The sequence below is a fragment of the Mucilaginibacter celer genome, from assembly GCF_003576455.2.
GTDB lineage: Bacteria > Bacteroidota > Bacteroidia > Sphingobacteriales > Sphingobacteriaceae > Mucilaginibacter > Mucilaginibacter celer.
In genome coordinates this window covers 2,419,354-2,534,696 of record NZ_CP032869.1, presented here as the reverse complement: position 1 = coordinate 2,534,696, position 115,343 = coordinate 2,419,354, and the positions used below count along the sequence as shown (strand labels likewise).

Genomic DNA, 115,343 nt, shown 5'->3' with positions numbered 1-115,343 from the left:
TAGTTTTTGCCTGTTTGATAGGCTGTGCTGTCATTTAGTACAATCGAAATCCCGTCAACATGGTTGTTGTTAAACTGTCCGACAAGCTGCGCTGCATAAATGGGTAAGGGCTTCGTAAAAAGCGTGGTTGGATTGTAATCCATTTCTTTTACCACGTTGCCTATCTTCAGCCTGACATAAAATTTCGTGGTGTCGTTATTTTTAACATCCACAGTTTTGCTATCTTTTTTACACGAACTTACCAGCGTTAACAGCGATAAAACCAGTGTAAGTAAACGGATAATCGTTTTCATAGAATTTTTTGTCCCAATTTATCCCACCCAATGCTATACATCAACCATCATTTATTAAACGCCGGGGAATAGTTATTTTTTGCGGCGTTTACAGTGCATTTATTTTTTCCAGAAAAAGTTCTCTTCTGCGTGTAGAAACATCGATCGAGGTATTATCGGCCATAATGACGGTTCCCGACTTGGTACGCTGGTATTTCCTGATATGGTCGAGGTTAATAAGATGAGACTGGTGCACGCGAAAAAAATTATTGTCGGCTAACAACTCGTCAAAATACTTTAGCGTTTTTGCCACGGTGTGTTTATGGCCGGATATGGTGTAAATATGTGTGTAATTCACATCTGCTTCGCAGCGCACAATCTCGGATATATTCAAAAAGATCAGTCCGTCGCCTGTTGGGATCGAAATTTTTTTGCGTTTCCCTTCTAAGGATAAATTGCCCAGTAACAGGCGCACTCTTTCGGCCGAATGAATTTTTTCAGTTAGTGTTATGGCCCTGCTAATTGCACGGGCAAATTCGTCTTTGCTTATGGGTTTAAGCAAATAATCTAAAGCAGCGTATTGAAAAGCCTGAATGGCGTAACGTTCGTAAGCAGTCGTAAAGATCAATGCAAAATCGATTGTCGGCAGTTGTTTTAAAAGTTCAAAAGCCGTGGTTTCGCCAAGATGTACATCCAAAAACACTACGTCTGGATGGTGTTTTGCAATACCCCGCAACGCATCGTTTGCTTCATGATGAATGGAGGATATGATCGCCTTGTCGTGGTGATCTTCCAGTAAAGTCACGATTTGCTCAGCGCAATGCTGCTCGTCGTCTATAATTGTTATGCGGATCATGTCTGTTCATTTTAAAAAGCCATCTTCAAAGGAAGGCTTAATTCCACTTTTGTTCCTTTTCCATTTAAGTTTTCGCTGATCTGCAATTGTCCGCCAGCCTGTTTTTTCTCATTAAGAATAGCCAATCTGCTCTCGGTGAGTTCCAGCCCGAAAGATCGCCTTTTTGCTGTTTGTTGTCTTGCATCCGTCACTTTGCCAACACCGTTATCTTCAATGGTACAGATCAGCAGGTCATCCTTTTTTTTAAGGCTAATGGTAATCAAGCCATCGGCGGTACCAACTTTAGGCGCCATGCCATGCCAGATGCTGTTTTCGATAAAAGGTTGGAGCAGCAGCGGTGGGATAAGCGTATTTTCAGTATCTATTTCCGGATCGATGTTAATTTCAAAGGCAAAAGTATTTTTTAACCGTCGTGCTTCCACCTGCAGGTACTGCCTGATAAAGTCCAGGTCATCAGCAAGCGGTATTTCACTAAAATGGGAATTTTCGAGTGCCTGCCTCATTAGCCCGGCAAATTCAACCAGGTATTGTTGCGCCGTTTCCTTATCGTTTTTAGCGATGTAATCGTTAATAGCATTCAATGAATTAAAAATAAAATGAGGGTTCATCTGCGACCGAAGTACTTTTAATTCTGTCTCGGCTACGGTAGCTTTATACTCCGCTGCTTTTTTGCGGTTCACGGCATCCTGTTTCCGTTTATACAGTAAAAATCCGCTACCCAGCATGACCAATAAAACCGCGCTACCAGCAACAACAGCTTGCCTAACCATTTTTTGGCGTTGTATTTCGGCCTTTGTTACCAGTTCTTTTTGCTCAAAATCAAACTCAAGTTGCTTACGCAAAATCTCCTGGTCTTTAGCTTTATTGAAAATAGTATCCTGTAATAAAATATGCTTTTTATACGCGTCTAAAGCAAGCTGAAATCTGCCGGCCTTTTCATAGGTGTTACTTAGCGCTTCGAGCGCTTCGCTTTTCCTTAATGGTGAGCCGCCGGCTTCAGCTGCCTGCAACGATGCCTTTTGCAACCGCTCTACAAGACCTGCCCGGTCACGGGTTCCCGGGCGTTTTTCCTCATTAGCCGCAAGGGCAAGCAAAGCTTCGGAAAGATCGTTTTTATCAGTTGTTTCGGAATAAAGGGCGACTGCCTCTTTCAAGTACTGTTCCGCCCGGGAAAAGTCACGAGCATCATGGTAAAGCACGCCAATATTGGTGAGGTCACTCGCGATGTGCGCCTTATTACCTATTGTCCGGTTGATGGTAAGCGCCTGCTGGTAATAGACAAGTGCCTGCCGGTCTTTATGGGAAAGATCGTAAACCGTAGCTATATTGCCAAGGCTATTGGCAATGCCCTGTTGATCGCCAACAGACTGATAAATCTTTAAAGCTTGCTGCTGATATGAAAAAGCTTTCGGATAAGTTTTCATGTTCTTGTAAACCAGTCCGATATTGGCCAATATGTTGGCTTGCGCGGAAGTGACAGCCCCGGGCAGGACACGACTTGCTTTCAGGAAGTTATCCAGAGCCCTCGGGTAATCGTTCAAGGCCAGGAAAACAACTCCCGTATTATTATAGGAGTTCTGTATCCCTAACGGAAAGTTTAACTTTTTAAAGATCGCCAGCGCTTCTTCATGGTCATGTATTGCCGCAATATAATTCTCCAATGCATAATGGTTTAGTGCGCGGTTATTCAATGCTTTGGCATATCCCAGCAAATTACCCGAAAGTTTATAATAGCGTATAGCTTTTTCGCTGGTTTGCATTGCCAGCGAATCCTGTCCTTTCGCCCAATAATTAACGCTCATCCTGCTAAAAGCAGTGGCAAGCCCACGGGTGTAACTTAAACGGCTTGCCAAAGCGGCGGCAGCCTTTGCCTGTTCGAGCCCCTTGTCTGGGTTAACCACATAGTAAGCGTAGGCCAAATCATTAAGCAGCATAACTCGGGCAGTGTCTTGCCCGGTGTGTTTTTGCAATTGTAAGGTAAGCGAATCTATTTCTTTTTGCACAGCCTGTGCGGACACCCGGTTACAGTACGTAACTAAAAAAAGGACCGGGATTAGGATTTTTTTCATGGCCGCATTTTAAACACGACAATATACTTAATTACAGATAATAAACGGTAATGGCGCTTCAATATCTGTTTCACTGCGGATAATCATATCGCATTGCCCCATTTGCAGACGCAGCTTATCTTGGATAAAGAAAAAAGTTTTTATGGAAAATAACGAACCATCGCAGCTTAAAGCGCCATTGATGAATAAAGAAGATTTGACACTGTTTTATAAAAAACGCTTGCCCGCATTGATTAAAACGCTTTTCACGAAGCCGGTAGAAGGTACAAGGCAGCTTTTTGAAAATACAGGTGACGATGCCTACAAAAACTCTATGATGCTTATCCTAAGCGTTATGGTCCTGTATCTGATTACGCCATATTTTTTAGCAGGCAGTGAATTGCGGGAGCTGGTCACGTTTTCAGTGCTTATCAAAGCTTGCTTAATAGCCGGATTGTTTATGGTATTGGTATCGTTGTTGTCATTCGGCATTAAAATGTTCGGCGGTAAGCCGGTATTTAAAAAGGAGTTACTAACGGGCGCGTGCTGCGGTATAGGCCTGGTGCTAATGCTTCTGGTAGTAGTTTTAGCTAAGCTGTTTATCGGGGAGCTTAGTCTTTACGACCTGATGAGCCCAGCCGGTATGATCGGTAAGATGCAGTACCTGTTTCTGTTGAATTTATATGTATTGCTCTTCATGGTCAATATCTTTCAGCAATCGCTCAGGGCGGGCGGCGTAAGCGAAGCCGGAAGCTGGTACCTCGCTCCGTTATCTGTGCTGTTATGTTTTTATCTGACTTTTAAAATTTCCTCGATTTTCTTTTAAGCAAAATCAGCATGTCATGAAATATCAAGTAATTTTCGTATTATCATTCTTAGCGACAACCATTTGCGACAGCAACCCAGGCTACAGCCAAAACAACTCCGGTAACAATGCAATCGGAAAGGCAATCAAAGATATAGGATCGATCCTCAAGAAAAAAAAGGGCAATCCCGCTCAACCTGCTTCAAGCGGGACAGACGAAAGCCCGGCCATTAAAAAGGGAAACGCGGGTGAAATTGCGCCAGGAGCCGTTTCACTTGATGTTGACCGCATGTACGATTTTAACAACGGCGTGGCTGTTGTACAAAAAGGATCTTCTACAGCCGTTATCAACCCGAAGGGCGCTATCGTTGTGCCGTTCAATACCTATGATTTTTCTTATTACACTATCAATGTAGCGTCAACCTATGCATACTTTAGTAACGGCATGTTTCATCTCCGTACCATGGATCATCAGCAATGGGAATTTATGAACAGTTCGGCCAAGATCATAGCTGTCGGGGTGCTTAACGAGCTTACCGAGAACAAAAGACAGCTCCAGATCAATAACAGCGGGAAATGGACATACACCACACCTGATGGTAAAAAGTATAGTCCCGGTGATCAACTTTACGATGTTAATGAAGGTATTGGCATTATACACCGCCAGGTTCAAAGCGGCGTTTATAATAGCTATAAATGGTTAGACGGCAGACCGCTCGTGCAAACCAACTTCGACGAGTTATATGCATTCTCAGAGGGATTGGCTGTAGTTGGCAAAAAAGACCAGTTCGGCGAGATTAAATACGGATACCTAAACAAGGAAGGCAAAATGGCTATCCCGCTGATGTATTCGGTTAAGCCGGGAGCATTTTCCGGTGGATATGCCAAAGTTGTTCCGAAAGATAAATCGGCCTTTGAATATGCTTTTATTAACAAAAAAGGCGAAATCGTTTGGAAACAAACACAGGCCGATATCATCAAATACGGAATTTTTGACCATTTCAACCCGTTTGGAAAAGCTTTCAGCGGGAAATATATACTGGACTCTACGTTCAAACTAACCAGTTATGCCGATTTCTTCAGGTCTTTCGGTTTGCCGGCAGATTCCTGGTTGCTTAAAGAACAAAGTTTCGTTGAAAACGAGCCTAATCCAAAATTGCTTTTCGGTATAAGGGGCGTCAATAGCCGTTATACTCAGCAACCGCTCACCGGCTTCATTAACCTGAGCACCGGCAAGGTGGTTGCGCCCGTATTCGATTTGTTAAACGTTAATTACATCTACTTTGATCCTGCGGCCAAACTGGCATATGCCAAGGTTTGCATCGGCAAAAGTAACGGTGGCGGACTGATATATCGCGAGGGTTACATTAATGAAGACGGACAATTTGTGATTGTGAAAGCAGACGGTGGTAAATGGTAGTGGCTACCGAATAAAAGCCACCTTCTTTTTTTCGCCTGAACGTATATTCTCATTTACGGTTCTCTTAAATGTAAAAGCATGCTCGTCAACATCATGGCAAAGAACATATCTATGTATTCAATTATTTGTTTTTTGGATCTATACAAGTGTAACACTTTGTATAAGTTATTTGATATCAAACAGTTTTAATATAAAAGTTAATTTTAAGAGAGTGCTTTTATAATAATTAGTAAATATTGATAATGAGCGGTTAGTGAACATGGTTCAAGTCCTGTTAAAACGTAAGTTTGGAAGATTAGCCTGGTGCTAAAATCACCTTTTGCTAAATTGTACATCTATAAAAGGATGCCATGGTTCGAATCCATGATTTTCCGCTGATCTCAGTGTTGAAGAGACTTATATCTATTCTTTAACTCCAATAATGTTTCGGTTGGTGAGTAGACAATGTCTGGCTCAGAGGTAATCTCCTTTAAAATTAATTGATGGATAGATTTTAGCACCTGGAACTCTTTCTTATTCCACAGCGCTTTGAACCAGGCGTTTTTTATCGGAACAAATGTCAAATAATTCTCCACCCATCTCTCATTATGCCACTGTCTGTCATAAAAAGAAGGAGGAGTGGTACCGATTTGGTTTATTAAATTACCAATAAACACTTTCAATATCGATTTCATTTCCTCGTTAAATCCACCATTTTTATCCGTTGCTAATATTTCGAGCGAAATTTTCCTGAAAGCTGTATACCATGAAATCGACTTCTTTTTTGCATAGCTAACAATTTGTCCATGCCAGCGCGTATTACTTATCGGTAGTTTGTGTTTTTCTTTTAAATATCCTTCCAATTGCAACATGAAATCAAAATCATTGCCCTTACCTTTGCCCATCTCATAGCCATTTAAAAAACTCTGGATAGTAAATTCGTCGGTTGGGTAAACGTACATACCTGTTCGTAAAATAAAGCTCAATAAAAAAATCTTATCGTTTTCTAACATCTGTTGTAATGGGTTAATAAGTAGTAAAATGGCCTTTCAACCCTTTAAAATACAAATTTTCAGCCATATAACAGCTAACCAAAACCAATATATTTATAAAAAAACAGCATTTTTTCTGGTGATTTTATCTTACCGGATTTATTATTTTCCCACCACCACCTCGCCTAAAATTCCATATTTTTAAACCCGCAATGGAAGCAAAAAACAACAAGAAAACCATCTGGGCCTGGAGCATGTTTGATTGGGCCAATCAATCGTACAACCTCGTTATTACTTCAACCATATTTCCTGCTTATTTTGTAGAGGTTACCAAATTCAATGCACATGGTAAGGATACCGTAACCTTTTTTGGGCATACTTTTGTAAATACGGTTTTATCCAATTACGTTCTGGGGTTATCGTACCTTATCGTTGCAGCCATACTGCCAATTCTTACCTCCATTGCCGATTATAAGGGCAACAAAAAATCATACCTGCAATTGTTTACCTGGCTGGGTAGCCTGGCTTGTTTCGGGCTGTTCTTTTTTAAACCGGGAGTAGGGTTGGAGATCCCGATGATCTGTTTCGGCCTGGCTTCGATAGGTTATTGCGGTGGATTTGTTTTTTACAATTCATACCTGCCGCAAATAGCCACGCCCGATCAGCAGGATGCCGTGAGCGCTAAAGGATTTATTTACGGCTATGTAGGCAGTATTATAGTGCAGGTTTTGTGTTTTGTGGTGGTACTGGCCCCGCAATTATTCGGTATTACAGACGAATGGTTGCCGGCGCGCATCTCATTTATCATGGTATTTGTATGGTGGATAGGTTTTTCTATTATCCCGTTCAGGCTGTTGCCCAAAGGCCAACCCAATGTTGGTTCGCAGCGGTATAACGTTTTAACCGGTGGGTTTAAAGAACTGGCAAAGGTGTACGCTAAAGTGAAAACCATGCCTTTGTTAAAGCGTTTTCTCGCATCATTCTTTTTTTACTCGGTGGGTGTGCAAACCATTATGCTGGTTGCCGGTAATTTTGCCGCTAAAGAGCTTCACATGTCCGAAGAGGCCTTGATTTCGATAGTTTTAATTATACAGGTGGTGGCCGTGCCAGGGGCGATTTTGGCCTCTAAATCATCAGAAAAATATGGCAATGTGCGCACATTGGTGTGGTTGGTAGCTGTATGGTCGGTAGTATGTTTTTGTGCTTATTTAATTACCTATTCGGTTCAGTTTTACATTGCGGCAGTTATTATAGGTATAGCGATGGGAGGAGTGCAATCACTTTCGCGATCAACTTATTCCAAATATCTGCCCGAAAATATCCAGGATACGGCTTCATTTTTCAGCTTTTATGATGTTACCGAAAAGCTGTCGATTGTGGTGGGCTTGTTTTGTTTCGGCCTTGTTGAATCGCTTACCAGCGAAATGCGTAACTCCACCCTGGCACTTGATGGTTTCTTCATACTCGGATTGATCATGATGATTGTATTGCTGGTAGCCGAAAACCGGATTGTAAAACAGGCTGCTGCTAAATCGGCCTAAACAATTTGCATGCAGGCTTGTACTAAATATATAAAAGTATAAGTTATGATCCATACGGTAAACCACAGCGTAACAAACGATAACGGAGTACAACAAAATATCATCATCGAGCCGGTATTGCACCAGTCGGCAGGACATGAATTGAACAGTACCGGTCTTTATAAGCTTTATAAAGGAGGAAGTGAAGGGGAGGTAACTCTTTTTGAACTCCAGCCGATAGCACCCGAGATTGGCGAAAGTGTTCCCTTACTTGATGATAAAAAGAACCCCGATTACCTGGGGCAGATTCAGTTTAACAATAATTCGGAATGGCAATATTCTGAAGGCGTTTTATCTGTTTATGAGCAACAGCAGGTAGTTGAGTTTATTAAAAATACAAATAGTTAATTTTTCTTTTTTCCTGCTGACATAGGGCTGTCACCGGCCCATGCTTTCTTTGTATTGTAATCACAAACAAAAAATTACTGCAATGGAAAACAACACAAATCAACAGCAAACCCAGGCGCCAGCCGCCTATGTATACAGTCCCGATCAACTTTTGCAAAGCTGGCTTGGACACCGCCGTATCACCCGCAGGCTTATTGAAGCATTTCCGGAGGATAAATTATTCACCTACTCGGTAGGCGGTATGCGTCCCTTTGCCGATATGGTAAAAGAGATCATCAGCATGAGCGGCCCGGGCGTAAGAGGCCTGGTTACCGATAACTGGGCACCGATTGCCGGCCTCGATCATCATACCGGTAAAATAACAGCCGCCACCAAGGCCGAACTGTTGCAGCTTTGGGACGATGCCACGAACGAGATTATTACCTACTGGCCGCAGATCAGTTTGCAGCGCTTCCAGGAAAATGTGCTGGCATTTGGTCAATATGAGGGCGTGGCTAACTCTATTTTACAGTATATTATTGATAACGAAATTCACCACCGTGGGCAAGGTTATGTTTACCTGCGTTCGTTAGGGATTGAGCCGCCTGCGTTTTATGACAGGAGTTAAGGGTTAGCCGATTTGCCTGATGTAATTGCTTAACCGGTGGGATGGGCAATCAGCCGGCTACTCGAACTATATTATCGTTACACAAAAACTCAATGCCCGGCAAAAATGCCGGGCATTTTTTGCAAGTATTAAAATTTGCATACATTTAGTGTGCAAATGGAAAACAAAAACAATAAGAAAACCATCCGGGCCTGGGCTTTTTTTGATTGGGCCAATTCGGCTTATAACCTCGTTATCACATCAACCATATTTCCGGCTTATTATGTGACTATCACCACCAATAAAGCCAATGGCGATAAGGTGAACTTTTTTGGCCATAGCTTTGTGAATACTGCGCTGTCTGATTATGCGCTTTCTGCCGCTTATCTTGTAATGGTATTGCTGTTGCCTATATTATCTTCAATTGCCGATTATAAAGGGAATAAAAAAATATTTATGATGTTTTTTACGCTGCTTGGTTCAGCAGCATGTTGCGCGCTTTTTAACTTTGATAAAGATCACCTGGAAATGGGGGTGATCTGCTTTGCATTGGCAGCTATTGGTTACAGCGGCGGCTTTGTGTTTTACAACTCATACCTGCCCGAAATTGCTACCGTTGATATGCAGGATAATGTAAGCGCCAAAGGTTTTACTTATGGTTACATAGGCAGCGTTTTACTACAGCTTATTTGCTTTTTATTTGTGTTAAAAGGCGAGTGGTTTGGTATTGTTGACAAAACTTTTGCGCCACGGCTATCATTTTTACTGGTAGGCCTTTGGTGGATTGGTTTTGCGGTTATTCCATTCACGGTTTTACCCAAAGGCAGTCCTAATGCGCAAAGTCACAATCACAACCTTATTAAAGGCGGCTTTATCGAATTAGGCCATGTTTGGAAAAAGGTTAAAGACATGCCTTTATTGAAAAGGTTCCTGCCCTCATTCTTTTTTTATTCGATGGGCGTACAAACCATTATGCTGGTGGCCACCGGTTTTGCAGCCAAAGAACTAAAAATGGATACGCCGAAACTCATCAGCATTATTTTAATCATTCAGTTGGTAGCCATTTTGGGTGCAAACCTTATGTCGCGCTTATCGGGCAGGTACGGCAACGTGCGCGTTTTAATTGGCGTAGTTATATTATGGATTGCCGTTTGCGTCGCTGCTTACTTTACCTACACCCAGATGCAGTTTTATATCATAGCGGTAGTGGTTGGTTTGGTTATGGGAGGCATTCAATCCATGTCGCGTTCCACCTACTCCAAATACCTGCCCGAAAACATTCCGGATACGGCCTCGTTTTTTAGTTTTTATGATGTAACCGAAAAACTGGCCATTGTGGGCGGGGTATTTAGTTTCGGTTTTTTTGAAGAACTTACCGGCAGCCCGCGCAATTCGGTGCTGGTGCTGGGCATATTTTTTATAGTTGGGCTTGTTTTATTATTTTCTTTATTAAGGGCAGAGAAAAAACTTAATAATAATTCGGATTTTAGCGCCCTTAAGTAATTTGTGCAGATGAATATTGAGTTGTTTATTCCCTGTTTTATTGATCAGCTATTTCCGGCTACGGCTTTTAATACCGTTAAGGTGCTTGAAAAGGCTGGCTGCAAGGTGAGCTATAACCCGGGCCAGACCTGCTGTGGCCAACCCGCTTTTAACGCCGGTTTCTGGGATGATGCCAAAGCCATAGGCAGCAAATTTCTAAATGATTTTTCGGAGGATAGTGTGATCGTTTCGCCATCGGCTTCCTGTACGGGCATGGTGAAAAACTATTATAACGATCTGTTCACCAACACAGCAGTGCACAATACCTGCCGGGCTATCCAGGGCAATATTTATGAACTTTCGGATTTTTTGGTGAACATCCTTGAGTTTGATTACTTCGGAGCAGAGCTTGATGGTAAGGCCGTTTACCACGACAGTTGCGCCGCCCTGCGCGAATGCAAGATAAAGGAAGAACCCCGAAAACTACTCGAAAAAGTGCTTGGCCTCGAGCTGCTCGATTTAAAGGATGGCGAAACCTGCTGCGGTTTCGGCGGTACTTTCGCGGTTAAGTTTGATGGTATTTCAACAGCTATGGCGCAACAAAAAGTGGATAACGCACTTGCTGCCGGCGCCGAATATATTATATCAACCGATGCTTCCTGTTTGATGCATTTGCAGGGGTATATTGATAAAAACAGCCTTCCTATACAAACGATGCACCTGGCCGATGTTTTGGCTTTGGGGTGGGGGAATGTGTAATTTTTATTCTCCCATACATTAGTATCCGCAGTTTTATTTGTTCACCGTTTTTTACCGTTGTGTGAAAATAGCAACTTAGGTCATTTCTTTAAAAAACTGTATCTTTGCGGTTTGAAATGAATAAGAAAGTTGCTTTTTACACTTTAGGCTGCAAGCTGAATTACTCGGAGACCTCGTCTATCGGTCGCCTGTTTAACCAGGCCGGCTATGATACGGTTGGCTTTACCGATACGCCGGATGTTTTTGTAATCAATACCTGCTCGGTTACTGATAATGCCGATAAAAAGTGTAAAAAGATAGTTAAGGAAGCGCTTAAAATTTCGCCTGACGCTTACGTTACCATTGTAGGCTGCTACGCGCAGTTGAAACCGCAGGAAATTGCCGAAATCCCCGGCGTTGATATGGTGCTCGGTGCTGCCGAAAAATTCCAGATCATTGATCATATCAGCGATTTAACTAAAAAGCCAAAAGCACTGGTATTTAATCAGCCTGTATCCGAAGCTAACGAATTTGTTCCCGCATATTCTTTCGGCGACCGTACCCGTACATTTTTAAAAGTTCAGGACGGTTGCGATTATTCCTGTACTTTCTGTACCATACCGCTGGCCCGCGGTGCAAGCCGCAGCGATACTATCGAAAACGTACTGGATCAGGCCAGGCAGATTGCTGCATCGGGTGTTAAAGAAATTGTGCTTACCGGTGTAAACCTTGGCGATTTCGGCATCCGCAATGGCAAACGGGAGGATAAGTTTTTCGACCTGGTTAAAGCATTGGACGAGGTGGAAGGTATCGACCGTTTCAGGATCTCGTCTATCGAACCCAATTTATTAACCGACGAGATCATCGCTTTTGTTGCCACATCAAAGCGTTTTGTACCGCATTTTCATATCCCGCTGCAATCAGGATCTGATAAAATATTAGGCCTGATGCGCCGCCGCTATAAACGCGATTTATACACAAACCGTGTAGCCAAAATAAGGGAGTTGATGCCCGACTGCTGCATCGGCGTTGACGTTATCGTAGGCTTCCCCGGCGAAACCCGCGAGGATTTTATCGATACCTATAATTTCCTGAACGATCTGGAGATTTCATACCTGCATGTATTTACCTACTCGGAAAGGGAAAATACTTTAGCCGCCCAGATGACAGGCGCAGTTCCCGGTTCTTCACGCGGAGAGCGGAGCAAAATGCTGCACATCCTGTCGGATAAAAAACGCCGTGCCTTTTACGAAAGCCAACTCAATAAAAATGAGGAAGTTTTGTTTGAGGGCGATATTAAGGATGGCTTTATGCACGGCTTTACCCGCAACTACGTAAAGGTGCGTACCAAATATGATCCTGTGCTGGTTAACGAGTTAAAAACTGTGCGCTTAACCAATATTTCACCTGATGGTGATGTTGAAATAACAGAAGGCGAAGAAATATTAGTGCATTAAACTTTATATTCGCCCTAAAATTTTAACATAATGTTTCCAACGTTAACCTCGCTGTTACAATATCTTTTCGGTTTTAACCTCCCGCTGCCTATCCAAACATTCGGTTTTTTTGTGGCTATTGCCTTTGTGGGGGCATATTGGGCTTTTGGGCAGGAGTTTAAGCGCAAGGAAGCGTTGGGTGTTATCCATTCGTTTAAAAAAACAGTAACCATAGGGCTACCGGCTTCGGTAAATGAACTTGTTGGCAACGGTATTTTTGGCTTTGTATTAGGCTATAAAATTGTTGACTGTGCCCTTAATTACCACGCGCTGATAGATAACCCCCAGGATTTTTTACTATCACTAAGAGGTAACTGGATTGGCGGTTTGCTTGGTGCCGCGGCTTTTGCCTACTGGGCATGGCACGAAGCCAACAAACAAAAACTTGATAAACCGGTAACTAAAGAGGTTGATGTACATCCGCACGAGCTATTAGGCAGCATATTACTATGGGCTGCAGTGTTTGGCTTTGCCGGTGCCAAGCTTTTTAACGCGCTCGAAAACTGGGGCGATTTTATGAAAGACCCCGTTGGCATGCTGGTTGGCTTTAGCGGCCTTACTTTTTACGGCGGTTTAATATGCGGCGGCGCTGCCGTTTTGTATATCGCCAATAAAAACGGCGTTAAACCTTTAAATATGCTTGATGTTGGTGGACCCGGCATGATGCTGGGTTATGCCTTAGGCCGCATTGGCTGCCAGATGAGCGGCGACGGCGACTGGGGTATTGTAAACACCGCACCAAAACCAGGCTGGTTAAGCTGGGCACCCGATTGGATGTGGAGTTTTAAATTTCCGCACAATGTTAATGATGAGGGTGTACAGATGGTAAATTGCGCGGGCAAATTTTGCCATGAACTGCCTTTGCCGGTGTATCCAACCTCGTTTTACGAGAGTGTAATTTGTTTATTACTGTTCTTTGTATTATGGAAAATAAGGCACAATTTTAAAGCTCCGGGCGTTTTGTTTGGTATTTATATGATATTAGCCGGTGTTGAGCGTTTTTTTATCGAGCTCATCAGGGTTAATACAAAATATGTGGTTGCCGGCGTTTCATTTACCCAGGCCGAACTGATTTCGGTAATTATGGTGCTGGGTGGCATCGCGCTCATCATAAACGGACTAAACAAACAAAAGAAAACGCCGGGGGCAATCAATGGCTAAAAGCACGTCAACAAACAAATTACTTCAAAACCAGGTTTTCAGATTTGTGCTTTCGGCAGGCGCTGGCTTTTTGGTTGATGTTTCGGCCTTTTACCTGTTTTATCATAACCTGCTGGTTCAGCATACCTACCGCATTTTAGGTTTTACGTTCCGCAATTATACCGTATCACTTGCGCTTTCATTTTTTATGGGTGTGGTTGTTAATTTTTTAATAACCCGGTATATGGTTTTTAACGAATCAAAATCGGCACCGCAAAAACAGTTTTTTAGATTTGCAACCGTAGCTACGGTTGGTTTCTTTGCTAACCTTACCGTAGTTAAGGTGCTGATCCAGGCCTGTAACTTTAATCCTACTGTAGCAAGGGTGTCTGCTGCACTGAGCCTTTTCTTCGCCAGTTTTTTTATACATAAAGTTTTTTCATTCAGCCTATCATTAAAACGTAACCATGCAAACGGCCAACATAACCAACCAGGTAACTGAAGTAGCAAAACAAGCCGGCGATTTTATCCGCCAGGAACGCAAAGCGTTTGATCCGGATAAAATTGAATACAAAGGCCTTAACGATATGGTATCGTACGTTGATAAAACGGCCGAGCAAATGATAGTAGCCGGGTTAACCAAAATTCTGCCCGAAGCGGGTTTCATCACCGAAGAAAAAACAACCACCAAAACCTGCGAACGCTACAACTGGATCATCGACCCATTGGATGGTACTACCAATTTTATCCATGGCGTACCGGCTTTTTCGGTAAGCATCGCTTTGAAGGAATATGATGAGCTGATCTCGGGTGTGGTTTATGAGATCAATCTGGATGAATGTTTTTATGCTTCCAATGATACTCCGGCATACTTAAATGGCAAGGAGATCAGCGTAAGTAAAAACTCAACTGTTGGTACAAGCCTGCTGGCTACCGGTTTTCCATATTATGACTTTACCAAACAGGCGGCTTATATCGAACTGTTTACCGAACTGATGCGCAGCAGCCATGGCTTAAGACGCTTAGGCTCGGCGGCGGTTGATCTGGCTTATACTGCCTGCGGCCGTTTCGATGCTTTTTATGAGTATAATTTAAATGCCTGGGATGTAGCCGCCGGTATTGTTATTGTTAAACAGGCCGGGGGCGAGGTTGTGAATTTTAAAGGTGGGAGCGAAGTGCTGGAAGCGAGGGAGTTGTTAGCTACTAACGGAAAAATAACGGCAGAGATGCTGGAGGTGATACAAAAGTATTTCCGTTAGGCACTATTTTATAGTTACGCTGTATCATCAATCGATGTTGCGTATTTTGTGTGTATCCATACATCTACAGCAATTTTCGCAAGAGGTATGCAAATACTGCCAAGGCAAACAATGCGATCACTATCCCTAAAAAACGTACGGCGGGGCTATTTTGATCATAGGCTTTAACCGGGCGTTTTGGGGAGGGAGTTTTTTGAGTGTCGTTATTTTCTGTATTAATGTATCCCTGTTTTTGCAGATAAGCTTTCTCTTCTTCTTCATTATCAAAATGAATTTGCTTAACCTGTACCTTGATAGTTCCGTAACCGGTTTGCGTTGTGCCTCCAAACTCGGTTTTTATGGTATCAAAAACTGCATTTTCTACTGCTGTTGAAAAAACATTTTCTATGGTATCCGAAATATCATATTCCGGCTGTTTTTGATTATAAACTGTTGAGCAGTACGAGCATTTAACCGTATGATTTGTAATTACGGGTAAAACCGCTCCGCAATTTTTACAATTCGATAATTCGTTACCTCCCATGGCTTAAAATAATCAGGATAAATATAAAACTACAACCTCCGTAATTGCTGCGTTGCGACAGATTTTAAGGTTTAGATCGCTAAAATAGAAAACTTATAGTGTAATAATGATTTTTGATTTGAAGTATAAATATGTTTATTTACAGAGAGATAAACCAAAATTTCTCCCCCATGAGTATCCCGTTTAAAACAAGAGAGTTATACCCGGAGGAAGTGCGCCTTTTAAAAACATTTAAAGCGCAAAGAGAGACAGACGGCTTCAGCAAAATTAGATATTACCATTTTTTAATCGCAGCATTGCTGGGTGGATGTTTTACTTACCTCGCCGTTTTAACACAGGATAGCTTTTGGGTTTTGCCGTTTGGAACAATTGCTGTTTTTGCATTTGCCTTTATCGTTTTTACTCCTTACGAAATTTATAAATGGAAGAAAAAGAACGGGAATTTGTTGAATGAATTGAATATCCGGATTGATAAGGGCACGGTAGATACTTTTATTATTAATGCAAAGCGAATTGCAGTTGTCAAAGAGTATGATGATGAAGGCGACTTATTTATAATAGAATACGAGCCCGACAAACTTATTTACCTGTGGGATTATGATTATAATTTGCAGAAGAGATTTCCCTGCCTCGAATTTGAAATTTACGAGGAAAGCTTTTCTAAGCTTTCTGGCAGGCAGGTTTATCCCTTAAGCGAGCGTATAGCGCCTATAGTTATTGAGAAAAATGCTAAACGGAATTACCTGGATAAGTTTGGTGTTCCCGGAAATTTGGAGATAGTTGAGATCAATTTTGACAAACTGGTAGCAGATTATGCCGATGCCTGAATCATCTATAAACAAAAACGCCCCTCATTGTAATGAGAGGCGCTCGTTTATAGGAACTTAAAAATCTAAATTACAACGCTTCTGATACCACCTCAGTAACCTCAGGCACCATACGTTTCAACAAATTTTCGATACCCGCCTTAAGCGTAACGGTTGATGATGGGCAACCACTGCACGAACCGCGAAGCTCGACAGTTACCACACCCTCGTTAAACGAGCGGTAAGAGATAGCGCCGCCATCCTGCTCAACTGCCGGTCGAACGTAATCGTGCAAAATCTGCTGGATTTTAACTTCGGTTTCGGTGCCTTCAAAGTTACCGGCTTCAGCTTCTTCTTCCAGTTGGATCTTTAATTCAGATTCGATGGCGCCTTTAACAAACTCCTTCATTATCGGCTCAACATCGGCCCATTCGCTGCCTTCGGTTTTTGTAATGGTTACAAAATTGCTGGCAAAAAACACACCGTTCACAAACGAAAATTTGTACAATTCTTTTGCAAAAGGTGATTTTTCGGCACTTTCCTTAGTAGGGAAGTCAACACTGCCGTTGATAAGCAGTTTGTTAACTATGAATTTCATAGTTGCCGGGTTGGGCGTTAATTCGGTATATACGTTGATATTCATCGTTTCGTGTTTTTATTCAATCTTAATTAACAAATTTAATGAGCTTTTTTGTTAAAAGCTACCCTAAACTTTGTTATGACATTTCTTTGATGTGCAGATGATGGATGTGCAGATGTGCGAATTTCAAATGTGCAGATTATAGATGTGCAGATGCGTGAATTTCAAATGTGCAGATTAATTAAAATCAAAACATCATCTTGTATTTCATTTGCACATCTGCACATCTGAAATTTGCACATCATACATCCATCTGCACATCTGAAATTTGCACATCTGCTAAATGCCCGTATAATTTAACGGTGTTATCTTTTTCAATTCTTCCTTTACAGTATCGCTCACCTGTAGGTTGTCAACAAATTCGGCTATGGTTGTGGCGTTAATCTGTTGGTTGGTACGGGTAAGATCTTTTAAAGCTTCATAAGGGTTTGGATAACCTTCGCGCCTTAAAATGGTTTGGATGGCCTCGGCAACAACCGGCCAGTTGGCTTCCAGATCGGCATTGATAGCATCTGTATTTAACAGCAATTTATTCAAACCGCGAACGGTTGATTTGATGGCGATTAAGGTATGAGCGAATGGTACGCCGATATTTCTCAATACGGTCGAATCGGTTAAATCGCGCTGTAGCCTCGAAACAGGCAGTTTAGCAGCCAGGTGCTCGAATAAAGCATTGGCAATACCGAGGTTACCTTCCGAGTTTTCAAAATCGATAGGGTTAACTTTATGTGGCATGGCCGATGAGCCTACTTCGCCTGCTTTAATTTTTTGCTTAAAGTAGTTCATGGATATGTAGGTCCACATATCGCGGTCAAGATCTATCAGGATATTGTTGATGCGTTTCAATGCATCGCACTGCGCAGCAAAATTGTCGTAATGCTCAATTTGGGTGGTGTATTGCGAGCGTTTAAGCCCTAAAATATTATTCACAAAATTATTGCCGAATGCCTTCCAGTCGATAGCCGGGTAGGCAATGTTATGCGCATTGAAGTTACCGGTTGCGCCGCCAAACTTAGCCGAGTTAGGGATAGGCTTTAACAGCTCAACCTGTGCTTCCAGGCGCTCCACAAAAACCTCAATCTCTTTGCCCAAACGGGTTGGTGATGCAGGCTGGCCGTGTGTGTGCGCCAGCAATGGCACATTTTTCCAATCGGCAGCGAATGATTTTAAAATGGCAACAAGCTCGTTAACAGCAGGGTAGTAGCTGTTATTTAAAGCCAGTTTAAAAGTATACGGGATTGCAGTGTTATTAATATCCTGCGAGGTAAGGCCGAAGTGGATAAACTCTTTAAACGGCTCTAAACCTAATTTATCAAACTCTTTTTTAATAAAATACTCAACCGCCTTAACATCGTGATTTGTCGTTTTTTCAATCTCTTTGATACTTTCAGCGTCATCTTCCGAAAAATTCCTGTAAATGTCGCGTAACTTTTCGGATAAATTTTTATCAAAAGCCTGTAACTGAGGGAGCGGATATTCGGCAAGCGCAATGAAATATTCTATCTCAACAAACACACGGTATTTAATCAGGGCATATTCTGAAAAATATGCGGCAAGCTGGTTAGTGGTGTTTCTATAACGGCCGTCAATAGGCGAGATCGCTGAAAGTGAAGTAAGCGTCATATATATTAAAAGCGTGGGTGATAATTTTTTGCAAAGGTAATCATTTTTAAAACGCCTTTGTCCTATTAAAACCTTCGCAATTAACAACCTGAATAATAAGCTTTAATTAGATGATTTTTAAAAATGAACAAGGATTTGTAATGAAAAAGTAAAAACCGATGGAAACTTTGAAATCAAAAAATGTTTCCATAGTTTTGACCCGGAAAGTCAATGAGTCAAACAGAAAGAATTATAAAGGGAGCCGAAGACCTGTTTTTAACATCAGGGATCCGCAGTATCACCATGGATGATATTGCCCGGCACCTTGGCATGTCAAAAAAAACCATCTACCAGTTTTTCAGGGATAAAAATGAACTGGTTGTTGCGCTCACTAAAAAGAAGCTGCAGGAAGATGAAGACCAGATTAACGAGATAGAAGCAAAATCGAACAACGTGATTGAAGAAATGATCAATACCACCAAATGTTCGGAAGAGATTTTTTCCCGGATCAACCCGGTGGTAATCCATGATCTTCAGAAATATCATCCCGAAGCATGGACTGATTTTCAGAATTTCAAAGCCGATTTTTTGATTCAGAAAATGGAGCAACTTTTAACCAAAGGAATGGCGCAGGGATACATCCGTAAGGATATTGATGTGAAAATTATAGCCCGCATGCGGGTTAACCAGGTTGAACTTGGTTTTAACACTTCGATATTCCCCGTATCTGAGTTTAGCCCATGGAAGGTGCAGGTACAGTTTTTAGATCACTTTAACTATGGCATTTGTACTCTTGAAGGTTACAAACTGCTTGATGAATATAAAAAGAAGAATAATGAATAACATGCTGACATAGGGCTGTCAACCATAGCCCGAAATTTGTAGCTATCCAATTAACCGAATAATCACTCAATCACCATATATATAATGAAATATTTATTTTACACGGCAACGCTAATTTGCACCATAGCTTTTAAAAGTTACGGGCAGGAGGCGGCGCCGGCTTCGCAAACCTATAATTTTAGCGTGCTGGATTGTGTTAATTATGCCTACGAGCATCAAAACACGGTGGTAAATGCTGCCCTCGATATCAAAAGCGCCGAATATAAGGTTAAAGAAACAACAGGGATAGGTTTACCGCAAATAAACGGTACGGCTTCTTTTCAGGATTATTTAAAAATCCCGACCACGTTGTTACCGGGCGAGTTTTTTGGCGCTCCCGGAACTTTTGTGCCGGTTAAGTTTGGGGTAAAATATCAATCAAACCTCGGCGTAAGTTTAAACCAGATTTTGTTTAATGGCAGCTACCTGGTTGGCTTGCAGGCATCAAAAACCTATCGCGAACTTTCGCAGCGCAACTACACCCGCTCAAAAATTACGGCAAATGTGGCTGTTACCAAAGCCTATTACCAGGTATTGGTAAGCAATGAGCAAATAAAGCTTTATGATGCCAATATTGCCCAGTTAAAACAACAGGTTGACCAAACCGTAGCCCAAAACAAACAGGGCTTTGTTGAAAAAATTGATGTTGACCGTATCAGCGTTCAATATAATAACCTAATAACCAACCGCGAAAACGTGGTACGATCGTTGGCATTAAATTATGAGTTGTTGAAATTTCAGATGGGAATGCCGATAGATAACAACCTTGTGCTTACCGATAAGCTCAATGATATCAATTTAGATAACAATGTAGCCGAAATGACTACCGATACCGGTTTTTACCACAATCGTATTGAGTATGCTTTACAGGAAACTACCAAAAAACTGAACGAGCTCGACCTGAAAAACAAGAAATCAACCTACTTGCCATCGCTTAACGCAAACGGCAGCTACTCGGCATCGTACCAGGATAATAACTTCAGTAAACTTTACAGCCAGGTTTTCCCTTCAAGCTATATTGGTTTAACGCTAAATGTGCCCATTTTTAGCGGAGGCCAAAGGCTTAACCAGGTAAGGCAGGCAAAAATTGAAGTTCAAAAATCAAGCAACGATCTGGCTAATCTGAAAAACACCATTAATCTTGATGCTAAGGTGGCGGCCGTATCATACATTAACGGTTTGCAAAGCCTTAATAACCAAAAACGTAACCAGGTACTGGCGCTTGAAGTATTACGCGTAGCCAAAATAAAATACCAAACGGGTGTAGGCTCAAGCATTGAGGTTACACAGGCGCAAACCGCTTTAGAAAGTGCCGATAATAACTATATACAAAGCCTTTACGATGCAATGGTAAGCAAAGTTGATTTGGATAAAGCTTACGGACGAATTAAATAACAACAACACTAAACTCACGATATAACAATGAAAATGAAAAAATTTATATACATACCATTCCTGGTTTTACTGGCTGCCTGCGCGGGTAAACCAAAAGATAAAAAAGCCGAACTTGACGAGCTGAAAAAGCAACAGGCCGACCTTAATACAAAAATTACAAAGCTGCAGGCCGACATTGGCACCACCGATTCGGCAAAAACAACCGATGTTAGCGTTACTGAAGTAAAAGACGGCAGCTTTACCAATTATGTGCAGATACAGGGTAAAATAGATGCGCAGGATAACGTAACTACTTATCCGCAAACGCCGGCAACAATTACAGCTATTTATGTAAAGCCGGGCCAGCATGTAAGCAAGGGCCAGGTATTGGCACAACTGGATAACAGTGTAATGCAGCAAAATATAGCACAATATGAAGCACAGGTGAGCCTTAATCAGCAATTATTTGATCGCCAGAAAAACCTGTGGGATCAGAAAATTGGCACCGAGGTTCAATATCTGCAGGCTCAGACGGCATTGCAGGCCAGCAAGAAAGCTTTGGAGGCGCAAAAAAAGCAATCGGCTTTGTTCCGTATAGTATCGCCTATTAATGGTACTGTAGATCAGATGGATTTGAAAGTAGGCCAGTACGCTCAACCAAACCAAACCGGGATCCGCATTGTAAACGCCGACGCATTGAAAGTAAAGGCTGATGTTCCCGAATCATACGCCGCAAGTGTAAATACCGGTAACGACGTTCAGATCCTATTCCCGGATGCAAAAGACTCATTGGTTACCAAAGTAACCTTTGCTGCCAAAGCAATCGACCCAACATCGCGCAGTTTTGGCGTAGAGATTAAATTACCGCAGCGCAGCTCGCTTCGCCCTAATATGACGGCTATTTTGAAAATTGCTAATTACTCAAAATCAAACACTATTGCGGTACCTGTTAAAGCCATCCAGAAATCTGAGAACGGTGATTATGTTTTTGTTAACCAAAATGGCGTGGCCAAACAGGTAAACGTAAAATCGGGCGTTACGTACAATGGCAAAACCGAGATCCTGTCGGGCCTGAAAGCCGGCGACAAGCTGGTTGTTGAAGGCGCTACCGAGATTGAAGATGGCGACAAGATCAAAGTTGTTCAATCGGCCAATTAGTTATTAACCTAATGATCTGTTCATTATGAAAGATGTAAAAAAAGAATTTGGCCCCTCAAGCTGGGCCATTGATAACAAAACGGCCATTTATGTGCTCATGTTTTTGATTACGGTGCTGGGCATTGTAAGCTATAACCGTTTGCCAAAGGAGAATTTTCCGGATATCGCGCAATCAAAGGTATTTGTTACTACGCCGTTTTTGGGGCAGTCGCCGCAGAATATAGAAAACCTGGTTACCAGGCAAATTGAAAAACGTTTAAAATCGTTAAAGGGTCTGAAAAAAGTAACGTCCAATTCTATTCAGAATGCCTCGGTAATTACCGCCGAGTTTAATGCCGATATCGATATTAAGGATGCAAAAACAGACGTGAAAGAGGCTGTTGATAAAGCCAAGCAGGATTTGCCTCAAAACGATCCCAACCTTAAAGAATCAAATATTACCGATATCAACGTGGCTGATCTCCCAATCCTGTATATTAATATTTCGGGAAATTACGAGCTGAAAAGGCTTAAGGAGTATGCCGATGTGCTTAAAGACGAGATTGAGGGCTTTAAGGAAATATCCAAGGTAGATGAAGTAGGTGCTCTTACGCCCGAAATTCAGATTAATGTTGATATTAATAAAATGGCTGCCGCACAGCTTACTTTTGGCGATATCACTACGGCTGTTGGTAATGAAAATATATTGGCTTCAACCGGTACCATCAAAACGGATGGTGTACGCCGCACCATAGATATTAAGCAGGATTTTAAGAATGCTGATGAGGTGAGGGCAATGGTGATCCGTAACCCTAAAGGGCAACCGATATATCTGCGTGATATTGCCGAGGTTAAGGATTCGTTTTTGGAGCAGGAAAGTTATGCGCGTTTAAAAACCAATGCCAACCCCAATTTTAAAAATGTAATTACGCTTAACGTTAGTAAGCGCTCGGGCGAGAACCTCATCGAGGCATCAGATAAAATCAATGATCTGATTAAGCTTAAGCAGAAAACAGTTTTCCCTAAAGGTCTGGATATTACTGTAACAGGCGATCAGTCGGACAAAACCCGTACAACACTTAACGATTTGATTAACACTATCGTTATCGGCTTTTTACTGGTTACCATTATCCTGATGTTTTTTATGGGAACTACCAACGCTATTTTCGTGGCTTTATCGGTTCCGCTGTCATGTTTTATCGCCTTCCTGGTAATGCCGGCTATAGGCTTTACGTTAAACATGATTGTGCTGTTCTCGTTCCTGTTAGCCCTCGGTATTGTTGTGGATGATGCAATTGTGGTTATTGAAAATACCCACCGTATTTTTGCAAACGGTAAAGTACCCATTAAAGAAGCCGCTAAAATGGCTGCGGGCGAAGTATTCCTTCCGGTATTTTCCGGTACAATGACTACGCTGGCTCCCTTTGTTCCGCTGGCTTTCTGGAACAGTTTGATAGGCCACTTCATGTTCTTCCTGCCCATAACGCTAATTATTACTTTGTTGGCGTCGCTGGTGGTAGCTTACATTATTAACCCGGTATTTGCGGTTGATTTTATGAGGCCACATCACGATGGGGAGCATGATAACCCTAAGTTTGACAGGCCTACAACCCGTGGATTGATATTTTTGGCGATTGCTACTGTGATTGGCTACTTAATAAATGTGGGTTTCGGCAACCTGATGGTGCTGATAACTGTGTTGTACCTGATAAACCATTTCTTCCTGTTGAGGATAATTGACAGGTTTCAGAAAAATGCCTGGCCAAAATTTCAAAACTGGTATGCTAAGTGGCTTGAACGGGCAGTAAAACGACCAATTACAGTTTTGATTGGAACCATTGCTTTATTTGCATTCGCTATCTTTTTAATGGGGGTACGCGGCAAAACGCCCGAATTCTTCCCATCGGCAGATCCAAATTTCGCTTATGTATATATTACGCTGCCAATTGGTACCGATCAGGCCTATACCAACGACGTTACACGCCAGATAGAGAAAAAGGTAGCTAACGTTGTTGAACCCGATAAAGACATTGTATCGTCGGTTATCTCAAACGTTACTAAAGGTGTTGTTGACCCGACCGATGAGGATCAAAGCGATTATCAGAATAAAGGAAAGGTAACCGTGGCTTTTGTTGAGTTTGGTAAGCGAAACGGCAAAGACACCAAGGCCATCGTAAAGCGGATTCGCGATGCGGTGCAAGGGATACCCGGTGCCAAAATATCTGTAACCCAGGAAAATAGCGGACCACCGGTACAAAAAGATATCAGCATTGAAATTGTAGGCGATAATATCGATACCTTGGTAAAAACAGGTAACCGTCTTAAAAATTATCTTGCCAAACAAAATATAGCAGGTATTGAAAATCTTATTGCCGATGTACAAAGCGATAAGCCCGAAATTGTTTTTGATGTTGACAGAGAACGTGCAAACAGAGAGGGTATTTCGTCCGGGCAAATAACGGATAACCTGGTAACTGCGATACTTGGTAAAAAGGCCGGCGACTATAGAAACACTAAGGAAGATGACTACCAGATAAAGGTAAGAGCTTTGGAAGACCAGCGAGGTAATATCGACGAGATCAAAAACCTCAAGATCACTTACCGTGATATGGCCATGAACGGAACTATCCGCCAGGTGCCTATTTCGGCTTTCAGCGATATCCGTTACACAACAACTTATAGTAATATCAAGCGTAAACAACAGCGCAGGGTGTTAACCCTCGGTTCGAATGTTATTAAACCTAATAACCCTAACGAAGTTAACGCCAACATATTAAAAGCCATCAATAACTTTAAAAAACCAGATAACGTAATTATCCGCCAGGGTGGTGGCCAGGAAGACCAGATGGAAGCCATGACCTTCCTGCTTTCGGCGCTTGCTGTATCGTTCGGGTTGATCCTGATCATTTTGATGATCCAGTTTAACTCTATCGGCAAAACGCTCATCATCATCAGCGAGATCTTCTTCAGTATCATCGGTGTATTGCTTGGCGTAAGCGTATTCGGTATGACGATGTCTATCGTAATGACGGGCATCGGCATCATTGCGCTGGCAGGTGTGGTGGTACGTAACGGGATCTTATTGGTAGAGTTTACCGATATGCTGCTTGAACAGGGCGTAAGCATTCATGATGCCGTAGTTGAAGCCGGCCATACCCGTATGACGCCGGTATTGTTAACTGCAACTGCAGCCATTTTAGGTTTGATTCCGCTGGCAGTGGGCTTTAATATCGACTTTGTGGGCCTGTTTACTCATTTCGAACCGCACATTCACTTCGGTGGTGATAACGTAGCCTTCTGGGGACCATTAGCCTGGACAATGATCTTTGGTTTAGGCTTCGCAACCATTATTACCCTGATCCTGGTGCCGTGTTTGTACCTCATCCGTTATAATTTAAAAGCAAGATTGTTCGGAAAAAAATCTGTTGAGCAAAAACATGCAGCAGTTTTTGAAACCGAAGCGGTATAAATTTTAATACAATAAACAAAAACAGCCGCACCCTTTTTAGTGCGGCTGTTTTTGTTTAAGGGATAAATATTGATTGATCTATCAGAACATAAGTAGACGCTTGCGGTTATTCAAAGTAAATGCTTCATGAAATTAATCACAACGAAACAAACCTTACAGGCGATAGTATTGGGCATCTTAGCCGGGATGCGCACTTCGGCAGCGCCAGTTGCGGTAACTCATATACTCAGCAGAAAGAAATCAAGGCACATTAGTAATTCGCCTTTAAATTTTATGCAATCGCCAACACTCGCAACTGTGCTTAAAATAACAGCTGTAAGCGAATTGGTAGTTGATAAATTGCCCTCAACCCCTAACCGTATCGAACCCGCAGGTGTTGCCGGGAGAGGTTTATCCGGAGCATTGGCCGGTGCCGCTATTTTTAAAGCTGCCGGCGGCAATGTTTGGCAAGGTGCTTTTGCCGGTGGTATTACTGCAGTTGCTTCAACCTATGCAAGTTACTGGCTACGCAAAAACTTTGTTAAAAGCAGCGGCATAGCCGATCCGGTGATTGGTGGTATTGAAGATGTAATTACCATAGGAGCCGGCATAGCCCTCTGCAATAATGCCTAATTCCCCGCCTGCGGTTGAACATATTTTTCGAGGCCACCGGGGATATTGATCTCATTGCGGGATCGCGGTAAACTACCTGGATAGTTTTTCTGAATAAATGTGATGAGATTTTCGCGAATATAACAACGCAGATCAAAGGCATTAGATGAAGTTCCGGCGCTCATCAACACCCGGATCTCGATGGTATGTTCCTTAACGTCCGTTACCTGTACTACCTTAACCCGTTTATCCCACAGCGGGGATAAAACAATAAGCCGTTCAAATTCATCGCGGATCGCATCTACGGGTACGGTATGATCCATGTATAAGAACACAGTGCCCAGGATATCGGCCGATGTGCGCGTCCAGTTTTGAAAAGGCTTTTGGATAAAGTAGTTGATAGGGAGGATGAGTCTGCGCTCATCCCATATTTTTAATACCACATAAGTGAGCGTAATTTCTTCCACGCGTCCCCATTCGCCCTCAACAACCAGCACATCATCAATGCGAATGGGCTGCGTAAAAGCTATCTGGAAACCGGCCAGTAAGTTACCTAATGAATTTTGTGCTGCAAAGCCCACAATAATACCGCCGATACCCACACCGGTAAGCAAGCCAGTACCAATTTTACGCATGCTTTCAAAACTGAGCAGGATAACGGCGATGGTTAAAAAAATGATGGTTACCACAATAATTTTCCGGATAAACTGGATCTGCGTGCGCACTTTTCGCTCTTTCAGGTTATCTACCTTGTTCAAATCATAAGTGTGATAAATATAATCCTCTAAAATTCGTACCGAACGCACAAGCAGGCCCGCGAAGGATATGGTAAGTAAAATCTCGAAGGTTTTATCCAGCGGTTTGTAATATACCGGGTTCATCCGCATCAGGGGCGATAATATGTTAAACAGGAAAAGAGGGATAAAATAAGCCACCGCCGGCCCAAGGTTAACCAAAATAGAGCGAAGAATGGAGTAGGAGGTATCGGCTTTTTTGGCATACAATTTAAACAGCCGGGTTATAATGAACTTAATGATAAGCCCTACAAGCAGGGCGACAGTGGCAATGATCAGGTTCCATACAAACGATGGGATGCGCTGTGAAAATTCGACCAGGTTAGGGGGGAGGCTGTTTTCAATGTTCATACCAAAGGCAAAGTTTTTACACAGTAAAATAGTTGGAATGTAAAATTGTTTTAGCAAAGAGTAGGGTATGGAGTATAACAAGTTATGTTTAATGAATTTTTGATAGTTTTGTTAAAAAAGTCAGGAAATCGATTGTGCCGGCTTTTGTTTACCTGTTTAAATATAATTTAACTATCACATGGCAGCAGCTAATGACCAGCAGGATATAAAAAGGGAAAAGATTTTAGAGGCCTCGCATCAGCGCTTTTTACATTACGGCTATTCAAAAACCACCATGAATGAGATTGCCGGCGATCTCTCGATGTCAAAAGCTTTGCTTTATTATTATTTCCCCGATAAAAGCCAGCTGTACATCGCGGTAATGCGTAAGCTTGCCAGTGATTATCTGAAAACACTCGAAGCCAGGATCAACACTTTCAGCAATTTAAAGGAGGCTTTCACGTTCCAGGTAAATACGCATCACGAGTTTATCGTGAACAATTATAATTTTTTCGATTTTTTCAGGCTTAACGAACAAAACCTGCCCGAAGCAATATGGCAAATAGTTGGTGAAGTGCACGCTACCGAATTAAGCCTGTTAAGCAATGCCATCAAAACCGAAGTTGAAAAGGGCACCATAAAACCCATTAACAATCCCGATGAAGTGGTTGATGTGCTGATGGATGCCTTACACGGTATCAGGGTTGGCGCTATCTCTCAAAAGAAAACCAACTTCCCCCGAAAAGAACATCTGGAAGAAATTCATACCAAAAAGCTGTTACTGGTTGATATTTTTATCAAAGGATTGATGTATTAGTCATCTCAGGGTATAAAAACCCAGTACTGTCAGTTAGTCGTCAAAAAGGAGCGGCGGGGTGAATCCGACTTATTATTTATAGATAACTTTGTACCTACAATAATTTAACAGCGGGTAAATACCTGCTAATCAAAATTATTTATACTAAAATACTTCTTTTTTAAGAGGTGATTGTTTTAGAGTGATTTGGCCGGCGTGATTTTTTTACGCCGGCTTTTTTTATACTATGGTAGTATTAATAGCGATGCTGCCGGTTAAAATTTTGTGAACCGGGCATGCGTTTGCAATTTTCAGTAACCTGTCGTGCTGTTCATCGTTCACCTCTCCCTTAAAACTCAGTTTGGTTTCTATACGGGTACCGTTTTGGGTTTTAAACATTTCAATATCAGCCTTAATCTCTTCTATCGGCCACATTTTGCGGTTAATGTACATGCGCAGCGTGATAACTGTACAGCTTGCCAAACTTGCCAACAACAGGCTAAACGGATCCATGCCGGTGTTTGTACCCCCGGCACTCATAGGTTCATCAGCTACAATAGCATGCCCGCCGCTGTTAACCACGGTTTGGTATTGAGTACGGCCAATTAATGCGCTGGCGCTTTCTATTAACTCCATTGCGGGATCCTCCATAAATTTTTGCCGGTGTTATTGCGAACTTTCATTAATATCAACCATCGACCAGTTTTTTTTCATAAACCTCGGCCCGCCGTTATATTTCAATATCATTTCAAAATTGGTACGGCTTTTTTCACCACGTTCATCGGTCGAGATAACATACGATTTGATGATGTAAACAGAATCTGATTTTTTGCCGTACTGGTATCCCTCGTCGGGAAAAGAAACATTACCTGATCGGATGGTGGGGATCACAAATTCCTTCGCAATTTTATAGGCATCATCGGCATTAGGCATCCGGTTAAAGGAAAATACATCAGATACGCCACCGGAAATAGCAAATTTTATCATGATGAATACAAATATTACGCCTACAACCACAATTGCGTATACGCCTTTCATCGCCCTCTTTTTTTTGAGGCGCTTGTCCTTGAGAAAAGTTTTTTCCATTAGTTTATAATCGGGGAATCAAAAGTAACAATAAAATCAATTAAGAGGGAGAATCAAAAAATTGGTTTTTACTGTATACGGAGAAAAGACGATCAGGGTTGGTGACCAAAAAACAGGTAAGCAATAAATATAGCAGCAATTACGCCGGCCAGGTCGGCAATAAGACCCGCAGGGATGGCGTAGCGTGATTTTTTTATCCCTACTGAGCCGAAATAAAGGGCAACAATATAGAAAGTAGTATCGGCCGATCCGTTAAAAATACCTGCCAGCCTGCCTGCAAATTTATCAACACCAAAAGTTTGCATAACGGTGATCATCATCCCTTTTGATCCGGAACCGCTTAAAGGTTTAAGATAAGCTACCGGCATGGCATCCACAAAGCGGGTATCCAGGCCCAGTTGGATGCAGATCCAGCGCAAACCTTCGTTCATATAATCCAAAGCACCGCAGCTTCTGAAAACGGCTATGCCTACCAGCATGGCCACCAGGTAGGGTATTATTTTGATAGATGTTTCAAAGCCGCCTTTAGCTCCCTCAACAAAAACTTCAAATACGTTTACCTTTTTTATCATCCCCCCAACAATAAATACTACCGGGATGGTAAACAACATCACGTTGCTTATGATGGATGACACGGTACCAATCTGCTCACGGGTTAGCTGGGTAGTAAAATACCAAACCAAAAGGGCAATAAACGTGGTAACGCCGCCAAGCCAGCCGATGATCACCCTATCAAAAAGGTTAATTTTTTGCCTGATGGCAACAGCTATAAGCCCAACTACGGTAGCCACATAAGTAGCGATGATGCAGGGCAAAAATACCTCGGCGGGGTCTTTTGAATTGAGGATGGCCCTTTGTGCAATAATGGTAACCGGCAGCAATTGCAAACCCGAAGTATGCAGCACCAGGAACATAATCTGGGCGTTTGAGGCTGTTTCTTTATCTTTATTCAACTCCTGTAAGCTGCCCATGGCCCGTAAGCCCAGCGGAGTGGCTGCATTATCCAGCCCCAACAGATTTGCCGAAAAGTTCATCATCATTTGCCCGGTGGCGGGATGATCTTTAGGCACATCAGGAAAAAGCCGACTAAAAAACGGGCTTACTATCCGCGATAAAAAGTTAATGGCTCCCGCTTTTTCGCCAATGTTTAATATCCCCAGCCAGAAAGCCATTGAGCCGGCAAGCGGCAGGGCTATATCCATTACCGATGATTTTGACGAGTTAAACATCCCCTCAACGAGCAATTTGAATGCTTCGGTATCGCCAAAAAAAACTAATTTTATGAGCGACACAACAAAGGCAATTACAAAAAACGCTATCCAGATGTAGTTAAGGGCCATAGTAATGTTTAAGGTTTTGAAGTTAATGCTTTTGCTGTGTAATATAAAATTATCGTGTTTAATAAGCTTTGATATTATACCCCATGAACCAGGCTATCAGCAAACTAAAAGAAACAATTAATAAGGTACAGCTACTTAAAACAGCACAAATTGATTGGGAATACAAGGCATCGCCGTTAAAATGGTCAAAAAAAGAGGTGATAGGGCATTTAATTGACAGCGCGCAAATTAACCTGCAACGTTTTGTGCGATGCACGTATGAAGAAGGTTTCAAACTTATCTACGAACAGGTGGAGTGGGTGCAGGCCGCCCGCTATCAGCAGGCAGATATCAATCAGTTAATTGACTTATGGGCTTTATTAAATTTACAGATTGTTAGGGTATTGGAAAATTATCCGCCCGAAAGGCTACAAGCCCGGTGCGACAACAGCAAACAGGAACCCAACCTGCAAACCGTTGAATGGCTTGCTGCAGATTATGTAGATCATTTGTTACATCATTTAAAAACGATACTGTAATGGCAGGATATTCGGGCACGCCGCTGGCAAAAAAGCTGGGGATTAAATCAAAATCGGTAGTGATGCCGGTAAATGCGCCTGAACACTATATGCAGTTGTTTAGCGATATGCCCGCCGATGCTGTTTTTGTTGATAATGTTGAAATTAAAAAAGATGTAATTCACTTTTTTACCCAAAGCCAGGATGAATATAAAGCTCTTTTATCCGGATTGATGAAGCAAATAAAACCTGATGGGATGATCTGGGTATCCTGGCCCAAAAAAGCATCGAAAGTGGTTACCGATGTTACCGAAGACCTGATCAGGAACTATGCCCTGCAAATTGGCCTGGTTGATATAAAGGTTTGCGCGGTGGATGAAATATGGTCGGGACTGAAGCTGGTTATCCCGGTTAAAGACAGAAAATATGCGGATTAAGTCATTTTTAGTTAAACAACCGTAGCCTGTTTGAGCAATAGCTTACAATTGTATAACTTCGTACTGTAATATCTAAACACTATGGCTCAAATTGAATTAAAACGTGTACATGGCGATTTCGGCTTTGAAGCTGTTGACGCCAATGGTCATACGGTAAAAATGGACAGCAGTCCGGAAAGCGGCGGCCAGGATTTTGGCATCCGCCCAATGCAAATGTTATTAATGGGCCTTGCCGGCTGCTCGGCAATTGATGTGATCAGCATCCTAAAAAAACAGCGCCAGGAGGTAACCGATTACAAAATGGTGGTGAACGGCGAACGTGAAGCAGGTGTAGAGCCTTCTTTATGGCAGGATGTAGACATCGAATTTCATATTTACGGAAACGTTGATGAAGACAAGGCCGTGCGTGCCGCCGAACTATCTATCAACAAATACTGCTCGGTTGCGGCTACACTTGCAAAGGCTGGTGCCGATATCAAATGGAAAGTGATTGTACACCCGGCACAATAATATTTTTAATAGTTTAAATAAATGGAGGAGCAGGAGATACCTATCAAAACAGTACACCTGTTCCCCATTTTAGATGAGAAACTAATAGAACTGCTCAAATCCTTATAGGCAGACGAATGGAATAAACCAACCGTTGCGCGTTTATGGACAGTTAAAGATGTAGCTGCTCATTTACTGGATGGTAACATCCGCACCATATCATCGTCTCATGAATACCCCGGCGATCCGCCATCTACTCCCATTAACAACTACCATTATCTTGTTGGGTATCTGAACAGCTTAAACGCCACCTGGGTACAAGCCATGCGGCGCATGAGCCCGCAGTTACTCATTGAACTTTTAGAAACAACCGGGAAGCAATACAGCCAAGTGATTGCCGCGCTTGATCCCTTTGCGCAAGCGCTATATTCGGTTGCCTGGGCAGGAGAGGAGCAATCTGCAAACCGGTTTCATATTGCCCGCGAATACACAGAGAAATTTCACCATCAGCAACAAATTCGTGAGGCTGTTGGTAAGCAGGGGATTATAAACGCCGAATTATTTTATCCCTGTGTAGATACTTTTATGCGGGGCTTGCCGCATGCTTATCGCGACATTGAAGGTGATGAGGGTTCCCTTATCCAAATCTTGGTTACGGGAGAGGCTGGGGGAAGCTGGTTTTCGCAGTACAATAACAGCAATTGGAAGCTGAACAAAACTCTTGATAAACAACCTGATACCGTTGTAAGCTTATCGCCAGATACAGCCTGGAAGGTATTTACTAAAGCTATCACGCCCCAATCAGCTATCAAAATTTCCGATGTTAGCGGAAATATTAACCTTGAAGAAAATTTATTCAATCTTGTGGCGGTAATGGCTTAAAACAATTTTGTTTATTTACCCCATTACAGTACAAAATTGTATTCTTTTTAACTCACTGACCGTATCATACAAAAAGTCAAATTTATTCCTGTGCTTCGCGGTTTTAAACAACCTGAATTGTTTCATAAAAACACGATGGATTAACGTAGTGTATCAGCGTTTTATATGAAATTTTAGATGCTTTTCCTTTTGGGATTTTGGGGAGCCTTTTAAGCGTGTTTAAGCCTTGGTTTTATTTGGTGGCATCAATGTTGACTTACAGAGTGTACGTTTCACTGAGTGTTAAACGTATAATTAAATTTACTAATATGAAAACAAATTTAAAGAAAGCCTCTCTACTCCTTACCGGAGTTTTGGTAGGCAGCAAATTATTAGCCCAAACTCCCGACACTTTAGCCGTTAAAGATTATGTAAGGCCGTTTTCGGGCGGAGACCAGTTTCGTACATGGTCGATTGGGGTACACGGAGGTTTATTGACGCCCTACACCATTTTTGGCCGTAACAGCCACCAGGATTTCACCCATCCAAGCGAACAGTTTGGCTATGGCGCTTATATCAAAAAACAAATTTTACCATCGTTTGGCTTACAGGCTGATTTCCTTCGCGGCGAAGTATCGTCTTCAAACAGCCATGTTACCGCCGCGGGCACCAACACTTATGATTCGTACTCTACAAAACTAAACTGGTCGGCAGCATTGAGTGCCAACTTTACATTGGCCAATATCAACTGGCGACACGACAGGCCTTTTATCCAGCCTTACTTAACGGCAGGTGCAGGTTACATGAATTATACGCCAAGAATAACTCCAGCTGGCGGACAACAGGAAAATTTCAAGAAAACCGATAACGGTCATATTGGCGAAGTATTTATCCCGATTGGCTTAGGTTTGAAGTTTAACCTTGCTCCGGGCGTAAACCTTGATATGGGTTATCAGGTTAACTTCGTTCAGTCTGATAATTTCGACGGCTACAACTTTGGCTCAGGAGATGACAGGTTCTCATACGCTCATATAGGCCTGGAGTTTGCTTTAGGTAGCAGCAAAAAACCGCAAATGGCCGTACACAATCCGGTATCATCAATGCGCACCGAGTATATGGTAGAAAACCAACGCACCCGTGCCGAGCTGCAAATGCAAATTGACGCTGAGAAAGCTAAAAACGCACAATTGGCAAGTGATTTGGCCGCTACAAATGCAAACCTGGCTAAGTTAACTACCGATAGCGATGGCGACGGTGTTGTGGATGTAAATGATAAATGTCCTAATACGCCGGCCGGCCAAAAAGTGGATGGTTCGGGTTGTCCGCTTGCTAAACCGGTGATTTATGTTACCGAAGAGGATAAAAAAGTAGTTAAAGATGCGATCAAGAACCTTGAGTTTGATTTAGGTAAAGCAACCATCCGCGAGCATTCGTTCCCAAGTTTGGATAGGGTTGCGCAGTTACTGGTTGATAAAAACTTCAGCCTGAAACTTGCCGGCCATACTGATAATACCGGATCGGACGAATTGAACATGCGTTTATCAAAAGATCGTGCTGAATCGATTAAATCTTACCTGGTAAGCAAAGGAGCCAATGCATCACGTATTGAAGCAACCGGCTATGGCGAAACCCAGCCTATTGCTACCAACAAAACAGCGGCAGGCCGCCAGGCTAATCGCAGGGTTGAGTTTACCTTGTTTTAACGGGTAAAAGCAATTAAAACAAAGAAAGCCGCTCATTTGGGCGGCTTTCTTTGTTTTAAAATATTGGTTTAGTATCCTTCAAAAAAATCTATCAGGCCACCAAAATAGCTGTCGTTCCAGCCGCCAACAATATCATCGTAATCATCATCGGGGATATTGGTATGCCTTAATTCGGCCGAAGTGCCGTTTTTATCGGGATGAAGTTTAATGGTCACTATCGAGTTATCGCTTGCACCTTCAAAATACCATTGCTGTACAACTTTTTTATTAGGCTCAAACTCCAGGTTTTTACCTACAATACTGCCATCCCACATCGAAAATTCGCTGCCCGGCTCGGTCGACATTTCGGCAACCTCACCTGTCCATAATTCTATGGTAACGGGGTTGGTTATCGCCATGTAAATTTCTTCGGGAGTGGCCGGTATGCTGTAATATTTTTTGTAATCTTTCACCTGCGCAATTTAGCACAATTAATTTAATCCTTTACCGGGCCAAGCGGCAAAACGGTTTTACCGTAAATTTCGTTCAGCACCTGGGCTATGCCTGCGTAGATGGCCGATGCGCCGCAAACAATGCCCTCGTAACCGGCAAAATGTTTAATACCGGCGTTACCTGTAGCATCGCCGGCTACCAACAAGAAAAACAATATGGTTAACGAGGCAAATATGAACTGTAAGGCACGGCTAAGCTTTAGTGTGCCAAAAAACAATAACAGGGTAAATACGCCCCATACGCTCAGGTACGCTATCATAGCACCTTCAGACGGTGCGGTTCCCCAGCCAAGTTTAGGCATTACCAGTAAACCTACCAGCGAAAGCCAGAAAAAGCCGTACGAGGTAAAGGCGGTAAGGCCAAAAGTGTTGTTCTTTTTGGCTTCGATAACGCCGGCAATAACCTGTGCCAGGCCTCCGTAAAAAATGCCCATGCCCAAAATCATGGTGTTCATTTCAAAAAAGCCGGCATTGTGGATGTTGAGCAAAACGGTGGTCATGCCAAAAGCACATAAGCCAAGCGGGGCAGGGTTGGCAGTGCCATCCTTCACCGGCACGGGTGTGGTAGGAAGAGTCATAATAAGTTTTGGTTTAATTTGGTTTGTACTGCAAGCTAACTGATTTATAAATATTAAGCAAGTTTTTTACAACCCGTAAGCTACATTTGCGTTATCAGATTAGCTATGCAAAAATTAGTATTGATACGCCACGGCGAAAGCACCTGGAACCAGGAAAACCGGTTTACCGGATGGGAAGATGTAGACCTATCAGAGAAAGGGTATGAGCAGGCCCGGCAGGCCGGCAAAATTCTTAATAAAAACGGTTATAACTTTGATGCCGGCTTTACATCCTATTTAAAAAGATCAATTAAAACGCTTCATTTTATTTTGGAGGAGCTTGATCATCTCTGGATCCCGGTAGAAAAATCATGGCGGCTGAATGAGCGTTTTTATGGCGCATTGCAGGGTTTAAATAAAGACGAAACGATAGCTAAATATGGTGCCGAACAGGTACTGAAATGGCGGCGCGATCCTAATGAGCACCCACCGGCCGTTACCAAAGATGATCCCCGTTATCCGGGCCACGATTTAAGGTATAAAGATTTAACAGAACGTGAGCTTCCTCTTACCGAAAACCTGGGCGAAACCATGGACAGGGTTTTACCATTTTGGAACGAGCGGATTGTAAGAGCGCTTCGCCGCAATCAAAAAGTTATCGTGGTAGCTCACGGCAACAGCCTGAGGTCACTTATCAAATATATTGATCATTTAAGTGATGAGGAGGTTACCAACCTCGAAATACCAACGGCAACACCCTGGGTTTACGAGTTGGATGAGGGCCTGAACCGGATCCGGCATTATTATCTTGAATAACATTTAAGTGGATAATATAAAGGCGGCTGTTTTAAGCCGCCTTTATACTGTAAATGAAATTATTGGTTAACCCGGAATGATTCCCAGCCGCCAATAGTGGTACGGGTACAGGTCATGGCTTGTGTGCCATTTTCGCCCGAAATGTATTTGCCGTTGTTGCCTCTCAGCGAGATGGTACCATCGGCATTGTTAATCCAGTCAAACTGTTCCCATGGGCCAACGGAAGATCTGTTACAGGTAATGGCCTGCGTTCCATTTTCGGATGATACGTATTTGCCCGAGTTTTGCAGGGCCACTTTGCCGCCTCCTGCGTTAACTACGGTAAATTGTTCCCAGCCACCTACGGCAGTGCGGTTGCAATTCATCGCCTGTGTACCGTTTTCGCTGCTTACATAATTGTTATTTGAGCCTTTTAGCGTAACAACCTGGCCAATAGGCACGGTACCGCCTCCGCTACCGATAACCGGCTGGGTAGGGCGGGTGGCGGTTAAACCAATCTGGCCTTTAAACATTTTGCCCCCATCGTTGGTGAGGCGCAGATAGTAATCGGCCGAGCATGCTGTGCCGTCTTCATCAAGGGTAACAAAGTTTGATCCTACAGGGATAAAGGCCGAACTCTCGGCAGTTTTGGCTATCTGGTTACCCTCGTTGTACTCATCAAACATCGAAATATAAATACCTTGCGCACCAACGCGTTTCATGTTGTAAAACTGGCGCCACATAAAATCGCCGTGGGCGCGCTGGTGTTCCTGCAAATCGCCGGGCAGAATACAGGGCTGGTAATCGATACCGTTGGCGTTGCAATAGGCCTGGTCGGGTGTGTTTACATTGGTGTAATAATTGTCCGAATCACCGGCGTTGCCGATACGGCCTACCATCCATGGCGAAAGCATGTTAAACGCGCTATAGGTAGCCAAAAAGCCCGGTCTTGAATCCTGGCCCGATGGTGCCGTGCGCCATTGGGTAGGTACACCGCCTATCACGTAGCAACCCTGCCCTTTAAACCAGTTAATCACATCCAAACAAACCGCGGCCGACCATGGGTGATTGCTGTCGTTAAAACCAAATCCCCAGATACATACCACTGGCCTGCCATTCTGTTTTGCATAAGCCGATGAAGACGTATAGGCCGACATTTTGTTTGTCCAATCGGTTTTAATTTCCGATTGCATGTTTGTCCAGCCGCTTACATCATACATAATGTAAAACTTACGGCCGGTTGCTTCGGCTGCGGTTTTAACCTTGGCAGTAATAGCATCGCGTACTGGGCCTTCGCCACCTGTAGGGTTAAAGCGCTGTAAGGCAGCGCAATCAATGCCGTTTTGTTGCATCCATTGAAACTGAACGTTTACAGATTGATCTGTAAAGGAAGAGAACAGTTTGGCAGGTTGCCCGTTGCCAAGATTGGAGTAGGCGGCTTGAAAAGTGGTAGTATAATCGCGCACGTCAGGCCACGATTTAATGCCCTGGTTGGTTGGCGAAGGTGCTGCACCCCAGTTTTGGGCCCAGTGCCACCAGGCGTTAATGGGCGAGCCGTCGCCGGTGGCGGCAAACCATCCCTGGTAGCCTACAGTTATTTTGCCCACCACATCGCCAACGGGCGAGGCTGATGTCTGCAGTTTTGAATTGATGTTTGAGTTGCCTGTGTGGTTTACAAGGTCTTTTTTGTTACACGAGGTGATAATACCTGCCATAAGCACGCAGGCCAGAACGTACAGTTTTTTTAAGTTCATAAATTTAGATGTAGTGTTTTTTGATAAAATTGGTTTAATAACGGAAATGCAGGCATAACCTGCTTTAAACCTAAGGGGGCTTAAGCACTTGATTTTTCATCATAGCAATAATTGGTTTGGTTACCGGCAACTTTAGGGAAGCCACCGTTTTGTAATTGGTTTGTGACAAATAACCAATGCCGCTATTAAAAAATGCTTAATAAAAGCTTAATGCTTTTAGGTATAGATTAAATTAAGATGCTTTTCGCGAAAGTATTAAACAAAAAACGGATGCCATGTGATAGGACATCCGTTTTAAAGAGAGATATAATTTTTATCAGAACATCTTATTTCCACCATTTAAGCGGAAAGGTGATCTTATCGACCGAGCCTACCACACTATCAGGCTTAAAAGCATAATGGCTTAATTGGTCGCTGGTTGAAATGCCTGATAAAACCAGTATTGTTTTATAGCCCATTTGCACACCGCCCTGTATGTCTGTTTCCATGGTATCGCCAATAACGGTAGTCTCGGCAGTTTCCAAGCCCAGAAACTTCCTGGCTGATCGCATCATTACCGGGCTTGGCTTGCCGGTTACAAACGCTTTCCTGCCGGTTGCTTCTTCAATCATGGCGGTAGTAGCAGCTATGCCCAGGTTATTCCATCCAGGTTTTTTAGGCGATGGGTCGCGGTTGGTGGTGATGAATTTAGCACCGGCCAGGATCATATCAACGGCGCGCTGAACCATCTCTAAAGTAAAATTCCTGCCTTCACCCAATACCACAAATTCCGGATCTGAATCAACAAGGGTGATCCCGTTTTCGTGTAAACTGGTAAGCAGGCCGCCTTCGCCTAACACAAAAGCGGTGCCGTTAGGGCTTTGATCGCCCAGGAACTTTCCTGTAGCCATGGCGCTGGTGTAAACATGTTTGGTTTCTACAGTGATGCCTAATCTTTTAAGTTTGCGCACAACCTCAAGGGCGGTACGTTGACTGTTATTGGTCATAAACGTAAAAGGAATATCATTATCTATAAGATGTTTGATGAATTTATCTGCGCCGAAAATTAATTCTTCGCCGCTGTAGATAACGCCATCCATATCAATTAAAAGGCCTTGTTTCATATAGTTTTATGTTTGTATTTTGTGATGTTGTGTAATCCTTTTTATGTGAATTTAATAAACAAATCAGTTTTTTATTGCCGATAGTTTAATGATAATATTGAGTTAATACAATTATTGCCAAATTCTGTTAATCAGGCGGAAATAACGGTACGGTTTATAATCCCTCAAACATAACAAAATAAAAAAGCCGGACGATGACCCGCCCGGCTCTTTTTTAACATTAATAAAAGCTTATGATCCTGAGCCGTTATCAACCTTGGTTTCAAGTGCTGTACGTACAGCCGCAGGCAGGCTTGATAGCAAGGTGTAACCTGTTGCTGTTTCGATGCTTTTTACAGTGGTGATATATTTAGTCCAGTCGCCATCAATGGTGTTGATATTAGGCGTATTCACTGCTATAACGCGTGTAGAGGCTGTAACCCTCGCAACGTCTCCATCGCCTTTAGGGATGATCACCGCCACTTTCCAAACATTGGCTGGTACATTAACGTGGCCGTTGTTGATAGTAGTAGCCGCGCCTTTTGATCCGGTACCACCGGTGCCGTAGCTACCCATAATGATGTAAACTTCGTTACCGGCAACCACCTGTTCGCGCAGGTAATTTTCAAGGTTGGCCCAGGTTTGCTGGTTGTTTTGAGGGGCCTGCGGTATCATATTGGTCATCAGGAAGGTAGCCGAGTTGGCATTGGTCGAACTGGTACGATCGGCCGATGGACAGTTGTGCCCCCTGTCAAACCCGCTGCCCGAATAGCTGTTGCTTTCAACCTGGTACCAGCCTGTAGGCAAACCGCTCCAGCCTGCAAAATTATCCAGCCTGCCGGTTGCATTAGTGGTGTTTGTTCCGTCAAGGTGCCAGCTTACCCAGTTGGGTTCACCTTTGGTGGCATTGTACGATTCTACGTAGTATTTCTGGTCTATCAAATAATTATCCATGGTAGCCAGGGTTGCGGTAGCGTTTGATGGGTTGCCGAATAACAGGTTGCTATTATCGCCAGTGGTTGGCTGCGCATCGGCCCCGGCGGTTACATCGCGTGGGGTTGTTGAGTTTGATGTACCTGTGGTGTCGCTGCCGCCGGTATCGGGCGTACCAATGGTAATACCCGGGTCGCCGGTGCCTTTAAAAATAATGTCGTCGATATTAACGCGGTTAGTAGTGGTGTTTTTAATCTGGAAGCGCACTTTAGCAGCCGATACTTTAAACGAGTCGGTTACCAGTACTGTGTTGTTATCAGGGATATCGCTTCCCACCTGGGTATAAGTGGCTCCTCCGTCTGTCGACATCAGTACCTGCAGGTTTGAGGCCGCATCAGTACCGTATTTGCCATGTTTAAAGTAAAGGGTAGTAAGGCCCTTGATATCAAAATTCATGGTAATGGCACCATTTTTCATTCGGATTGATTTGCTGCCGTTTTTCAAATCGGCAGCAAGGTTACCCACCAGTGCATTGTCAAAATTCCAGCTGCCGGTGCCTAATGAAACATCGGCCGCGGCATAGGCGGTTTTGCTTCCGTTTTCCAAATCCTCGGTAATGGTGTACGGAACCGGGGCCGGGGGAGTGGTAACCGTAGTATCGCCCGATTTTGGCGGCGTGGGCGTGGTTTTAAGGTCTTTTGAACATCCGGCAAAGGTTAGTGTTAAACCCAGGCCAATTAGCAGGTTGTTAATTTTCATAATTTGTTTTTTTTATGATAGATAAATACATAGCACAGCCAACGCATTTATGCTGTGAAATTTTTTTAACCGGAAAGATTTAGGGGATAAACAATGAAGAAGACAAGAAGCCCGGCCAGTTAACCGGGCTCCTGTTTTATAGTATACTACACTTTCGGAACGATGAAGTTTGTTCCGTCGAAAACAAAAGTTTTGCTGGTATTTGAGGTTTTACCGAAACTGTAAACAGTATAGGTAACTACAAATTTTTGGTTAGGAAGTGCTGTAGCCTTAAATTTATTTGTTAATACGGCTATCATAGCAGCATTCAAATCGGCGTCGCTCCAGTAAGTGGCATCGGTAGGGGCACTGATATTAAAATCAGGGTATTTGGCAACGTTATCCCGCGCAGCCTGGCTACCGGCAGTGGTTTGTGTGCCGATATAGGTATAATCATCAGCAATAAGCGTGTAATTAACGGTACTGCTCACTACCCATTTACCTGCAGCACGCTCAAATGATAATGTTCTTGGTGTTGCACCTGCAACCCAGTTTGTGCCATCAAAAGCATAAGCTGTAACTTTCTGATAGTCGGTACCATCGTAATAGTTATAGCTTACATACACTATATCGCCAACCTTGGCTGTCGCCGTAACAGTAAGATCAGCCTTTAAAAGCGCATTGATATAGGTGTTGATGTTGTCCTTATCGGTAGCTACAAACTCGTTATGGCTCGAGCGGCCGATTGAAAGATACTGCGCAGGCGATAGCAGGTAAATCTGCTGCCATACATTGTTCAGGTACAGGTAAGCAAAAGTTTGTACCGATACGCTGCCTGCATAGTAATTAAACGTAACTACAGCCAGTTGATTTGCCTTTGGCGACGAGGTTTTTGGCCCGTAAGGCAACCATGCAAGCATCTGCGCAGCGCTGAAATCATTGTATTTATTACCGGGCAACAGCAGATAATCGGCATTGGTAAGCGTATAGGCTACGCTGCTGTAAAGGCTATCGGCCACTTTTATCACGGGTGTACCCACGTTAAAGGTTACCTGGGCAGTGGAGCCATCGTCAACGCGCGGGTTCTCGGCAGTAAGAATGGCCGGGATGCTTTGTTTGGCATCATCATCCGATTTAAACACACCATTTTTATAACCGTAAGCCGAAGTATCGAGCTTTTTATAATCGGCCGACCCCAATGTTTGGGTAAGACTGGCTTTGTGTACGGCTTGTGTATTAGGAATAACCGGCTGTTTTTGGCATGCCGTAAATGCCAGCGCCAATAACGTTAATGGATAATATATCTTTTTCATTGTTGGTCAGTATTAAAATTTAACTTTTATGCTTGTTGTAAAGGTTCTGCCTAAACCGTAGTAAACGTTAACAGCAGCCGGTGTACCCACCGCGTTCGAATCGAAAGCGTCTGAAATATATTTGGTATTCAGCAGGTTGTTTACGTTTCCGATGAGGTATGAATCCAACCCGGCAATTTTAAATTTGAAAACACCGTTCAGGTCCCATACCGAATAGTTTGGTATTTTATAAGGAGTTAAATCGGGTTTGGTAATGTTTGAGAAAACAAAGTTTGAGTAGTAGTTGGCTATATAGCTATAGTTGGTACCTAACCTAAGGGCAGGCAATACGTCAACATCCAGGCGCAAACCGGCTGTGGTTTGCCCGGCATCACCAACTTTAAGGCCTTTCAGGAAAACTTTATTAACTGTTGCTACCACCTGCTGGTTGCTGTTAAATACTGTTGCAGGGCCTGCATCTTTAGTATAATGCCAGTCGCCGTATGATATCATACCGCCAAGTGTTACTTCTTTTACAGGTTTAAGCGTAAGTTCTAATTCGGCACCCTGGTGCAGTTCGCTCACACCGGCCACGTTTACGCTGTATAACTGGTTGGTTTTGGTATCGCCATACGAGTTTGAAAACGATTCATCACCGTAGTTTGAACGGTACAGGTTTAATTTGGCGCTGAAGTTTGATATTTTATAACCATAACCCAACTCATAGCTAAACAGCTTTTCGCTTACGGTACCGTGGTTAATATTATTGGTAAACTTCTGGAATACGTTGTCAAAGTACGGTGGTTTAGTGATATAACCTATATTGGCAAATATGTTCATCTGATCGTTGATGTTATAATTTGCACCGCCTTTAGCCTGGTAGGTAAAGAAGCTAACATAAGGGCTTTTTTGGTTAGGATCACTGTTGAGGTAGTTAAACAAATCCACGCGTTTATCAGCAGTGCCCGAACCTGATAGGGTTATAAATGCCGAGAAGCTATCCTTAACGTATTCGGCCTGCATAAATGCGCCGCCCGATTGTACGTAGTCTTTATTGAAATATGCTATTTTATCGCCAACCACCGCGCGTTTTTGCGGGTTGTTGATATCGCCCGATGCACTGCCAACGGCGGTAGTACCGGTATATGGGTTATACACATAATCGGCACCCAATAAATCGGTCACTTCCTCGTAATGGGTTCCTTTATACGATCTCAGGTCAATACCGCCCGAAAAATCGATATTGTTGCCAAAACGGGTGCGGTAAGTACTCCTGATGCCATACCAGGTATGATCATTATGGGCCGAATAAAAGTAAGTACTTGCAGAACCATCCGGGTTGGCTGCATTACTTTTTTCAACCGCCGTAAAATCAAACGGCGAATAAAAATTGCTTACCCTAACCGGGTTGGTAACAGTACCGCCTATCGAGCCACCGCCACCGGTACCGTAAGTAGCATATAAAACGGTAGAAAGGCTCGATTTTTCGCTGATAGTCCAATCATGGTTTACAGAAAATACCGGTTTGCTGAAGGTGTTGTTATACGGGTTGATCTGCTTGCCATCTTTAACACCTAAATAATAATTCCAGCGGATATCCTGCGGTGCATTCTGATACTCGGCAATTGAACGTTGCGGACGCTGCCCGTGTGTTTGCGTAGCGCCCATTACCGAGAATGATAAGGTTTGGCTCGGGCTTAATACTTTAGATAGGTTGAAGAAGTAGTTGTATCCCAAATAGTTCAAACCATCGGCAAAGCCATCGCCTTTATTACGGCTACCCTGAAATGTCATGGCCCAGCCTTTGTCATTTAAACCGGTTGAAACCAATACCGCTGTTTTTTGCAGGTTATCGCTGCCGTACGATTGGGCAATGTAACCGCCTTTTTCCATATCGGTATTACGGGTAGTGATGTTAATGGTACCGCCAAATGATGGCACAATGATCTTCGATGCACCTAAACCGCGCTGAATTTGCACCGAGGTGGTAACATCAGTAAGGCCCGACCAGTTTGACCAGAAGATAGATCCGTTCTCCATATCATTAACCGGGATGCCATTAATGGTTAAAGCTACGTTCCCTTTTTTTGACCCGCTCGAAAAACCACGGATGCTGATGCGTGAATCGCCGTAACCGCCGCCTTGTGCAGTGGCCATTACACCCGGGGTACCCTGTAAAAGCTGCGGAATATCCCTGGTGCCAATTTTTTCTTCAATAAATTGCTGGTTGATGGTAGTTGCCGCGATAGGAGTTCTGCGGTCAACAGCAACGTCGCCGGTTACTACAACTTCTTTCATTGAGTTGGCTGCAGGTTGCATAGTTATCAAGCCAAGCTCGCTTGCACCCGAAAGCGTTACCTCTTTAGTAACATAACCAATGTATGATATTACCAGTACCGAACCCTGGGCTGAGCCAATATCTAACTTAAAAGTACCATTTAGGCCTGTGGTAGTTGCTTTGGTTGTGCCTTTCAATCCTATCGAGGCACCAATCAGCGGTTCGTTGGTTGCGGCATCAACAACTTTACCGGTGTATACCGTTGCCGGTGCACCCGTTGTGTTTTGTGCCGCTACCGCGTTTTTTTCTTTTACTACAATAGTATGCCCAACAATGGCAAAGGTAACCGGCTGATCTTTAAATACTTTTTCAAGAACTTTAGCCAATGGTTGGTTCTTTACATTTAAAGATACTTTGTTACTACCCGCAAGCAGTTCGGTTTGCATAAAAATATCGTAACCGCTTTGCTGCTCAATTTTGTTTAAAACAGTTTCGAGGCTGCTGTTCTTTTCGGCGAGGGTAATGTTCTGGCTGAAACTTTTGGCGCTGATATGCAGACAAACTGCAAATAAAAGGGCTGTAACAAGTTTTATGCGCATAATTAATTTCCTTTTGGTGTCCGGATTCAGCCGGAAACTTTTGGTAGCATTTTTGATTTTATTTACCGGGCCTGCATTAAGTACGGGCACAGAAAATGGAGAAAAATCCATATTTTTGTTTGGGTTGATTAGTTTAAAAGGTATTAGTCGATAAGTTTTTTTTCTGTCGGCCCTCAAAAAATAGCCGGAAGTGGTCGCAACACTTTCGGTTTTTTTTATGGGAACGACCTTAGCATACAGCCTGGCTGCCTGCCGCAAAAGGCGTTTTATGATTTTACTATAATTTTCCTCCCGTTAATTGTGAAGTTTAAGCCGCTTGTTTTTAGGATCTCGAATATTTGCGATACGGGTACATTGCGCGATATGCGCCCCATATAATGTTTTTGCGCTATAGTGCCCCGGTACTCCACATCCACATCATACCATCGCGATAGCTGGCGCATAATGGTTTGCAGATCGGTATTCCTGAACATGAATTTGCCGTTTTTCCAGGCGATGGCCTCGTCGGTATTTACGTTTTGTTTTATGCTGATGTCATTGGCATAGTTTACAGCCTGTTCACCCGGTTTAATCTTTACTGATTGCCCGTTGTTGCCGGTCACCTTTACGCTGCCTTCAAGCAGTGTAGTTTTTGTTGCCGCTTCATCGGTATAGCTGTTGATATTGAAGTGAGTACCTAATACTGTTACTGTTTGGCCGGCGGTTTTTACGTAAAACGGTTTTGAGGGATCTTTACTTACTTCAAAATAAGCCTCGCCGGTAAGTTCAACCTTCCGTTCAATACCAGTAAAGGCCGCAGGATATTTTAAAGATGAGGCTGCGTTTAACCAAACCTTTGTACCATCGGGCAAAACAAGCTGGTACTGCCCACCGCGTGGCGTGGTTAATACGTTTAATGCTATAGTAAGGACAGGAGCGGAGGGACGCGCAAGTTCGTCACCCCGGCTTGCTTCATAAACAAGCTTTCCATCTTCATCCGCTTTGATCACCACATTTTGCTGGCTGGCAATTTTGCCACGGCGATTGCTATCCAATACCAAAGTAGAGCCATCGGCCAGCGTTAGTGTGGCTTTATTGGTGCCTGGCTGTAAATCTTTTACAGCATGATTAGCTACCAGCGTTTCTGTTTTTTGCTGTTGATGGCGTGTGAGTGAAATGCCTAAAGCCACCAACAATGCAATAACAGCGGCATAGGCTATCCGGCGGGTTTTATTGGGCTTGCTTTTATAGCCGGTATTTTTTACAATGTTTTGCCATGCTGCCGATTTATCGGTAGCCGAAAATATTTCGAGCTTCTCTTTTAGTGAATGCTCATCGGTTAGTTTTTTAAAAAGCTCCCGGTTACGGTTATCAGCCTGAAGCCATTGTTCCAGTTCAATATTTTCATGGTCGCTGAGTTTGCCCTGCATGTATTTTGCTACCAGGTGGCCAAGATCAAAGTGTGCGTTGTAATTAGTCATTTTCCCTTTTCGTATATAAAGACACCTTTGTTTGGGAAGTGGATAAAGGAGGGGGTAAATTTTTTTTATTTTTTTGAGGAGATGGAGAATCCCGATTTTGAGTGGCTCCTCGCCGTTGTTGGTGTTGTCAACACAGGTGTTCGCTCTGGCCGTTGTTGGTTGTTGTCACCAACAACTCTACGCCAGGTCTACAAGCGCGGCTTAGTATTATATACGAACATAAGGGCACGAAGCTTGAAATGAGAGAGGAACTGAAAGAAAGAAAAACCTTATCGATTAAGAAAAGAAAACCCCGCAGCAACAAGCAAAGCAAAAACTTCTGGCGAGAGTTGCATCCGCATCAGCTCCAATGCGCGTTGTTTTTGCTTTTTTACCGTGTTGACAGACATGCCCAACTCATCGGCGATCTCCTGGTTCTTTTTACCCTCAAAATAACCCATAATTGAAATGATGCGATGACTTTCGGGCAGGGTTTGAAGCGCAGCGTGGATTTCGGCCACTGCTTCGGCTGTAATAATAGCTTCAATTACAGGCGGTTCTTCGGGTTCGGCATTGCCATGCAATTCTATATAGCCTTCAACAACCTTATTATGCCTTATCACATTAAGGCTTGCATTACGAACTGTACTGTAAAGGAAATTTTTAATGGCGATGGGATGCGGGGCTACGTTTTGGTGCTGATCCCAATATTTAATAAAGGCCTCCTGTGCAATGTCTTCGGCCTGCTCTTTATCTTTTACAAGCTGAAGTGAAAAATATACCAGCCTGTCATAGTATTCATTAAAGATGATATTAAGGTCTGGCTGTTCGGTTACCGAACCGGTTTCTTTATGCCCAAATATGCCCTTTATTATACCCATCTGTCTGTCGGCAATGATCAACTTAAGCTTTAGCTGATCAGCACTCCGGGATGCTGATTTAAAAGCCGCATCAAAATTGTAGTTAATGTGTTTAAGTTACATTAAATCAATGTTAATAAATCAGTCCGGAATGGTAACTTTTCAGTTGCACTAAAGGTTGGTTTATGTGTATTATCAGTATTTACATGATTAGATAAGCCATTCATAATCAAATAAAAACCCCTGCCATTTTAGTAGCAGGGGCTTAAAAAATTATTTGTTAATGTTAATTATTGCTTCACTTTACCATCAGCATCAAGCTCTACAATAGGATACCCCAACTTTTGTAAACCGGAATAAATTTTTGCCTTATCGCCAACTACCAGGATGATCATTTTATTGGTATCGAGGTATTTTGTGGCCAGTTGATTGATCTCGGCAGTGGTGATGGTTGATAAGATTTTGTTTTGCTCATCAACAAATGATGGTTTCAGGTTATACTCCTGTATGCGCGATAAAAATGATGCTTTCTGGTCGTTAGTTTCATAACGGCGTGCATCAGCCTGGCCTATCGAGGTTTGGGTAAACTTCAGTTCATCGGCGGTAATACCGTTTTTTTGATAGTTGCTAATCTCCTTCATAAACTCAACCACCGAGCTGTCTGTAGCAGTTGCCAAAACACCTGCCGAAGCAGTGAAATCGCCACCGTATTTGCCCGAGCTAAATGATGAACGCGCGCCATAAGTCCAGCCTTTTTTCTCACGCAAATTAAGATTGATATGGCTGTTGAATGCACCGCCTAAAATGTAGTTGGCTATATTCAGTTTATAATACTCGCCCGTAGCATCGTAGTTAATGTTATCCAGATAACCTATCCTGATTTCAGATTGTGCAGCACCAGGAATATCAACCAGGTATAAAGTAGTTTTATCAAAAGTTTTACCGGCGGCAGGTGCAGGGATGCTTATTTTTTTATCTTTCCAGGTGTTTAAAAAGGCGAGCGCATTTTTTGCCGCAGCTTCATTCACATCGCCAACAACCACAACTTTGGTTACCGATGGTGCAAAGTTGGCATCGTAATAATCCTGCACATCCTGTAAGGTAATGCCGGCTACTGTTTCTTCATTGCCACCTGCCGCGTAAGTGCGCACGTTATCGGTGCCATAAAGTATTTTTCCGTAAACTGTGGTGGCTACACCGGCCGGTTGGGTTTTAGCCTGTTTAAAGCCTTCAAGGGTTTGTTTCTTGATCCTGTCGAGATCGTCTTGTGTAAATTTAGGGTGATATAGTCTTTCTTCTAACAGGCTCATTGTTTTACCCAGGTTTTTGGTAAGCGATGAAACTTCTACCGATACCTGGTCGAAGCTTGCAAAAACGCTGATGCTGCTACCCAGCTTTTCGAGTTCGGCATTAAACTGCTCCGACGTATATTTTTGGGTACCCTCATTCATCATTTTGCCTACAATGCCGGCAAGGCCTGCTTTGGCCGGGTTAGCCACTGCAAATAAACCACCACCTTTTATCGACATTGATATAGCTACCGCCGGGATCTCGTTGTTTTCGGTACCGATAATATTGATACCGTTTGGCGTATTGGCCGACCACATAGCCGGAACTTTAATAGCCGGGTTAGGGCCAACGCCCGGTTTAAGTTTACGGTCAAAATTGTCATTAGGTTTGTGGTAAGTTAAACCGTTGTAACCGTAATCAGGCCTTTTGTAACCGGTGGTGTCAATCGTAAAATTATCCGGCGCAACGGGTTGTAAAGCCCCGCCTTTAGGCAGTACACTTAATATTACGGCCGGTTTACCTTTAATGTATTGATTATAAACACGCATCACATCCTCTTTGGTAACCGCGCGGATGGCTGCCAACTCGCGGCCAATCTGGTTAGGGTTACCGGTAAAAGTTTGGGCCTGGGCCAGCTCGGATACTTTACCGTTTACGCTGGACAAGCTGTTGATATAATCGGCTTCAGAATTTGCTTTGAAACGGGCAAGATCGTCATCGCTCACACCTTTTTGCTCAAACTCGGCAAGTGATTCATCCATCAGTTTCTTGGCATCAGCCAAAGTCTGGCCGGGGAATGGAACTACTCTCATCGAGATTTCGCCGGCAAGCTCGGTATTTGATGAACCCATAGTAGCCTGGGCTGCCTTGCGGGTTTTTACAAAGTTTTTGTAAAAGATAGAGTTACGACCCTGGCCAATAATTGCCGACAAGGCATCAAGCGGCGACATATCCTTATCATAAATTTTAACGCCCGGATAGCTTACCGATAACAAAGGCAGCTTGGCGTAATTATCTACATAAGATACATAACGATCTGATTTTAAAACAGGTGCCGGTAACGACATGTTTTTAACTTCGGGTCCGCGCGGGATGCTGCCGAAATATTTGCTGATCCAGGCAAGTGTTTGCTTAGGGTTCAGATCACCACCTATGGTAAGGGTAGCATTGTTAGGCCCGTACCAACGCAGGAAGAAGTTTTTAAGATCATTAACACCTACTTTATTCAACTCCTCAATATAACCGATAGTTAACCAGGAATAGGGGTGACCGTAGGGGTACAAGGTTTTTGAAGCATACTGGCCAACCAAACCGTAAGGACGGTTATCATAGTTTTGCCCGCGTTCGTTTTTTACCGTGGCACGCTGTACCTCAAATTTTTGCTGAGTAACGGCATCTAACAGAAAGCCCATCCTGTCCGATTCCAGCCAAAGCATTTTTTCCAGCTGGTTGGCCGGAACGGTTTCATAATAATTGGTACGGTCGCGGTTGGTTGAACCATTTAAAGTGCCGCCCGATTCGGTAATGATTTTGAAGTGATCGCCGTTAGCCACATGGTCTGATCCCTGGAACATCATGTGCTCAAAAAAATGCGCAAAGCCCGATTTGCCAATCTCTTCGCGTGCTGAGCCAACGTGATAGGTAATATCTACGTGAACCAGCGGATCTGAATGGTCTTCGGCCAAAATAACGGTTAAGCCGTTGGGTAGTACGTATTTTTCGTAAGGAATAACCAGTTCTGATCCTTTGCGGGTAATTTTTTCAATGAGTCTGGGTTGGGCACCCGTTTGGGCGGCGGCGCTAAAGGCCATAACAGCAATTGACGGGGCAATCAATGCATGTTTTAAATGTTTGATCATTTGTGTTTGATAGTTTAAGTATTAGTCAGTCAAAATTTTGCAAACCACCTTCAGTTGGCGTGCAAGCAGCTATATTAAGCAATTTATACTTCTGGTTAATATTGTTGCGACAGCTAAATTGTTTTTGTAACGGATTTGTGACTATGCCAGGATCAGAATTTAAACACGAACGGACATCTGTTTGGATGTCTGTTCGTGTTTTTTGCCCCCAACGGCCAAGGGCCGGATCATAGTTGCTACTCGTTTGGAAACGAGCGGTGGCGAGTGGGAAATTTTATAAGTTTACCGCCAGCCGCCACCAACAGCCTGGTACAAATTAACCGAGCTCAGGAAAATATCCCGCTTAATACCGGCCAGTTCAAGCTCGGCATCAAGCACGCTGCGCTGGGCGGTGATAATTTCAAGATAGTTTGCCCGGCCAACCAAATAAAGATCATTGGCTACCGACAAAGCGTTGTTTAGCGCCTGTAGTTCGCTTTGTTTCAATTCAAAAGCATGGTTAAAATTATCAATCCCGCTCAGGTTGTTCTTCACTTCCTGAAAACCCGAAAGAATGCTTTTTTGATAATTGTAAACTGCCACTTTCTGCTCGGCAATCGTGCGCTCATATTCGGCTTTGATGGCCTTGCGGTTAAATATCGGCGCTGTTACACCTCCCAAAATCCCATAGGTGAATGACGCGGGGTCGAACAGCAGGTTTGCCCTGAAACTGTTATAGCCAACGTATGGAGTAAGCGTTAGCGTAGGGAAAAAGTTAGCCCTTGCTGCTTTGATATCGGCATTCATGGCAGTCAATTCCAGTTCGGCCGCGCGGATATCGGGCCTGTTCAGCAGCATTTGCGAAGGGACACCCGTACCGGTAACCAACGGCAATTGTGTTTTCATGATCGATGTATCACGGCTGATCTTAGCCGAGTAGCTGCCGGTTAAAAAACTGAGCATGTTTTCTGTCTCGGTTATTTGCTGGCGGGTTATGTATTGCAGGCCTTTGGTGCGGGCCAGCTGCGCCTCAAATTGCTGTACTGCAAGTTCGGTGGCGCGGCCGCCCAGTTTTTGGATCTTTACAATCTCCAAGGCATGTTCCTGTAGCCTGATATTCTTTTTAATGATGTTCAACTCAGTATCATAGGCCAGTAACTGGTAGTACAAACCGGCTATCTGGGCTGTAAGGGCCGTGGTAACCAACCTATATCCACTCTGGCTGGCCAGGAAACGTGCAAAAGCAGCCTTTTTCTGGTTATTCAGCTTTCCCCACAGATCAACTTCCCACGAACTTTGAAAACCGAGGAAGTAATTGGGCACCGGATCGGGAATATGCTGATCGCCGCTGATGTTATTTGAAAAATTGGTATCGTAATTACCTACGCCATTTTGTGTGAATTTACCATACTTTTCAATGCCCGCATTGGCGGCGAGATTAACAGTTGGTAAAAGCTTCGAGGCGTTAAACCTCAAATTGGCACGCGCGGCTTCCACACGCTGAAGCGCCGAGAGCAAGTCGGGGTTTGCCTTAAGTGCAGTGTCAATCAGATTGATCAGTCTCTGATCCGAAAAGAACTGGTTAAGGGGCAGCGCGGCAATGGTGGTTGTATCCCTACTTCCGCCGAATGACGCGGGCAAATTACTACTTACTTCCTCACCCGTGACAAGCTTATAGCTCTTACAGCCGGCGGCAATTACAACCACAAGTGCTGTATTGAATATATATATAATTGCTTTTTTTAGCATTGTTGATGTTGATTAGTTATTTACGATATCCAACTCATGATGAACCACTTCGGTGGGCTTTTTTGATTTTTTGTTTCGCTCTGCCAAACCGGCAAAAATCACGTAAAGCCCCGGTATCAATATCAGGCCAAATATGGTTCCCATCAGCATCCCCCCGGCAGCGGCTGTACCAATTGAACGGTTACCCATGGCGCCGGCACCACTGGCCAGACATAAAGGGATCAAGCCTGCTATAAAAGCCAGCGAGGTCATGAGGATAGGGCGAAGGCGGGATACCGCGCCTTCAATTGCTGCTTTAATAATGCTTAACCCTTCTCTTTGCCGTTGAATGGCAAACTCCACAATCAGGATGGCGTTTTTACCCAATAAGCCAATAAGCATTACCAATGCTACCTGGGCGTAAATGTTGTTCTCCAACCCGGTGATCTTCAAAAAGAAAAAGGCACCGAAAATACCGGTAGGCAAGGAGAGGATAACGGGTAATGGCAACAGGAAGCTTTCATATTGCGCGGCAAGCAACAGGTAAACAAATATCAGGCACACCACAAAAATGTAAATAGCCTGATTGCCCGAAAGCACCTGCTCGCGCGTCATACCCGACCATTCGAAGGTATAACCTTTGGGCAGTTTCTGTGCCGCAATTCGTTCTATAGCCTTATTGGCATCGCCGCTGCTGAAACCTTTGGCGGCATCGCCGGTAACCATGGCCGATGTGTACATATTGTAACGGGTAAGCTGCTCTGGGCCGAACACTTTTTCCATTTTAATAAATGTAGAGAACGGAACCATCTCGCCCTTGTCGTTCTTTACCTGCAGGTTTAAAACATCTTCGGGCCGTGAGCGATACTCGGGCGAGGCCTGAACCATCACTTTGTACATCTGCCCGAAACGGATAAAATTTGAGGCATAAAAACTTCCCATCAATGTTTGCAGGGTCGACATGGCCATATCAACCGTAATGCCTTTCTGAGCGGCGGTTTGCTGATCTACAGAAATCAAATATTGCGGAAAATTGGGATCGAAACTGGTAAAGGCTCCCGAAATCTCGGGCGAAGCATTCAAGGCATCTACAAAATCTTTGGTTACTTTGGCCGCTTTCTGCAAATCGCCCTGCCCGCTGCGGTCAAGCACCCGGATCTCGAAACCGCTGGCATTACCAAAACCCGGTACGGTTGGCGGCGGGAAGTATTGAATAGAAGCATCCCCGATATTTTTTGTTTTTTCGGTAAGCAGGTTGATAATATCATCTAACGATTCCTTCCGGTCATCCCATGGTTTCAGGTTAATCATCGCCATACCATACGAGGCACCGGCAATTTCATTCACCAAACTATATCCCGATAGGGTAGAAACAGATTCGATTGCTTCTATCGATTTGGTTTTTTCGGCTACCTGTTTTAAAACATCTTCGGTACGTTCAACCGTGGCACCTGCCGGGGTTGTTACGTTTACGTAAATCATACCCTGATCTTCGGTTGGGATAAAACCGGTAGGTAATATAGCGCTGGTTCCCCAGGTAAGCACAAAGAAGGCGGCCAATAAAATAAGAGTAAGGCCTTTGCGCGGCGAAAGCCAGGTCATTAAGGTGGAGTACCGGCCCTGTAAGTTGTTGTACCGGTTATTAAATCCACCAAAAAAGCGCTGAACGATACTTTTCTTTTTAGATGCCGGGTTATGCTTAAGCATAATGGCGCAGAGGGCAGGAGTAAGGGTTAAGGCATTTACACCGGATATGACGATGGAAATAGCCAGCGTTAACGAAAACTGCCGGTAAAATACCCCCACCGGCCCCGACATGAAAGCCACCGGCACAAACACTGCCGACATTACCAGGGTGATAGCCACAATAGCCCCGCTAATCTCGCCCATGGCTTTAATGGTGGCATCCATGGGGCTCAGGTGGTCTTCAGTCATTTTTACGTGTACGGCTTCAACCACAACAATGGCGTTATCTACCACAATACCTATCGCCAGTACCAACGCAAACAGGGTGAGCAGGTTAATGGAGAAGCCCAGCATCTGCATAAAAGCCAGCGAACCAATCAACGCCACCGGCACCGCCAATGCCGGAATAAGGGTTGAACGAAAATTCTGCAAAAAGATATATACTACGATGAATACCAGTATAAAAGCTTCAACAAGCGTACGTAATACTTCATGTATGGAAGCATCTAAAAAGCGCGATACATCATAGTTAACATTGTAGGTCATCCCGCTGGGGAACGAGCTTTTTTTAAGCTCGGCCATACGGGTTTTAATGTTGTTGATTACATCGCGGGCATTTGAGCCGGGGCGCTGTTTTATCATGATAGATGCAGAAGGCTTGCCATCAGTATTGGATACCATACTGTAGGTTAACGAGCCAAATTCAACATCAGCAATTTCTTTCAATCTTAATACCGAGCCGTCATCCTCCGCACGGATCACAATATTTTCATACTGCTTAGGCTCAAAAAATTTACCCGAATAGCGCAATACATACTGCAAAGCCTGCGGACTTTTATCCGAGCTTTGCCCCGTTTTACCCGGAGCCGCCTCCACGTTTTGCGCGCGGATAGCACCAATTACCTCATCGGTTGATACCTTGTAGGCCATCATCCGGTCGGGTTTAAGCCAAACACGCATCGAGTATTCTTTGGCACCCATAATTTCGGCACGGCCAACACCCTCAATACGTTTAAGTTCCTGCAGTACGTTGATATCGGTAAAGTTGTAAATAAACTTCTCGTCCATGCTGGTGTCCTGGCTCATAATGTTTAGGTACATCAGCATACTGTTGACCTCTTTTTCGGTTGTAACACCGGCTTTGATAACCTCTTCCGGCATCTCGTCAATAATAGTGGCTACGCGGTTTTGTACGTTCACCGCGGCCTGGTCGGGATCAACGCCCACGTTAAAATAGATCTGGATAACGGTTAAACCGTCGTTACTGCAAACGGTAGACATGTAGGTCATGCCCGGTACGCCGTTAATAGCACGCTCAAGGGGAGTGGCGACGGCTTTGGCGCATACCTCGGCGTTGGCACCGGTATAGTTGGCCGTTACGGTAACCGATGGCGGTACAATATCAGGAAACTGGGTAACGGGCAAAGTAATCAGCGCCAGCACGCCCAACAGGGTAATAATCAATGAAATAACCAGCGACAGCACCGGTCGCTTTATAAAGGTTTCGAACATAGTGTGTTAGGGTAAGTGTACAATAAACCAATGGCACATGTTTATGCGCCGGAGAAAACAGGTAAAACAATCATTACCTGGTCATGGCCAGCAATGAATCTTTTGCCGCTTTCTGGGGTTTAATGGTCATACCATCGCGCACGTTCTGCGCACCTTCGTATAAAATCCTGTCGCCGGCTTTCAGGCCATCCTTTACAATGTAATATTTTGAAAGGCGGGTTTGCGGCGTAAAAGCCTGCATGTGCAGCTTATTGTTTTTATCTATCAGGTACACATAGCTTTTATCCTGGATATCAAATACCGATTGCTGCGGGACCATAATTACGCTATCGGCTTTGGTAGAGATGTAAAGTTTGCCGGTAGCACCGTGGCGCAACAATTTTTGAGGATTAGGAAAACGCGCCCTGAAGTTGATGGAACCTGTTTTTTGCTCAATTTCGGCTTCTACGGTTTCTATCTCACCCTGGTAAGGGAAGTCTAAACCATCAGCCAATACCAGTTTCACCTTATCGCTTGTTTGGCCCGGAGCCGATTCTTTTTTGCGGATATATTGCAGGTATTCATTTTCGGGAAAACTGAAGTAGGCATACATCGAGCTGATATCCGATAAGCTGGTTAATAGCGTACCCTCATCAATCAAGCTGCCCGATTTAAGTGGGATGCGATCAATAATGCCATCAAACGGGGCGTGGATATAGGTATAAGCCAGTTGATCTTCGGCACTTTGCACCATTGAGCGTGCTTCTTCAATGGTAGCCCTGTCGGCACTCATTTTTGATTCGGCAACTTCCAGTTCTGATTTGGAGATTACTTTCTTATCAACCAGCAACTTAACCCTTGCCACTTCAAGCTCGGTTGCTTTGGCATCGGCCATGGCATTGCTTAAAGCGGCTTTGGCTTTGGATAGGTTTACTTTAAATTCCTGGTCGTTAAGCTTAAACAGCAACTGGCCTTTTTTAACCTGTTTACCTTCGTCGATATAGATCTTTTCGAGAAACCCACGCACACGCGAGCGGATCTCGATGTTTTTAAGAGCCTGAATATCGGCAACGTACGATTTTTGGATGACTGTATCCTGGGTATTTAAAGTGAATACCGGGAGCTGCAAAGTATCAGCACTTACCGTTTCTTCGGTTGATTGGGCTTTCGACGAGCAACCCGTGACGTATATAGCGATGGCGCAAGCCATTATGGGGAATAACTTAATGATATTTTTCATTTTTGATGAAATGTTGAGGCAAAGCAGCAGCGGTATGTGCTGAAAAGCCATGTTATAATTTATTTCAGGGGATTAAATATGTGCTTTAAAAGCACACGGAGATCAAAGAGAAATATCAGAAAGGGCTAAGTCTGAACAGGAAATTATAATACGCCGGAAGAAATCCTTTGGTGGATTTATATTGCGTTGGTTGTTTTTCTACAACCGAAGTAACATCAGCCAGTAAAACCTGTTGCCCCGGCAAAAGTGCAGTGGAGTAGTTTATGCGGCTTGGTAAAAAACGAACGATGTTGCGTGTGTGATTAGCCTCATTACCGTCAGAATCAGGAGAATCATCCTGAACTTCCAGTTGCTGTACCTGGCCAATTATACGCTGATGTTTTAAAGAGATGGCATCGGCAGCAGAGCCCGATTTTTTATAGTGGCTTAAAATCGCTTCGGCGTTGGCAGAACCAGCCGCTATTGCCAGCTGGAAAAAAAATAATATAAAGAATATTTTTTTCATCATTGCCATGATTGCGAATTTACTAAATTATTTCAAGTAACTCAACTTATTTTGTATTTTTTTTGATATAAAACCACCTGAATTTCATTTTTTATTGCTGTTTTTTAGGATTTTAGCTTTTTAAATGTCATTTTTTGAGCAGGGTACATTATTAACACTTTTAACAACCATTAAAACCATTGTTTGTTGATGCTTTGGCCGGCAATTTACCTTCGGGCTTCTTTACCGGCAACGCCTCTTTGCTTTAATTAATAATTGTATTTTAGCTTTATGCATCACCTTATTATTCAATGTACCTGCCTGCTTGTGGTTATCCTGTTTGTGGTAATGCTGGCGCAAAAAATAAAAATAGCTTATCCTATATTACTTGTGCTGGTTGGGTTACCGCTGGGCTTTGTGCCTTTTTTAAAGGGGATCGAAATTCAGCCCGATTTGATTTTTGTGATCTTTTTGCCGCCGCTGCTTTACGAGGCAGCCTGGTACACCTCGTGGAAAGATTTTTGGAGATGGCGCAGGGTGATATCAAGCTTTGCCTTTTTAATTGTGGTGTTAACATCATGCGTAATAGCCTTTGTATCGCATAGCGTTATCCCGGGATTTACGCTGGCTCTGGGCTTTTTATTGGGTGGTATCATTTCACCGCCTGATGCGGTATCGGCAAGTGCCATCCTTAAAAATGTTAAAGTACCCAAAAGGTTTATTTCAATAGTAGAGGGCGAAAGCCTGCTTAACGATGCATCAAGTTTGGTGGTGTTCCGTTTTGCACTTGCGGCTGTATTAACAGGTAAATTTGCACTGGGTGAAGCTTCTTTAAGTTTTGTATTGGTTATTGTAATGGGGGTAGTTATCGGTTTGCTGGTAGCGCTCATTTTTTATGCTATCCACAGGTGGCTGCCAACTACCGCTAATATCGATATCATACTTACTTTTATTACACCTTATGTAATGTATATGGCGGCCGAAGAGTTTCATTTTTCGGGTGTGCTGGCCGTGGTTAGCGGGGGGCTTTTCCTGTCGTCGCAAAAACATGTTATATTAACGTACCGCAGCCGTTTGCAGGGCGTAAATGTTTGGGAAGCCGTTGCTTTTGTACTAAACGGTTTTGTTTTTATTTTGATAGGGCTCGAGTTTCCGGTTATTATTAAGGATTTGGGGCCTGATGGCCTTACTACAGCTGTTACTTACAGCCTGATCATTACCGGTGTATTGATTGTAAGTCGCCTGGCCAGTACATTCGGAGCCTCGGTATTTACGGTATTTATCAGCAAATACATTACCACTGCCGATCCTAACCCGGGTTGGAAAGGGCCTTTATTATTGGGTTGGGCCGGTATGCGTGGCGTGGTTTCGCTGGCTGCCGCTTTAAGCATCCCTGAGCATTTACCTTCGGGCGCGGCATTTCCGCAGCGCAACATGATTCTTTTTATTACCTTTTCGGTAATTATAGTTACGCTGGTTTTACAAGGCCTTTCCCTGCCGCTGCTTGTAAAACTGGTGAATTTACCTGATCCCGACCTTACCGTTTCGCCCGAGCAGCAAAGGCAAATGGTGCGCAAAAAATTATCCAAACTGGCTTTACAACTGCTTGATGACAAGTATGCTAATCATCTGGCTAATAACAATATGATCAAAGCATTGCAGTTAAGGCTTAATGCCGACATGGAATTACTGGAAGACTGGGAGAAGGATTGCAGCGAACAACGGGCCGATGAGTTTTATCACGATTACCGTTTAATTATGGATGATATTATGGCAAAACAGCGCGATTTGCTATTAACCCTCAATAAAAAGGAAAATATCAGCGATAGTATCATCAGGCATCAACTGGAATTGCTTGACCTTGAGGAAGAGAAACTTCGCCAGCATTTTGAAATGGGGTAAGCCCCTGGCCTTTAAGGAGGTGTAGCCGTCAACTTAAAAAGCGGTGGAATTGTGCGATTCCCCTCTTGAGAGGGGTGGAGGGTGTGTTACTCTGCATGTGATTATCGCTCGTATAACACACCCCTGTTCCCACGCTTTCCCGTCGCGCCCCCTCTCAAGAGAGGAATTTAAAAGCCTGTTCCTTAACTTGACGGCTATGCCTAAAGGGAGAAGTTATTTATCCCACAAAATAATTAGTTTTGCCGCCTATACACTATATGCTATCAATGAACTGGGATCAACTATTATCGGCCAAACGCTGGGGTTACGAACATAAATACATCGCGGATCATATCGATGCGCGATCAGAATTTCAGCGGGATTACGACCGGATAATTTTTTCATCTCCTTTCAGGAGGTTGCAGAATAAAACCCAGGTTTTTCCTTTGCCGGGAAGTGTGTTTGTACATAACCGCCTTACCCACAGTTTGGAAGTGGCCAGCGTGGGCCGCTCGTTAGGCCGGATGCATTTTAACCGGATGCTGAAAGCTGATGCTGAAGTAGAGAAAAAATACCCGCTGATCAGCGAGATCGGTAACATGATAGCCGCAGCCTGTTTGGCGCACGATTTGGGTAATCCTGCCTTTGGACACTCCGGCGAATCGGCAATATCTCATTATTTTGCCGAGGGCTATGGCAAAGTGTATGAAAAAACGGTTACCACGCAGCAATGGCAGGATCTTACTCATTTTGAAGGTAATGCTAACGCCCTGCGCATCTTAACCCATCAGTTTGCAGGTAAGGGTAAGGGCAGTTTAGCTTTAACGTATTCAACTATGGCTTCCATAGCCAAGTATCCGTGCTCGTCTGTAGCCGGGCACAACAAAAAGAATATCTACACAAAAAAATATGGCTTCTTTGCATCTGAGCAACAGGATTTTGAAAAGATAGCTAATGATCTTGGTTTGGTTAGGGTTGAAGGGGATGAACCTGTTTACAAAAGACACCCTTTAGTATATCTGGTTGAAGCAGCTGATGACATCTGTTACAACGTTGTTGACCTGGAAGACGCCCACCGCCTTAAAATTCTCTCATACCAGGAAGTGGAAGATTTGCTGATGCCGCTTTGTAAAATTCCGAGGATGAGTGAGCGACTGGTAGAAATTGAAGATACAGATGCCAAGGTAGGCTACCTGAGGGCTATTGCCATCAATACGTTGGTAGCGCAATGCTCAAACCTGTTTTATGATAAACAGGAACAAATACTGAATGGCGATTTTAATTCGGCACTGATCGATCAGATAGAAGATGATTTTGTAGCCGCCATGAAGGCCATTGAAAAGGTATCGGTTAAAAAAATCTATAATTACAGCTCGGTAGTACAAAAAGAGGTTGCCGGTTACAAAGTAATGGGTGGTTTATTGGAAGAATTTGTTCCCGCGTATCTGAAAAACAACTCCAAATACCACCAAAAACTGATTGAGTTAATCCCTAAACAATTCCTCACTACCGCAACTGATGATTATTCAAAGATCCAGAGCATCCTTGATTTTGTTTCGGGCATGACAGATTTGTACGCGGTTGAACTGTTCAGGAAAATCAAAGGTATCTCATTTCCATCCATGAGTTGATTTACCGTTGCGGCATAATGATGCGGATACCTTGTTCGCCTGAGATGATAGCTTGGGTTGCCAGCTGATAAAACAGGGAATGTTCCACAACTCCGGGTATCATTTTTACCAGGGTATTTAGTTTTTCGGGCGAGGGCAATTCGGTAAACTGCACATCAACCAGCATATTGCCATTGTCAGATATTAAGGCACCGTCTTTTTGGGTGCTCATCCGTTGGGTAAGTGTTGCTGATGGAAAAATACTTTTTAATTTAGAGAGAACAATCTGCAAAGCCTGCGGCAAGATCTCGATAACAAGGGGATAAGTGGCATTTAGCTGAGTTTCAAATTTGGTATCATCTCCTAACAGGATGAATTCATTAGCCATAGAAGCCAAGATCTTCTCGGAGGTATGGATGCCGCCACCGCTTTTTAGTGCATTTAACTCACCGTCAAACTGGTCGCAGCCGTCAAAGTAAATGTCAATATGATCAAGCAAAGCAGGCGACTGGATACGCAAGCCCTGTTTGCTTAACAATTGTGTTGTTTTAAACGAAGAAGAAGTGAATATTAATGAACCGGCCAGTTCTTTATTTTCAGCTATAATATTAACCAAATGTGCAATGGTGGTACCTGCACCCAAACCAATGGTTTGGCCTGCGCAAACAAGGGTTGATGCCGCTTTGGCTGCTTCCAGTTTATGATCCGTCATGCGGCTAAGATACAGTGTGGATGGTTAATATTTGATCTTTATTTTTTAGTCGTCGATGCCTTCCCAAAGGTGATTAGCTGGTTTGCTTTGTGTTTTCATTGTGTTTTATTTGGGTTGATAGATAAATCTGTTTTGTTGTCTCTTATTAATGAAGACGAATGAGGGATGAAAACATTTTATTTTTTTTATTTTTTATGTAGAGACACATCATATGCGTCTCCCGTAGGACAAGCAACTCCGCAAGTTCGAGCGTAGACGCTCAAACTTGCGAAATATGAATTAGAACAGCCCTGTTTTGGACATGGGGCATTACAAGTTGCCTCAGATACCGTTATTTGCATGCGGCCGACGCAGTTATGCATCTCTACAAAATTCTATTTAAAATTCCGCCCCTTATGAAAAGCCTCCCGCTGCCTGCTAACCTGTTGCTGCCCTTTGTTTGATCCTCCGGTATATGGAGCACTTGTTTCATCACTCTTTAGCAATGGCATTACCGGCGCATCATTATTTACAGTTGTTAACCCATTTAATAATTCATTTAAATTAAAACAGCGCCGTACCACCACATGGATCACCTCCCGTTCAATCTGTAACTTACCCGCAGCCATAAACAGCCGCGATTGGATGATCTCCTTCCGGTAACGATCAAACATCTTATCCCAGATCACGAGATTGGCCGCGCCGGTTTCATCCTCGATGGTCATAAACAGCATGCCTTTTGCAGTACCGGGGCGTTGCCGCACGGTAATCAATCCTGTAACCCGTACAAAATCGCCATCCTTCATGTTTTTGAGGTTACCGATTTGGGTATTATGTAACAGATTCAGTTTTTCGCGAAGCAGGGCTACCGGGTGATTTTTTAGCGAGAGGCCCGTAGCGGCATAATCCTGTACCACGTGTTCACCTTCGGTCATGAGCGGTAATGTTACCTGGATCTCTTTAACCGTTTCGGAAGGCTGGCCCTGAAATAATTCTATCGGTCGATCAGCCAGAGCGGATACTTCCCAAAGGGCTTTGCGCCGGTCGGCCCCTAATGAACGGAAGGCATCGGCATCAGTTAAGTGTTCCAAAGCGCTTTCCGGAACGCCAATGGCCCGTAGCTCATCAATATACCCGTAAGGTTTGATGCGCGAATTTACCAGCAATTGCATATCCTCTTCCTTTAAACCTTTCACCTGCCTGAAACCTAAGCGCACAGCAAAGTAATTTCCTGCTTTTTCTTCCAGCGTGTTATCCCAGCACGAATAATTTACATCAACAGGTAAAACAGTAACATCATGATCGCGGGCATCGCGTACAATTTGTGCGGGTTGATAAAAGCCCATGGGCTGGCTGTTGAGCAGGGCTGCACAAAAAATATCAGGGTAATAGTATTTAAGCCATGATGATATATATACAAGAAGGGCAAACGAAGCCGCATGGCTTTCGGGGAAACCATAACTTCCAAAGCCTTCCAGTTGTTTAAAAATGCGATGGGCAAAATCTTCTTCGTAACCTTTGGCTACCATACCGTCAACCAGTTTTTTTCTGAAACTGCTTACCATTCCTTTAGCTTTAAAGGTTGCCATGCTTCGTCTCAGTTCGTCGGCTTCAGAGGGTGTGAAACCGGCTGCTACAATGGCTATTTCCATCGCCTGTTCCTGGAAAAGCGGAACGCCTAAAGTGCGGCCCAATATTTCTTCAAGTTCTTTGGATGGATACCGGATAGAATCGATACCATCCCTCCGCCGTAAATAAGGGTGCACCATATCGCCCTGTATCGGCCCCGGGCGTACAATTGCTACTTCTATCACCAGGTCATAAAAACATTGAGGGCGTAACCGGGGCAGCATCGACATTTGCGCACGGCTTTCTATCTGGAAAACTCCAATGGTATCGGCGCGGCTTATCATATCATAAACCTCTTTATCCCCTTGCGGGATATTGGCCAGTGTAAATTGCTTACCATAATGTTTATCCGCCATATCAAAAGCCTTACGAATCATGGTAAGCATACCAAGCCCCAATACATCCACTTTCAAAATGCCCAATGCTTCCAGGTCGTCCTTATTCCATTCCAAACAGGTACGGTTTTCCATGCGGGCGTTCATCACGGGGCACAGATCGGATAGTTTGCCGTCGGTTATTACAAAGCCGCCGGTGTGCTGGCCCAGTTGCCGAGGGAAACCGATGAGCAGCGAAGTAAGTTCCAATACTTTAAATATCAGCGGTTCCTGTGGGTTAAGGCCCTGCTCGCGGAGGCGGTTTTCGTCAAAACCTTCTTCGCTGAAACTCCAGATGGTGCCGCCGATGCGCTTGATGGTATCTTCGGATAGCCCCATCGCTTTACCCACATCCCTGATGGCCCCTTTATGACGTTCCTGGGTTACGGTGGCTACAATGGCGGCACGGTCGCGGCCATAATCATCATAAATATATTGAATGATCTCTTCGCGGCGCTCATGTTCAAAATCCACATCTATATCCGGCCATTCATCCCTTGCATCAGACATAAACCGTGAAAACAACAACCTTGATTCCATCGGATCGACAGCAGTAATAGACAAACAATAGCAAACTGTTGAGTTTGCCGCCGAGCCGCGGCCCTGGTACAATATGCCCAACTCATGCGCTTTGCGGGTATAACGATATACCCTTAAAAAGTACGGGGCCAGTTTGCGCCGTTCAATAAAAGCGAGTTCAAAATCAAGCTGGTTGGCAACCTTATCGGGGATGCCCGCGGGATAGCGCTCATGAGCGCCCTGCCAGGTAAAGTTGGTAAGGCGTTTTATGGGTGTGAGGCCATCGTAGCTTTTTTCTTCGGGCTCGATGTATTTCAGGGTATCGAGCGAAAAATTGCAGGATGAGGCTATGTGCAGCGAGTTAGCGATGGCCTCGGGGTAATCGCGCAGCAGGCGGTCAAGTTCTTCAATTGGCTTTAAAAATCTTTCAGCATTATGATGCAGTTTGAAACCGGCCGCATGGATGGTACATTTTTCGCGTACGCAGGTCAATACATCCTGCAATTCGCGGCGGGCGGCTTCGTGGTAATGTACATCATTGGTAGCGGCCAAAGGTATGCCAAAACGCGAAAGCCGTTTTAGCCGCTTGGCATCATCCCCATTATAATAACGTGTGGCGGCCATATAAAGGTCCGGGCTTAAATGGGCGCGGTATTCGGCAACGTTGGTTTTAAAATCCTCATCAAAATCAAAGTTACTGTTTAAAGTATCAGGCGGTACTATGATAAAAATGATGCCTTCCCGGTGCTCATAAACATCAGCTTTATATAAATGACATTCGCCTTTTTCGGCCCGAAGGTTTCCTTGGGTAAGCAGAGCGGAGAGCCGCCCGTAAGCATCCCTATCGGTAGGATAGGCCAGCAGGCTCGGGCCATCCAACAGATCGAGGCGACAAGCGGGGATAAACCGGATTTTGGGATTTTTGTTTTCATCCTTGTTTTTTTTAGCAATGAGATGTGCCCTCACAATGCCTGCCAGCGTATTACGATCTGTTATGGCGATGGCTTTATAGCCTAAGCTGATGGCATGCTCAACCAGTTCTTCGGGGTGTGAGCCTCCCCGCAGAAAGCTAAAATTGGATGTTACCTGTAATTCCGCATATTCCATAACTCATCAGGCAAAAAATCCGTGAATAAACCATTGGGTATCGATACCATCAAAATGGCCCGATCTGAATAACCAGTACCGGCAGCCATCACTATCTTCAACCGTATAATAATCGCGGTGTTCGCCCTGTTCAAGCCACCATTCACGCTCAATACGTTCGGGGCCATCGGCTTTTTGTATGGTGTGGCGTTTGCCGCGGTACATGAAAATTTTAGGAGGATAATCGGGGATAAGGGCCATCACCTCAATGGTTTCGGGCCGGGCCAGTAAACGTACCGGTCGTAGCCTGTCGGTACGCCAACTGGTTGGCGGTTGCTCCTGTAAGGAGGCGGCCTGCTTAACCGAGCGTTCGGGCCAGTAATGCTCAACTGGCAAGTACCGGCTGATGGTGTTTGCACCAACTTTACCGGCCAGTTTATCCAGCAGTTCGGCCAGGGTGGTATCTTCCAAACCCGGTTTGTTTGCCCAAAGCTGTTCCTGCACCGGGTCGATCTCTTCAACTTTAGGCGCTTCCAGTATAAACAGTTCAATACCCAAAGCCGGTTCAATTTTTTCAATCTGCAGGCCGAATAATTTAAACAGGTGCGATACGCTGTGTGAGCCGCGACTGGTACTGATAGCAACCTGCACCATTTTACCATCCACCCGGTAACACTTCAAAACGGCTTTACGCACACCCATTCCTTCGCTTTGCAGGCGGCTGCAAAGTTGTTCCAACAACTGCTGAATGGCTATTTCAATACCTGTGGCCGTTTTAATAGGTTCAAGGCAGGGCAAACGTTCCTGGTGCGGAATGGGAGGGATCAGCGGGATGAGCCGCTCATCTTCAAAACCCAGCGCCTGCCTTAGTCTTAACAGGATGCCATTGCCAAAACGGCGGCGCAGTACCGAAGCGGGCATCTGCATAAAACTGCCTATGGTGCTTAAACCCAGTTTTCGCAAACGCTCCAATACATCAACCTCCAGGCGTAAAGCTTCGGGAGGTAGCGGGTAAATGGCAGCAGCCTGGGTATTACCTGCAATAATGGGGCTAATCCGGCCAAAACGGGCTACCGCCCAGGCGGCGCCAACGGTATCGGCAATGGCACCGCGGGCATCAAAGCCTTTATCCCTTAGTTTCAGGATAATTTCTTTTAGATACGCCCTTTCACCGCCCCAAAGATGGGTACAGCCGGTAATGTCGATAATAAGCCCGGCAGGCAGGTCGATAGCCACAATAGGCGAGTAGCGGATGCAGCGCAGGCCCAGCATACGCAATAATTTGGCGGCTTTGCCTTCTTCGGCATCAAAAACCTGTAAATCCATCGAAACGGCACGCGCATCGGCAACGGCCATACCTGTATGGATACCCTGTTGCTCTGCAGGTAAACTGGCGGCGGTAATGATCATACGGCCACGCTCAGGAGCGGCTATTACAAAAGCAGTATCTTTCAGCTCCGGACGGCGGATAGCTATCCAATCTGTAAGCAAATGCCTGAACCATATACACATAAAACGCTTTTGCATAATTCATTATCCCGCCTGTGTTAAAGCTTCCTGTTGTTGGGTTGGAGCATGAGTTATAAACTGTTCGTTAACCCATTCCATAACCCAGCTACCTGGCTTGCCGTTACGTACTTTTAATAAATTAACCTGCCAGCGCGGATGGCCCAGGCCCGGCAAGCCATCAACAGGCTGGCTGGGGAGGGGGGTGATATGCCAGCGGGCGGTGCAGGCGGTGTTGCTAAGCTGTTCGGCATCGCGCAGTATAAAACCGGTTACCCGGCTTTGTTCTACAGCCAACTGCAGGCGGCGCGATTGTTTAAAATCAATCGAACGTACTTCAGCAATTACCGCTGCCAGTCCGCTGCATTTCAGGGCTTCTTCCATGGCCCACAGTACATCTTTTTCGTGGAGCAGGTTTACAAATATTACCCGGTGAGGTTCAACACCAAAAGTTTTGAGGGCAGGGGGGAACATGGTTTGTGCCATGCCTATCCAGATGCAGGCGCCGCCATGCTGCATCAGTACCGATAACAAACCGGCAATAAAACCGCCCGAAGCCGCCGCCTGGCCAATATCCCGGGTCAACAATTCATGAATGGCTCCGGTTGGAAAAACACCGTTTGGAAATGCCGCTTCAACAGGCCCTAAACCAAATGTTTCGGCAGTACCCGATAAGGGCGGCCTGAAACCTTCCCACAGCAAAATATCCTGTTGCAGCTTACTGATGATATTTTGGCGGGTATCGGGCATTTGTTTAAAAACTATTTCTCTTTAACAATAACAACATTTATTACAGGCAAATCAATCCTGATGGCCTTGCCGGTAATAATGCTTACAAATTTAATGCTAAAAATATTAGTATTTTAAATCTTTTTGAAAAAAGTTTAGAGAGAAATGTTTTATACCTGAGAGTTTAACGCTGCAATTTCAATTGTAAAAAAAGATGTTTTTCTATTCCTGTAAAGAATAAAAACAACAACAAACAGTCCTACACAATAACTATCGTTAAAAAATATGATAAGTACCTGATTATATTGATGGTACATAAACATATTTTTGTATATCCAATAGAAACACTCCTCGTGCCTTCGGACCGCTAATACTGAATAGAAGCTATCGTTATGAATTTTAAATTCATTTACAGTATTCTTAATCACCGTTCATCCGGCCTGGCGGTTCTTGGCCTGTTTGTACTGTTTGTTTCTGTTGCTATTGCTCCTGTAGCCGTCTGTGCTGATCGTAATAAATCCCTGAACCGGGATACGGAAAAGGATATAGAAGCATTAAAAACCACTGCCGATAAACATCTGGTACAGGGCAAACTGGATATTGCAGAAACCGAACTATTGGAGGTGCTTCGGCGCTACAGGGCAATAGGCTTTCCTAACCTGCACTATACTTATGATTTGCTTGGGCTTACATACCGCAATAAGGGCAATTTCAGCAAAGCCATTTTTTATGGTTTAAAAACCATAGAAAGTATGGAGGCTACGCATGATACTGCCGCGGCCCTTACTTTTTACAGCAGGCTTGCCAATATGTACAGGGAATTAGGTCAGCATGAAAAAAGTGTGGAATGGTATAAAAAGCTACTTAAAGACAGGCGGTTTACAGATGGAAGAAATATATACATTTTCAGAGACGCCGGTTTTTTGGCCCGGGAACTTATAAAGCTAAAAAAAGAAGATGAGGCTCTTAACTACATACTGGATATCAAAGCTAAAAACAAACCAATTGGTGTACACGCGGAAGCAAGCCTGCTTGCCTCACTGGCCTATTGTTATGATGCTGCAAGGCAGAATAGGGAAGCCGATAAATATTACCTGGCACTAATTAAACTGGCCCCGCAATTAAAAAAAGATAATGAAGTAACCACCGATGTTAATTATGAGCTTGGGCGGTATTTTATAAATAAACAGCAATATGCACAGGCCGGGCATTTTTTGCAACAGGCACTAAATGCTTCGCCGGGCACTAACTCGGCATCTACGGTTAAAGATATCTATCTAATGCTTTATAAGGTAGATTCGGCAGGGGGGAATTATTTTTCTGCCACACAAAATTTAATGAAAAATAAAATATTAGGCGATTCGATCTTTAATGAAACTAAAAGCAGGCAGATAGAAGAATTACAGGTGCAATACGAAACCGCTCAAAAAGTAAAGGATATTGAATTGCTTAACAATCAAAACCAGTTGCAGCGTGTAAAGGTTGATAATGCCAACAAAATAAAGAATATAACCCTGGCGGGTGTAGTGTTATTGCTGATTATTATGGGCTTGCTGTTTAGCAGGTATCGAACCAAACAAAAAAGCAACCGTGTGCTGGAGGCCCATCAACAGGAACTGGATCAGAAAAATATTTACCTGGAAAAACTAAATAACAAACAGGAGATACTGCTTAAAGAAAAAGAATGGCTGATAAAGGAAGTACATCATAGGGTAAAAAACAACCTTCAAATGGTAACGAGCCTGCTTTATTCGCAATCGGTGTATCTTAGCGACGATGCTGCCCGGGTGGCGGTAAACGATAGCCTTCGCCGGATGCAGGCCATGTCACTGATTCATCAAAAGCTTTACCAGGACGAAAATACGGCTACCATTGCCATATCCGGGTATATCAGCGAGCTGCTGCGTTACCTGCATGAAAGTTTTGACAGCGGCAATGAAGTAGTTTTTGAACAACATATTGAACCTTTGGATTTGGATGTTGCCCAGGCCGTACCGCTGGGCCTGATTATTACAGAGAGCATTGTAAATGCCATTAAGTACGCATTTTTGAATGAGCAAAAAGGGATAGTGACAATTACCTTAAAGCAAGATGATCCGGGATATTTATTATTAAAAATATCGGATAATGGCATCGGTTTACCGGCAGCACATGAAACTATCGAACATAAATCGCTCGGGCTGGATTTGATGAAGGGCCTGGCGAAACAGTTAAACGGCAGTTTTTATATCGAAAACAATAATGGCGTACATATAACGGTGAAGTTTGCTGTTTTAGATCATTGATTTTTTGTATGCCTCCGGCTATTTCAAAAAGCTATAGCTAAAACTTCCGCCGCCTCCGTTTAGCCGCGGTTATTTGCAATTATTACCACCACCATTATAACTAAAGCCGCCAACAAAAGTAAGGCTACCAGCATACCTTCTGCCTGCCCTTTGGTTGAAGAACCTTCGGTATCTGCGCCATTTAAAAGGTCTTCATTAGATTCTGGAGTATCCACAATGGCATCATTTTGGGCATTGCTTACAGGTTGGTATGCTTCTTCAGGAGTTAAAGTTAAGGTAAGAAAATTGCCGCAATACGAGCATTGAAATGTATCGGCATTTGCAGGTATCAACCCTGCGCCGCAATTGGGGCATTTTCTTGATGAGATATTGTCCATTGATCAGATTTTAGGTTGTAAGTTTAAAACATTGCGATGCCCGGAGCCAAACATACTAAATCCCCACCATCTCCTTTACAAAAATCTCCTCAATCATTTTAATTTGCTCAGCGTAAATAGATTTTTTACGGGCGCCGAAATAAAGCGTATTCTCTACCCGGTTAAAGCCATCCCATAAAATATGAACATGCCCGGCGTCCAGCTCCTTTTTCGATAAAAAATCGGGAATTACGGCCACACCATTGCCATTGCTTAAGCAGCGAATGATAGAGCTCATGTTGGGTACGATGTAATTGTGTTTAAAATCGGGGCGTTTGCCAAAGTTTGCATGCCAAAAGCGGCGCAGGTGCTCCATATCGCTGGCGGTACCATACCATTTTTGGGTAATGAGCCAGTTGTGTACGCCCTGTACATCATTTTCGCTTACCAATTGGTCGAGACCAGCAGTATTGGTTTGGGTGCCGGCAATAACCACTATTTTTTCTTTAAAAAAGGGTTTGTATTCAAGCCCTTTGTAATCGCCTTTTTGTGGGGTGATGATCATATCCAGTACGCCCGAATCCAGGTCGGCCAGCATTTCGGGGTATTCGCCAAATTTGATGAACACATTAAAGGGCAGGGTAGGCAGGTATGATTCGAGCGTGAATTGAAAAGTTTCAAAACACATGCCTATGTTAATAGTGGGTATGTCTTTTTCGTTGCTTTTATGAAAATGCCGCTCGGCATCCTCCAATCGTGAAACCGCTTCCTGCACATAGTTGTACAGGATTTTGCCCCGCTCGGTTGATACCATTTTGCGCGAGGTACGATCAAACAATTTATAGCCCACATAAGCCTCGAGCGAGTTTAAATGCAAACTAACGCCCGGCTGCGAAATAAACAAGGCTTCGGCAGCGCCCGTAAGCGAGCCGGTTTCATAAATAGCCTTAAAGCTGCGGAACCATTCCAGATTTACCATGGTTTTATCTATTATAATTATGATACAAAAGTATAATTTATACTATTTTAATAGTAGATGTGCGCGAATTAATTTTGCATCATCAAACAAAAAGAAAATTAAAAATGAAGAACATATTTGTAATAAACGGCGGCCAGGTATTTGGCCATTCGGGCGGTAGGTTTAATAAAACGCTGCTTGATGCTACCGTAAATTATTTTGAAAATAACGCCGGTTTTGAGGTTCGCCATACCGATATCAACAAACCTTACGATGCTAAACAGGAAGTAGAAAACTACAAATGGGCCGATGTAATTATTTACCATACCCCGGTATGGTGGTTTAGCCTGCCGCACGGTTTTAAACAATATATTGATGTGGTATTTACCGAAGGGCATCAAAACGGTATTTATAAAAGCGATGGCCGCTCGGCAGCCAATCCTACTGTTAACTATGGTACTGGCGGCATGCTGCATGGCAAACAGTACCTGCTAACCACCTCATGGAACGCGCCTAAAGAAGCATTTACCTTACCCGGAGAGTTTTTTAACGAGCGCAGTGTTGACGAAGGCGTACTGTTCGGCTTTCACCGCATGAATGCTTTTACAGGTATGAAGCCGTTAGAAAGCATCCACTTTCATGATGTAGAAAAGAACGCCGACATTATAAAAGACCTCGACCGTTACCGCCAACACCTCGACAAACTATTTATCAATAACAACACTCAACATGAACATTTACTTAACCGCACTGCTTAAGTGTAAACCGGGCTATGCCGCCCAGATAAAGCCAATTTTAGAACAGCTTGTAACCAATTCAAAACAGGAAGCAGCCTGCCAGCAATACGAACTGTACCAGGACAATGAAAACGAAAACCTGTTCATTTTTCATGAAATATGGCAGGATGCCGCTGGCTTTGAACAGCATACACAACAACCACATTACCTGCAATTTGGCCAGCAAGCCGGCCAAATGTTGGATGGTGAGGTAATAGTTTACAAAACGCAACGTGTTGCATAATTAACAAAACAATGGAATACAGGAAATTAGGAAATACAGACCTCGCCTTATCGGCCATTACTTACGGCGCTTTTGCCATAGGCGGCACCATGTGGGGCGGTAATGAAAAACAGGATTCGATTAATGCTATCCATGCCTCATTAGATCATGGTGTTACCACGCTTGATACAGCGCCGTTTTATGGTTTTGGCTTAAGTGAAGAATTGATTGGCGAAGCGATAAAAGGTAAAGACAGGAGCAAAATTCAACTACTTACCAAGTTTGGCCTGGTATGGGATGGCAGTAACGAGGGGAAAGGCGAATACTTTTTTGATGCCGGAGCCGATGGCAAAAGCATCCCGGTTTACCGTTATGCCGCTAAAGCTAATGTGATAAAAGAGGTTGAAGAAAGCCTGAAACGCTTAGGTACCGACTACATTGACCTGCTGCAGTTGCACTGGCCTGATGGTACAACGCCAATTGATGAGACCATGGATGCTTTAAACCAGCTGATAGCACAGGGTAAAATCAGGGCAGCGGGTGTAAGCAATTACAGCCTTGGCCAAATGCAGGAGGCCGGTAAAACCATCGGCCTTGCATCAAACCAGGTGCCTTACAGCATGCTTAACCGTAGCATTGAACAAGATGTGGTGCCTTATGCCATTCAAAATAACATCGGCATTATAGCCTACAGTCCGCTGGAACGGGGACTGCTTACCGGAAAGTATTTTAAAGAAGCTAAGTTAAAGGCCGATGACCACCGCAATGGTTATTTCGGGCAGTTTGATCCTGAAAAGATAAAGGCATTATTGAATAAGTTAACACCACTGGCTGAGGCAAAAAAAGCAAGCCTTTCGCAGTTGGTTTTACGTTGGACAACCCTGCAACCGGGCATCAGCATTGTATTAGCCGGAGCGCGCAATGCCGAACAGGCTGCTGATAATGCTGCCGCGATGAACTTTAGTTTGAGTGAAGATGAGCTGAAAATGATAGGTGATTGGTTGAAACAAGTATAAGGATTCATTTTAGCTGAGTTGTGGCCCCGGTTTATTGAAGCCGGGGCTTTTTTGTATCCGGGAGCAGTTGTTTATAGTTGTTTTTACTTATTTTAGTTAAACCAATTAATTCCCTTTTTATGATGACTAATAAACGCCTCCTGCTGCTGGCCGTGTTTTGCTTTATATTGCCGCGTTTAGCCACGGCTCAAAATCACGATGTTGAAACCTACCGGGATCAATACCGCCCGCAAATTCATTTTTCGCCTGCAGCGCACTGGATCAATGATCCTAACGGGATGGTTTATTTTAATCATACCTACCACCTGTTTTTTCAGTATTATCCTGATGCTACCGTATGGGGGCCGATGCATTGGGGTCATGCCACCAGTACCGATCTTGTTCATTGGAAAGAGCTACCCATTGCCTTATATCCCGATAGCCTGGGCTACATTTTTTCGGGGAGCGCCGTTGTTGATTCAAACAATACTTCGGGCTTGGGTAAAAAGGGAAAAATACCTTTGGTGGCCATTTTTACACATCACAACCCTAACGGCGAAAAGGCCGGCACCAATAATTATCAAAACCAAAGCCTCGCCTATAGTTTGGATAATGGCATTACCTGGACAAAATACGCAGGCAACCCAGTGCTGAATAACCCGGGAATTAAAGATTTTCGTGACCCGAAGGTGATGTGGTATGCCCGGCAAAAAAAATGGATAATGACGCTGGCTACTAAAGACAGGATTACTTTTTACTCATCGCCTAATTTAAAAAAATGGAAAAAAGAAAGCGAGTTTGGCGCAACCATAGGTGCACACGGCGGTGTTTGGGAATGTCCGGATCTGTTTCCACTTAAATTAAATGGGAAAACACATTGGGTGCTTATTGTAAATATTAATCCCGGTGGCCCTAACGGCGGTTCGGCAACGCAGTATTTTACAGGCGATTTTAATGGCAGCAAATTTACCCCGCGCGATACCAAAACCCGCTGGCTGGATTATGGCCCCGACGAGTATGCAGGCATTACCTGGGGCAATACAGGCAGCCGCAAAATTTTTCTGGGCTGGATGAGCAACTGGGAATATGCCAACCAGGTACCTACCGAAAAATGGCGTAACGCCATGACTATCCCCCGCGAATTATCTTTAAAAGCGGTTAATAATGAGGTATTGCTGGCTTCCGCCCCGGCTAAAGAGCTTAATGCGCTTACCGCAAAAACTTTGGTTTTAAAACCAACCGTTAAAGCAGGTCAGGATATTTTGGCAAACCTTAACAAACAATATAAGCAGTACAGGTTTGATGCAAAGCTTCGCAATAAACCCGGCTTCAGGATTAAGCTATCAAACGACGAGGGCGAAACGATGGTTATCGGATATGACAACAAGACAGGCAATTACTACATTGATCGCTCAGCATCCGGCAAAACGGATTTTAACCCCAATTTTGCTAAAACAGCTTACGCGCCAAGATTAGCTTTTCCTAAAACATCCGATATTCATTTAATTATCGATGCATCATCCATTGAGTTTTTTGCCGACGGAGGGTTAACTACCATGACAGCGGTATGTTTTCCGCACAAGCCGTACACTCATCTTTATATTGAGATATTAAAAGTATCGGATATTGTGCAGCCATCGGTTTCAGGGTTGGTGTCTATCCATGGTAATAAGTAATACAAATATTAATTCGCCCCCAGGCCGCTTTAATATCCGATATCACTATATTTGCCACCATAGTTCTTTACTTTACTTCATCAACCGGTACGGGTTTTACTTAATTGTAGATTAATAGGGAATAGTGTGCAAATCACTAACTGTCGCGCAACTGTAAGTAACACAAAGGTTTTTGCCAATTTATGTCCACTGTTTATTAATTTAAATGGGAAGGGCGGCAAAAATGTTACAAGTCAGGAGACCTGCCTGCTACTGAATTGACAATGCTTTCGCGGTATGAAGCTTTTGGTCGAGGGGTTTTGATTTTACTTGCTTTTATTGGGCGTGTTATGCCCGGTAGTGGCCTGTGCCTGTACATCCCTTTTTCTCTCAATTTTTCATATCAACAAAACATTGCGAAGCTTAGCTTAAAGGGCTTTTAACCGATTTATTTATTTAATCAATTAAAAGACATGCTAACGCAAAACTTAGGCTACCCGCGTATTGGTAGCCGGCGCGAATTAAAAAAAGTCTGCGAAAATTACTGGGCAGGCAAAACGGGGTTAAAAAATGTGCTTACGGTAGGTAAGTACATCCGCGAAGAAAACTGGCTGCTGCAAAAAGAAGCAGGCATCGATCTGATCCCTTCAAACGATTTTTCATTTTACGATCAGGTGCTCGATCATTCCCTGATGTTCGGTGCTATCCCCAAACGCTACCACGAGGTGATTAACCAAAAAGGCAATGCCGAGCTCGATTTGTATTTCGCCATGGCCCGTGGTTATCAAAAGGAAGGGCTTGATGTAGTAGCCATGGAAATGACCAAATGGTTTGATACCAATTACCACTACATCGTTCCGGAGTTTTATAAAGATCAGCAGTTTAAACTTTTCTCTACCAAAATTATCGATGAATTTTACGAGGCTAAGCAATTGGGCATTATCAGCAAACCGGTATTGATTGGCCCGGTATCGTACCTGTTATTGGGTAAAGAAAAGGAGAGCGGTTTTAACAGGATCTACCTGGTTAAAAACCTGTTGCCCGTTTACCTCGATATTTTGGGTAAACTAAAGGCTTTGGGCGCTGAATGGATCCAGTTTGATGAGCCGTTTTTAGCTCTTGATCTGGATGAAAAAACACAGCAGGTTTTCAAAGAAACCTACAAGGCGATAAAAAAAGAGTTTCCATCGCTAAAAATAATGCTGGCAACCTATTTTGAGCAATTGGGCAATAATACCGCCCTGGCAACTTCATTACCGGCTGATGCCCTGCATATCGACCTGGTGCGCGCTCCGCAGCAGTTGGATGAGGTAATTACTCATCTGCAAGCCAAAACAATACTGTCTTTAGGTGTGGTTGACGGCCGCAACGTTTGGAAAAACGACTTTGTTAATTCGCTCGGCATCATCAAAAAAGCTATAGATGGGATAGGGGCCGACCGTGTTTGGATAGCCCCCTCATGTTCGTTAATTCACTCGCCCTGCGATTTGCAAAACGAAACTAACGAGGCCGTACTTACTCCCGAAATTAAACAATGGCTGGCCTTTGCCCGTCAAAAAATAAACGAGGTGGCATTGCTGGCCAAATTATCGGACTCTAACGTAAGCGATGGCAGCCTGCACCAGTTGGCTAAAAATCGCGAAGCAAATGAAGCGCGCCGTACATCAACCTTAATTCACAACCAGTTGGTTAAAGACAGGGTTAGTGCTATAACCGAAAATGATGCTAAAAGAGAAAATGGTTTTCCTGTGCGTAAGGCATTACAACAGCAGGTGCTTAACCTGCCGCTTTTTGCCACCACAACCATTGGCTCGTTCCCGCAAACTACCGAGGTGCGCGGCTGGCGCGCCCGTTTAAAAAAGGCTGAACTAACCGAAGCCGAATACGATAAACTGATTGCCATTGAAACCGAAAAAGCTATAAGATGGCAGGAAGAAATTGGCCTCGACGTATTGGTACACGGCGAATTTGAGCGTAACGATATGGTGGAATACTTCGGCGAGCAACTGGCCGGTTTTACCTTTACCGCCAATGGCTGGGTGCAAAGCTACGGAAGCCGCTGTGTTAAGCCGCCTATAATTTATGGTGATGTTTCAAGGCCCGAAGCGATGACGGTTAAATGGTCGGCCTATGCGCAGTTTTTAACGCAGAAGTGGATGAAGGGCATGCTGACCGGACCGGTAACTATTTTACAATGGTCGTTTGTGCGGAATGATCAGCCCCGTTCTGAAACCTGTACGCAGATAGCCCTGGCCATTCGCGATGAGGTATGCGATCTGGAAGCGGCAGGTATCAAAATTATCCAGATAGATGAGCCCGCCATACGCGAAGGCCTGCCTTTACGCAAAACAGATTGGGATAAATACCTGGATTGGGCGGTTAAAGCGTTCCGCATTTCGGCCAGCGGCGTTCAGGACACCACGCAAATTCATACCCACATGTGCTATTCCGAGTTTAACGATATCATTAAAAACATAGCCGATATGGATGCCGACGTAATTACGATAGAAACATCCCGATCGCAAATGGAGCTACTGGATGTTTTTGCTGATTTTAAATATCCTAATGAGATTGGCCCCGGCGTTTATGATATCCACTCGCCACGTGTGCCTGATCGTAAGGAGATGATCAGCCTGTTGAAAAAAGCGCAGGCCGTTATTCCGGATGCCCAGCTTTGGGTAAACCCGGATTGTGGTTTAAAAACCCGCGGATGGGATGAAACCAAACGGGCTTTAATTGAAATGGTTGAGGCGGCAAAGGTTATTCGGGAAAGCGTTACTGATAATATAGTTTCTTAATTGATTTAAGCCGCGCGTTAGAGCAGCGCGCGGCTTTTAATAGTCCCATATCAGGAGGTTATCTATATCAGGAACATTTAAGGTGTTGCTATGGTTTATCTTTATTAACGTAGCCGCAAAATCATGCAATTCGGCCTTTGCTTTTATAGCGGCTTCCGTTAAAAGATCTTTACTGATCGTTATTTCATCAACGGGCACGGGCGGAACAAAAGGCTCATCAAATTCTTTTGTTTTAAAATCGAACAGAATATGCTGTTTACCGATTTGTAAATAGGGTTGGGGATGCCCCTGATAGTATCCGGATTCGTGTTTGCCTGCAATGTGTTCCCAATACGCTATATCACTTAAGTCGCTGCAACATTGAGGAAAAAATATATCTTTATCATTAACCTTCAAAACGCACCCGCCAAATAGCGGAGAAACTCCGTCACGTTTATACACACCCTTGAAAAAATCGGAAAGATGCTGTCGGACGACTTTTGTAATGTTTATTTCTGTAATGCTTGATAAACGATAAAAATGTGAACCCGGCGCATAAGGTGCCCCCAGATCTGTAAAACCGCTACCTAACAGGCGGTTCAAATTATAATTATCCCACTCATCCGGATGTTCCCAATACGGCCAGCTTTTGGGTTCGGGTATTTCTGAACGGTGACCACCGATAATTTCCAGCACTGGAATTAATTCAACTGTCATATAATAAACTATCCCGCCAAAACATCAAACTCATCCGTACCCCGCACACGCTCCAGTTCAGCTCCAACGGGCAAATTCAGATAAGGGATGATTGCAGGATCATAATTGGCAATGGTATTCACATCATAAACCGAAGTGTTATTCGGGTCATCAACATAAGCCTGATCCTCAGTTCCGGAGAAAAACCTCCAGCCGCTATCTAATTCATTGTGCGCATCTTCGCGGTACATATAATCAACACCGAGGCCATCAACGGTAATTTTATCGGTGGCCAGGCAGCCGCCCATCGGGGTAATTAGTTGTTTTATTTGTTCTGGTTTAAGTTTAAAGTTTTTACTCATGGGATGTTACCATTTTATCATCGGATAAAATTACCAAACTTTTCGATATCGATCGATGTACAAAGACGCTAAAATGTCCCAATTTAAACAAGTTAAGCTTGCACTTGTTACCCTGCAATGAAACACCAGGAACGACCATACCAACCAATTGAAAACTATGGCATTATAGGCAACCTGCAAACGGTAGCGCTGGTGTCGCTCACGGGCTCTATCGATTTTATGTCGTTCCCCCGGTTTGATTCGCCTACCATTTTTGCTTCCCTGCTCGATTCAAAAAAGGGTGGTTATTTTTCTGTCGAGCCTCAATTGGCCGATGCCACTACCAAACAACTTTACATTCCCGGAACTGCCATATTGCTAACCCGTTTTTTTGCCGATGGGGGTATTGCTGAAATTACAGACTATATGCCTTTGCCCGATACAGCGGGTGTTTCGGTATGTGCCATTGTACGCAAGGTTACGCCGGTGCGCGGCAAAATAAAATTTAAAATGCATTGTGTGCCACGATTCGACTACGCGGCCGCTAAACATAACACCGAATTGAAGAAAAACGGTATTGTTTTTCGCAGCATTAACGATGGTAATGCCAAACTGAAGCTGATGGCCGATATCCCGTTGGAATTAAAAAAAGCAGATGGCTATGCCGAGTTTACGTTAGAAGAAGGTGAAGTTGCCCATATCGTGCTCGAATCAATGGAAGAGGAGAGTGAACAGGCTTTCAGCGATATCAATTATTATGTAAAACAAACCTATCTCGAAACCATACACCTTTGGCGTACCTGGCTTAATAAAACCAGCTACAAGGGGCGTTACAGCGAACATATTTACCGCTCGGCTATTACGCTAAAGCTGCTTACTTCGGCACAATTCGGTTCGGTAGTGGCGGCACCTACCTTTGGTTTGCCCGAAACCATTGGCGGCAATCGTAACTGGGATTACCGTTTTACCTGGATCCGTGATGCGGCGTTCACTATGTATGCGTTTTTGGCTTTAGGAATGAATGATGAGGCAACCGCTTTTTTGGATTGGATCTTTAACCTTTGCCAGGAAACCAAACTCCAGCTGCTTTATCATATTAACGGAAAAGGGGGCGTACAGGAAGCTGAACTGAAACACCTGGATGGATATAAAGGCTCAAAACCGGTGAGAATAGGCAACGGCGCAGCACAGCAAACCCAAATTGATATTTACGGCGAACTGATAGATACCATATACATTTATAATAAAACCTATAAACCCATTACCTACCAGTTTTGGGAACTGATAACCAAACAGGTAGCCTGCGTAATAAGCGACTGGCAACTGCCTGACCACGGCATCTGGGAGATCAGGAACGAAAAAAAAGAGTTTCTGCACACCCGCCTGATGTGCTGGGTAGCGATGGACAGGGCCATTAAGATAGCCGAACATCGTTCCTTTCCTTATCCCGAAGCTGAGTGGAGAGCGGTGCGTGATGAGATTTATAAAGATATTTACGATAATTTCTGGAATGAGGAGATAGGGGCCTGGGTACAATATAAAGGCAGCAGTCATGTTGATGCCAGCGCTTTGCTAATGCCTTTAACCCACTATATTTCGGCTATTGAACCGCGGTGGCTATCAACCATGAAGGTAATAGATAAAGAGCTTAAACTGGATGTGCTGGTAAGCAGGTACCAAAACAACATAGAAAAAGTAGACGGGCTTGACGGAGAAGAAGGTACTTTTAATATGTGTTCATTCTGGTACATTGAAGCGCTTGCCAAAACCGGCGAGATTGACCGGGCGGTTGAGAGTTTTGAAAAGATGATGGGTTATGCCAATCATCTCGGTTTGTTTAGCGAAGAGTTGGGCAAAAAAGGAGAGCACCTTGGCAATTTCCCGCAAGCCTTTACGCACCTCGCGCTCATTAGCGCCGCGCTTGAACTGGATAAGCAACTGGGGCGGCAGCGGGAACTTAGATTGTAATAACAAGGTCATTTTGATTGAGCGGAAAGGAATATGCCGAAGAGAATGCGCTTCCTGTAAGTCCTTAATCAAAATGACCTTTTATTGGTGTTTTAAATTTCCCCGGCTTCAAAAAGCTCATCCAAACGCTGATGCGAATCATTCACACCCCGTTCCATACCCGATTGCAGCATACCATCCCTATCGGCAACTGATTGAAATACCGATTGGATGGTTACCCGGGTGCGGTTACCCTCCAATGCTTCAAATTTTGCTGTTTCTAAAGTTACATGGCCGCTTTCGGGCAAACCTTCAAACTCAAAGGTCTGAATAACACGCTCGGGGGCGGTTACATCATGAATTACGCCATGAAAGCCGTACTCATTACCGGCCGGATCTGTGTGGATGTACCGGTACGAGCCGCCGCTGCGGGCATCAAACTTGTCAATTTTCATGCTAAGCTCGCGCGGGCCAAGCCATCTTACAATCAGTTCGGGCGTGGTGAAGGCTTTAAAAACAAGCTCGCGGGGAGCTTCAAACTCGCGGGTTATAATAATCTCCTGCTTACCGGGTTCGGCTTTAATACTGGTTACATTTTTTGTGGTGATCATGGTATTTGTTATTTAGATGATTGGTTAATCATTATCGTTGGCATCCTGTAATTGCTGTATGTCGATTTTAGTCATTTGCATCATGGCTGCCATAACCCGCTGCGCTTTTGCAGGGTCGGGGTTGTTGTAAAGCAGATCGCTCATCATTGCGGGTGCAATTTGCCAGGTAACGCCAAATTTATCTTCCAGCCAGCCGCATTGGCTGGTTTTACCGCCGTTGGCAGGTAAAGTCTCCCACAGGTAATCAATTTCTTCCTGGTCATTACAGTCGATATAAAATGATACAGCAGGGGAGAAGGTGAACATCGGTCCGCCATCCAAAGCCATAAAATGCTGGTCTTCTATCCTGAAGGTTGCCACCAGCATTTTGTGGCCGCTACGGGCATCAGTAAGAGAACTTAACTCACTTTCTGAGTTTTTAAATACCGAGGTGTAAAATTTCAGGGCCTCTTCCAGGTTGCCGTTAAACCATAAAAACGGGTTTACTTTTTGAAGTGCTTTAAATGTTGCCATGGTGTCTGTTTTTTAATTGGTTAAAAATTGTTGCTTTTGATATTTCAAAGTTACCCGCTGCCCGGGCCGCCTATACTGTGCAAAAACGACGAGGTTAGGGGGCGATAGCGACAATCTGCATATTTTATTGCTGAGGCATTTTGCTCATATCCATATAAAGCACATTCCAGCTATGGCCATCAGGGTCGGTAAAGAGGCTACCGTACATCCATCCCTGCATCTCATGCGGTTTGTGATTGCTTTTCCCTCCGGCATCAATGGCTTTTTGCACCATTTCGTCAACCTCTTCCTTGCTTTCGGCATCAATAGATAATAATACCTCAACTCCTTTGGCCGTATCAGCCAAACCGCAGTTTTCTACAAAACCTTTAAAGGTAGGCTCATCAAAAAGCATTACAATTACATTTTTTTCGCCAACCTGCATAGCAGCCGAGTTTGGACCGTTACCAAATTGCGAATTGAATTTAAAACCCAGTTTGCCGAAAAACTCGCGCGAAACAGAAACATCCTTTACAGGCAAATTGATCCAGAATTGCTTTGTCATAATTGTTTTTATTTATTGGTTATCGTTGTTTTTAAGTTCTTCGAGCAGGTTATCAAGGGCATCAAATTTTTCTTCCCAAAGTTTGCGGTAGCGTTCAACCCATTGCGCTACTTCGCTTAATTGTTTCAGCCGGGGTTCACAATACCGTTCGCGGCCTTGTTTTTTTATGTTGATGAGACCACACTCCATTAAAATTTTAATGTGCTGGGAAATAGCTGGTCGGCTTACATCAAAATTATCGGCTATGGCGTTAAGGTTCATGGGCTTAACCGCTATCAGGTTAATGATATCGCGGCGGGTAGGATCGGCTATGGCCTGGAAAACATCTCGTCTCATCAATTCAATTGTTAATATGTAAGTGATTGCTTACAAATTTATATGTAAGCAATCACTTACGCAAATTTTTGTTATTTTTTTTAGCAGATGTAATTTATAACTGTTGCTTTGCGTAACCTTTACCGAAACCGGTACTGCTAAAACCACGGAATTGACAGAAATTAAGAATAAAGCTATTTTACCACTTTGAATATCAGACTTAATAAATACCTGCCCGCTTTAAATTCATTTTCCGGAATACTTTACAACTTACTGCCTATTGCTTACCTGGTATACGCCATTATACTGGTATGCATAGCTACGTTTATGACGCCGCCATTTCAAAATCCCGATGAACCCAATCACTTTGCAAGAGCCGAACAGGTGTCGAGATTTGAATGGATCCCAACCTTTGTACATGAAAATAATAAAGCCGGGTTAACCGAAGCAGAAAGGCTATTTGGGCCCGATAAAGGCGGTTTTAAAACCGATGGCGGAATTTACCATGTTGATTCACTTGTTCAAACTCCTCCAAAAACATTAAACAAAACTACATTAGCAAACGCCGACAATGTAAAATGGGGAGAGAGTGCTATTTATTATAACTTTGGTAATACGGCCATTTATCCGCCTGTTGTTTATTTTATGCCGGCTTTGGGTATCGCTATCGGCAAATTATTCAATATGTCTGTTATAACCACGCTGTACATATCAAGGTTATTGAATGCTACGTTATCTGTCGCCATTACCTTTATTGCACTTTTACTGGCCAGGCGAAGCCGTATACTACTGTTTGTTGTGTTACTTTTCCCCATGACGGCCGCGATGTTTGCCTCAGTTAGCCAGGATGCCATCCTCATTAGCTGTTCATTTTTAATAGTAGCTATAGTTGATCATATTGAATTTGACACTACAAACGGCTATCAAAAATGGCAGTTGTATACTTTAATTACATTGCTCGCTGTTGTTGCCGTTGGCAAACCTCCGTATTTGTTGTTTGCAGCCATTGTATTATTTACAAAGTTTAGCCGCAAACAAAAAATAGCCGGAATATGCATCCCATTTGCAGTACTTATCTCATGGCTCGTAATAAACCATGCCAATTTTGGGGTCCGTTTTGCATCGCCCGAATTAAGGGTAAATGCACACCTGCAATTTCTGGGGATTATTCATCGTCCTTTAAATTTTATCAGCATGTTTTTTAAATACGATAAGATGGCGCTGATCAATTTTGCACACATGTTTGTGGGGGTGCTGGGGCCGCTCACACTGGTATTTTCAGATATATATTATCGTAATGCTTACATCGTTTTGTGTGTTGGGATGTTAGCTGCAACGGGGTTTAAAAAAAATGATAAATATGTTTTACGGTTTGTGCTTATAAGTATAGTGATCCTGACAACCATAGCTATACTAACGGCCCAATACATTACCTGGACGGCTCTTAACTCCGAAACATTGAGCGGAATGCAGGGGCGGTATCTTTTACCTGTTTATCCTTTTTTGGCATTGGCTTTATCGGGCTTTAACGCAAATAACAAATTAAACTGGCTAAAAACGCCATTGCTTATTGCAGTAATTATATTTCCGGTTTACACGGCTATTACTATGGTGCAGGGCTTAACCTCAAAATATTATCAAGATACAACGATAACGCGTGCTCATCACCCTATAACTACTTCGCAAAAAAATCAGCATCTTTGCATCCTGTAAAATATTTCACTGCTATGCTGTTTGAACAAATAAGCCAAAACACGTTCTTTATTCTTGGTCCGTGCGTAATGGAAAACCAAGAACTGCTATATACTGTTGCCGAAAAGGTTGCCGAACTGGGCCGGAAATACAATGTACCGGTCATTTTCAAATCATCGTTTGATAAGGCAAACCGTACATCCATCCACTCGTACCGCGGGCCGGGCCTGGAAAAAGGTATGGAGATGCTGTTCAACGTAAAAAAGCGTTTCGGCTTGCCGGTTACTACCGATATTCACGAGCCATACCAGGCAGCCGTTGTTGCCGAAGTTGCCGATATATTACAGATTCCGGCCTTTTTATGCCGCCAAACTGATCTGTTGATTGCTGCGGCGCAAACAGGCAAAATTGTTAATGTTAAAAAAGCGCAGTTCCTTTCGGGGCAGGATATGTTTTATCCCGCACAAAAAGTAATTGAGGCAGGTAATAACCAGGTTATCCTTACCGAGCGCGGCAACATGTACGGCTATAACAACCTTGCTGTCGATTTCAGGAACATTTATGATATGAAAGCCTTTGGGCACCCGGTTTGTATGGATTGTACCCACTCGGTACAGCGCCCGGGCGGTGCAGGCGGCAAAACCGGCGGCGACCGTACCTTTGTACCCATGATGGCCCTCGCTGCCAAAGCTTTTGGGGCAAGCGGTTATTTTATGGAATCACACCCCGATCCGGATAATGCACTGAGCGATGGTCCTAATATGGTTAAGCTTCACGAGCTTGAAAATGCTATTGTGCCATTGTTAGGATAATTGAGGTTAATACATGAAAGAGATTGCCAAAAGGGTTTTTGATATTGAGATAGAGGCTTTGCAACACGTTGCCGGGCAGCTTGATGACGATTTTGACCGGGTGGTTGACGTAATACTGCAATCAACCGGTAAGGTGATTGTTTCGGGTATCGGTAAATCTGGCTTAATAGGCAAAAAAATAGCGGCAACTTTATCCAGTACGGGTACACCAAGCTTTTTCCTGCATCCCGGCGAGGCTTTTCATGGTGATTTGGGTATGGTTGGCCGGGATGACCTGGTGGTGCTGATCTCTTACTCGGGCGAGACTGATGAAGTGCTTAAAGTTATTCCGTTTTTAAAATGGAATAATAATACCATCATTGCCATTACCGGTAACAAAGAATCAACCATAGCCAAAAACTCTGCTTATCATTTGTATGTTAAAGTTCCGCGCGAGGCCTGCCCGCTCGAACTTGCGCCTACATCATCAACCACAGCAGCCCTGGTAATGGGCGATGCTTTAGCCATAGCGCTGATGGAGGCACGGAAATTTCAGCATCATGATTTTGCACGCTTTCACCCCGGCGGCAGCCTCGGCCGTAAACTGCTGGTAAAGGTTAAAGATGTGATGCGTACCGATAAACTTCCGTTTATTAATGAAGATGAATCGTTTATGAACCTGTTGCTTCGCATGTCGGAAGGGCGTTTGGGCATGGTGATGGTGGGCGATGAAGCATACATCAAAGGCATTGTAACCGACGGCGATTTAAGACGCGCTTTACTACAGCATCCGGATACATCAACTCTAACTATCGCCGATATCATGACAACAACGCCAATTATTATTGATGGAGATGAGTTTGTAGGCCGTGCTGAGCAGATCATGATTGAAAAAAAGATCACTACTTTGCTTATTGGCTCGGCTCAAAAGCGGTCGGTAGCAGGTGTTTATCAAATTTATACAACCTGATATTTAGCAGCACTAAACAATTACGGGTATTTGGGGTTAAAGTGATGCTGTGTTATTATACACAATTGTTAACTTTACGATATCTAAATACTACCGTGTTACATGTCTGATCAATCCATCCCGATCACAAAAAAATTTCAGCCACCGGCTACCATACACATTGCCATTATAGGGCTTGGCTACGTGGGGTTACCACTGGCCGTTGAGTTTGCCAAAAAATACCCCGTAACGGGTTTCGATATTAAACAAAGCCGGGTTGATGAATTAAGCCGGGCCTTTGATCGTACGCTTGAAACAAGTGCCGATGAGCTTTTGGCCGTTCTTAATCACAACGCGCAGGATAAAGGGCTCACTTTCACATCACAGGTGGAAGAAATTGCGGCCTGCAACGTATATATCGTATCGGTGCCTACACCAACCGATCAGCATAACAAACCCGATCTGAGCCTGCTTATTAAGGCCAGCAAATCAATAGCAAGCGTACTTAAAGCGGGAGATGTGGTGATTTACGAATCGACCGTTTACCCCGGCGTTACCGAGGAGATTTGCGTTCCTATCCTTCAAAACGAATCGGGGTTAATATATAACAGCGATTTTTTTGCAGGCTACTCGCCCGAGCGGATTAATCCAGGCGATAAAATTCATACCCTAACCAATATCCTGAAAGTAACCTCAGGCTCAACTCCTGAAGCCGCCGACTTTATTGATGATCTGTACCGATCAATAGTAATCGCCGGAACACACAAAGCCCCCGCTATTAAAGTAGCCGAAGCCTGCAAGGTAATTGAAAACTCGCAACGTGATATCAATATTGCTTTTGTAAACGAGCTGGCCAAAATTTTCAATATCATGGATATTGATACGCATGCCGTATTAGCCGCCGCCGGTACCAAATGGAACTTTTTAAACTTTAAACCAGGCCTGGTTGGCGGGCATTGTACCGGTGTCGATCCGTACTACCTGGCGGCCAAAGCCCAGCAAATGGGCTATCATCCCGAAATTATATTAGCCGGCCGCAGGCTTAACGATGGTATGGGATCGTACGTGGCGCTTGAGGTGATTAAGCTGATGATTAAAAACGATATCGCGGTTAAAAACTCCAGGATCCTGATACTGGGTTTCACTTTTAAAGAAAACTGCCCCGATGTGCGCAACACGCGGGTTATTGATATTGTTGAGGGCCTGCACGGATTTGATGCCAACTACGAAATATACGACCCCTGGGCCGATCCCGAAGAGGTTAAGCGCGATTACGGCATTATCACCCTAAAAAAGCAGGACGAATTAACTGGTAGTTACGATGCGGTAATTATGGCTGTAGCACACCGGGAGTTTTATGATCTTGATTACACGGCCCTAAAACGAACTTCAACATCGGTAATTTATGATATAAAGGGAGTTATTGACAGAGAACTGATAAATGGAAGGTTGTAAATGTTGATTTTACAGTTATTTTTTTGTAAGAAAAATTCATTTTTACCTATTGATAACTCAGATTTCATTTTGAATGAATTTCTTAATTTTTAATTTTGTGCGTATTAGAATAATACATTCATAACCTTGTTTACCTTTCATTACGACATTGTTATTTGCAATAATTATTCTAAATTTAGCGAGGATACTACTATAAGCTCATATTCATGATTCACAGATACGCTACTTTTATTAAAGCAGTGAACCTTACCATCGATTATATTATACTTAATATGAGCATGGTAATTTCTTACTTCATCGAAGACCGGTCATACATCTTTTGGATAAACAACAGGAAGTATTTGCCAATAGTGCTGGTTTTTAACCTGATATGGTTACTCTCGGCAAATATCACCGGCTTGTATGAGCATGTGTTGAACAAAGACTCCATTAAAACCTATCGCGGCGTAATTAAAACCTACCTGCTTTTTGTAAGTCTGATCTGTTTTACCATCATCATATTAATAGGTACCAATGCCTATTTTATTACCCGCGAATACCTTTTTTATTCGCTGGCACTGTTTGGGTTTTTAATTGGTTTGTGGAAGCTGATCTTCCTCAGCATCCGTAAAAGCGACAGAGCTTCATTAATTGACACCCGCACAGTAATTATTATTGGCGGCGGCCGCATCGGTACCGATCTGTACAGCTTTTTTAAACAAAATCCCGAGCGTGGTTACAACCTTGTAGGCTTTTTTGATGACGACCGTAACCGGGTTGAAGAAAAAAACATGTACCTGGGCGGCACCGATGATTGTATCAGCTATGTGCTGAATAACAAGGTAGACGAAATTTTTTGCACCCTGCCCAACTCCGAAGCCAATAAAATAGAACAGTTGATGCTTGATGCCGATAAAAACCTCATCAGGTTTAAATTTATCCCCGAGTATTATGATTATGCCAAAAAGCCAACCTTTATACAAAGCTTTGGGCATATCCCGGTAATCTCGGTAAGGCCCGAGCCTTTAGAGAATATGCTTAACCGCTCAATTAAACGGCTTTTTGATATTTGCTTTGCCTTGTTTGTAATCCTTTTCATTTTCAGCTGGCTGTTTCCTATACTCGCCATTATTATTAAGCTGGAATCGAGGGGCCCAATTTTCTTTGTGCAGGAGCGCTCTGGCAGGGATAACAAGCCTTTTAAATGTTATAAATTCCGCAGTATGCGGGTTAATAACGATTCGGATAAAAAGCAGGCCACACGCGGCGATTCGCGCATTACCAAGTCAGGTGCGTTTATCCGCAAAACCAGTTTGGATGAGTTGCCTCAATTTTTTAACGTGATACTGGGCAATATGTCGGTAGTGGGGCCAAGGCCGCACATGATCAGCCATACCCAGCAATACTCACAGCTGATAGATACCTTTATGGTTAGGCATTTCCTTAAACCCGGTATTACCGGCTGGGCGCAGGTTAGGGGACTCAGGGGAGAAACCCAAACTACCCAGGCCATATTAGAGCGTGTGGAAGCCGACGTATGGTATCTTGAAAACTGGTCGTTTTTGTTGGATATGAAAATCATTTTCCTTACTGTTTGGAACGTGGTAAAAGGCGAAAAGAACGCATTTTAACATGCGGGAGTTTCGCGATCAGTTAAATCGTGTAATCAGGCTCGCTAACGTACCAAAACGTATTATATCAATAGTTCCGTCGCAAACGGAACTATTGTTTTTTATGGGGCTCGATAACGAGGTTACTGGCATTACCAAATTTTGCATCCATCCGGCAGATAAGTTTAAAATCACTCCAAAAGTAGGCGGTACCAAACAATTAGACCTCGACAAGATCAGGCTACTCTCGCCCGACCTGATCATAGCCAATAAGGAAGAAAACGACCGTGAGCAGGTTGAACTGCTGATGCAGATTTGCCCCGTATGGATCAGCGATATCAATGATCTTGATTCGGCCCTGCAAATGATCCATACGGTAGGAGAGATGACAGGGAAAGACCCGGAAGCTACAGCGCTTTGCATTCAAATTAAGGATAACTTTAATAGGCTAAGCAGGCCGCCGTTAAACTTACGGGTTGCCTATCTCATTTGGCGTAAACCCAATATGGTAGCAGGCGCCAATACCTTTATTGATGGCATGCTTCAAACCTGCGGTTTTACCAATGTTATACAGCAGGAACGCTACCCCACAGTTAATGCTTCTCAATTGACAGAAATGGCTCCTGACGTTGTTATATTATCATCTGAGCCGTATCCGTTCGGGCAAAAACATATTGATGAATTTAGCGCTATATTACCTGATGCCAGGATCATACTGGCCGATGGTGAAATGTTTTCCTGGTACGGGAGCCGGCTTTTGCATGCCCCCGGATACTTTAAACAACTTGTTGATGAGGTAACGAAAAATTAACATCAACAAAATGAGCACGATAGAAAAAAGATGAAAATTATGTTTTTTTATTTAACGCTAAACGCTATCTTTGCAGCCTGTTAAATCAGAAACGCGGAAGTGGCGTAATTGGTAGCCGCACCAGACTTAGGATCTGGCGCCGCGAGGCGTGGGGGTTCGAGTCCCTTCTTCCGCACAGAATGCAAAAACCTCTTAAAAGTAATTTTTAAGAGGTTTTTTGTTTTTCATTCTTTCTTAGATCAATCAAAAAATATTTAAATTGCTATCTAAACAAAAAAAATTGCAATCCAAAGATGAACATATTTTTAGCTATTCCCTTTGGAGCAGCATTTGATGATATATCCTTTTTAATTAGGGAAACAAGCGCAGGACTTGGTCATAACATTATTACCGCGAATGAACTCTATTCTACAGGCACCATCATTGAGCAAGTTCAGGATCAAATTAAAAATGTAGATCTTGTAATTGCCGACATTTCAGGACATAATCCTAATGTGATGTATGAATTAGGATATGCTCAATCATCCGGCATCCCGATTTTGCCTTTAGCGCAGCGCGGAGACAATATCCCTTTTGATATTGCTGCTGTCAGAGTAATAATTTATGATAGAGAACGATTGCAGCAGACTTTAATAACGCCAATAAGAAATTTTCTATCACATAAGGATTTTGGTGACTTCTTTTTAAAGGAGAGTGCAAAATTTGAAAAGGCAAAGGAAAAAATAAAATCTGTTTTTGTAAGCTATTCTCATGCGGATAGTCAATATTTAAATAGGCTTAAAGTTCATCTGCGACCGTTTGAAAAAAGAGGTTTAATCGACTTATGGGAGGACACCAAAATAAAAGCAGGAGAAAAGTGGAAAGAAAGAATTGAAAAGGCGCTGGATAAGTGCTCGATTGCTATTTTACTTATCAGCGCGGATTTTTTGGCTTCAGACTTTATAATAGATAATGAATTGCCACCTTTACTCAAATTAGCCGAGGAGCACGGAAAAATAATATTACCGGTAATAGTGAAGCCTTGCAGGTTTACGAGGGATCCAAATCTCTCAATATTTCAGGCGATAAACGATCCTAAAAAACCATTAAGTAAACTTGATGAAAATGGCAGAGAAGAAATATACGTTGAAATTGCTGATTACATAGAAGATTCCATAAAATCGTAACTCTATCAGAGGTATTAATAAATAAAAAAGCAGAATAAATTATTAGTTTACTCTGCTTTTTATGAATTTAAAACTCAACTCTTCCAAGTCTCGAAATCCTTTTTTCGTTGTCACGCATATATGGATCGCTGCAACGATTGAACCGTCCTAAATAAGCCGCTGGCGGATTTCATCCGCCGTAGCCCACTTCAGCGTGTATAAGTAACCGGCTTCTAATTTGAGTGAATGCGTGGTATCTGATAAATTTCCTTCACCATCATCTATATAATAAATGCGATAGTATGGGCTTATTACATTTTCGTAATTCCATTTTGGATTAAGTTTAACGTAATCAATATTAAGTAGCGAAAAGCTGTGCCCGAAGTTTCTTTTAATCATTTTAAGTCGATAAAACAAAGTAGAACCATACAGTAGTATTTTTTGAGTACCGATGCCAAAGTCGGATTTTTACAAAAAAAAGTCAAGTTTATGCAAATTTTTGAACAGTAAAGGTACTAAGTTTGGAAAATCGGTAACCGGAAACCATTAATCAGTAACAAGTTAATACGTGTAATATGCACCGCTAAATTGTTTAGCGCATCGGCGGCCCGGAGCGTCCGGTATATCGCTCTTTTAATATTATGAACAGAAGAACGCTAATAAAGGGAGGATTAACAGCCGTTTCCTCTATTTACCTTTCAAAACTTTTTGCCCGTACTGCGGTGCAGCATGACGCATCTGGTCTTTCCGCTCATTTTCAACCTACCTGGAACTCGCTTTCCAATTACCAGGTGCCGGATTGGTTCAGGGATGCCAAATTTGGTATCTGGGCGCATTGGGGGCCGCAATGCCAACCCGAATATGGCGACTGGTATGCCCGCGGCATGTATGAGGAGGGCAGCGATCAGTACAAATACCATTGTAAAAAATACGGGCACCCGTCAAAGTTCGGTTTTAAAGATGTAATTAACGAATGGAAGGCCGATCAATGGGACCCTAACGAATTGGTTTCATTGTATAAAAAAGCGGGAGCGAAATATTTTGTGGCGCTGGCCAATCACCATGATAATTTTGACTTGTATCCTAATCCTTATCAGCGGTGGAATTCAACCCGGATTGGCCCCAAAAAGGATCTGCTTAAAGGTTGGGCCGAAGCAGCCAGGGTAAATGAACTTCCTTTTGGTGTAAGTGTACATGCGTCGCATGCCTGGAGTTGGTATGAGGTTGCCCAGCAGGCTGATAAGGATGGGCCGTTAAAAGGTATTCCTTATGATGGTAATACGACGGCATCTGAAGGTAAAGGAAAATGGTGGGACGGATTTAATCCGCAAGATCTCTATTCCCAGCGCCATCCCTTAAGCGCCAAAGGGAAAGATAATAATAATCAATGGGCCTGGGCCGACGGCGCTTATCCGCCATCAAAAGAATATTGTGACCGTTTTTATAAACGTATAAAAACGATAATAGATAATTATCAGCCCGACCTGATGTATTATGACGACACGGTGCTTCCGCTGTGGCCGGTGAGCAACGTTGGCCTTCAACTTGCAGCCGACCTGTATAACGCCAGTATTAATAAATATGGGAAACTGAATGCTGTGTTAAATGGCAAGATTTTAGATGAACAGCAGCGTAAATGTATGGTTTGGGATATTGAGCGCGGCCAAAGTAACGAGATTGAACCTTTGCCATGGCAAACGGATACCTGCATAGGTAATTGGCATTACGATAAACGTGTTTATGATGAAAATAAATATAAATCAGCCAAAACGGTTGTTCATACCCTTGCGGATGTGGTGAGCAAAAACGGCAACCTGTTGCTGAGCGTTCCTGTACGCGGCAATGGTTCTATCGACGAAAAAGAGCGTGCCATTGTTGAGGGTATTGCCGCCTGGATGCAGGTAAACGGCGAGGCCATATACGGTACCAGGCCCTGGATGAAATTTGGCGAGGGGCCCGCATCAGAAGGCGCGGCACCTTTAGCGGCACAGGGATTTAACGAAGGAAAGGGAAAAGCATTCGCTGCCGCGGATATTCGTTTTACTACCAAACAAGGCGAGCTATATGCCATAGTGATGGGCAAGCCGGATAATAATGTGCTAATAAAAAGCTTGGCTAATAAAAACGCTATTTCGGCAGTAAGTTTATTGGGTTACGAGTCGAAAATTGATTTTAAAGCAAACCAGGATGGCCTCGCTATCACTGTCCCCGAACGATTACCTGAGCAACCTGCTTATGTATTCAGAATAAGCGGTGCGATTTCGTGATTTTTAGGCATGAAGGCTAAATAGCCGCCGCCTTTCTAACAACCCGCATTGTTGCGAATGTTAGAGAGTGGCGGCTTTTTTCTGTTATTTCCAGCAAAAAGCTCATCTACATAATCATAAATCTATAAAATGTAAATGCCGCTTACACCTTGATCCGGGCATTTGTAACAGGTTTGTTGTGATTGTTGTAGATAAATTTAACGGAATGATAAAATTTATATAATTTTAAAATCAATTAATTAAACATTGTCCATCAAACCAATTCATAATGAGAGCGAGATCCTCAGCAAAATTTCTGCTGGAGATGTTAGGGCATTTACCTGCCTGTTCGATTTTTATTATAAAAACCTTGGTCAATATGTTTACAGGTTAACAGAATCACTTGATGCTACAGAAGAAATTGTTCAAGATGTTTTTGTAAAGATCTGGTCGGGCAGGGAAGGTATTTCGGAGATAGACAGTTTTACAAACTATCTTTTTATTATAACCCGCAACAAAACCTATCGTTTTTTAAAAGATAAAGCGGTGGCGCATTCCAGGCAGCAGCGGTATCAACAACAATACCAGGAAGAGTGCTGTTTTCAGGACGAAACAAGTACTGAAGAAGATTTTTCCCGTATGATAGATGAGCTTATCGAAAAGTTGCCCCCGCAACAACGAAAGGTGTATGAGCTTAGTAAAATAAATCACTTAAAGTACAGCGAAATAGCCGCGCTGCTTTCCATCTCTCCCGAGACGGTAAAAAAGCATATTGTAGCAGCTAATAAATTCATTAAAAACAGTATTTCTGAGAAGAACGATCAGCTGTTTCTGCTCTTTTTTATGGTTTACCTCCATTTTTTAAAATAAAATACTTTTTTTCTTTTTTTCGACTACCCCTTTTTTATTCTTTTTGACTCTTTAGTTGCAGAAGAGAGAAAATAAGATGTCTGAAAGAATAGCCTACTTGTTCCAACAATATTTTAACAAGACCGAAACGCCGGCTGAGCGTGATGAACTGATGCAGTTCATCATTAAATCAGAGTCGGAAACATCGGTGCAGCGGTTGATGGAAGAAGTATTCAAATCAAATCAGTTTGAAGAAGATCCTTTCCCGGCCGGTGCCCGCGATAGGATGTTGGGTGCCGCGTTGGGTGAATCAGTTTCCGATCATTTGGACGAGAAGATCATTCCATTAAGAAAACAAGCAAGTAAATTTATTTATATCGCTGCCGCGGTATTGGTTTTGGCTTTATCATTCGGGATATATCGATATCGTTTGCAAAAAAGCAATGAAACCCTTGCGGCAGGGAAGCTACATCATGATGTTAACCCCGGTGGCAATAAGGCGATTTTAACGCTGGCCAATGGCGAAAAAATAGAATTGAATGATGCAAAGAATGGAAAGCTTGTGCAGCAGGGAGGTACGGCGGTTGTAAAACTGGCTAATGGAAGTGTTGCTTACGTGGCTGGAGGTCAGGCTGCCGGTACTTCGCTCATGAACACTATGGCCACCCCAAGGGGAGGGCAATATAGGTTGCAGTTGCCCGATGGCACAGTTGTAATGCTTAATGCTGAATCTTCCATATCATACCCAACGGCATTTTCCGGCAAAACAAGAAACGTTAGTATTACCGGCGAGGCTTATTTTGAAGTAGCGAAAAATAAAAAAATGCCTTTTATAGTGAGTTTCGGTAACCAAAAGGTAGAAGTACTTGGAACACACTTCGATATACGTGCTTACAGCGAACAACCGGGTAAAACCACGCTTTTGGAAGGTTCTGTTAAAATATCAAGTCAAAACCAAAAACAATTACTGGTGCCGGGGCAGCAGGCCGTTTATAACATAGGCGCTAAAAAATTTGAAATTAAAACTGTTGATACCGACGATGTTGTAGCCTGGAAAAATGGATTGTTTTTGTTTGATAATACAGAACTTGACCAGGTGATGTCTGAACTGGGCAGATGGTACGATGTGAAATTCGAATACCAGGGGATAAAACCGCAGCTCAACTTCACAGGGCTTGTTAAAAAGAATATCCCCTTATCAAAGGCGCTTAAAATTTTAGAAACAACAGGCGGCATTAAGTTTACCATCGCTGCCGATAAAGTGATCATAGAGAAAAAATAACTGTAAACCAATTATTAACTTAAATGCAAAATATGGATAAATAAACGCTTACCACTTCAGCGGTGATCCCATAAAAAAGCCCTCCCGGATTCCGGCCGGAAAGGCGATATGCCTGGATTAACCCAAATTTCAAATTCGACTCTGATTTAAACTTAACCCAAACATTCAAATGTATGAAACTACTCTTGCATTCTAAAATTCCTGTGCCTGTTCCGCACGGAGAATGTGACTACCAACAAAAAAGAAATTACTTAAAACTGGTACTAAGGACGATGAAGATCACGGGCTTACTAATTTTCTTGCTGGCTATGCAGCTCAGCGCCCGTACCATGGCGCAAAAAGTTAGCATCACCAAAGAAAACAGCGAGTTGAAATCGGTTTTAAAAGAACTGCATAAACGTACAGGCTACCTGTTTATTTTTAACAATGCAGTTATGCTTAAGGCAAAGCCAGTAACTATTAATGTGGTGAATACGGAACTTAGCCAGGTATTGATCCAGATTTTTAAAGATCAGCCTTTAACCTACGAACTTGATGATAATACCATTATCATTAAGGAGCGCACGGCACCGAAGCAACAGGATAAAAGTGAAGAAGAGCAGCCTGCAGCGCCCAAAAAAATAACCGGAAAGGTTACCGATAGTAAGGGCACTCCTATACCTGGTGTAACGGTTATGATAAAAGGAAGCCAGGCAGCGGTATCAACCCTTGTTGATGGTTCATACACTATCAACGCTAATAAAGGTGATATTTTGCAATTCCGTTTCCTGGGTTTTGAAACCAAAGAGGTTTTGGTTGAGGATCAGACATCGCTTAACGTTACACTCACTGAGGTTTCTAAAGGCTTGAGCGAAGTGGTTGTGATTGGTTACGGTAATGCCACCAGAGCCACATTAAGCAGCGCGGTATCTACCGTAAGCAATAAGGACCTGAATAAAGGCGCTATTACAGATGTTGGCCAGTTATTACAAGGTAAGGTTCCGGGACTGAACATCACTGCAAGCGGCGACCCCAATAAACCTGCCGCGGTAGTGTTGCGCGGTGCATCTACCATAAACAGTTCCCAGGGGCCGTTTTATGTTGTCGATGGTGTTCCGGGTGTTGATATAGCAACCATTGCACCAGATGATATTGCCACCATTGACGTGTTAAAAGACGCGGCGGCGACCGCCATTTACGGTAACCGGGCAGCTAACGGCGTTATTATGGTTACCACCAAAAAAGGTAAAAAAGGCCAGTTGGCAATAGCTTACAATGGTTATGTTGGTGCCGAAAAAGTGGCAAACCAGCTTGACATGATGAATGCCGACGAATTAAGAAGTTTCCTGAAAACCAACAACCAGGCCCCGTCTTCTGCCGACGATAAAGGCGCCAATACCGACTGGCAAAAAGCCATCGAACGCAATACGGCGATATCACATAATCACAACTTATCCTTTAGCGGCGGTACCGAGCATAGCAGCTATTACGCCAGCGTTAACTACGTAAAAAAAGATGGTATAATTGCCAACACAGGCCTGGAGCGTGTAATTGGCCGCTTAGCCTTAACACAAAGCGCTTTTGATGATAAACTGAAGTTCAACTTATCGGTAACCAACTCAAACAGCGATGCTAACGATGTGCCTTACCGTAACGTAATCCTGCTGCAATCTGCGCTTTTCCTGCCTTTTTCGCCTATTAAAAATGCCGATGGCAGTTATTTTGAAAATCCAACAACGCAAAACTATTATAACCCGGTGGCTATGCTCAATAATAGCGTAAGCGATACCAAATATAATAACCTTGTTGCCGCTTTCAATACCCAGCTTAAACTGCCTTTTGGCTTAACATACAACTTAAATTTATCCTATCTAAAAACTAATACTTTACACGGAGAGTTTTATACCTCTTATTTTACTTCGCATTATAACGGCCTGTATGATAATCCCGACCCGGGTTTAGGATATCATAATCAACAAACCTTCGGCTCGAACGGCCAGGCTACCAGAAGTTCCTTGCAAACAGTGAATAAAATTTTAGAAACCTATTTTAACTGGGATAAAAAAATTGGAAACCACTCCATCAACGCGGTGTTGGGCTATTCATGGCAAAACAATACTATTGGCGATGGTTTCCAGGTAACTACCTCCAACTTCCCGGTTGATAATGTTAGCTACAACAACCTTGCTTTAAGTAACCCGTATGCTGTATCTGGGTTTCAGGTTAATTTTGGCCCGGATGGGGTATTTCAGGAAACCAGGCTGATATCCGACTTTGCCAGGTTAAACTATAACTACAATGAAAAATACCTGTTACAGGGGTCAATAAGGCGTGATGGTAGTTCTGTTTTCGGTAAAGAACACCAGTGGGGGTATTTCCCATCGGTAGGTGCTGCCTGGCGCATCAGCCAGGAAGGCTTTATGAAAGAAAGCAGTACAGTTAATGATCTTAAACTGCGGGCCAGTTATGGTATTACAGGTAATTCATCCGGCTTTAACGCCTACACGGCGCAGGCTATATCAGGAACCTTGGGTACTTTTTACAGCAATGGTAACTACATCAACGCGTTGGGCGCTACCCAGGCAGCAAACGTAAACCTGCAATGGGAAAAAACATCTACCGCCAACCTTGGTCTGGACTTTGAACTGTTTAAAGGAAAAGTAAGCGGCGCGATTGAGGTTTATAATAAAAAAACCACTGGTATGATCTTCTCCTACGCGGTTGATCCTATCCTGGTACCAACCGGAAGTATCGTGGCTAACGGCGGCAGCATGACTAATAAAGGTATCGAGGTATCTATTAACACCACGCCGGTACGCACCCCAAATTTCAGGTGGTCAACCTCAATTAACCTTGCGCATAATAAAAACGTAATCAATAGTTTATCTAATCCGCTGTTTTCCGGAGGCGATTCGGTATTGTATTCCTTCCCCGAAGGTGCAGGCCAATCCAGCCATTCATTACAGATCCTGAAATCGGGCAAACCGCTTGGCCAATTCTTTTCGCTTCAGTATGCCGGTAAAAATGCCGACGGTGTTTCGCAATTTGTTGGAGCCGATGGCAAACTAACAACCTCACCAACAATAGGTACCGACTATCATTACCTGGGCAGCGCGCAGCCTAAACTGCTTGTGGGCTGGTCTAACGATTTTCATTACAAAAATTTCGACCTGAATATCTTTTTCAGGGGAGTATTTGGTAACAAAATTTTTGATGCCACACGTGCCGATCTTTTCAGGCCTAACACAGCGCAGTACACCAATATCCTGAAGGATGCGGCCGGCGAATCGGCGGCAGATTATAACGCTTATCTGTATTCGTCGCGTTTTGTGGAAAGCGGAAGCTACCTGCGTTTGGATAACGCCACCCTGGCTTATAATTTTAAACTGAACAGTAAATACATCAAACTTTTCAGGATCTATACTTCGGCGAATAATGTGTTTATCATCACAAAGTATAAAGGTGTTGATCCGGAAATTAATCAGGGTGGTATTTCTCCGGGTGTAGATTACAATAACTTCTATCCCAAAACCAGGACGCTGCTGATTGGGGCTAACGTAACTTTTTAAGTTTAACCAGTTAAAAGAATTATCATGAACAGAATATTAAAAGGCATTGGCTTTTACGCTATACTCATGTTAGGTTTTTCATCGTGCCAAAAAGTATCGGTACCGGTGAAAACAGAATTAACTTCAGATGTTTTCCCGCAAAATACAGCTCAGTACGCGCAGGCGGCGGGCCCTGTTTATGTGGCTTTGAGGGGTAATATATCAGTCGAACACTTTTTTATGCAATCGGCCAGTACCGACGAGGTGATATTCCCTGCTTACGGCGGCAACTGGTATAATGGGGGTGAATATCAGCGATTGCATTACCATACCTGGACAAAAGACCATCCAGGTGTGAGCGGTGAGTGGACCTGGACATCTACCATTATCGGCCTGGCCAATCAAACCCTGGCGACACTTCAAACGGTTGAGCCCGAAGGAACAGCCAAGCAGCAGGACCTTGCCGAACTACGCATGGTTAGGGCCTTAGCTTATTTTTATCAAATGGATAGCTTTGGCAATGTGCCGATAGTTACCGTCGCCGGCGACTATACACCGCATCCGAATAAAACCCGTACTGAGGTTTTTAACTTCATCGAATCAGAGATTAAAGCCGCGTTACCTGCGCTAAGCACCACTACAGGGCAAACTACTTACGGCAGGCCAACAAAATATATGGCTTACGCTTTGCTGGCTAAAATGTACCTTAATGCCGAGTATTATACCGGCACCAAACGTTATGACGACTGTATTGCTGCCTGCGATAACGTGATCAGTTCGGGCGCGTACCACCTTGAGCCAAGAAGCAGTTACCTTAAAATGTTTTATCCGAACAACGGCCCGCAAACTGCCGAGTTTATATTCGCGATACCGTTTGACCCTTCGGCAAATAACACGCTGCCCTTCAGGAGCCAAAACCTTCACCAACGCTATGATTTGCCAAGACGGTTGGTTAACAAATACAAGGTTAATTTTACACCGGATGGCGCTATCAGTACCTTGCCATCGTACTACGCTAATTTTAATGACGTAAACGATATCAGGAACAAACAATGGTTAACAGGCAAACAATACCAGTTTGATGGCATAACCCCTGTAACTTACACCACAACCAACCAAAGTTACGACCAGTTTTATAAAGGCAGTGATCCTAACGGATCAATTACCTACCAGGTTGAGTTAACACCAAACATCGTTTTAAGACAGGATGTTGGCACCTTCGACGTAGGAAACGATGAAATAGGCTGGAACATGGGCTACCATAACATCAAATTTTATCCTGATTCTACCTCATTAAACAGGAATATGAAAAACGATATCCCCGTTTTCCGTTATTCAGACATTTTGTTGATGAAGGCTGAAGCTATTTTAAGGGGCGGCGCGCCTACCCAGGGGCAAACCGCGCTTTCGCTGGTTAATATGCTGCGTGCTGAGCGTACCACATCGCCGGCCTGGACTTCGGTAACGCTCGATCTGCTGTACGCGGAACGTTGCAGAGAGTTTGCCTGGGAATCGTGGCACCGGAACGATATGATCAGGTTTGGCAAATATGAAACAGCCTGGGGCTTTAAAACTGATGCCGATCCGAACCACCGTATTTTCCCCATCCCAACTCAGGCCATGCAGCTAAATAAAGCGCTTGTTCAAAACCCTGGGTACTGATTGATTTAGTTGATTAATCCGGCGACGGGATACCTGTCCCGTCGCCTTGTTCCTCAGTTTGTAACAGCATATATTCTGATATGAAATTCAAATCTGCATTTGTTATCGTTTGGTTCGCTTATCTTGCAATTTTTAACCAGCTTGCAAAAGCCGACGATAAAATTTTCAATATCGTGGCATCGGGAGCGATTGGCAATGGTAAAACCGATAACACGCTTATTATTCAAAAAACCATTAATCAATGCGCGGCTTCGGGCGGTGGCATTGTGCTGGTACCGCTGGGAAAATTCGTAACGGGCGTTATCGAACTGAAATCAAATGTGGAATTGCGTTTAGCTTCGGGTGCACAACTATTGGCAACTATTAAACGCGCAGCCTATGGCCCGGAAAAAGCGTCGGCGCTAATTGTAGCTAAAAACTGCAATAACGTTGCAATTACCGGTGCCGGTTTAATAGATGGCAGGGGTGAGGCATTGTTGAAAGATATATACCGCATGCTCAGGAAAGGCACCCTCAAAGACAAGGAGTGGAAAACCTATAATGAATGGCACCAGAAGCGCCCGGAAGAAGATAATCGCCCGAAACTGATATTTTTTGACAAATGCGATAACGTTAAGATCAGCGACATTATCATTAAAAATGGTTTGTGCTGGATCCAGGAGTACCGTGGCTGTACCAATATGTTTATCAACAATATCAAGGTTATCAGCAATACATTTTTAAATAACGATGGGATTGACCTGGTGGATTGTAAAAAGGTTAAGCTTACTAACAGCTTTTTTAACGTTGCTGATGATGGCATCTGCCTTAAATCATCCGATCCTAACAGTTTTTGTGAAGATATTGTTATCGCCGATTGTAAAATCCGCTCAAGTGCAAGCGCCTTTAAAATGGGTACGGCATCCTTCGGCGGCTTTAAAAAGATAAAAGTAAGTAATATCTCCGTTTATGATACATTCCGTTCGGCCATCGCTATCGAATCTGTAGACGGCGGAATTATCGAAGATATTGATGTAAGGCATGTAATCGCAAAAAATACCGGTAACGCAATTTTTATACGATTAGGCAAACGCCAAAAAATAAGGTCAGCAGGTACAGTTAGCGGCATCCATATTGCCGATGTTAAAGCCGAAATACCTGCAGGAAAACCAGACCAGGGTTATCATATGGATGGCCCGCGCGAACAGTTTGCGCACAACGTTTTCCCAATGTCGGTAACAGGTATCCCCGGCTCGCCGGTGAGAGACGTTACGCTCGAAGATATTAATATCACTTATGCAGCTGTTGCTAAAAAAAAGGTTGCTTTTTTCAATATTGATTCTTTAGCCAAAATACCTGAACAAATATCTGCTTATCCGGAGTTTTCAATGTTTGGCGAATTGCCTGTATCGGTTTTCTACGCCCGGCATACCGAAGGTATCAATTTGAAAAATATAAACATCACTTACACAGGCTATGATTTCCGTACACCATTTGTTTTTGATGATGTGAACGGACTTTACGCCGAAAAGATTGATGTCTCCGGCTTTAAAACTTTGCCATTGCTGTTACTGAATAATGTTAAAGTGAAGATGCTGCAGGATATACAACCTTCCGATAAACGCCAACAGGTAATCAAAACCCAGTAATAAAATACGCCAAGAAATAAATGAACCGCATATCCAAAGTTTTTATTTACATGCTGCTATGCAGCCTTTGCTGTAAAGCAAATAAATCCGCGGCGCAACTAAATATACCATCATCATACGCCTTAATAAAACGGGTTATACCCGCCGCTGCTCAAAAATTTATAGTTGAGCCGCTCCCTGTTAACGGGCAGAGGGACGTTTTTGAAGTACAAGGCGCTAATGGAAAGATCATACTAAGAGGCAATAACGGCGTGGCTGTGGCTTCGGCCTTATACCATTATCTTACCGAATACGCACACTGCCAGGTTACCTGGAACGGATCAAATCTGAAGCTGCCAGCCAAGTTACCTATGCCCGTTGGTAAAATCCGCAAAAGTACGCCTTACCAATACCGGTATTACCTTAACTACTGTACATATAGCTACAGCATGAGCTGGTGGGATTGGAAGCGCTGGGAAAAAGAAATTGACTGGATGGCTCTTCACGGCATCAATATGCCGTTGGCTATTACCGGGCAGGAGTACGTTTGGGATAAGGTTTACAAATCAATGGGTTTCAGTAGCCAGGATATGCAAAGTTTTTTTACCGGTCCGGCATATTTTGGCTGGTTTTATATGGGCAATATTGATGCCTGGGATGGTCCGTTGCCCCAAAGCTGGATAACAAGCCACCGCGACCTGCAGGTTAAAATATTACAGCGCGAGCGTGAACTGGGTATAAAACCGGTGCTCCCTGCTTTTACCGGCCATGTGCCTGCTTCGTTTAAAAAACACTATCCAAATGCCAAACTAAAGCAAACCAACTGGAACAACGGTTTTGCCGATACTTATATTCTCGATTCGGAAGATCCTTTGTTTGCGCAGATAGGTAAGAAATTTATACAGGAACAAACCAAAGTTTACGGAACCGATCATCTGTACTCGGCTGATACATTTAATGAGAACGAACCGCCATCCAACGATCCTAAATTTCTATCAGAGCTAAGCGCGAGGGTTTATGATGGGATGAAAGGTGCCGACCCCAAAGCAGTTTGGGTGATGCAGGGCTGGCTGTTTTTCAGCGACCGGAAGTTTTGGAAAAATGAGCAGATCAAAGCGTTATTAAATGCCGTACCTAATGACCAGATGATCGTACTTGATCTGAATACCGATTATGAGCCGATTTGGAAACGTACCGAAGCCTTTTACGGCAAACCCTGGATCTGGAATATGCTGCATAATTACGGCGGCAACAACAGTTTATTTGGCCGCATTGAGGCCGTGGCTTCACAACCGGCGCAGGCGCTTGCCGATCCGGCCTCGGGAAAAATGGTAGGCATCGGTTTAACTATGGAAGCTATTGAGCAGACGCCCGTACTTTATGAGTTGATGACGCAAAATACATGGCAAAACAAACCCATCAATCTTGATAATTGGTTGCCGCGATATGTGTTTAACCGCTATGGCGTAAAAAGTAAAGAAGCGGAAGAGGCCTGGCAGATACTGCGTGCCACCGTTTTTAACGGCAAGGATATCCGCGACGGCGCTGAATCAATCATTACCGGAAGGCCTACCCTTGATTCGGCAGCGGTATGGACCCGGACTCACCTCAATTACAACCGAAAGGATCTGCTTCCGGCGTGGGATAAAATGATTGCAGCCGTACCACAGTGCAAACAAAGCAGCGGTTTTAATTATGATCTGGTTGATGTTACACGGCAGGTGCTGGCAAACTATGGCAGGCCTATCCAGTTAAAATGGATCAAAGCCTACCGTGATAAAGATGACAAAGCTTTTGTAAAATACACCAACGATTACTTAAGCCTGATAGCCGATATGGACAAGCTGCTGGCAACCCAAAAGGATTTTATGCTTGGGCCGTGGATAGCCGACGCCCGCGCCTGGGGAACCAACGCTGCCGAAAAAGCGCTTTATGAAAAAAATGCCCGTAACCTTATCACCCTATGGGGCGGGGCAGATAGTCCGCTGCATGAGTATTCATGCAGGCAATGGAGCGGTTTGCTTAACGATTTTTATAAAGTGAGGTGGCAAAAATTTTTTGAGCTTTTACAAAGTTCGCTGGAAACAGGTAAGGAGCCAGACTTTAAACAGTTTGAAGAAGCTATAAAAAATTGGGAGTGGGGATGGGTTAATTCGTCAAAAGCCTACCCGGCTGTACCTGTCGGTAGCAGTACACTGATAGCACAGCAGTTGTATGAAAAGTACCGGGCTAACATGGGTAATGATCTTAAATAACGGACATGAATAATTTAGATAAACCGGTAGTTCGGCCCGAAAAATCAATTTCCAAACCGGCCAGGCTATTATCGTTAGATGCGCTCCGTGGGTTTGATATGTTCTGGATCATGAGCGGAGAACGAGTTATACATGCGCTTGCCAAAGCCACCGGCTGGCCGGTTTTTGTATGGATGTCGGGCCAGTTGCACCATACGGTGTGGAACGGCATTACTTTTTATGATATGATCTTTCCTTTGTTTCTATTTATCGCAGGGGTTTCCATGCCATATTCGCTCGGGAGCAAAGCGGCTAAGTATGGCGTTGCGCATCCACATTTGTTGCCGCCGAATGCCAAACGCGAAATTTATATTTCCATGATCAGGAGGGCGCTTATACTGATTTTTTTAGGCATGGTGGTTAATGGTCTGTTCAAATTCAACGGCTATGAAAATACCCGCTTTGCCAGCGTGTTGGGGCGTATTGGTCTTGCCTGGTTTTTTGCGGGTATTATATACCTTAACTGCGGCATTCGCGGCCAGGCTGTATGGTTCGGCGTTTTGCTGTTAGGGTACTGGGCCGTCATGGAATGGATCCCCGTACCAGGTTATGGCGCAGGTGTTTTAACTATGAACGGGAGCCTCGAATCTTATATAGATCGCTTGTTGCTACCTGGCCGCCTGCATGATAAAGTACACGATCCTGAGGGCGTGCTATCTACCATCCCTGCTATAGGCACCGCTATGTTAGGCATATTTGCGGGGCAGTTTTTAAAGTTAGAGCGCTGGGATTGGCCGATGCGGAAAAAAGGCTTCGGACTATTTGTGGCTGGCTTATTACTTATCGGTATCGGCTGGTTATGGAATTTTGGTTTCCCTATAAATAAACGCTTATGGAGCAGTTCGTTCGTATTGTATGTTGGGGGCTGGAGTTGTGTATTCCTTTCAATATTTTATCTTATTATTGATGTTGCCGGGTGGCGTAAATGGGCGTTCCCTTTTGTGCTTATCGGTGTAAATTCCATAGTCATTTACCTCGCGTCGGAGGGGATAATAGATTTTCAGCATACTGCCAACTATTTTTTTGGCGGGATTATCAGTCATCTTTCGCAAAGCTGGCAACCGGTATGGGCAGCCATATCTGTAGTTTTTATACAGCTGAGTCTGCTTTACTTTTTGTACCGGAATAAGATTTTCCTGAAGATTTGACTTAATGGGCAGAAGTGTCCTCCTGCTATTTCGATAAAAATTTTATAACTACTAACATGAAGTACACATATCTCCTGTTTTCTATTTTTCTGCTGACTGCTGTATTTGTTCACGCGCAAAACCAGCCGGGAAGACAAGTGTCAAATTTTGATAAAAACTGGTTGTTTAATTTAGGTGATGTTACCAATGCTCAATTAGCAGGCTTCAATGATGCCGGATGGCGAAAACTTAATTTGCCGCACGACTGGAGTATTGAAGGTAAGTTCAGTAAAGACAATCCTGCCAAACCCGAGGGGGGCGCCTTACCCGGAGGTATCGGTTGGTACCGGAAAGCTTTTGTTGTGCCTGACGCAAATAAACGAAAATTGACTTACATAGAGTTTGATGGCGTTTATCAAAAAAGCGATGTGTGGGTAAATGGCCATCACCTTGGCTTCCGGCCTAATGGTTATATCTCGTTCCGATACGAGCTAACACCTTATTTGAAATACGGAGGACAAAAAAATGTTATCGCTGTAAAGGTTGATAATTCCACGCAGCCCAATTCGCGCTGGTATTCCGGATCCGGAATTTACCGGCACGTGCGCCTGGTAACCGTAAATAAAATAGCGGTTGATCAGTGGGGAACATTCGTTACTACCAACACGGTTAGCGAAGATAGCGCCAAGGTTTCCGTGAAAACCACCATCCGTAACAAAGGAGGGAAGACGGGCGAATATAAGCTAATTACCGGCTTGTATGACATGGCCGGTAAGGCAGTGGGCGGACGGGTAGTTAACCAACTGTTAATCAAAGATTCATTAACCATTGCTAATCAGGATTTGCTGGTGTTGAAGCCAAAGTTATGGTCGGTAACCAAGCCCGCGCTTTATCAGGTTGTATCAAAAATAATCTCGGGCAATGTTGTTTTAGACACTTACACAACTACCATTGGGATACGTGATTTTCATTTTGATGTCGATAAGGGTTTTATTCTGAATGGCGAAAGCGTAAAAATAAAAGGTGTTTGCCTGCACCATGATCTTGGCTGCCTGGGTGCCGCCTTGAATGTACACGCGCTTGCAAGGCAGTTGAAAATATTAAAGGAGATGGGATGCAATGGCATCCGCACATCGCACAACCCGCCATCGCCCGAACTCCTTAATCTGGCCGATTCAATGGGTTTTATAGTGATGGATGAGGCTTTTGACTGCTGGGAAAAGGCGAAGGAGAAATATGATTACCACCTGTTTTTTAAACAGTGGCATAAGCGCGATTTGGAAGACCAGGTATTGAGAGATCGTAACCATCCTTCGGTGATGATATGGAGCATAGGTAATGAAATACCGGAGCAAAGCGATAGCAGCGGTTTCAGGATAGCCAAAGATCTGGCCGCGATAGTGCACAACCTTGATAGTACACGTCCGGTTACGGCCGCCAACAATCATCCCGATACCAAAAATCAGATCATCAAGTCGGGCGCTATCGATCTGGTGGGTTATAATTATCATCACAACGATCTGGTTGGTTTTCATGAGCGTTACCCGGATAAGAAATTTATCGGCACGGAAACAACATCGGCATTGGAAACCCGGGGCATCTATGATATGCCGAGCGATAGTATCCGTCGCTGGTCTGACGAGGATAAGCAGCCCATGAATCCTGATTTCACCGTTTCGGCCTATGATAATGTTTCCACGCCATGGGGATCTACTCACGAAGAAACCTGGAAGATCATCAAAAAATACGATTTCCTTTCGGGCATGTTCATCTGGACGGGCTTTGATTACCTCGGCGAACCAACGCCATACACCTGGCCCGCGCGCAGTTCTTATTTCGGTATTATTGACCTCGCGGGCTTCCCTAAAGATGTTTATTACATGTACCAGAGCGAATGGACAAATAAACCTGTGTTACATTTATTTCCGCATTGGAACTGGGAACCGGGCAAAACCGTGGATGTTTGGGCCTATTATAATAACGCCGATGAAGTAGAACTCTATCTAAATGAAAAATCATTAGGCATAAAAAAGAAACAGGCTGATGACCTGCATGTAATGTGGCGGGTAAAGTATGAACCCGGCACCTTGAGGGCCGTATCCCGAAAAAATGGAGTTGTGGTTTTATCAACAGAGGTTAAAACAGCAGGTTCGCCCGCTGTTATCCAACTTTCGGCGGATAAAAGTATGCTCAAAGCAGGGGATGCGGATTTGGCCTTTATCACCGCTAAAGTGTTGGATAAGGATGGAAACCTTGTTCCATTGGCCAAAAATAAAATAACTTTTAAGGTTACCGGTGATGCCTTTATTGCCGGCGTTGATAATGGTGATCCGACAAGTCACGAACCTTTTAAAGCTAATTACCGATACGCGTTTAACGGGCTGGCTTTGGCTGTTATACAGGCGGGTGAAACGAGCGGGACGGTTATGGTCTCGGCAAAAGCAGAGGGCCTGCCCGCAGCAGAAATTAAACTGGTTGTAAAATAACTGAATTAAATACTTCGATCATGAAACAGCGTTTAATATTTGCCTTGTTCCTGTTGGTGTATTGCACCACTTTGCACGCGCAAAAGCATATGATACCTAATCCAATAACCGGAGGCTACTTTGCCGATCCTACTATTGTAAAAGATAAAGGCCGCTATTTTATTTATGCTACAATCGATCCATGGGGGGCTAACGAATTAGCTGTACTGGAAACAACCGATTTTATTAAGTTTAACAGGCATCATATCAATTGGCCAACAAAGCGGGCCTGTACCAGCAAAACCTCGCTTGATGAAATGGTTTGGGCGCCATCGGTAGTAAAGGGCAGAGATAGCCGGTTTTATATGTATGTAGCGGTAGGAGGAGAGGTTTGGGGAGGCGTAAGTAGCACGCCGCTTGGCCCCTGGAAAAACTTGAAAAAGGACAATTCACCAATGGTAAAATCTACAGATTATCCTAAAGTCCATAATATCGATCCGGATTGTTTTATTGATACCGACGGGAGTGCTTACCTATATTGGGGATCAGGTTATAACTGGATTAACGGGCACTGCATGGCCGTAAAGCTTAAAAGCGATATGGTATCATTTGATGGGGTACCTAAAGATATTACCACGCCGCATTTTTTTGAAGGGGCGCATATGGTTAAACGTAACCAAACCTATTACCTTATGTTTTCGGAGGGAAAAGCTATCGATGCAAGCTACCAGGTAGGTTATGCGAAAGGAAGAAGCCCTCTTGGCCCTTTTACTGAAAATAAGCATAGGGTAATACTGAATACCTCTGCTGATAGCACGGTTATTGGCCCCGGACATCATACTACTTTTTTAAATAAAGGGCAGCGCTATATTTTATATCACCGCATTTTTCCGCAAAAAGAATCTTTTGTGTTAAGGCAGCTTTGCCTTGATAGTTTAAATTTTGATGTAAACGGCGACATAAAAAAAGTGAGCACTAAAGGGGTGAAAAAAGTTTAATTGACAATTTGATAATCTTCACTATGAAAACCTGGTCTGACCCAAGTGGTCGTTAATAGATGATTTCTCTTTTTACTAAAGAAAAATGTTTTTTGATCAAACCGGATATTAAAAATGCACAAGTTATCATTCATCAATGGCTTTAGCTTGTTTTTGAACGTAACAATTAAATCGGAATAAGTGTTGCACCGGCGTATTTGCATAGGTTGAGATACTTTGTATTTTAGTAAGATGGAAAAAGTGCTGAACTGTTTGGTTATAGAAGATGATAAAGATGTGAATGCCTTTGTTTGCGATATGGTAAACCAAACAGCCTTTCTTAATCTTGCCGGGAATTATTTCAGCGCTGATGCCGCCCTGGAAACATTGCAAAATCGAAATATCGAACTCCTGATACTTGATATTAATCTGCCCGCGATAGACGGAGTTTGTTTATTGTTAAAGAATTGCTGATACCGGTATGTTTTCGGGCTTTACTTTTACGTGGTGACCTTTCAACCCGAAATATGCCACCACGGCGAAGCAAACCATAGGTACCAGGTAACCATATTGAATATTGCCCGTTATATCGCTGATATAGCCGAAAGCCCTCGGCAAAACCGCGCCGCCAACTATCGACATGATGATGAGACTGCTGCCAAATTCCGTATCTGCCTTCAGGTCTTTTATACCAAGCGCAAATATCGTTGGGAACATGATCGACATAAAGAAACATATACCGATTACGGTGTAAATGGTGATCATGCCGTGACCTAATACGGCAATTATACAAAGCAAAGCGCTCACGCCGGCGTAAACCGCAAGTAAAAGTGCCGAGCTGTAATACCGCATTAAAAATGTACCGATAAACCTGCCTGCCAGGAATGCGAAACCACATAAACCAAGGTAATCTGCCGCTTTCAGTTCCGTAATACCGGCCGATTTTGTGGCGTAAAGGATAAACAGGCTGAAAACACAAACCTGGGCGCCTACATAAAAGAATTGGGCGGCAACACCCCAGGCTAAGTGACGGTGCTTCAAGGCATGGAAAATGTTTTTGCTGGCTGCATGTCCCTCATGTTGCTTAATGCGTGGCAAGCGTGTAAATGCAAAAAGTATGGCTATAAATAACAGCACACTACCTAATATAAAATAAGGCATTTTTACAGATGATGCCTCGGCAGCCAGCGCCAGTTTTCGGCCTTCTTCTGTCATTCGGTTTAATTGAATCTCTGTATAACCTTTGGTTAATATAATACGTGCACCAATTATCGGTGCAAGTGTGGTGGCCAGCCCGTTAAACGATTGTGCAAAGTTAAGCCTCTGTGTGGATGTTGCCGGGTTGCCCAATGAGGAGGCGTAGGGGTTGGCTGCGGTTTCTAAAATAGTTAATCCGCATGCTATAATAAATAAAGCTACCAGGAAAAACGTGTATTGTTGCGTATTGGCGGCAGGTATAAACAGGTATGAGCCCAATGCGAAAACAAGAAGGCCGGTAATAATGCCCGCTTTGTAGCCATATTTTTTCATGATAAAACCGGCCGGTAAAGCCATCAGGAAATAGGCTATAAATACCGCCGAATCAACAAGGGTGGCCTGGACCGTAGTCAGCGTAAACGATTTTTTTAAGTGTGGTATCAGTATAGGGTCGAGGTTGTGCGCAAAGCCCCACAGAAAGAATAAACTGGTTATTAATATAAAAGGAAAAAGCGTGTTATTCTTTGTCATGATCGGATCATTGTATTGAATTTTTGATTAACCGTTAAAGGGTTCTGCCAACTATTTCCCTGTTATTTTACCAACCCATCCGCCTGCGCTATCCATACGAATGTTGATTACAGAGTTAGCGGATACCGTCCTTTCAGACCGGGTAAGGTTTTTGGGAAACGATAATACATCTGCCCATGATGTCAGTATGTAATTGCCGGCTGGTAAAAAATCCGTTTTAAACTGTATCGTTCTTTCTGATTCGTTGGTCATCGCGCCAATATACCAGTCTTTCCCGCTTCTTTTGGCGATAATAACGTATTGGCCGGGATAACCGCCAAGTACTTTAATATCATCCCAAACGGTAGGAATCTTGTTTAGAAAATCGGCACCAGGCTGCCCCAGGATATTTTCAGGTGCATCGCAGTAAACCGTAAACGGGCTTTCATAAATCACAAATTTGGCTAACTCGGCACAACGGCTGTTCATTATCTGGGTAGGGCTTCCTTGCCTGAAATCGCTTTTCTTTACATTGATGAAGCCGCCTGGAGTATAATCCATTGGCCCGGCCAGCATCCGGGTGAAGGGTAAGGTGGTATTATGCCCTGCTGTTATCCTGGTAGAAAACTTGGAATACTCCTCTCCCAAAACACCCTCGCGGGTTACCATATTAGGATATGTCCGCTCAATGCCATCTGGTTTAAAAGCGCCATGAAAATCAACCATTAAATGATATTCCGCCGCGGTTTGAATAATCAGCCGGTACCAGTTTACCATCTGCTGATCGTCGCGATCCATAAAATCAATTTTTATACCCGCAATACCCCATTGCTCGTAAAGGGGGAACGCTTTTTCAAAATTATCATTCCGGTTAACATCCGAACTGTAGAGCCAAAGCCAGCACTTAACATTTTTTGCTTTAGCATAGGCTAAAATCTCCGGCATGTTTAACTGCGGGGCAACTTTAGTGATGTCCGCGTCAGGCCTGTTAAACGGTCCATACCATTGCCAATCAATAAGCATATAAGGCCAGTGTTCTTTTGATGCCAGGTCAATATATTTTTTTATGGTTGGCATATCCACTTTTACATCTCCGCTCCACCAGTTGTCCCAGGCGCTCATGCCTGGCCTGATCCAGCCGGCATCTTTAAGTACGCACGGCGGATTAAGGTTTTGTATCAGTTCAGATTCGATCAGTTTACCCGGTGTACCTGCCAGCATTACTACACGCCATGGGGTAAACACGTTATTGGTAAAGCGCGCCTTAACACCATCTTCACCTTCGCCGGGCAAGGGCGACAGCTTAGTGGTCAGGCTGATCTTTTCGGTTGCAACGGTGTCAGTTTGCGTTGAGCCGATATAAAATCCAGGATAATTATCAATATTGGCTTCTGTAAAAGCGGCGTAATGGTGTTCGTCCAGTTCTACCAGCAGGGGTAAGCCCGCGATGGTTTTATTGGTAATGTGGTGCAGGTTTTTAGCTTTAAACTCAGTTTCCTGCGAACTGGTGTAGCTGCCATAATCTGCAACCCAGGTTTTTGCTTTTGCAGATAAATTAAAATCAGTAAGTTCTTTTACGATTTGCCCGTCGCCTATCTTATCAGCCCCAAATAGCTGGTAGCGAAAAGCAACCCCATCATTATAAGCCCTGAACCACATCGTCATGCGGCGCATTGGTGCTGATTTCTCTATCAGGTTTAATTCCAGTTCATTGTAACGGTCGGTTATCAGGCTGTGTTTGGCTTTTACTACAGGTACCCAGGTTTGGTTTATGGAATGCTCCTTATGATCGGTCACAGTCATATTGGTCCCCATCGCCGGTTCATCCTTAAACTCAAAACCGAGTAATGAAGGATAAACGATGGTTAGCCCATCGCTTGAAACAGTATATTTCAGGCTGCCGGTATTGCTCACTTCCACAATAACTTTTTTATCCGGCGATACCAGCTTAAAGGATTGTGCGAAAGCCGGAATTGTCATCAGAGTGGCAGCAACAAAGTTGCAGCAGGCTTTTAGGTTCATCATTATACAGCTCCTTCTATTTTTAAAACAAACGCTTCTTTACCAGGAGCCTGTTCCGGCAGTTTGCCTTCCTGGTACATGCCCCGTGCGTACCAGTCGCCCCGTTCGGGCGGACATTGCGGGCCCCAATGCGCCCAAATCCCGAATTTGGCATCACGAAACCATTCGGGTACCTGGTATTGGGTTAACGAATCCCAGCCGGACTTGAATGGTCCGGAAGTGGTCTCGGCGTTTAAATTTGTTTGAATAAGGCTACTTGCAAATCCCCTCGACAGGTACAGCGATGATACGCCTGCGGCTAAGCCTTTTATTAATGCTCTTCTTTTCATAATTAGTTTGGCAATTAAGACATTAAAGGAATGTTAGATTTTGCCAGAAACCGGAATCTGACCCGGCTCTACGAATCATAATGATTTATAATTGGTTGATAAGTGATTAGCACTCTCGTGTATAATCGATTATCAATCAAATGTCATGGAAATAAGATTTAAATAATTGACCTAATAGGACTTTTTTTTGTACAAAACCGACTTTTTGATGGGTGAGATGCGGTTGCCGTTGATAGGGGCAGGTGCTGATGATACGTGCAGGCAAGTAGACATCTATTATAACTCTCTTATTTATTGGTGTTTGCCAATAATAGAACTATGTAGGAAGACTGGTTATTACGGCGCGGAATGAAACTGCTTAAAAGTTATTATGGCTTGTTTCACATCATAGTATTAGTAACTACCTGCTAATGATTAAAACAAACCTGGTACATCTGCTTTTTGTATTCGCTGGGCGAAGTGCCTGTTAGCTTTTTAAATGTTTTAGAAAAATAGGAAAGGTTGATAAAACCGGTTTGCGCGCATATTTCAGAGTACGACATTCGACTTGTAGCCATCAGGTACTGTGCGCGTTCAACACGTTTTTCATTGATATAATTCAATGGCCTGGCTCCCGTGTGCTGCTTAAACAGCCTTGAAAAATAATCGACATTTTGATTGGCCCGGGAAGCAAGCCGGTTTACCGAGAGGTCCTGATGCAAATTGACAAGGATGTAATTTAGAGTTTCTGCAATTTTAACTGGTATGTTTTTCTGCTCGGGATGCTTAAATAATTGCGGATTTAGGAATTTTGCAGTCAACATGGTCAGGATCGCCTGCGTTTCGAGGTACGTAGAAATATTTTGTTGGTTGTTAAGCTCCTGATACTCCTTATAATAAATGTCTTTTTCATAAACTTTGGGGTTATCAGATCGATTAATCCCTCTGCCAGGGTTTATCTGAAGCAACCTGTTGAAAAGAGCAATGTCCATTTCAGTGGCCTTTGCTTTTAATATCACCCTGTTATCGGCAAAAAGAGAGCTTCCGTCTACCGAATCTTCAAAAAATTGAACAAAGAACTGCCCCAGGTAGTCGGTGCAGCTTAAGCTACAAAGGGTGAAACTCGGAATGATGTACAGGTAACCCGGTTCAAGTTTTAATGATCCAGCTGCATCTGACAACTCTCCTTCGCCGCTATCTATGTAATAAATTCGGTAATATGGGCTGATTACATTCCTGTAATTCCATTTAGCGTTCAACTTTACATAGTCAACATTGAGCAGAGAGAACGTGTGTTTTAAATTTCGTTTAATCATCTGAAACACAAATATGCAATTTGCTTTGATATACCCCAATGTATCTGAGCGTATTGGATATCAAAAAGTCGGATTTTTACAATAAAAAGTCCATTTTGAATAACAGTGTATCATTTATTTGCTATAAGTTTGATATTAACCCATGTAGGCTGGAACGAACAGTATTTCCTTTAAAGGGCGATAGGTTTAATAGTAGGTTCATGACAAATATTTTGAATTATATTCAAAATGCTATATTTATGAAAAGCCATTTTAAAATATATCCATTGTTGCTGGTTTCTTATTTTATTAATTAAACTTTACAATATCCTGTTCTTTATGCAATGAGATATAAATTATCACTAAGCGTTTGTTTGTTATTCCTGAAGTTCAGCGTTGTATTTGCGCAAAATGGCAAATACCAGTTTTCACAACTCAACATCAGCAATGGCTTATCTCACAACCAGGTAAACTGCGTTTTTAAGGATTCGGAAGGTTTTATGTGGTTTGGCACCGCTTCGGGCCTTAATCGTTATGACGGTTATACGTTCAAAGTATTTAAACATGATGCCAACGATAAGAAGTCTATCAATGCCGATTTTATAACAGCGATTTTTGAAGGACCGGACAAGATGTTGTGGGTATCAACAAGGGGCGGTTTTTGTTATTATAACCCCGAAACAGAGCAATTTGACAGTGATGTATCACGAATGACCGGCTATTTAAAAATTCCGGGATATCCTTACGTTACTAAAATGCTTCGAGGCGGTAAAGGCGAATTTTGGATTATTTGTCCCGATTCAGGTCTTTACAGGTATAATGAATTAAAAAAAACAACCAGACGGTACTATCATCATGGTTTAGTCTCATTATTACATTCAAACGCTATTGCTGATATTACCAGGGATAAAAATGGTAATATATGGCTGGTTTACCGGGACGCGGTGGTTGAAAAGCTCGATCCTAAACAAGATAAGATTACCTACCATACCGACATCTTTTCCAGATCTGCAAATAATAAAGAGGGTTACTATGCGATAACCGTCGACCGCGATAATGACCTGTGGTTATATTCTCCTAATTTTAATTCTGGCACATATTATTACTGTCCTACTTCAGGGAAATTCATGCACATTACCGACGAACCGGGCGCGGTAAAATTAAAGTCAAATAACATTAGCACTGTTCTTCAAGCTGATGATGGCCTCATGTGGATAGCAACTGATCATGGAGGTATTAACCTGCTGGATAAGAAAACGTTCTCGGTAACTTATTTGTTGAACCGGGAGGATGATGCTAAATCGCTTAGCCAGAATAGTGTTACCCTTTATAAAGATGATTCGGGTATTATGTGGGCCGGCACATTTAAAGAAGGGGTGAGTTATTATCATAAAAATATTATCAGGTTCCCTCTATACAGGCATTTCGCGTCTGATGCCAAAAGCCTGATTTTTGAAGACATTAATAAGTTTGCTGAAGACAAAAGCGGCAACTTGTGGATTGGCACCAATGGCGGAGGTTTGATTTACTTTGATCGCAGGGCGGGAAGTTTTAAACAATATAAACATGAGCCGGATAATCCAAATAGTCTTA

The 115,343-nt window shown here is 43.5% G+C and carries 93 protein-coding genes, 1 tRNA gene, 1 pseudogene and 1 riboswitch (2 of these 96 only partly in view); of the genes and pseudogenes, 53 read left to right on the top strand and 42 right to left on the bottom strand.

Going from position 1 to position 115,343, the window contains the following annotated elements; translation table 11 throughout:
- From HYN43_RS10110 to HYN43_RS10100, 3 genes are all read right to left on the bottom strand, one after another.
- Positions 1-293, bottom strand: the 5' portion of a protein-coding gene (locus HYN43_RS10110; protein ID WP_119411581.1) for a hypothetical protein. Its footprint begins 250 nt before the window's first position; only the first 293 of its 543 coding nucleotides appear in the window; it begins with the start codon at positions 291-293; its stop codon lies off the left edge, out of view.
- A gap of 88 nt (positions 294-381) precedes the next feature.
- Positions 382-1,128 (bottom strand): LytR/AlgR family response regulator transcription factor, encoded by a 747-nt coding sequence (locus tag HYN43_RS10105; protein WP_119411580.1) that lies wholly within the window; start codon positions 1,126-1,128, stop codon positions 382-384.
- Positions 1,129-1,139: 11 nt separating this feature from the next.
- Positions 1,140-3,197: a tetratricopeptide repeat protein gene (locus HYN43_RS10100; protein ID WP_119411579.1), complete on the bottom strand. Its 2,058-nt coding sequence runs from the start codon at positions 3,195-3,197 to the stop codon at positions 1,140-1,142.
- 142 nt (positions 3,198-3,339) lie between these two features.
- On the opposite strand from HYN43_RS10100, the gene HYN43_RS10095 reads away from it, so the two are divergent.
- The gene (locus tag HYN43_RS10095; protein WP_119411578.1) at positions 3,340-4,002 is read left to right on the top strand and encodes a hypothetical protein; all 663 of its coding nucleotides are present in this window, start codon (positions 3,340-3,342) and stop codon (positions 4,000-4,002) included.
- Between the two features lie 16 nt (positions 4,003-4,018).
- The gene (locus tag HYN43_RS10090) at positions 4,019-5,401 is read left to right on the top strand and encodes a WG repeat-containing protein (RefSeq protein ID WP_119411577.1); all 1,383 of its coding nucleotides are present in this window, start codon (positions 4,019-4,021) and stop codon (positions 5,399-5,401) included.
- Positions 5,402-5,781: 380 nt separating this feature from the next.
- Here HYN43_RS10090 and HYN43_RS10085 read toward each other — a convergent pair whose 3' ends face one another.
- A complete protein-coding gene (locus HYN43_RS10085) occupies positions 5,782-6,393 on the bottom strand; it encodes a hypothetical protein (protein ID WP_119411576.1) in 612 nt (203 codons plus the stop codon).
- 191 nt (positions 6,394-6,584) lie between these two features.
- Here HYN43_RS10085 and HYN43_RS10080 point away from each other — a divergent pair, with 191 nt between their 5' ends.
- The 9 genes from HYN43_RS10080 (at position 6,585) to HYN43_RS10040 (ending at position 15,001) form a co-directional block, all read left to right on the top strand.
- Complete coding sequence (locus HYN43_RS10080) at positions 6,585-7,913, top strand: MFS transporter (RefSeq protein ID WP_119411575.1); 1,329 nt, start codon at positions 6,585-6,587, stop codon at positions 7,911-7,913.
- Positions 7,914-7,958: 45 nt separating this feature from the next.
- Positions 7,959-8,300: a hypothetical protein gene (locus HYN43_RS10075; protein WP_119411574.1), complete on the top strand. Its 342-nt coding sequence runs from the start codon at positions 7,959-7,961 to the stop codon at positions 8,298-8,300.
- Positions 8,301-8,382: 82 nt separating this feature from the next.
- Positions 8,383-8,907 (top strand): DinB family protein, encoded by a 525-nt coding sequence (locus tag HYN43_RS10070; RefSeq protein ID WP_119411573.1) that lies wholly within the window; start codon positions 8,383-8,385, stop codon positions 8,905-8,907.
- Positions 8,908-9,063: 156 nt separating this feature from the next.
- Positions 9,064-10,389, top strand: a complete 1,326-nt coding sequence (locus HYN43_RS10065; RefSeq protein WP_119411572.1) for an MFS transporter — start codon at positions 9,064-9,066, stop codon at positions 10,387-10,389.
- Positions 10,390-10,398: 9 nt separating this feature from the next.
- On the top strand, positions 10,399-11,127 hold the full coding sequence (locus HYN43_RS10060; protein WP_119411571.1) for a (Fe-S)-binding protein: 729 nt from the start codon (positions 10,399-10,401) through the stop codon (positions 11,125-11,127).
- 116 nt (positions 11,128-11,243) lie between these two features.
- The gene (gene mtaB, locus HYN43_RS10055) at positions 11,244-12,563 is read left to right on the top strand and encodes a tRNA (N(6)-L-threonylcarbamoyladenosine(37)-C(2))-methylthiotransferase MtaB (protein WP_119411570.1); all 1,320 of its coding nucleotides are present in this window, start codon (positions 11,244-11,246) and stop codon (positions 12,561-12,563) included.
- A gap of 30 nt (positions 12,564-12,593) precedes the next feature.
- Complete coding sequence (locus HYN43_RS10050; protein WP_119411569.1) at positions 12,594-13,763, top strand: prolipoprotein diacylglyceryl transferase; 1,170 nt, start codon at positions 12,594-12,596, stop codon at positions 13,761-13,763.
- On the top strand, positions 13,756-14,244 hold the full coding sequence (locus HYN43_RS10045; protein WP_119411568.1) for a GtrA family protein: 489 nt from the start codon (positions 13,756-13,758) through the stop codon (positions 14,242-14,244). Before HYN43_RS10050 ends, HYN43_RS10045 begins: the two co-directional genes overlap by 8 nt.
- Positions 14,210-15,001 carry an inositol monophosphatase family protein gene (locus tag HYN43_RS10040; protein WP_119411567.1) on the top strand — a complete coding sequence of 264 codons (792 nt, stop codon included), beginning with the start codon at positions 14,210-14,212 and terminating at the stop codon, positions 14,999-15,001. The genes HYN43_RS10045 and HYN43_RS10040 overlap by 35 nt, the downstream gene beginning before the upstream one ends.
- Positions 15,002-15,065: 64 nt before the next feature.
- Here HYN43_RS10040 and HYN43_RS10035 read toward each other — a convergent pair whose 3' ends face one another.
- Positions 15,066-15,524 (bottom strand): hypothetical protein, encoded by a 459-nt coding sequence (locus HYN43_RS10035; RefSeq protein ID WP_119411566.1) that lies wholly within the window; start codon positions 15,522-15,524, stop codon positions 15,066-15,068.
- A 170-nt stretch (positions 15,525-15,694) separates the two neighbouring features.
- On the opposite strand from HYN43_RS10035, the gene HYN43_RS10030 reads away from it, so the two are divergent.
- The gene (locus tag HYN43_RS10030) at positions 15,695-16,351 is read left to right on the top strand and encodes a hypothetical protein (protein WP_119411565.1); all 657 of its coding nucleotides are present in this window, start codon (positions 15,695-15,697) and stop codon (positions 16,349-16,351) included.
- 70 nt (positions 16,352-16,421) lie between these two features.
- Here HYN43_RS10030 and HYN43_RS10025 read toward each other — a convergent pair whose 3' ends face one another.
- The gene (locus tag HYN43_RS10025) at positions 16,422-16,973 is read right to left on the bottom strand and encodes a NifU family protein (protein ID WP_119411564.1); all 552 of its coding nucleotides are present in this window, start codon (positions 16,971-16,973) and stop codon (positions 16,422-16,424) included.
- A 276-nt stretch (positions 16,974-17,249) separates the two neighbouring features.
- Positions 17,250-18,593: an adenylosuccinate lyase gene (gene purB, locus HYN43_RS10020; RefSeq protein WP_119411563.1), complete on the bottom strand. Its 1,344-nt coding sequence runs from the start codon at positions 18,591-18,593 to the stop codon at positions 17,250-17,252.
- A 210-nt stretch (positions 18,594-18,803) separates the two neighbouring features.
- On the opposite strand from purB, the gene HYN43_RS10015 reads away from it, so the two are divergent.
- The 5 genes from HYN43_RS10015 to HYN43_RS09995 all read left to right on the top strand — a co-directional run bounded on the left by HYN43_RS10015 (position 18,804) and on the right by HYN43_RS09995 (position 26,046).
- Positions 18,804-19,415 (top strand): TetR/AcrR family transcriptional regulator, encoded by a 612-nt coding sequence (locus HYN43_RS10015; RefSeq protein ID WP_119411562.1) that lies wholly within the window; start codon positions 18,804-18,806, stop codon positions 19,413-19,415.
- Between the two features lie 84 nt (positions 19,416-19,499).
- Complete coding sequence (locus HYN43_RS10010) at positions 19,500-20,849, top strand: TolC family protein (protein ID WP_119411561.1); 1,350 nt, start codon at positions 19,500-19,502, stop codon at positions 20,847-20,849.
- Positions 20,850-20,882: 33 nt separating this feature from the next.
- Positions 20,883-21,986, top strand: a complete 1,104-nt coding sequence (locus tag HYN43_RS10005; RefSeq protein WP_119411680.1) for an efflux RND transporter periplasmic adaptor subunit — start codon at positions 20,883-20,885, stop codon at positions 21,984-21,986.
- 25 nt (positions 21,987-22,011) lie between these two features.
- Positions 22,012-25,434 (top strand): efflux RND transporter permease subunit, encoded by a 3,423-nt coding sequence (locus HYN43_RS10000; RefSeq protein ID WP_119411560.1) that lies wholly within the window; start codon positions 22,012-22,014, stop codon positions 25,432-25,434.
- Between the two features lie 126 nt (positions 25,435-25,560).
- Positions 25,561-26,046 (top strand): DUF4126 family protein, encoded by a 486-nt coding sequence (locus tag HYN43_RS09995; protein ID WP_119411559.1) that lies wholly within the window; start codon positions 25,561-25,563, stop codon positions 26,044-26,046.
- Here the strand turns inward: HYN43_RS09995 and HYN43_RS09990 are convergent.
- Positions 26,043-27,170, bottom strand: a complete 1,128-nt coding sequence (locus HYN43_RS09990) for a mechanosensitive ion channel family protein (RefSeq protein ID WP_119411558.1) — start codon at positions 27,168-27,170, stop codon at positions 26,043-26,045. The two genes, HYN43_RS09995 and HYN43_RS09990, sit on opposite strands and share 4 nt — an antisense overlap.
- Before the next feature lie 178 nt (positions 27,171-27,348).
- Between HYN43_RS09990 and HYN43_RS09985 the strand changes: the two genes are divergently transcribed.
- Entirely contained in the window at positions 27,349-27,966 is a 618-nt protein-coding gene (locus HYN43_RS09985) for a TetR/AcrR family transcriptional regulator (RefSeq protein WP_119411557.1), read from the top strand.
- Positions 27,967-28,185: 219 nt separating this feature from the next.
- Here the strand turns inward: HYN43_RS09985 and HYN43_RS09980 are convergent, their stop codons facing one another.
- From HYN43_RS09980 to HYN43_RS09970, 3 genes are all read right to left on the bottom strand, one after another.
- The gene (locus tag HYN43_RS09980; protein ID WP_119411556.1) at positions 28,186-28,596 is read right to left on the bottom strand and encodes an OsmC family protein; all 411 of its coding nucleotides are present in this window, start codon (positions 28,594-28,596) and stop codon (positions 28,186-28,188) included.
- 15 nt (positions 28,597-28,611) lie between these two features.
- Complete coding sequence (locus HYN43_RS09975; protein ID WP_119411555.1) at positions 28,612-29,031, bottom strand: hypothetical protein; 420 nt, start codon at positions 29,029-29,031, stop codon at positions 28,612-28,614.
- Positions 29,032-29,123: 92 nt separating this feature from the next.
- The gene (locus tag HYN43_RS09970; protein ID WP_119411554.1) at positions 29,124-30,371 is read right to left on the bottom strand and encodes a nucleoside recognition domain-containing protein; all 1,248 of its coding nucleotides are present in this window, start codon (positions 30,369-30,371) and stop codon (positions 29,124-29,126) included.
- An 83-nt stretch (positions 30,372-30,454) separates the two neighbouring features.
- Here HYN43_RS09970 and HYN43_RS09965 point away from each other — a divergent pair, with 83 nt between their 5' ends.
- The 5 genes and pseudogenes from HYN43_RS09965 (at position 30,455) to HYN43_RS09945 (ending at position 34,358) form a co-directional block, all read left to right on the top strand.
- Entirely contained in the window at positions 30,455-30,889 is a 435-nt protein-coding gene (locus tag HYN43_RS09965) for a DinB family protein (RefSeq protein ID WP_119411553.1), read from the top strand.
- On the top strand, positions 30,889-31,305 hold the full coding sequence (locus HYN43_RS09960; protein WP_119411552.1) for a DUF3052 family protein: 417 nt from the start codon (positions 30,889-30,891) through the stop codon (positions 31,303-31,305). Before HYN43_RS09965 ends, HYN43_RS09960 begins: the two co-directional genes overlap by 1 nt.
- 81 nt (positions 31,306-31,386) lie before the next feature.
- Positions 31,387-31,815 carry an OsmC family protein gene (locus HYN43_RS09955; RefSeq protein ID WP_119411551.1) on the top strand — a complete coding sequence of 143 codons (429 nt, stop codon included), beginning with the start codon at positions 31,387-31,389 and terminating at the stop codon, positions 31,813-31,815.
- A 123-nt stretch (positions 31,816-31,938) separates the two neighbouring features.
- A pseudogene (locus HYN43_RS09950) lies at positions 31,939-32,676 on the top strand (maleylpyruvate isomerase N-terminal domain-containing protein); the annotation flags it as partial.
- A gap of 308 nt (positions 32,677-32,984) precedes the next feature.
- Entirely contained in the window at positions 32,985-34,358 is a 1,374-nt protein-coding gene (locus HYN43_RS09945) for an OmpA family protein (RefSeq protein ID WP_119411550.1), read from the top strand.
- A gap of 68 nt (positions 34,359-34,426) precedes the next feature.
- Here the strand turns inward: HYN43_RS09945 and HYN43_RS09940 are convergent, their stop codons facing one another.
- Positions 34,427-34,810, bottom strand: a complete 384-nt coding sequence (locus HYN43_RS09940) for an SRPBCC domain-containing protein (protein ID WP_119411549.1) — start codon at positions 34,808-34,810, stop codon at positions 34,427-34,429.
- A gap of 23 nt (positions 34,811-34,833) precedes the next feature.
- Entirely contained in the window at positions 34,834-35,427 is a 594-nt protein-coding gene (locus HYN43_RS09935; RefSeq protein WP_119411548.1) for an acetate uptake transporter, read from the bottom strand.
- A 105-nt stretch (positions 35,428-35,532) separates the two neighbouring features.
- Here HYN43_RS09935 and gpmA point away from each other — a divergent pair, with 105 nt between their 5' ends.
- Entirely contained in the window at positions 35,533-36,222 is a 690-nt protein-coding gene (gpmA, locus tag HYN43_RS09930; RefSeq protein ID WP_119411547.1) for a 2,3-diphosphoglycerate-dependent phosphoglycerate mutase, read from the top strand.
- Positions 36,223-36,281: 59 nt separating this feature from the next.
- On the opposite strand, the gene HYN43_RS09925 is transcribed toward gpmA, so the two are convergent.
- From HYN43_RS09925 to HYN43_RS09870, 12 genes are all read right to left on the bottom strand, one after another.
- Positions 36,282-37,955, bottom strand: a complete 1,674-nt coding sequence (locus HYN43_RS09925; protein ID WP_119411546.1) for a lectin — start codon at positions 37,953-37,955, stop codon at positions 36,282-36,284.
- A gap of 326 nt (positions 37,956-38,281) precedes the next feature.
- Positions 38,282-39,058 (bottom strand): HAD-IIA family hydrolase, encoded by a 777-nt coding sequence (locus HYN43_RS09920; protein ID WP_119411545.1) that lies wholly within the window; start codon positions 39,056-39,058, stop codon positions 38,282-38,284.
- Positions 39,059-39,289: 231 nt separating this feature from the next.
- Positions 39,290-40,729 (bottom strand): DNA/RNA non-specific endonuclease, encoded by a 1,440-nt coding sequence (locus HYN43_RS09915; RefSeq protein ID WP_119411544.1) that lies wholly within the window; start codon positions 40,727-40,729, stop codon positions 39,290-39,292.
- Positions 40,730-40,875: 146 nt separating this feature from the next.
- A complete protein-coding gene (locus HYN43_RS09910) occupies positions 40,876-42,021 on the bottom strand; it encodes a hypothetical protein (RefSeq protein WP_119411543.1) in 1,146 nt (381 codons plus the stop codon).
- A gap of 12 nt (positions 42,022-42,033) precedes the next feature.
- Entirely contained in the window at positions 42,034-44,877 is a 2,844-nt protein-coding gene (locus HYN43_RS09905) for a TonB-dependent receptor (protein WP_162996400.1), read from the bottom strand.
- 266 nt (positions 44,878-45,143) lie between these two features.
- Positions 45,144-46,337 (bottom strand): FecR family protein, encoded by a 1,194-nt coding sequence (locus HYN43_RS09900; protein ID WP_119411541.1) that lies wholly within the window; start codon positions 46,335-46,337, stop codon positions 45,144-45,146.
- A 269-nt stretch (positions 46,338-46,606) separates the two neighbouring features.
- On the bottom strand, positions 46,607-47,197 hold the full coding sequence (locus tag HYN43_RS09895) for an RNA polymerase sigma-70 factor (RefSeq protein ID WP_119411540.1): 591 nt from the start codon (positions 47,195-47,197) through the stop codon (positions 46,607-46,609).
- Positions 47,198-47,466: 269 nt separating this feature from the next.
- Positions 47,467-50,325, bottom strand: a complete 2,859-nt coding sequence (locus HYN43_RS09890; protein WP_119411539.1) for a M16 family metallopeptidase — start codon at positions 50,323-50,325, stop codon at positions 47,467-47,469.
- Positions 50,326-50,607: 282 nt separating this feature from the next.
- On the bottom strand, positions 50,608-52,053 hold the full coding sequence (locus HYN43_RS30735; RefSeq protein ID WP_119411538.1) for a TolC family protein: 1,446 nt from the start codon (positions 52,051-52,053) through the stop codon (positions 50,608-50,610).
- Between the two features lie 12 nt (positions 52,054-52,065).
- Positions 52,066-55,230 carry an efflux RND transporter permease subunit gene (locus HYN43_RS09880; protein ID WP_119411537.1) on the bottom strand — a complete coding sequence of 1,055 codons (3,165 nt, stop codon included), beginning with the start codon at positions 55,228-55,230 and terminating at the stop codon, positions 52,066-52,068.
- Positions 55,231-55,303: 73 nt separating this feature from the next.
- Positions 55,304-56,500 (bottom strand): efflux RND transporter periplasmic adaptor subunit, encoded by a 1,197-nt coding sequence (locus tag HYN43_RS09875; protein WP_205589909.1) that lies wholly within the window; start codon positions 56,498-56,500, stop codon positions 55,304-55,306.
- 64 nt (positions 56,501-56,564) lie between these two features.
- Positions 56,565-56,957, bottom strand: a complete 393-nt coding sequence (locus HYN43_RS09870) for a hypothetical protein (protein WP_162996399.1) — start codon at positions 56,955-56,957, stop codon at positions 56,565-56,567.
- A gap of 267 nt (positions 56,958-57,224) precedes the next feature.
- Here HYN43_RS09870 and HYN43_RS09865 point away from each other — a divergent pair, with 267 nt between their 5' ends.
- Positions 57,225-58,835 carry a Na+/H+ antiporter gene (locus HYN43_RS09865; protein ID WP_119411535.1) on the top strand — a complete coding sequence of 537 codons (1,611 nt, stop codon included), beginning with the start codon at positions 57,225-57,227 and terminating at the stop codon, positions 58,833-58,835.
- A 266-nt stretch (positions 58,836-59,101) separates the two neighbouring features.
- Positions 59,102-60,445: a deoxyguanosinetriphosphate triphosphohydrolase gene (locus HYN43_RS09860; protein WP_119411534.1), complete on the top strand. Its 1,344-nt coding sequence runs from the start codon at positions 59,102-59,104 to the stop codon at positions 60,443-60,445.
- 1 nt (position 60,446) lies between these two features.
- Here HYN43_RS09860 and rpiA read toward each other — a convergent pair whose 3' ends face one another.
- The 4 genes from rpiA to HYN43_RS09840 form a co-directional block, all read right to left on the bottom strand.
- Positions 60,447-61,136 carry a ribose 5-phosphate isomerase A gene (rpiA, locus tag HYN43_RS09855; RefSeq protein WP_119411533.1) on the bottom strand — a complete coding sequence of 230 codons (690 nt, stop codon included), beginning with the start codon at positions 61,134-61,136 and terminating at the stop codon, positions 60,447-60,449.
- Positions 61,137-61,510: 374 nt separating this feature from the next.
- Entirely contained in the window at positions 61,511-64,744 is a 3,234-nt protein-coding gene (locus HYN43_RS09850; RefSeq protein ID WP_119411532.1) for an error-prone DNA polymerase, read from the bottom strand.
- Between the two features lie 6 nt (positions 64,745-64,750).
- The gene (locus tag HYN43_RS09845; protein WP_119411531.1) at positions 64,751-66,250 is read right to left on the bottom strand and encodes a Y-family DNA polymerase; all 1,500 of its coding nucleotides are present in this window, start codon (positions 66,248-66,250) and stop codon (positions 64,751-64,753) included.
- 6 nt (positions 66,251-66,256) lie between these two features.
- On the bottom strand, positions 66,257-66,979 hold the full coding sequence (locus HYN43_RS09840) for an ImuA family protein (RefSeq protein ID WP_119411530.1): 723 nt from the start codon (positions 66,977-66,979) through the stop codon (positions 66,257-66,259).
- Positions 66,980-67,350: 371 nt separating this feature from the next.
- On the opposite strand from HYN43_RS09840, the gene HYN43_RS09835 reads away from it, so the two are divergent.
- A complete protein-coding gene (locus HYN43_RS09835; protein WP_119411529.1) occupies positions 67,351-69,243 on the top strand; it encodes a histidine kinase dimerization/phosphoacceptor domain -containing protein in 1,893 nt (630 codons plus the stop codon).
- A 59-nt stretch (positions 69,244-69,302) separates the two neighbouring features.
- Here HYN43_RS09835 and HYN43_RS09830 read toward each other — a convergent pair whose 3' ends face one another.
- Positions 69,303-69,620: a hypothetical protein gene (locus tag HYN43_RS09830; RefSeq protein WP_119411528.1), complete on the bottom strand. Its 318-nt coding sequence runs from the start codon at positions 69,618-69,620 to the stop codon at positions 69,303-69,305.
- A 55-nt stretch (positions 69,621-69,675) separates the two neighbouring features.
- The gene (locus HYN43_RS09825; RefSeq protein ID WP_119411527.1) at positions 69,676-70,578 is read right to left on the bottom strand and encodes a LysR family transcriptional regulator; all 903 of its coding nucleotides are present in this window, start codon (positions 70,576-70,578) and stop codon (positions 69,676-69,678) included.
- 104 nt (positions 70,579-70,682) lie between these two features.
- Between HYN43_RS09825 and HYN43_RS09820 the strand changes: the two genes are divergently transcribed.
- The 5 genes from HYN43_RS09820 (at position 70,683) to metE (ending at position 77,004) form a co-directional block, all read left to right on the top strand.
- Positions 70,683-71,315 (top strand): NAD(P)H-dependent oxidoreductase, encoded by a 633-nt coding sequence (locus HYN43_RS09820; RefSeq protein WP_119411526.1) that lies wholly within the window; start codon positions 70,683-70,685, stop codon positions 71,313-71,315.
- Positions 71,287-71,577 (top strand): putative quinol monooxygenase, encoded by a 291-nt coding sequence (locus HYN43_RS09815; protein WP_119411525.1) that lies wholly within the window; start codon positions 71,287-71,289, stop codon positions 71,575-71,577. Before HYN43_RS09820 ends, HYN43_RS09815 begins: the two co-directional genes overlap by 29 nt.
- Positions 71,578-71,588: 11 nt before the next feature.
- Entirely contained in the window at positions 71,589-72,572 is a 984-nt protein-coding gene (locus HYN43_RS09810) for an aldo/keto reductase (RefSeq protein ID WP_119411524.1), read from the top strand.
- Between the two features lie 119 nt (positions 72,573-72,691).
- Positions 72,692-74,227 carry a glycoside hydrolase family 32 protein gene (locus tag HYN43_RS09805; RefSeq protein WP_205589908.1) on the top strand — a complete coding sequence of 512 codons (1,536 nt, stop codon included), beginning with the start codon at positions 72,692-72,694 and terminating at the stop codon, positions 74,225-74,227.
- 74 nt (positions 74,228-74,301) lie between these two features.
- Positions 74,302-74,492: riboswitch (cobalamin riboswitch) on the top strand.
- Positions 74,493-74,679: 187 nt separating this feature from the next.
- Complete coding sequence (gene metE / locus HYN43_RS09800; protein WP_119411523.1) at positions 74,680-77,004, top strand: 5-methyltetrahydropteroyltriglutamate--homocysteine S-methyltransferase; 2,325 nt, start codon at positions 74,680-74,682, stop codon at positions 77,002-77,004.
- Between the two features lie 36 nt (positions 77,005-77,040).
- On the opposite strand, the gene HYN43_RS09795 is transcribed toward metE, so the two are convergent.
- Both HYN43_RS09795 and HYN43_RS09790 read right to left on the bottom strand, forming a co-directional pair.
- Entirely contained in the window at positions 77,041-77,700 is a 660-nt protein-coding gene (locus HYN43_RS09795; RefSeq protein WP_119411522.1) for a hypothetical protein, read from the bottom strand.
- A gap of 8 nt (positions 77,701-77,708) precedes the next feature.
- On the bottom strand, positions 77,709-78,041 hold the full coding sequence (locus HYN43_RS09790) for a DUF2185 domain-containing protein (protein ID WP_119411521.1): 333 nt from the start codon (positions 78,039-78,041) through the stop codon (positions 77,709-77,711).
- 117 nt (positions 78,042-78,158) lie between these two features.
- On the opposite strand from HYN43_RS09790, the gene HYN43_RS09785 reads away from it, so the two are divergent.
- Entirely contained in the window at positions 78,159-79,988 is a 1,830-nt protein-coding gene (locus HYN43_RS09785; protein WP_119411520.1) for a glycoside hydrolase family 15 protein, read from the top strand.
- A 92-nt stretch (positions 79,989-80,080) separates the two neighbouring features.
- Here the strand turns inward: HYN43_RS09785 and HYN43_RS09780 are convergent, their stop codons facing one another.
- The 4 genes from HYN43_RS09780 to HYN43_RS09765 all read right to left on the bottom strand — a co-directional run bounded on the left by HYN43_RS09780 (position 80,081) and on the right by HYN43_RS09765 (position 81,971).
- Positions 80,081-80,578 (bottom strand): SRPBCC family protein, encoded by a 498-nt coding sequence (locus HYN43_RS09780; RefSeq protein WP_119411519.1) that lies wholly within the window; start codon positions 80,576-80,578, stop codon positions 80,081-80,083.
- Between the two features lie 24 nt (positions 80,579-80,602).
- Positions 80,603-81,091: a VOC family protein gene (locus HYN43_RS09775; protein WP_119411518.1), complete on the bottom strand. Its 489-nt coding sequence runs from the start codon at positions 81,089-81,091 to the stop codon at positions 80,603-80,605.
- Positions 81,092-81,215: 124 nt separating this feature from the next.
- Positions 81,216-81,635: a VOC family protein gene (locus tag HYN43_RS09770; RefSeq protein ID WP_119411517.1), complete on the bottom strand. Its 420-nt coding sequence runs from the start codon at positions 81,633-81,635 to the stop codon at positions 81,216-81,218.
- Positions 81,636-81,647: 12 nt separating this feature from the next.
- Entirely contained in the window at positions 81,648-81,971 is a 324-nt protein-coding gene (locus HYN43_RS09765) for an ArsR/SmtB family transcription factor (RefSeq protein WP_119411516.1), read from the bottom strand.
- A gap of 186 nt (positions 81,972-82,157) precedes the next feature.
- Between HYN43_RS09765 and HYN43_RS09760 the strand changes: the two genes are divergently transcribed.
- The 8 genes from HYN43_RS09760 to HYN43_RS09725 all read left to right on the top strand — a co-directional run bounded on the left by HYN43_RS09760 (position 82,158) and on the right by HYN43_RS09725 (position 90,403).
- Positions 82,158-83,663, top strand: coding sequence for a DUF2142 domain-containing protein (locus tag HYN43_RS09760; RefSeq protein ID WP_119411515.1), 1,506 nt, complete (start codon positions 82,158-82,160; stop codon positions 83,661-83,663).
- Between the two features lie 14 nt (positions 83,664-83,677).
- A complete protein-coding gene (gene kdsA / locus HYN43_RS09755; protein WP_119411514.1) occupies positions 83,678-84,454 on the top strand; it encodes a 3-deoxy-8-phosphooctulonate synthase in 777 nt (258 codons plus the stop codon).
- Positions 84,455-84,467: 13 nt separating this feature from the next.
- Entirely contained in the window at positions 84,468-85,403 is a 936-nt protein-coding gene (locus tag HYN43_RS09750; RefSeq protein ID WP_119411513.1) for a KpsF/GutQ family sugar-phosphate isomerase, read from the top strand.
- 102 nt (positions 85,404-85,505) lie between these two features.
- Positions 85,506-86,837, top strand: coding sequence for a nucleotide sugar dehydrogenase (locus HYN43_RS09745; protein WP_119411512.1), 1,332 nt, complete (start codon positions 85,506-85,508; stop codon positions 86,835-86,837).
- A gap of 206 nt (positions 86,838-87,043) precedes the next feature.
- Positions 87,044-88,447, top strand: a complete 1,404-nt coding sequence (locus HYN43_RS09740; protein WP_119411511.1) for an undecaprenyl-phosphate glucose phosphotransferase — start codon at positions 87,044-87,046, stop codon at positions 88,445-88,447.
- Position 88,448: 1 nt separating this feature from the next.
- The gene (locus tag HYN43_RS09735; protein WP_119411510.1) at positions 88,449-89,237 is read left to right on the top strand and encodes an ABC transporter substrate-binding protein; all 789 of its coding nucleotides are present in this window, start codon (positions 88,449-88,451) and stop codon (positions 89,235-89,237) included.
- Positions 89,238-89,330: 93 nt separating this feature from the next.
- Positions 89,331-89,412, top strand: a tRNA-Leu gene (locus tag HYN43_RS09730).
- Positions 89,413-89,530: 118 nt separating this feature from the next.
- Positions 89,531-90,403 (top strand): toll/interleukin-1 receptor domain-containing protein, encoded by an 873-nt coding sequence (locus tag HYN43_RS09725; RefSeq protein WP_119411509.1) that lies wholly within the window; start codon positions 89,531-89,533, stop codon positions 90,401-90,403.
- A 147-nt stretch (positions 90,404-90,550) separates the two neighbouring features.
- Here the strand turns inward: HYN43_RS09725 and HYN43_RS09720 are convergent, their stop codons facing one another.
- Positions 90,551-90,781, bottom strand: coding sequence for a hypothetical protein (locus HYN43_RS09720; protein WP_119411508.1), 231 nt, complete (start codon positions 90,779-90,781; stop codon positions 90,551-90,553).
- 242 nt (positions 90,782-91,023) lie between these two features.
- Between HYN43_RS09720 and HYN43_RS09715 the strand changes: the two genes are divergently transcribed.
- From HYN43_RS09715 to HYN43_RS09665, 11 genes are all read left to right on the top strand, one after another.
- Entirely contained in the window at positions 91,024-92,649 is a 1,626-nt protein-coding gene (locus HYN43_RS09715; RefSeq protein WP_119411507.1) for an alpha-L-fucosidase, read from the top strand.
- A 246-nt stretch (positions 92,650-92,895) separates the two neighbouring features.
- Positions 92,896-93,498 (top strand): RNA polymerase sigma factor, encoded by a 603-nt coding sequence (locus HYN43_RS09710; RefSeq protein ID WP_119411506.1) that lies wholly within the window; start codon positions 92,896-92,898, stop codon positions 93,496-93,498.
- 76 nt (positions 93,499-93,574) lie between these two features.
- A complete protein-coding gene (locus HYN43_RS09705; RefSeq protein ID WP_119411505.1) occupies positions 93,575-94,759 on the top strand; it encodes a FecR family protein in 1,185 nt (394 codons plus the stop codon).
- A gap of 272 nt (positions 94,760-95,031) precedes the next feature.
- A complete protein-coding gene (locus HYN43_RS09700) occupies positions 95,032-98,307 on the top strand; it encodes a TonB-dependent receptor (RefSeq protein WP_205589907.1) in 3,276 nt (1,091 codons plus the stop codon).
- Between the two features lie 24 nt (positions 98,308-98,331).
- Complete coding sequence (locus tag HYN43_RS09695; protein WP_119411504.1) at positions 98,332-99,948, top strand: RagB/SusD family nutrient uptake outer membrane protein; 1,617 nt, start codon at positions 98,332-98,334, stop codon at positions 99,946-99,948.
- Between the two features lie 80 nt (positions 99,949-100,028).
- Positions 100,029-101,576, top strand: a complete 1,548-nt coding sequence (locus tag HYN43_RS09690; RefSeq protein WP_119411503.1) for a glycoside hydrolase family 28 protein — start codon at positions 100,029-100,031, stop codon at positions 101,574-101,576.
- Between the two features lie 20 nt (positions 101,577-101,596).
- On the top strand, positions 101,597-103,810 hold the full coding sequence (locus tag HYN43_RS09685; protein ID WP_245447226.1) for an alpha-N-acetylglucosaminidase: 2,214 nt from the start codon (positions 101,597-101,599) through the stop codon (positions 103,808-103,810).
- A gap of 5 nt (positions 103,811-103,815) precedes the next feature.
- Positions 103,816-104,997: an acyltransferase family protein gene (locus HYN43_RS09680; protein ID WP_119411501.1), complete on the top strand. Its 1,182-nt coding sequence runs from the start codon at positions 103,816-103,818 to the stop codon at positions 104,995-104,997.
- Between the two features lie 56 nt (positions 104,998-105,053).
- Entirely contained in the window at positions 105,054-107,462 is a 2,409-nt protein-coding gene (gene galB / locus HYN43_RS09675; RefSeq protein ID WP_119411500.1) for a beta-galactosidase GalB, read from the top strand.
- Positions 107,463-107,482: 20 nt separating this feature from the next.
- On the top strand, positions 107,483-108,439 hold the full coding sequence (locus tag HYN43_RS09670) for a family 43 glycosylhydrolase (protein WP_119411499.1): 957 nt from the start codon (positions 107,483-107,485) through the stop codon (positions 108,437-108,439).
- A 231-nt stretch (positions 108,440-108,670) separates the two neighbouring features.
- Positions 108,671-108,892, top strand: coding sequence for a response regulator (locus tag HYN43_RS09665; RefSeq protein ID WP_119411498.1), 222 nt, complete (start codon positions 108,671-108,673; stop codon positions 108,890-108,892).
- On the opposite strand, the gene fucP is transcribed toward HYN43_RS09665, so the two are convergent.
- The 4 genes from fucP to HYN43_RS09645 all read right to left on the bottom strand — a co-directional run bounded on the left by fucP (position 108,878) and on the right by HYN43_RS09645 (position 113,771).
- Complete coding sequence (gene fucP, locus HYN43_RS09660; RefSeq protein WP_119411497.1) at positions 108,878-110,146, bottom strand: L-fucose:H+ symporter permease; 1,269 nt, start codon at positions 110,144-110,146, stop codon at positions 108,878-108,880. The two genes, HYN43_RS09665 and fucP, sit on opposite strands and share 15 nt — an antisense overlap.
- 51 nt (positions 110,147-110,197) lie before the next feature.
- Positions 110,198-112,150: a glycoside hydrolase family 97 protein gene (locus tag HYN43_RS30615; protein WP_119411496.1), complete on the bottom strand. Its 1,953-nt coding sequence runs from the start codon at positions 112,148-112,150 to the stop codon at positions 110,198-110,200.
- On the bottom strand, positions 112,150-112,476 hold the full coding sequence (locus HYN43_RS09650; protein WP_245447224.1) for an alpha-L-fucosidase: 327 nt from the start codon (positions 112,474-112,476) through the stop codon (positions 112,150-112,152). The genes HYN43_RS30615 and HYN43_RS09650 overlap by 1 nt, the downstream gene beginning before the upstream one ends.
- 407 nt (positions 112,477-112,883) lie before the next feature.
- Positions 112,884-113,771 (bottom strand): helix-turn-helix domain-containing protein, encoded by an 888-nt coding sequence (locus HYN43_RS09645; protein WP_119411676.1) that lies wholly within the window; start codon positions 113,769-113,771, stop codon positions 112,884-112,886.
- A gap of 323 nt (positions 113,772-114,094) precedes the next feature.
- Between HYN43_RS09645 and HYN43_RS09635 the strand changes: the two genes are divergently transcribed.
- On the top strand, positions 114,095-115,343 hold the beginning of the coding sequence (locus HYN43_RS09635; protein WP_119411494.1) for a hybrid sensor histidine kinase/response regulator transcription factor. 2,900 nt of this gene lie beyond the right edge of the window; 1,249 of the gene's 4,149 nt are visible here — the first part of the coding sequence; it begins with the start codon at positions 114,095-114,097; its stop codon lies beyond the right edge, outside the window.

What these genes read in the sequence shown, in the direction of transcription:
- HYN43_RS10105 (WP_119411580.1), bottom strand. Translation starts at nt 1,128, where the DNA reads ATGATCCGCATAACAATTATAGACGACGAGCAGCATTGCGCTGAGCAA.
- HYN43_RS10100 (WP_119411579.1), bottom strand. Translation starts at nt 3,197, where the DNA reads ATGAAAAAAATCCTAATCCCGGTCCTTTTTTTAGTTACGTACTGTAAC.
- HYN43_RS10095 (WP_119411578.1), top strand. Translation starts at nt 3,340, where the DNA reads ATGGAAAATAACGAACCATCGCAGCTTAAAGCGCCATTGATGAATAAA.
- HYN43_RS10090 (WP_119411577.1), top strand. Translation starts at nt 4,019, where the DNA reads ATGAAATATCAAGTAATTTTCGTATTATCATTCTTAGCGACAACCATT.
- HYN43_RS10085 (WP_119411576.1), bottom strand. Translation starts at nt 6,393, where the DNA reads ATGTTAGAAAACGATAAGATTTTTTTATTGAGCTTTATTTTACGAACA.
- HYN43_RS10080 (WP_119411575.1), top strand. Translation starts at nt 6,585, where the DNA reads ATGGAAGCAAAAAACAACAAGAAAACCATCTGGGCCTGGAGCATGTTT.
- HYN43_RS10075 (WP_119411574.1), top strand. Translation starts at nt 7,959, where the DNA reads ATGATCCATACGGTAAACCACAGCGTAACAAACGATAACGGAGTACAA.
- HYN43_RS10070 (WP_119411573.1), top strand. Translation starts at nt 8,383, where the DNA reads ATGGAAAACAACACAAATCAACAGCAAACCCAGGCGCCAGCCGCCTAT.
- HYN43_RS10065 (WP_119411572.1), top strand. Translation starts at nt 9,064, where the DNA reads ATGGAAAACAAAAACAATAAGAAAACCATCCGGGCCTGGGCTTTTTTT.
- HYN43_RS10060 (WP_119411571.1), top strand. Translation starts at nt 10,399, where the DNA reads ATGAATATTGAGTTGTTTATTCCCTGTTTTATTGATCAGCTATTTCCG.
- mtaB (WP_119411570.1), top strand. Translation starts at nt 11,244, where the DNA reads ATGAATAAGAAAGTTGCTTTTTACACTTTAGGCTGCAAGCTGAATTAC.
- HYN43_RS10050 (WP_119411569.1), top strand. Translation starts at nt 12,594, where the DNA reads ATGTTTCCAACGTTAACCTCGCTGTTACAATATCTTTTCGGTTTTAAC.
- HYN43_RS10045 (WP_119411568.1), top strand. Translation starts at nt 13,756, where the DNA reads ATGGCTAAAAGCACGTCAACAAACAAATTACTTCAAAACCAGGTTTTC.
- HYN43_RS10040 (WP_119411567.1), top strand. Translation starts at nt 14,210, where the DNA reads ATGCAAACGGCCAACATAACCAACCAGGTAACTGAAGTAGCAAAACAA.
- HYN43_RS10035 (WP_119411566.1), bottom strand. Translation starts at nt 15,524, where the DNA reads ATGGGAGGTAACGAATTATCGAATTGTAAAAATTGCGGAGCGGTTTTA.
- HYN43_RS10030 (WP_119411565.1), top strand. Translation starts at nt 15,695, where the DNA reads ATGAGTATCCCGTTTAAAACAAGAGAGTTATACCCGGAGGAAGTGCGC.
- HYN43_RS10025 (WP_119411564.1), bottom strand. Translation starts at nt 16,973, where the DNA reads ATGAATATCAACGTATATACCGAATTAACGCCCAACCCGGCAACTATG.
- purB (WP_119411563.1), bottom strand. Translation starts at nt 18,593, where the DNA reads ATGACGCTTACTTCACTTTCAGCGATCTCGCCTATTGACGGCCGTTAT.
- HYN43_RS10015 (WP_119411562.1), top strand. Translation starts at nt 18,804, where the DNA reads ATGAGTCAAACAGAAAGAATTATAAAGGGAGCCGAAGACCTGTTTTTA.
- HYN43_RS10010 (WP_119411561.1), top strand. Translation starts at nt 19,500, where the DNA reads ATGAAATATTTATTTTACACGGCAACGCTAATTTGCACCATAGCTTTT.
- HYN43_RS10005 (WP_119411680.1), top strand. Translation starts at nt 20,883, where the DNA reads ATGAAAAAATTTATATACATACCATTCCTGGTTTTACTGGCTGCCTGC.
- HYN43_RS10000 (WP_119411560.1), top strand. Translation starts at nt 22,012, where the DNA reads ATGAAAGATGTAAAAAAAGAATTTGGCCCCTCAAGCTGGGCCATTGAT.
- HYN43_RS09995 (WP_119411559.1), top strand. Translation starts at nt 25,561, where the DNA reads ATGAAATTAATCACAACGAAACAAACCTTACAGGCGATAGTATTGGGC.
- HYN43_RS09990 (WP_119411558.1), bottom strand. Translation starts at nt 27,170, where the DNA reads ATGAACATTGAAAACAGCCTCCCCCCTAACCTGGTCGAATTTTCACAG.
- HYN43_RS09985 (WP_119411557.1), top strand. Translation starts at nt 27,349, where the DNA reads ATGGCAGCAGCTAATGACCAGCAGGATATAAAAAGGGAAAAGATTTTA.
- HYN43_RS09980 (WP_119411556.1), bottom strand. Translation starts at nt 28,596, where the DNA reads ATGGAGGATCCCGCAATGGAGTTAATAGAAAGCGCCAGCGCATTAATT.
- HYN43_RS09975 (WP_119411555.1), bottom strand. Translation starts at nt 29,031, where the DNA reads ATGGAAAAAACTTTTCTCAAGGACAAGCGCCTCAAAAAAAAGAGGGCG.
- HYN43_RS09970 (WP_119411554.1), bottom strand. Translation starts at nt 30,371, where the DNA reads ATGGCCCTTAACTACATCTGGATAGCGTTTTTTGTAATTGCCTTTGTT.
- HYN43_RS09965 (WP_119411553.1), top strand. Translation starts at nt 30,455, where the DNA reads ATGAACCAGGCTATCAGCAAACTAAAAGAAACAATTAATAAGGTACAG.
- HYN43_RS09960 (WP_119411552.1), top strand. Translation starts at nt 30,889, where the DNA reads ATGGCAGGATATTCGGGCACGCCGCTGGCAAAAAAGCTGGGGATTAAA.
- HYN43_RS09955 (WP_119411551.1), top strand. Translation starts at nt 31,387, where the DNA reads ATGGCTCAAATTGAATTAAAACGTGTACATGGCGATTTCGGCTTTGAA.
- HYN43_RS09945 (WP_119411550.1), top strand. Translation starts at nt 32,985, where the DNA reads ATGAAAACAAATTTAAAGAAAGCCTCTCTACTCCTTACCGGAGTTTTG.
- HYN43_RS09935 (WP_119411548.1), bottom strand. Translation starts at nt 35,427, where the DNA reads ATGACTCTTCCTACCACACCCGTGCCGGTGAAGGATGGCACTGCCAAC.
- gpmA (WP_119411547.1), top strand. Translation starts at nt 35,533, where the DNA reads ATGCAAAAATTAGTATTGATACGCCACGGCGAAAGCACCTGGAACCAG.
- HYN43_RS09925 (WP_119411546.1), bottom strand. Translation starts at nt 37,955, where the DNA reads ATGAACTTAAAAAAACTGTACGTTCTGGCCTGCGTGCTTATGGCAGGT.
- HYN43_RS09920 (WP_119411545.1), bottom strand. Translation starts at nt 39,058, where the DNA reads ATGAAACAAGGCCTTTTAATTGATATGGATGGCGTTATCTACAGCGGC.
- HYN43_RS09915 (WP_119411544.1), bottom strand. Translation starts at nt 40,729, where the DNA reads ATGAAAATTAACAACCTGCTAATTGGCCTGGGTTTAACACTAACCTTT.
- HYN43_RS09910 (WP_119411543.1), bottom strand. Translation starts at nt 42,021, where the DNA reads ATGAAAAAGATATATTATCCATTAACGTTATTGGCGCTGGCATTTACG.
- HYN43_RS09905 (WP_162996400.1), bottom strand. Translation starts at nt 44,877, where the DNA reads ATGCGCATAAAACTTGTTACAGCCCTTTTATTTGCAGTTTGTCTGCAT.
- HYN43_RS09900 (WP_119411541.1), bottom strand. Translation starts at nt 46,337, where the DNA reads ATGACTAATTACAACGCACACTTTGATCTTGGCCACCTGGTAGCAAAA.
- HYN43_RS09895 (WP_119411540.1), bottom strand. Translation starts at nt 47,197, where the DNA reads ATGGGTATAATAAAGGGCATATTTGGGCATAAAGAAACCGGTTCGGTA.
- HYN43_RS09890 (WP_119411539.1), bottom strand. Translation starts at nt 50,325, where the DNA reads ATGATCAAACATTTAAAACATGCATTGATTGCCCCGTCAATTGCTGTT.
- HYN43_RS30735 (WP_119411538.1), bottom strand. Translation starts at nt 52,053, where the DNA reads ATGCTAAAAAAAGCAATTATATATATATTCAATACAGCACTTGTGGTT.
- HYN43_RS09880 (WP_119411537.1), bottom strand. Translation starts at nt 55,230, where the DNA reads ATGTTCGAAACCTTTATAAAGCGACCGGTGCTGTCGCTGGTTATTTCA.
- HYN43_RS09875 (WP_205589909.1), bottom strand. Translation starts at nt 56,500, where the DNA reads ATGGCTTTTCAGCACATACCGCTGCTGCTTTGCCTCAACATTTCATCA.
- HYN43_RS09870 (WP_162996399.1), bottom strand. Translation starts at nt 56,957, where the DNA reads ATGATGAAAAAAATATTCTTTATATTATTTTTTTTCCAGCTGGCAATA.
- HYN43_RS09865 (WP_119411535.1), top strand. Translation starts at nt 57,225, where the DNA reads ATGCATCACCTTATTATTCAATGTACCTGCCTGCTTGTGGTTATCCTG.
- HYN43_RS09860 (WP_119411534.1), top strand. Translation starts at nt 59,102, where the DNA reads ATGAACTGGGATCAACTATTATCGGCCAAACGCTGGGGTTACGAACAT.
- rpiA (WP_119411533.1), bottom strand. Translation starts at nt 61,136, where the DNA reads ATGACGGATCATAAACTGGAAGCAGCCAAAGCGGCATCAACCCTTGTT.
- HYN43_RS09850 (WP_119411532.1), bottom strand. Translation starts at nt 64,744, where the DNA reads ATGGAATATGCGGAATTACAGGTAACATCCAATTTTAGCTTTCTGCGG.
- HYN43_RS09845 (WP_119411531.1), bottom strand. Translation starts at nt 66,250, where the DNA reads ATGCAAAAGCGTTTTATGTGTATATGGTTCAGGCATTTGCTTACAGAT.
- HYN43_RS09840 (WP_119411530.1), bottom strand. Translation starts at nt 66,979, where the DNA reads ATGCCCGATACCCGCCAAAATATCATCAGTAAGCTGCAACAGGATATT.
- HYN43_RS09835 (WP_119411529.1), top strand. Translation starts at nt 67,351, where the DNA reads ATGAATTTTAAATTCATTTACAGTATTCTTAATCACCGTTCATCCGGC.
- HYN43_RS09830 (WP_119411528.1), bottom strand. Translation starts at nt 69,620, where the DNA reads ATGGACAATATCTCATCAAGAAAATGCCCCAATTGCGGCGCAGGGTTG.
- HYN43_RS09825 (WP_119411527.1), bottom strand. Translation starts at nt 70,578, where the DNA reads ATGGTAAATCTGGAATGGTTCCGCAGCTTTAAGGCTATTTATGAAACC.
- HYN43_RS09820 (WP_119411526.1), top strand. Translation starts at nt 70,683, where the DNA reads ATGAAGAACATATTTGTAATAAACGGCGGCCAGGTATTTGGCCATTCG.
- HYN43_RS09815 (WP_119411525.1), top strand. Translation starts at nt 71,287, where the DNA reads ATGAACATTTACTTAACCGCACTGCTTAAGTGTAAACCGGGCTATGCC.
- HYN43_RS09810 (WP_119411524.1), top strand. Translation starts at nt 71,589, where the DNA reads ATGGAATACAGGAAATTAGGAAATACAGACCTCGCCTTATCGGCCATT.
- HYN43_RS09805 (WP_205589908.1), top strand. Translation starts at nt 72,692, where the DNA reads ATGATGACTAATAAACGCCTCCTGCTGCTGGCCGTGTTTTGCTTTATA.
- metE (WP_119411523.1), top strand. Translation starts at nt 74,680, where the DNA reads ATGCTAACGCAAAACTTAGGCTACCCGCGTATTGGTAGCCGGCGCGAA.
- HYN43_RS09795 (WP_119411522.1), bottom strand. Translation starts at nt 77,700, where the DNA reads ATGACAGTTGAATTAATTCCAGTGCTGGAAATTATCGGTGGTCACCGT.
- HYN43_RS09790 (WP_119411521.1), bottom strand. Translation starts at nt 78,041, where the DNA reads ATGAGTAAAAACTTTAAACTTAAACCAGAACAAATAAAACAACTAATT.
- HYN43_RS09785 (WP_119411520.1), top strand. Translation starts at nt 78,159, where the DNA reads ATGAAACACCAGGAACGACCATACCAACCAATTGAAAACTATGGCATT.
- HYN43_RS09780 (WP_119411519.1), bottom strand. Translation starts at nt 80,578, where the DNA reads ATGATCACCACAAAAAATGTAACCAGTATTAAAGCCGAACCCGGTAAG.
- HYN43_RS09775 (WP_119411518.1), bottom strand. Translation starts at nt 81,091, where the DNA reads ATGGCAACATTTAAAGCACTTCAAAAAGTAAACCCGTTTTTATGGTTT.
- HYN43_RS09770 (WP_119411517.1), bottom strand. Translation starts at nt 81,635, where the DNA reads ATGACAAAGCAATTCTGGATCAATTTGCCTGTAAAGGATGTTTCTGTT.
- HYN43_RS09765 (WP_119411516.1), bottom strand. Translation starts at nt 81,971, where the DNA reads ATGAGACGAGATGTTTTCCAGGCCATAGCCGATCCTACCCGCCGCGAT.
- kdsA (WP_119411514.1), top strand. Translation starts at nt 83,678, where the DNA reads ATGCTGTTTGAACAAATAAGCCAAAACACGTTCTTTATTCTTGGTCCG.
- HYN43_RS09750 (WP_119411513.1), top strand. Translation starts at nt 84,468, where the DNA reads ATGAAAGAGATTGCCAAAAGGGTTTTTGATATTGAGATAGAGGCTTTG.
- HYN43_RS09745 (WP_119411512.1), top strand. Translation starts at nt 85,506, where the DNA reads ATGTCTGATCAATCCATCCCGATCACAAAAAAATTTCAGCCACCGGCT.
- HYN43_RS09740 (WP_119411511.1), top strand. Translation starts at nt 87,044, where the DNA reads ATGATTCACAGATACGCTACTTTTATTAAAGCAGTGAACCTTACCATC.
- HYN43_RS09735 (WP_119411510.1), top strand. Translation starts at nt 88,449, where the DNA reads ATGCGGGAGTTTCGCGATCAGTTAAATCGTGTAATCAGGCTCGCTAAC.
- HYN43_RS09725 (WP_119411509.1), top strand. Translation starts at nt 89,531, where the DNA reads ATGAACATATTTTTAGCTATTCCCTTTGGAGCAGCATTTGATGATATA.
- HYN43_RS09720 (WP_119411508.1), bottom strand. Translation starts at nt 90,781, where the DNA reads ATGATTAAAAGAAACTTCGGGCACAGCTTTTCGCTACTTAATATTGAT.
- HYN43_RS09715 (WP_119411507.1), top strand. Translation starts at nt 91,024, where the DNA reads ATGAACAGAAGAACGCTAATAAAGGGAGGATTAACAGCCGTTTCCTCT.
- HYN43_RS09705 (WP_119411505.1), top strand. Translation starts at nt 93,575, where the DNA reads ATGTCTGAAAGAATAGCCTACTTGTTCCAACAATATTTTAACAAGACC.
- HYN43_RS09700 (WP_205589907.1), top strand. Translation starts at nt 95,032, where the DNA reads ATGAAGATCACGGGCTTACTAATTTTCTTGCTGGCTATGCAGCTCAGC.
- HYN43_RS09695 (WP_119411504.1), top strand. Translation starts at nt 98,332, where the DNA reads ATGAACAGAATATTAAAAGGCATTGGCTTTTACGCTATACTCATGTTA.
- HYN43_RS09690 (WP_119411503.1), top strand. Translation starts at nt 100,029, where the DNA reads ATGAAATTCAAATCTGCATTTGTTATCGTTTGGTTCGCTTATCTTGCA.
- HYN43_RS09685 (WP_245447226.1), top strand. Translation starts at nt 101,597, where the DNA reads ATGAACCGCATATCCAAAGTTTTTATTTACATGCTGCTATGCAGCCTT.
- HYN43_RS09680 (WP_119411501.1), top strand. Translation starts at nt 103,816, where the DNA reads ATGAATAATTTAGATAAACCGGTAGTTCGGCCCGAAAAATCAATTTCC.
- galB (WP_119411500.1), top strand. Translation starts at nt 105,054, where the DNA reads ATGAAGTACACATATCTCCTGTTTTCTATTTTTCTGCTGACTGCTGTA.
- HYN43_RS09670 (WP_119411499.1), top strand. Translation starts at nt 107,483, where the DNA reads ATGAAACAGCGTTTAATATTTGCCTTGTTCCTGTTGGTGTATTGCACC.
- HYN43_RS09665 (WP_119411498.1), top strand. Translation starts at nt 108,671, where the DNA reads ATGGAAAAAGTGCTGAACTGTTTGGTTATAGAAGATGATAAAGATGTG.
- fucP (WP_119411497.1), bottom strand. Translation starts at nt 110,146, where the DNA reads ATGACAAAGAATAACACGCTTTTTCCTTTTATATTAATAACCAGTTTA.
- HYN43_RS30615 (WP_119411496.1), bottom strand. Translation starts at nt 112,150, where the DNA reads ATGATGAACCTAAAAGCCTGCTGCAACTTTGTTGCTGCCACTCTGATG.
- HYN43_RS09650 (WP_245447224.1), bottom strand. Translation starts at nt 112,476, where the DNA reads ATGAAAAGAAGAGCATTAATAAAAGGCTTAGCCGCAGGCGTATCATCG.
- HYN43_RS09645 (WP_119411676.1), bottom strand. Translation starts at nt 113,771, where the DNA reads ATGATTAAACGAAATTTAAAACACACGTTCTCTCTGCTCAATGTTGAC.